This window comes from Chryseobacterium sp. ZHDP1, assembly GCF_018603435.1.
Classification (GTDB): domain Bacteria; phylum Bacteroidota; class Bacteroidia; order Flavobacteriales; family Weeksellaceae; genus Chryseobacterium; species Chryseobacterium indicum.
In genome coordinates this window covers 749,731-865,073 of sequence record NZ_CP075682.1, presented here as the reverse complement: position 1 = coordinate 865,073, position 115,343 = coordinate 749,731, and the positions used below count along the sequence as shown (strand labels likewise).

Annotated in this window: 108 protein-coding genes (2 of these 108 only partly in view); 69 read left to right on the top strand and 39 right to left on the bottom strand. The window is 35.3% G+C overall.

Going from position 1 to position 115,343, the window contains the following annotated elements:
* The 6 genes from KKI44_RS03935 to cphA form a co-directional block, all read left to right on the top strand.
* Positions 1-2: a 2-nt sliver of a hypothetical protein gene (locus KKI44_RS03935; protein WP_214589931.1), read on the top strand. Its footprint begins 649 nt before the window's first position; a 2-nt sliver of its 651-nt coding sequence is all that appears in the window; the start codon falls outside the window, past its left edge; only part of the stop codon is in view: it crosses the left edge, with 2 bases visible at positions 1-2.
* A 118-nt stretch (positions 3-120) separates the two neighbouring features.
* Complete coding sequence (locus tag KKI44_RS03930; protein ID WP_214589930.1) at positions 121-1,848, top strand: hypothetical protein; 1,728 nt, start codon at positions 121-123, stop codon at positions 1,846-1,848.
* Positions 1,849-2,012: 164 nt separating this feature from the next.
* Positions 2,013-2,165 (top strand): D-aminoacyl-tRNA deacylase, encoded by a 153-nt coding sequence (locus KKI44_RS22830; protein WP_214589929.1) that lies wholly within the window; start codon positions 2,013-2,015, stop codon positions 2,163-2,165.
* A gap of 229 nt (positions 2,166-2,394) precedes the next feature.
* The gene (locus KKI44_RS03920; RefSeq protein WP_214589928.1) at positions 2,395-3,585 is read left to right on the top strand and encodes a winged helix-turn-helix domain-containing protein; all 1,191 of its coding nucleotides are present in this window, start codon (positions 2,395-2,397) and stop codon (positions 3,583-3,585) included.
* Positions 3,586-3,610: 25 nt separating this feature from the next.
* Positions 3,611-3,922 carry a DUF1905 domain-containing protein gene (locus KKI44_RS03915; RefSeq protein ID WP_250902155.1) on the top strand — a complete coding sequence of 104 codons (312 nt, stop codon included), beginning with the start codon at positions 3,611-3,613 and terminating at the stop codon, positions 3,920-3,922.
* A 509-nt stretch (positions 3,923-4,431) separates the two neighbouring features.
* Positions 4,432-7,059 carry a cyanophycin synthetase gene (gene cphA, locus KKI44_RS03910; protein WP_214589927.1) on the top strand — a complete coding sequence of 876 codons (2,628 nt, stop codon included), beginning with the start codon at positions 4,432-4,434 and terminating at the stop codon, positions 7,057-7,059.
* An 84-nt stretch (positions 7,060-7,143) separates the two neighbouring features.
* On the opposite strand, the gene KKI44_RS03905 is transcribed toward cphA, so the two are convergent.
* The 10 genes from KKI44_RS03905 to KKI44_RS03865 form a co-directional block, all read right to left on the bottom strand.
* Positions 7,144-7,599 (bottom strand): hypothetical protein, encoded by a 456-nt coding sequence (locus tag KKI44_RS03905; RefSeq protein WP_214589926.1) that lies wholly within the window; start codon positions 7,597-7,599, stop codon positions 7,144-7,146.
* 16 nt (positions 7,600-7,615) lie between these two features.
* Positions 7,616-8,800 (bottom strand): hypothetical protein, encoded by a 1,185-nt coding sequence (locus KKI44_RS03900; RefSeq protein WP_214589925.1) that lies wholly within the window; start codon positions 8,798-8,800, stop codon positions 7,616-7,618.
* A gap of 81 nt (positions 8,801-8,881) precedes the next feature.
* Positions 8,882-9,718, bottom strand: coding sequence for a type 1 glutamine amidotransferase (locus tag KKI44_RS03895; protein ID WP_214589924.1), 837 nt, complete (start codon positions 9,716-9,718; stop codon positions 8,882-8,884).
* 34 nt (positions 9,719-9,752) lie between these two features.
* On the bottom strand, positions 9,753-10,871 hold the full coding sequence (locus tag KKI44_RS03890) for a carboxylate-amine ligase (RefSeq protein ID WP_076390024.1): 1,119 nt from the start codon (positions 10,869-10,871) through the stop codon (positions 9,753-9,755).
* Between the two features lie 27 nt (positions 10,872-10,898).
* Positions 10,899-11,852, bottom strand: coding sequence for a RimK family alpha-L-glutamate ligase (locus KKI44_RS03885; RefSeq protein WP_214589923.1), 954 nt, complete (start codon positions 11,850-11,852; stop codon positions 10,899-10,901).
* Between the two features lie 45 nt (positions 11,853-11,897).
* Positions 11,898-12,611 (bottom strand): alpha/beta hydrolase-fold protein, encoded by a 714-nt coding sequence (locus KKI44_RS03880; protein WP_214589922.1) that lies wholly within the window; start codon positions 12,609-12,611, stop codon positions 11,898-11,900.
* 30 nt (positions 12,612-12,641) lie between these two features.
* Positions 12,642-12,770 (bottom strand): hypothetical protein, encoded by a 129-nt coding sequence (locus KKI44_RS22775; RefSeq protein ID WP_262899424.1) that lies wholly within the window; start codon positions 12,768-12,770, stop codon positions 12,642-12,644.
* A gap of 1 nt (position 12,771) precedes the next feature.
* On the bottom strand, positions 12,772-13,983 hold the full coding sequence (locus KKI44_RS03875; protein WP_214589921.1) for an acetyl-CoA carboxylase biotin carboxylase subunit family protein: 1,212 nt from the start codon (positions 13,981-13,983) through the stop codon (positions 12,772-12,774).
* Positions 13,984-14,123: 140 nt separating this feature from the next.
* Entirely contained in the window at positions 14,124-15,539 is a 1,416-nt protein-coding gene (locus KKI44_RS03870; RefSeq protein ID WP_214589920.1) for a M17 family metallopeptidase, read from the bottom strand.
* Between the two features lie 4 nt (positions 15,540-15,543).
* Positions 15,544-16,665, bottom strand: a complete 1,122-nt coding sequence (locus KKI44_RS03865) for an alpha/beta hydrolase-fold protein (protein WP_214589919.1) — start codon at positions 16,663-16,665, stop codon at positions 15,544-15,546.
* A 215-nt stretch (positions 16,666-16,880) separates the two neighbouring features.
* On the opposite strand from KKI44_RS03865, the gene glgB reads away from it, so the two are divergent.
* From glgB to apaG, 9 genes are all read left to right on the top strand, one after another.
* Positions 16,881-18,833, top strand: a complete 1,953-nt coding sequence (gene glgB / locus KKI44_RS03860) for a 1,4-alpha-glucan branching protein GlgB (RefSeq protein WP_214589918.1) — start codon at positions 16,881-16,883, stop codon at positions 18,831-18,833.
* The gene (locus tag KKI44_RS03855) at positions 18,830-19,384 is read left to right on the top strand and encodes a hypothetical protein (protein WP_214589917.1); all 555 of its coding nucleotides are present in this window, start codon (positions 18,830-18,832) and stop codon (positions 19,382-19,384) included. The genes glgB and KKI44_RS03855 overlap by 4 nt, the downstream gene beginning before the upstream one ends.
* A 29-nt stretch (positions 19,385-19,413) precedes the next feature.
* Positions 19,414-20,820, top strand: coding sequence for a glycogen synthase (locus tag KKI44_RS03850; RefSeq protein ID WP_214589916.1), 1,407 nt, complete (start codon positions 19,414-19,416; stop codon positions 20,818-20,820).
* A gap of 3 nt (positions 20,821-20,823) precedes the next feature.
* The gene (locus KKI44_RS03845; RefSeq protein WP_214589915.1) at positions 20,824-21,357 is read left to right on the top strand and encodes a hypothetical protein; all 534 of its coding nucleotides are present in this window, start codon (positions 20,824-20,826) and stop codon (positions 21,355-21,357) included.
* 15 nt (positions 21,358-21,372) lie between these two features.
* Positions 21,373-22,641 carry a glucose-1-phosphate adenylyltransferase gene (locus KKI44_RS03840; protein ID WP_214589914.1) on the top strand — a complete coding sequence of 423 codons (1,269 nt, stop codon included), beginning with the start codon at positions 21,373-21,375 and terminating at the stop codon, positions 22,639-22,641.
* A gap of 168 nt (positions 22,642-22,809) precedes the next feature.
* Positions 22,810-23,850 (top strand): SRPBCC domain-containing protein, encoded by a 1,041-nt coding sequence (locus tag KKI44_RS03835; RefSeq protein WP_214589913.1) that lies wholly within the window; start codon positions 22,810-22,812, stop codon positions 23,848-23,850.
* A 124-nt stretch (positions 23,851-23,974) separates the two neighbouring features.
* Positions 23,975-26,788, top strand: coding sequence for a 2-oxoglutarate dehydrogenase E1 component (locus KKI44_RS03830; protein WP_214589912.1), 2,814 nt, complete (start codon positions 23,975-23,977; stop codon positions 26,786-26,788).
* A 38-nt stretch (positions 26,789-26,826) separates the two neighbouring features.
* A complete protein-coding gene (odhB, locus tag KKI44_RS03825) occupies positions 26,827-28,098 on the top strand; it encodes a 2-oxoglutarate dehydrogenase complex dihydrolipoyllysine-residue succinyltransferase (protein WP_214589911.1) in 1,272 nt (423 codons plus the stop codon).
* A gap of 82 nt (positions 28,099-28,180) precedes the next feature.
* Positions 28,181-28,570: a Co2+/Mg2+ efflux protein ApaG gene (gene apaG / locus KKI44_RS03820; RefSeq protein ID WP_214589910.1), complete on the top strand. Its 390-nt coding sequence runs from the start codon at positions 28,181-28,183 to the stop codon at positions 28,568-28,570.
* Positions 28,571-28,574: 4 nt separating this feature from the next.
* Here the strand turns inward: apaG and KKI44_RS03815 are convergent, their stop codons facing one another.
* Genes KKI44_RS03815 through KKI44_RS03800 form a run of 4 tightly spaced genes read right to left on the bottom strand, consistent with a single transcriptional unit; the run spans position 28,575 to position 31,766 of the window.
* Positions 28,575-29,282 (bottom strand): T9SS type A sorting domain-containing protein, encoded by a 708-nt coding sequence (locus KKI44_RS03815; protein ID WP_214589909.1) that lies wholly within the window; start codon positions 29,280-29,282, stop codon positions 28,575-28,577.
* 18 nt (positions 29,283-29,300) lie between these two features.
* Positions 29,301-29,858, bottom strand: coding sequence for a 3'-5' exonuclease (locus KKI44_RS03810; protein WP_214589908.1), 558 nt, complete (start codon positions 29,856-29,858; stop codon positions 29,301-29,303).
* A gap of 30 nt (positions 29,859-29,888) precedes the next feature.
* Positions 29,889-30,875: a glycosyltransferase family 2 protein gene (locus KKI44_RS03805; RefSeq protein ID WP_214589907.1), complete on the bottom strand. Its 987-nt coding sequence runs from the start codon at positions 30,873-30,875 to the stop codon at positions 29,889-29,891.
* 6 nt (positions 30,876-30,881) lie between these two features.
* On the bottom strand, positions 30,882-31,766 hold the full coding sequence (locus tag KKI44_RS03800; RefSeq protein WP_214589906.1) for a lysophospholipid acyltransferase family protein: 885 nt from the start codon (positions 31,764-31,766) through the stop codon (positions 30,882-30,884).
* A gap of 79 nt (positions 31,767-31,845) precedes the next feature.
* On the opposite strand from KKI44_RS03800, the gene KKI44_RS03795 reads away from it, so the two are divergent.
* Positions 31,846-32,424, top strand: coding sequence for a thioredoxin family protein (locus KKI44_RS03795; RefSeq protein WP_214589905.1), 579 nt, complete (start codon positions 31,846-31,848; stop codon positions 32,422-32,424).
* Between the two features lie 33 nt (positions 32,425-32,457).
* Here KKI44_RS03795 and KKI44_RS03790 read toward each other — a convergent pair whose 3' ends face one another.
* The 4 genes from KKI44_RS03790 to KKI44_RS03775 all read right to left on the bottom strand — a co-directional run bounded on the left by KKI44_RS03790 (position 32,458) and on the right by KKI44_RS03775 (position 38,195).
* The gene (locus KKI44_RS03790; protein WP_214589904.1) at positions 32,458-33,819 is read right to left on the bottom strand and encodes an aldehyde dehydrogenase; all 1,362 of its coding nucleotides are present in this window, start codon (positions 33,817-33,819) and stop codon (positions 32,458-32,460) included.
* A 227-nt stretch (positions 33,820-34,046) separates the two neighbouring features.
* On the bottom strand, positions 34,047-35,609 hold the full coding sequence (locus tag KKI44_RS03785; RefSeq protein WP_214589903.1) for a hypothetical protein: 1,563 nt from the start codon (positions 35,607-35,609) through the stop codon (positions 34,047-34,049).
* Positions 35,610-35,806: 197 nt separating this feature from the next.
* Entirely contained in the window at positions 35,807-36,853 is a 1,047-nt protein-coding gene (locus KKI44_RS03780; protein WP_214589902.1) for an HlyD family secretion protein, read from the bottom strand.
* Between the two features lie 4 nt (positions 36,854-36,857).
* Entirely contained in the window at positions 36,858-38,195 is a 1,338-nt protein-coding gene (locus tag KKI44_RS03775) for a TolC family protein (protein WP_250902154.1), read from the bottom strand.
* A gap of 137 nt (positions 38,196-38,332) precedes the next feature.
* Between KKI44_RS03775 and KKI44_RS03770 the strand changes: the two genes are divergently transcribed.
* Entirely contained in the window at positions 38,333-39,136 is an 804-nt protein-coding gene (locus KKI44_RS03770) for a helix-turn-helix domain-containing protein (RefSeq protein ID WP_214589901.1), read from the top strand.
* Positions 39,137-39,831: 695 nt separating this feature from the next.
* Here the strand turns inward: KKI44_RS03770 and rplI are convergent.
* The 5 genes from rplI to KKI44_RS03745 form a co-directional block, all read right to left on the bottom strand.
* A complete protein-coding gene (rplI, locus tag KKI44_RS03765) occupies positions 39,832-40,341 on the bottom strand; it encodes a 50S ribosomal protein L9 (RefSeq protein ID WP_214589900.1) in 510 nt (169 codons plus the stop codon).
* 132 nt (positions 40,342-40,473) lie between these two features.
* A complete protein-coding gene (gene rpsR / locus KKI44_RS03760) occupies positions 40,474-40,776 on the bottom strand; it encodes a 30S ribosomal protein S18 (RefSeq protein WP_002979091.1) in 303 nt (100 codons plus the stop codon).
* Positions 40,777-40,807: 31 nt separating this feature from the next.
* Positions 40,808-41,149: a 30S ribosomal protein S6 gene (gene rpsF / locus KKI44_RS03755; RefSeq protein WP_066434819.1), complete on the bottom strand. Its 342-nt coding sequence runs from the start codon at positions 41,147-41,149 to the stop codon at positions 40,808-40,810.
* Positions 41,150-41,323: 174 nt separating this feature from the next.
* The gene (locus KKI44_RS03750; RefSeq protein WP_214589899.1) at positions 41,324-42,682 is read right to left on the bottom strand and encodes a chloride channel protein; all 1,359 of its coding nucleotides are present in this window, start codon (positions 42,680-42,682) and stop codon (positions 41,324-41,326) included.
* Between the two features lie 40 nt (positions 42,683-42,722).
* Complete coding sequence (locus KKI44_RS03745; protein WP_214589898.1) at positions 42,723-43,346, bottom strand: hypothetical protein; 624 nt, start codon at positions 43,344-43,346, stop codon at positions 42,723-42,725.
* 395 nt (positions 43,347-43,741) lie between these two features.
* Between KKI44_RS03745 and KKI44_RS03740 the strand changes: the two genes are divergently transcribed.
* The gene (locus KKI44_RS03740; RefSeq protein ID WP_214589897.1) at positions 43,742-44,662 is read left to right on the top strand and encodes a hypothetical protein; all 921 of its coding nucleotides are present in this window, start codon (positions 43,742-43,744) and stop codon (positions 44,660-44,662) included.
* A 127-nt stretch (positions 44,663-44,789) separates the two neighbouring features.
* Here KKI44_RS03740 and KKI44_RS03735 read toward each other — a convergent pair whose 3' ends face one another.
* Positions 44,790-46,100, bottom strand: coding sequence for a dihydrolipoamide acetyltransferase family protein (locus tag KKI44_RS03735; protein ID WP_214589896.1), 1,311 nt, complete (start codon positions 46,098-46,100; stop codon positions 44,790-44,792).
* A gap of 63 nt (positions 46,101-46,163) precedes the next feature.
* Entirely contained in the window at positions 46,164-46,991 is an 828-nt protein-coding gene (locus KKI44_RS03730) for an S-adenosyl-l-methionine hydroxide adenosyltransferase family protein (protein ID WP_185204670.1), read from the bottom strand.
* Between the two features lie 135 nt (positions 46,992-47,126).
* On the opposite strand from KKI44_RS03730, the gene KKI44_RS03725 reads away from it, so the two are divergent.
* The 5 genes from KKI44_RS03725 (at position 47,127) to KKI44_RS03705 (ending at position 51,053) form a co-directional block, all read left to right on the top strand.
* The gene (locus tag KKI44_RS03725; RefSeq protein WP_087710390.1) at positions 47,127-48,086 is read left to right on the top strand and encodes a PhoH family protein; all 960 of its coding nucleotides are present in this window, start codon (positions 47,127-47,129) and stop codon (positions 48,084-48,086) included.
* Positions 48,087-48,226: 140 nt separating this feature from the next.
* On the top strand, positions 48,227-48,898 hold the full coding sequence (locus tag KKI44_RS03720) for a porin family protein (protein ID WP_214589895.1): 672 nt from the start codon (positions 48,227-48,229) through the stop codon (positions 48,896-48,898).
* A 115-nt stretch (positions 48,899-49,013) separates the two neighbouring features.
* Positions 49,014-49,523, top strand: a complete 510-nt coding sequence (locus KKI44_RS03715) for a hypothetical protein (protein WP_214589894.1) — start codon at positions 49,014-49,016, stop codon at positions 49,521-49,523.
* Positions 49,524-49,734: 211 nt separating this feature from the next.
* Positions 49,735-50,343, top strand: a complete 609-nt coding sequence (locus tag KKI44_RS03710) for an outer membrane protein (protein ID WP_214589893.1) — start codon at positions 49,735-49,737, stop codon at positions 50,341-50,343.
* Positions 50,344-50,429: 86 nt separating this feature from the next.
* On the top strand, positions 50,430-51,053 hold the full coding sequence (locus tag KKI44_RS03705) for an outer membrane protein (protein WP_214589892.1): 624 nt from the start codon (positions 50,430-50,432) through the stop codon (positions 51,051-51,053).
* A gap of 79 nt (positions 51,054-51,132) precedes the next feature.
* On the opposite strand, the gene KKI44_RS03700 is transcribed toward KKI44_RS03705, so the two are convergent.
* From KKI44_RS03700 to KKI44_RS03680, 5 genes are all read right to left on the bottom strand, one after another.
* Positions 51,133-51,393 (bottom strand): TM2 domain-containing protein, encoded by a 261-nt coding sequence (locus KKI44_RS03700; protein WP_214589891.1) that lies wholly within the window; start codon positions 51,391-51,393, stop codon positions 51,133-51,135.
* Positions 51,394-51,423: 30 nt separating this feature from the next.
* The gene (ffh, locus tag KKI44_RS03695; protein WP_087710379.1) at positions 51,424-52,785 is read right to left on the bottom strand and encodes a signal recognition particle protein; all 1,362 of its coding nucleotides are present in this window, start codon (positions 52,783-52,785) and stop codon (positions 51,424-51,426) included.
* Between the two features lie 229 nt (positions 52,786-53,014).
* Positions 53,015-53,593: a hypothetical protein gene (locus KKI44_RS03690; RefSeq protein WP_214589890.1), complete on the bottom strand. Its 579-nt coding sequence runs from the start codon at positions 53,591-53,593 to the stop codon at positions 53,015-53,017.
* Between the two features lie 52 nt (positions 53,594-53,645).
* Positions 53,646-55,865, bottom strand: a complete 2,220-nt coding sequence (locus KKI44_RS03685; protein WP_214589889.1) for a hypothetical protein — start codon at positions 55,863-55,865, stop codon at positions 53,646-53,648.
* 153 nt (positions 55,866-56,018) lie between these two features.
* Positions 56,019-57,011, bottom strand: a complete 993-nt coding sequence (locus tag KKI44_RS03680) for a helix-turn-helix transcriptional regulator (RefSeq protein ID WP_214589888.1) — start codon at positions 57,009-57,011, stop codon at positions 56,019-56,021.
* 401 nt (positions 57,012-57,412) lie between these two features.
* Here KKI44_RS03680 and KKI44_RS03675 point away from each other — a divergent pair, with 401 nt between their 5' ends.
* The 33 genes from KKI44_RS03675 (at position 57,413) to KKI44_RS03515 (ending at position 88,239) form a co-directional block, all read left to right on the top strand.
* Positions 57,413-57,784 carry a hypothetical protein gene (locus tag KKI44_RS03675; RefSeq protein ID WP_214589887.1) on the top strand — a complete coding sequence of 124 codons (372 nt, stop codon included), beginning with the start codon at positions 57,413-57,415 and terminating at the stop codon, positions 57,782-57,784.
* A gap of 59 nt (positions 57,785-57,843) precedes the next feature.
* The gene (atpB, locus tag KKI44_RS03670; RefSeq protein WP_214589886.1) at positions 57,844-58,947 is read left to right on the top strand and encodes a F0F1 ATP synthase subunit A; all 1,104 of its coding nucleotides are present in this window, start codon (positions 57,844-57,846) and stop codon (positions 58,945-58,947) included.
* A 52-nt stretch (positions 58,948-58,999) separates the two neighbouring features.
* On the top strand, positions 59,000-59,194 hold the full coding sequence (gene atpE / locus KKI44_RS03665) for an ATP synthase F0 subunit C (RefSeq protein WP_002979108.1): 195 nt from the start codon (positions 59,000-59,002) through the stop codon (positions 59,192-59,194).
* 86 nt (positions 59,195-59,280) lie between these two features.
* Positions 59,281-59,778, top strand: coding sequence for a F0F1 ATP synthase subunit B (locus KKI44_RS03660; RefSeq protein ID WP_108409973.1), 498 nt, complete (start codon positions 59,281-59,283; stop codon positions 59,776-59,778).
* 2 nt (positions 59,779-59,780) lie between these two features.
* Positions 59,781-60,320, top strand: coding sequence for an ATP synthase F1 subunit delta (gene atpH / locus KKI44_RS03655; RefSeq protein ID WP_214589885.1), 540 nt, complete (start codon positions 59,781-59,783; stop codon positions 60,318-60,320).
* 27 nt (positions 60,321-60,347) lie between these two features.
* On the top strand, positions 60,348-61,925 hold the full coding sequence (gene atpA / locus KKI44_RS03650; protein WP_214589884.1) for a F0F1 ATP synthase subunit alpha: 1,578 nt from the start codon (positions 60,348-60,350) through the stop codon (positions 61,923-61,925).
* Between the two features lie 85 nt (positions 61,926-62,010).
* Positions 62,011-62,874, top strand: a complete 864-nt coding sequence (atpG, locus tag KKI44_RS03645; protein WP_214589883.1) for an ATP synthase F1 subunit gamma — start codon at positions 62,011-62,013, stop codon at positions 62,872-62,874.
* A 102-nt stretch (positions 62,875-62,976) separates the two neighbouring features.
* Entirely contained in the window at positions 62,977-64,335 is a 1,359-nt protein-coding gene (locus KKI44_RS03640) for a hemolysin family protein (RefSeq protein WP_214589882.1), read from the top strand.
* An 11-nt stretch (positions 64,336-64,346) separates the two neighbouring features.
* Entirely contained in the window at positions 64,347-64,652 is a 306-nt protein-coding gene (locus KKI44_RS03635; protein ID WP_214589881.1) for an ATP-dependent Clp protease adaptor ClpS, read from the top strand.
* Positions 64,653-64,855: 203 nt separating this feature from the next.
* Positions 64,856-65,470 (top strand): uridine kinase, encoded by a 615-nt coding sequence (gene udk / locus KKI44_RS03630; RefSeq protein WP_076390068.1) that lies wholly within the window; start codon positions 64,856-64,858, stop codon positions 65,468-65,470.
* Positions 65,471-65,472: 2 nt separating this feature from the next.
* Complete coding sequence (locus KKI44_RS03625; RefSeq protein WP_214589880.1) at positions 65,473-65,826, top strand: FtsB family cell division protein; 354 nt, start codon at positions 65,473-65,475, stop codon at positions 65,824-65,826.
* A 170-nt stretch (positions 65,827-65,996) separates the two neighbouring features.
* A complete protein-coding gene (locus tag KKI44_RS03620) occupies positions 65,997-67,148 on the top strand; it encodes a methylmalonyl-CoA mutase family protein (RefSeq protein WP_214589879.1) in 1,152 nt (383 codons plus the stop codon).
* An 82-nt stretch (positions 67,149-67,230) separates the two neighbouring features.
* Positions 67,231-67,671, top strand: coding sequence for a DinB family protein (locus KKI44_RS03615; protein ID WP_214589878.1), 441 nt, complete (start codon positions 67,231-67,233; stop codon positions 67,669-67,671).
* Positions 67,672-67,677: 6 nt separating this feature from the next.
* Positions 67,678-68,826, top strand: a complete 1,149-nt coding sequence (locus tag KKI44_RS03610) for an RsmD family RNA methyltransferase (RefSeq protein ID WP_214589877.1) — start codon at positions 67,678-67,680, stop codon at positions 68,824-68,826.
* Positions 68,827-68,943: 117 nt separating this feature from the next.
* A complete protein-coding gene (locus KKI44_RS03605) occupies positions 68,944-69,216 on the top strand; it encodes a hypothetical protein (RefSeq protein WP_214589876.1) in 273 nt (90 codons plus the stop codon).
* A gap of 303 nt (positions 69,217-69,519) precedes the next feature.
* Positions 69,520-70,899, top strand: coding sequence for a dipeptidase (locus tag KKI44_RS03600; protein WP_214589875.1), 1,380 nt, complete (start codon positions 69,520-69,522; stop codon positions 70,897-70,899).
* Positions 70,900-70,991: 92 nt separating this feature from the next.
* Positions 70,992-71,996: a T9SS type A sorting domain-containing protein gene (locus tag KKI44_RS03595; RefSeq protein ID WP_214589874.1), complete on the top strand. Its 1,005-nt coding sequence runs from the start codon at positions 70,992-70,994 to the stop codon at positions 71,994-71,996.
* Positions 71,997-72,154: 158 nt separating this feature from the next.
* Positions 72,155-73,072, top strand: a complete 918-nt coding sequence (locus KKI44_RS03590; RefSeq protein ID WP_214589873.1) for a T9SS-dependent choice-of-anchor J family protein — start codon at positions 72,155-72,157, stop codon at positions 73,070-73,072.
* A 142-nt stretch (positions 73,073-73,214) separates the two neighbouring features.
* Positions 73,215-73,922, top strand: coding sequence for an SDR family oxidoreductase (locus tag KKI44_RS03585; protein ID WP_214589872.1), 708 nt, complete (start codon positions 73,215-73,217; stop codon positions 73,920-73,922).
* A 183-nt stretch (positions 73,923-74,105) separates the two neighbouring features.
* Positions 74,106-74,852 carry an electron transfer flavoprotein subunit beta/FixA family protein gene (locus KKI44_RS03580; protein WP_214589871.1) on the top strand — a complete coding sequence of 249 codons (747 nt, stop codon included), beginning with the start codon at positions 74,106-74,108 and terminating at the stop codon, positions 74,850-74,852.
* A gap of 88 nt (positions 74,853-74,940) precedes the next feature.
* Entirely contained in the window at positions 74,941-75,888 is a 948-nt protein-coding gene (locus KKI44_RS03575; RefSeq protein ID WP_214589870.1) for an electron transfer flavoprotein subunit alpha/FixB family protein, read from the top strand.
* Positions 75,889-76,075: 187 nt separating this feature from the next.
* Positions 76,076-76,675: a bifunctional nuclease family protein gene (locus tag KKI44_RS03570; protein ID WP_214589869.1), complete on the top strand. Its 600-nt coding sequence runs from the start codon at positions 76,076-76,078 to the stop codon at positions 76,673-76,675.
* 21 nt (positions 76,676-76,696) lie between these two features.
* Positions 76,697-78,079 (top strand): nucleoside permease, encoded by a 1,383-nt coding sequence (locus tag KKI44_RS03565; protein ID WP_214589868.1) that lies wholly within the window; start codon positions 76,697-76,699, stop codon positions 78,077-78,079.
* A 114-nt stretch (positions 78,080-78,193) separates the two neighbouring features.
* Entirely contained in the window at positions 78,194-78,739 is a 546-nt protein-coding gene (locus KKI44_RS03560) for an RNA polymerase sigma factor (RefSeq protein ID WP_108408611.1), read from the top strand.
* Positions 78,717-79,424, top strand: coding sequence for a hypothetical protein (locus KKI44_RS03555; protein WP_214589867.1), 708 nt, complete (start codon positions 78,717-78,719; stop codon positions 79,422-79,424). Before KKI44_RS03560 ends, KKI44_RS03555 begins: the two co-directional genes overlap by 23 nt.
* Before the next feature lie 80 nt (positions 79,425-79,504).
* A complete protein-coding gene (locus tag KKI44_RS03550; RefSeq protein WP_214589866.1) occupies positions 79,505-80,590 on the top strand; it encodes a hypothetical protein in 1,086 nt (361 codons plus the stop codon).
* 72 nt (positions 80,591-80,662) lie between these two features.
* On the top strand, positions 80,663-81,052 hold the full coding sequence (locus KKI44_RS03545) for a hypothetical protein (RefSeq protein WP_214589865.1): 390 nt from the start codon (positions 80,663-80,665) through the stop codon (positions 81,050-81,052).
* A 6-nt stretch (positions 81,053-81,058) separates the two neighbouring features.
* Positions 81,059-81,490 carry a hypothetical protein gene (locus KKI44_RS03540; RefSeq protein WP_214589864.1) on the top strand — a complete coding sequence of 144 codons (432 nt, stop codon included), beginning with the start codon at positions 81,059-81,061 and terminating at the stop codon, positions 81,488-81,490.
* Between the two features lie 55 nt (positions 81,491-81,545).
* Positions 81,546-82,727 carry an acetyl-CoA C-acyltransferase gene (locus tag KKI44_RS03535; protein ID WP_214589863.1) on the top strand — a complete coding sequence of 394 codons (1,182 nt, stop codon included), beginning with the start codon at positions 81,546-81,548 and terminating at the stop codon, positions 82,725-82,727.
* Positions 82,728-83,148: 421 nt separating this feature from the next.
* Complete coding sequence (locus tag KKI44_RS03530) at positions 83,149-84,678, top strand: MFS transporter (RefSeq protein WP_214589862.1); 1,530 nt, start codon at positions 83,149-83,151, stop codon at positions 84,676-84,678.
* 454 nt (positions 84,679-85,132) lie between these two features.
* A complete protein-coding gene (locus KKI44_RS03525) occupies positions 85,133-86,059 on the top strand; it encodes a mevalonate kinase (protein ID WP_214589861.1) in 927 nt (308 codons plus the stop codon).
* A 12-nt stretch (positions 86,060-86,071) separates the two neighbouring features.
* Entirely contained in the window at positions 86,072-87,001 is a 930-nt protein-coding gene (locus KKI44_RS03520) for a UbiA family prenyltransferase (RefSeq protein ID WP_214589860.1), read from the top strand.
* Between the two features lie 65 nt (positions 87,002-87,066).
* Positions 87,067-88,239, top strand: coding sequence for a proline dehydrogenase family protein (locus tag KKI44_RS03515; protein WP_214589859.1), 1,173 nt, complete (start codon positions 87,067-87,069; stop codon positions 88,237-88,239).
* A 104-nt stretch (positions 88,240-88,343) separates the two neighbouring features.
* Here the strand turns inward: KKI44_RS03515 and KKI44_RS03510 are convergent, their stop codons facing one another.
* Positions 88,344-88,889: a helix-turn-helix domain-containing protein gene (locus KKI44_RS03510; protein ID WP_214589858.1), complete on the bottom strand. Its 546-nt coding sequence runs from the start codon at positions 88,887-88,889 to the stop codon at positions 88,344-88,346.
* Between the two features lie 823 nt (positions 88,890-89,712).
* Between KKI44_RS03510 and KKI44_RS03505 the strand changes: the two genes are divergently transcribed.
* The gene (locus tag KKI44_RS03505; RefSeq protein WP_214589857.1) at positions 89,713-90,822 is read left to right on the top strand and encodes a M14 family zinc carboxypeptidase; all 1,110 of its coding nucleotides are present in this window, start codon (positions 89,713-89,715) and stop codon (positions 90,820-90,822) included.
* Positions 90,823-90,936: 114 nt separating this feature from the next.
* Here the strand turns inward: KKI44_RS03505 and KKI44_RS03500 are convergent, their stop codons facing one another.
* Complete coding sequence (locus KKI44_RS03500) at positions 90,937-91,443, bottom strand: DUF4920 domain-containing protein (RefSeq protein ID WP_214589856.1); 507 nt, start codon at positions 91,441-91,443, stop codon at positions 90,937-90,939.
* Between the two features lie 761 nt (positions 91,444-92,204).
* Between KKI44_RS03500 and KKI44_RS03495 the strand changes: the two genes are divergently transcribed.
* A complete protein-coding gene (locus KKI44_RS03495; RefSeq protein WP_214589855.1) occupies positions 92,205-93,620 on the top strand; it encodes an APC family permease in 1,416 nt (471 codons plus the stop codon).
* 112 nt (positions 93,621-93,732) lie between these two features.
* On the opposite strand, the gene KKI44_RS03490 is transcribed toward KKI44_RS03495, so the two are convergent.
* A complete protein-coding gene (locus KKI44_RS03490) occupies positions 93,733-93,897 on the bottom strand; it encodes a hypothetical protein (protein ID WP_214589854.1) in 165 nt (54 codons plus the stop codon).
* A gap of 923 nt (positions 93,898-94,820) precedes the next feature.
* Here KKI44_RS03490 and KKI44_RS03485 point away from each other — a divergent pair.
* Both KKI44_RS03485 and KKI44_RS03480 read left to right on the top strand, forming a co-directional pair.
* On the top strand, positions 94,821-95,261 hold the full coding sequence (locus tag KKI44_RS03485) for a GPW/gp25 family protein (protein ID WP_076390131.1): 441 nt from the start codon (positions 94,821-94,823) through the stop codon (positions 95,259-95,261).
* Between the two features lie 24 nt (positions 95,262-95,285).
* Positions 95,286-97,163 carry a type VI secretion system baseplate subunit TssF gene (locus tag KKI44_RS03480; protein WP_214589853.1) on the top strand — a complete coding sequence of 626 codons (1,878 nt, stop codon included), beginning with the start codon at positions 95,286-95,288 and terminating at the stop codon, positions 97,161-97,163.
* A gap of 476 nt (positions 97,164-97,639) precedes the next feature.
* Here the strand turns inward: KKI44_RS03480 and KKI44_RS03475 are convergent, their stop codons facing one another.
* The 4 genes from KKI44_RS03475 to KKI44_RS03460 all read right to left on the bottom strand — a co-directional run bounded on the left by KKI44_RS03475 (position 97,640) and on the right by KKI44_RS03460 (position 100,870).
* On the bottom strand, positions 97,640-97,939 hold the full coding sequence (locus KKI44_RS03475; protein WP_214589852.1) for a putative quinol monooxygenase: 300 nt from the start codon (positions 97,937-97,939) through the stop codon (positions 97,640-97,642).
* Between the two features lie 647 nt (positions 97,940-98,586).
* Positions 98,587-99,267, bottom strand: a complete 681-nt coding sequence (locus tag KKI44_RS03470) for a type 1 glutamine amidotransferase domain-containing protein (protein ID WP_214589851.1) — start codon at positions 99,265-99,267, stop codon at positions 98,587-98,589.
* A gap of 661 nt (positions 99,268-99,928) precedes the next feature.
* The gene (locus KKI44_RS03465; protein WP_250902153.1) at positions 99,929-100,612 is read right to left on the bottom strand and encodes a Crp/Fnr family transcriptional regulator; all 684 of its coding nucleotides are present in this window, start codon (positions 100,610-100,612) and stop codon (positions 99,929-99,931) included.
* Between the two features lie 21 nt (positions 100,613-100,633).
* Positions 100,634-100,870, bottom strand: coding sequence for a hypothetical protein (locus tag KKI44_RS03460; protein WP_214589850.1), 237 nt, complete (start codon positions 100,868-100,870; stop codon positions 100,634-100,636).
* Positions 100,871-101,029: 159 nt separating this feature from the next.
* Here KKI44_RS03460 and uvrA point away from each other — a divergent pair, with 159 nt between their 5' ends.
* The 7 genes from uvrA (at position 101,030) to KKI44_RS03425 (ending at position 110,587) form a co-directional block, all read left to right on the top strand.
* Entirely contained in the window at positions 101,030-103,861 is a 2,832-nt protein-coding gene (uvrA, locus tag KKI44_RS03455) for an excinuclease ABC subunit UvrA (RefSeq protein ID WP_185204635.1), read from the top strand.
* 89 nt (positions 103,862-103,950) lie between these two features.
* Entirely contained in the window at positions 103,951-108,018 is a 4,068-nt protein-coding gene (locus tag KKI44_RS03450; protein WP_214589849.1) for an NACHT domain-containing protein, read from the top strand.
* Between the two features lie 233 nt (positions 108,019-108,251).
* Positions 108,252-108,656: a hypothetical protein gene (locus KKI44_RS03445; RefSeq protein WP_214589848.1), complete on the top strand. Its 405-nt coding sequence runs from the start codon at positions 108,252-108,254 to the stop codon at positions 108,654-108,656.
* 144 nt (positions 108,657-108,800) lie between these two features.
* The gene (locus tag KKI44_RS03440; protein WP_214589847.1) at positions 108,801-108,935 is read left to right on the top strand and encodes a bacteriocin-like protein; all 135 of its coding nucleotides are present in this window, start codon (positions 108,801-108,803) and stop codon (positions 108,933-108,935) included.
* Positions 108,936-109,173: 238 nt separating this feature from the next.
* Positions 109,174-109,686, top strand: a complete 513-nt coding sequence (locus tag KKI44_RS03435; RefSeq protein WP_214589846.1) for a DUF421 domain-containing protein — start codon at positions 109,174-109,176, stop codon at positions 109,684-109,686.
* Between the two features lie 2 nt (positions 109,687-109,688).
* On the top strand, positions 109,689-110,183 hold the full coding sequence (locus KKI44_RS03430; RefSeq protein ID WP_214589845.1) for a GNAT family N-acetyltransferase: 495 nt from the start codon (positions 109,689-109,691) through the stop codon (positions 110,181-110,183).
* A 107-nt stretch (positions 110,184-110,290) separates the two neighbouring features.
* Positions 110,291-110,587, top strand: a complete 297-nt coding sequence (locus tag KKI44_RS03425) for a hypothetical protein (RefSeq protein ID WP_214589844.1) — start codon at positions 110,291-110,293, stop codon at positions 110,585-110,587.
* Between the two features lie 183 nt (positions 110,588-110,770).
* Here KKI44_RS03425 and KKI44_RS03420 read toward each other — a convergent pair whose 3' ends face one another.
* Positions 110,771-111,085: a DUF4286 family protein gene (locus KKI44_RS03420; protein WP_214589843.1), complete on the bottom strand. Its 315-nt coding sequence runs from the start codon at positions 111,083-111,085 to the stop codon at positions 110,771-110,773.
* A 147-nt stretch (positions 111,086-111,232) separates the two neighbouring features.
* Between KKI44_RS03420 and gyrA the strand changes: the two genes are divergently transcribed.
* Both gyrA and KKI44_RS03410 read left to right on the top strand, forming a co-directional pair.
* Positions 111,233-113,824: a DNA gyrase subunit A gene (gene gyrA / locus KKI44_RS03415; protein ID WP_214589842.1), complete on the top strand. Its 2,592-nt coding sequence runs from the start codon at positions 111,233-111,235 to the stop codon at positions 113,822-113,824.
* A 28-nt stretch (positions 113,825-113,852) separates the two neighbouring features.
* The gene (locus KKI44_RS03410) at positions 113,853-114,890 is read left to right on the top strand and encodes a tetratricopeptide repeat protein (protein WP_214589841.1); all 1,038 of its coding nucleotides are present in this window, start codon (positions 113,853-113,855) and stop codon (positions 114,888-114,890) included.
* Between the two features lie 273 nt (positions 114,891-115,163).
* Here KKI44_RS03410 and KKI44_RS03405 read toward each other — a convergent pair whose 3' ends face one another.
* Positions 115,164-115,343 carry the 3' portion of a transposase gene (locus tag KKI44_RS03405; protein WP_250902065.1) on the bottom strand. The gene runs 783 nt beyond the window's last position, so only the last 180 of its 963 coding nucleotides appear in the window; the start codon falls outside the window, past its right edge — the gene reads right to left on this strand; the stop codon is at positions 115,164-115,166.

The window sequence follows — 115,343 nt, the reverse complement described above, 5'->3', positions numbered from 1 at the left end:
AAAGAGCGGGGAGGGGAAGATAACTTCTTAGGTGTTTTTAGTTTGTATTGGCGCAATGTGCTGATGCAAATGTTAATTGTTATTTTTTAAATGACCCTATAAAAATTTGTAAATTAAAAAATGGTTTCATTATATACATTATCTAAATTATCATCAGATAGAACTTCTTCAAGAGTAAAAAACTCATCAGATAAAGCACCTGACTTTTTAGCAATTTATTCAAATAAGGAGAATGCTACTTTTCAGGATAGATTAATTGATGCTTGTCAAAAATCACACGATGATCCAAAAGGAGTTGATGAATTGTTGTTTATTGCAATACCTGAAAGATTAATTGCTAAGTTGATTTATATGTCTATTGGAAAACCAACTGACAAACCTTATTTAGAATTATCTTCAAATTTTAGTACGGATTCTTTAAATTTATTAGAGCTGATTAGAAAAGAAGACGAACAAGTAGAATTTTACAATATAAAAACTTCCGAACAAATTAAAAAAGCAGAGACAATACTTTTATGTGGTGGTTTAAGTCCAGTTGATGACTCTATTGCTCTTCTATGTGAGTTTGGTAGAGCTTATAGAGTTAGTAAAATTCTTAAAAAGCCAATAAGAGTAATGTTGGCTGATAGTGAGTGGATGAGTTCTAATAAAACTATTCGACAATTTAAAACTTTAAATGAAACACAAATTAATGAAGGGTTAGATAAATGTAGAGATAGGAAAGGAAAACTTTATTCAAAATTTGGCTTTGAAGTTGATTTAAGACAAATCGTTCATTTTGAAAGAAAAGATTTCATCAACAGTGAAAAATTAGCAAAAATAAGTAAATACTATCTTGAACTTTCTAAAACTCTTTGGGGAGAAAAAGCAATTGGCAAAAGATTAGACCATAATTTAGTTTCCATTATATCAAAGCCATTAAATAATATAACATTTTTGGATAAAGAACTATTAGACTTATTACCAGAACATATTAGAGTACTCTCTCAATTTCCAAGTGTATTGGGTGCAATAGAAAAACAACTTAATGACCATTTACAAATCTTAAGAACAATAGCAAAACAGTTTAATATTTTTGACGAAAACACTTTTAGTTATTTTTTCGCACAATATTTTGCGCAAGACAAGTACAAAGGCAAAGTACTAAAAATAGCTCCAATTTCAGAGTCAAAGTTTGATAAACCTTTTAATGATTTAGATAAATATTTTAAAACTTGGGGAGAGGGTCACACAACAAAAGATTTGTTATCTGATGAAAAAAGTTTAAACCAATTCTTTAATGAAGAAAGAATTTCATCAATTTATTCGCCTCAATATCAAATTGGCAAATACAGAGTGCTTCCTTACACACCACTTTCATTAGATTTTGGAAGTAAAGACGAAAAAAACCACGAACATCTTTATGATGAAATTATATTAATTGACAGAGTGCAAGAAAGTAAATTAGTTCAAGAAATAATAAAAATGACTCCTGTTTTACAAAGAAATAAAATATTTTCCGATCTAATTTGGTTTGTTATTCTTGCAACCGAACAATTAGGAATTGAAGTAATTAATAATTTGTTAAAATCAAATAATAAGCCGACAATAAATGCACAACTTAATAAATTTTCTGAAAAACTTAAAAATAATTTTGAAAAAGACTTAAAATATGCCATAAATGGTCAAATTAATGATTTATGGAAAATTTGGTTTAGAAAAATTCAAGAAGATTCAAAAGACACATATTTGCCATCTCATTTACATTTTCACTTACTTGACGAATCAGATTGGAATGAAAATGCGTTTGAATTTGCTACGGGATTTGTAGAAAGCACAATTTTGATTTATAATAAAATAATTTCTTAAAAATATGAGATCAGTAATACAAAGAGTTTTTAAATTTGTCACTATTAATTTATAATCAAATTTATTCAAAAATAAAAAAAGTAATAGTTGTTTAATTAGATTTAGTAAATCAGACACAGTAAATAATTGAACAAATTTCATCAAAAATAAGCAGCCTAAGAATATTGAATGGTGAAAATGGACATTTAGAGAAATCATTATTTGAAACTAATGGAGACATATTAATTATAAGCAACTTTACATTATACGCTGATATAAAAAAAGTAAAATATGATTTTACAAAAGCAGGAAAATCTGATATTGCAAAATGTCTATGATTTATTTAGCATATCGACAAACTTGGTATAACAAATATTAAAATAGGACAATTCTGTAAATATATGACTGTTATTAGTCTTTATGATTGATCAGTTTAATAATTGAAAACGAATAGTAAATGAAAGCAGATAACAATGGTTTGTCAAAATGGGGGCAGAAGTGCTTTTACCAAACATTATTGTAAGGTTCAACTTTAGTAATTCTATTGAATTTTTCGTAATAACAATTATGACGGAAGAATTGACTTTATCACAGCTTCGTTTTTTGACATTAGAAAGTCAGGGATTAACAAAACCATATCCTTTTGGAAAAGGTAAAAATGCAGTTCTTCAGGCATTAGAACATCTTGGATATCTACAAATTGACACTTTATCAGTTGTTGAAAGAGCTCATCATCATACACTTTGGACGAGAATACCTGATTATAAAGCAGAATATTTAGATGAATTGGTTGAAGAACATAAAATATTTGAATATTGGTTTCATGCTGCGTCTTATCTGTCCATAAAGGATTTTCGGTTTGCATTGCCTCAAATGATAGGGGTGAAACAAAGCAAAACGCATTATTACAATGTAGACCCAAAAGTGATGAAGTATGTTTTAGATACCATTCGTGGAGAAGGTCCCAAAAGAGCAAGGGATTTTGAAAATAAAACCAAAAAAGCGGGAAGCTGGTGGAGCTGGAAACCTACAAAAATAGCTCTTGAAAGACTTTTTTTGCAAGGTGACTTAATGATTACAGGCAGAAAGGGAATGCAAAAAACGTATGACCTTACTGAAAATGTTTTACCAAACACAATTGATACAGCTTTACCAACTGAACTCGAATTCGCTGAATATTTAGTAAAAACCTATTTGAAAGCCTATGGATTTACGACAGTAAAGCAAATTACCCATCTTAAAACAGGAGAATTAATACGAAAAAATGTTGACATCGTCTTAAAATCAATGCTTCAGGAAGGAACCATAAAACAAGTAAATATTGAAAATATGCCTTCTGTTTTTGTGAATAAAAGTTCACTTGAAAATTCGTTAAACAAAACCAGTTCAGACATTCGTATTTTATCGCCATTTGACAATTCAATTATTCATCGGGACAGAATAAAACAGTTTTTTAATTTTGATTATAAGATTGAATGTTACACACCAAAAGAGAAAAGGCAATACGGTTATTTCTGTTTACCTGTATTATTTGGCGACACCTTTATAGGACGGGTGGATTGTAAGGCGCACAGAAAAGAAAAAGAATTTGAAATCATCCATTTACACATTGAAAATACAAGTATTGACAGCGAATTATGGAAAGAATCGTTTGTAGAGAGGATGAAATCTTTTGCCTCTTTTAATGGTTGTAATATCATTAAACTGACAAAAGTTAGTCCATCAAAATTCACAAATAAAATAAGACCATTATTCTGATTAAATCATTGACTATAAAACAGCTATGAATCTGAAAAAAAGAGGAAGACTAAAGTATGAATTTACTACAAAAATGTGGCAGTCCTCCGGAAAGGGCGGTTGGTATTTTGTTTCGCTTCCGAATAAGCTGGCAGAAGAAATCAGAAAAAATTTAAAATCGGAAGAAGAAGGATGGGGGCGGTTAAAGGCAAAAGCACGAATTGGAGAGAGCGAATGGGAGACAGCTATCTGGTTTGACTCCAAACATGAAACGTACTTACTGCCATTAAAGGCAGAGATACGAAAAAAAGAAAAGCTTGAAACCGGTAAAGACATACAAACGATTCTATGGATTTAAAAAGAGAATCGTTTGTTTCTGTGGCAAATTGGTTCAGCTATTAAAGGTTTTTAGAATATCTTTGTTTAATTTTTTAAAGAAAGTTTAAACTCATTTTGAATTTAACCGCGAAAGAGGTACAAAAGACTTTATTGGATGTATGTAAAGTATTTCACAAGTCTGCAAAGAGAAAAAATCTTTGATTTTTTTTAAACTTATCTGCTCTTTCTTTTCATTTAAGGATTAAACTTAAACAACTAAAGTGTTACAATCTTTTGCGGTAAAAAAGTTTAGATGTAAACAGCTAACATAAAACGGTTGTTACTAATCCTTATTAAACAATCTTTAATGACGGCAGACATTCAAATAAGTTTCAATATATTGTTCTCTATTCCTGAGATTTTTAAAATTTTAATATTTTTTATTCATTTTTTAATAAATGTTTAACTGTGGTATAGTTTCGTTTCGGGTTTTACATTATCTTTGATTTTAAATGGAGTTATTGTTAACAAAAAAAATGCAAATAGACTATGAAAATTGAGAAGATACAGGCGTTACGGGGACCAAACATTTGGAGCATCAGAAGAAAGAAACTGATACAGATGAGATTGGACCTCGAAGAAATGGAGAATTTCCCAACCAATAAAATTGACGGCTTCAGAGAAAGAATAGAAAAACTGATTCCCTCTTTGTTCTCTCACAGATGTTCCGAAGGAGTAGAAGGCGGTTTTTTTCACCGTATCGAAACGGGAACATGGATGGGACACGTTATTGAGCATATCGCGTTGGAAATCCAGACTTTAGCGGGAATGGACGTCGGTTTCGGAAGAACTCGTGAAACAAAAACTCCGGGAGTGTATAATGTCGTATTCAACTATATTGAAGAAAATGCAGGAATTTATGCTGCAGAAGAATCTGTAAAAATTGCTGAAGCTTTAATAACTGGTGAAGAATATGATCTGAATGCCTGTATAAAAAAGCTAAAAGAAATCAGGGAAAGAGTGCGTCTTGGTCCTTCTACGGGAAGTATCGTGGAAGAAGCGGTTTCCCGAAGAATTCCTTGGATCCGTCTGGGAACCAACTCTTTGGTTCAGCTTGGCTATGGCGTAAATCAGCAGAGATTTCAGGCAACGATTACAGGAAATACAAGCTCAATTGCGGTAGATATTGCCTGTAATAAAGAGTTAACAAAAAAAATGCTCCACGATGCGGCAATTCCTGTTCCTATCGGAGATCTTATCGTAGATGAGGAAGGATTAGGAAGTGTGATAAGAAAAATTGGTTATCCTGTTGTGATTAAACCATTGGACGGAAACCACGGAAAAGGTTCTTCGATTAATGTGAACGACTGGGAATCTGCAAAAACAGGTCTTGAACACGCTCAGAAATACTCAAGAAAAGTTATTGTTGAAAAATACATCACCGGATACGATTTCAGAGTTTTGGTCATCAACAATAAAATGGTAGCCGCTGCAAGAAGAGTTCCGGCTCATGTTGTAGGAGACGGAGAACTGAATCTTCAGCAGTTAATTGATAAAGAAAATAAAGATCCGAGAAGAGGCTACGGACACGAAAATGTTTTAACCGAAATCTTAATTGATAAAGATACCACAGAGCTTCTTGATAAACTTCAGTATACTCTGGAAAGCGTTCCGCAGAAAGGGGAAGTGGTTTATCTGAAATCAACCGCCAATCTTTCTACAGGAGGAACTTCTATTGATGTTACCGATATGGTACATCCGGAAAACATTACCATGGCGGAAAGGATTTCAAAAATCATCGGTCTTGATGTCTGCGGAATTGATATCATGGCAGAAAATTTAACCCAGCCTTTAAAAGAAAGCGGCGGTGCTATTATTGAAGTGAATGCAGCTCCGGGATTCAGAATGCACTTGGCTCCAAGTGAAGGATTGCCGAGAAATGTTGCTGCTCCCGTTGTAGATATGCTCTATCCGCAGGGAAAACCTTTTACCATCCCAATTATTGCGGTAACGGGAACGAATGGAAAAACAACCACTACAAGACTTATTTCCCATATTGTGAAAAGCAATGGTTACAGAGTAGGTTTCACGACATCGGACGGAATTTATATTCAAAATACGATGTTGACGAAAGGAGATACAACAGGACCTCTTTCTGCTGAATTTATTCTGAAAGATCCAACGGTAGAATTTGCCGTTTTGGAAACTGCAAGAGGCGGAATCTTACGCTCCGGTTTAGGATTTTCTCAGTGTGACATCGGTGTTTTAACCAACATCAAAGAAGATCATTTGGGAATGAACGATATCCACAACCTGAAAGATCTTACCAGAGTAAAAAGGGTTGTTCTGGACAGCGTGAAGAAAAACGGATGGAGCGTAATGAATGCCGATGACGAATATTCCATGAGAATTGTTAATGATCTCCATTCTAATGTTGCCATTTTCAGTATGGATGAAAACAATCCGCACATCAAAAAATTCGCTAAAGAAGGTAAAATTACCTGTGTGTATGAAGAAGGGTTTGTTACCATTAAAAAAGGAGACTGGAAGATCAGAATCGGAAAGGCAAAAGATTTCCCGATCACGATGGAAGGAAAGGCTAAATTCATGATCGAAAACGTTCTCGCAGCAAGTCTGGCTTCCTATCTCTACGGTTTCGGGATCGAAGATATTTCGAATTCTTTAAGAACATTTATACCAAGTGCGCAGCTTACTCCGGGAAGATTGAACGTATTTAAATTCAAAAGCTTTAAAGTACTGATCGATTTTGCGCATAATCCTGCAGGGTATGAGGCAATTGAAGATTATCTTAAAAATGTAGAAGCAACGAAGAAAATCGGAATTATTTCCGGGGTAGGAGACAGACGTGATAATGACATCAGAGAATGTGGGAAAATTGCAGGAAGAATGTTCGATCATATTATCATCCGAAATGAAAAGCATCTTCGCGGAAGAACGGAAGAGGAAATCAACGGATTGATTATCGAAGGAATGCAATCTTCCGGAAGAGATGTAAGCTATGAGATTATACCTAAAGAAATTGAAGCTCTGAAACACGCCATGGGAATGGCAGAAGAAGGAACCTTCATTACCGCTTTAAGCGATGTGATTTCGAATGCGATTGATCTGGTTCAGGAATATCAGGCGAGAGAATTGCTTGAAGATGATAAAATATAATCATACTATGATTTAAAAGTATCGGCGGCATCGAAGATGCCGCCGATACTCAATAAAAAAGCTTCGAATTTTGAAGCTTTTTTATTACATATTTTCCCAGATAGATTTTATTTTCTGCATTTTAACCAGATAAAAATACAAAGGGATTAATTCTAATCTTATGGTAAAACTTATATTTGGAACCGTAAAAGGAATAACAAACATCATGATGATACAAATTGCAATACCCAAAAAAGCATCAATAATAGCAGTTTGTGGCGCCCATTTCTGTTCAAACCAAAGTCCGTAGGCAACAATTCCTTTGAATATAAACAGTAATGCTACAATTATTCCGGGTAAAGTGTAAGGATGATTGGCATTGATGCCATAAAGCGACAGACTTATATTACTTAAAAAAGGTGCAATCATTAAAAAGATGACCGCAAAAAAACCTCCAATCAAAAAGAACCATAAAAATATTTTGATCCAGAGCGGCAATAAACTTCTTCTTCGTACATCACCCTGTGTTTCAAACTCTTCAAAAGCTGACTTTTCTTCCATTGTTTATTCGTATAATCTATTCCTCCGCAAAAAAGGCATTTGAACTTCCGATCCAGATCGCATCTTTCTTATTGAAATCTACATTTACCATGGCTGCTTTTGTCATTCTGCCCAGATTTTCCAGTAGAATAGGACGTTCGTCATTTTCGCGCCAGATATACAGTAATCTGATCTCTGCTTTTGAAAACTCTCCGTTGATATCTTCAAAAATCGGCTCATAGTTTACCTTTCTCTGCAAAATATAGTTTTCTTTATCCTCAATGGCATCTGTAATTTCCTTTGTCGGATTTAAATTCACTCCACTTCCAGCAAAAGAAAATAAAGGTTTTAAAACGAAATTTTCAAGGCTTTCGCTTTCCGGAAATTCATGAAGGAAGTAGCTTTTCGGAACAAACTGATGCTGTAAAAGTGGAAGGAGGAATTTAGAAATTTTAAAAAACCAGTTCGGATGCGTAACCCAAGTTACATCAACATCTTCACGGAAATCGAATTCGGTTTTCAGATCCGGAATCCGGTCTAATTCGTCGAAAATAACACGATTGTAAATCCTTCTGATTTCTGTTAATTTTCCATCGTTTTCATAGAATAATTTTCTTCCGTCTTTTTTTATTTTGGTTAAACAGACCGTTTTTATTCCCAGTAATTTTTCAGTTAAAACAAAATCGATAGCGGTTTTCTGTTTTTCAGGGTAAATTTCAAGGAGAATTACATGTTCAGGATTTTCGTTACCCAGAATTAAATCCTTTATATAATTTTTAAAATCTTCATGAGGTGTTTTATTTTGCAGCTCCGAAAGAAAAGGATAAACATCACAGAATGTCTGTTCAAAAACTTTCTGAAATGCATACAGTGAAGGAAAAGCCTGCAGCTCGATCAGCTGAGGTTCAATCTCGCCGTTTTCGCTCTTGCAGATCCCGAAATCTATCGTGAAAAAGTGAGGCTGTTTTGTGTCGTTGGGAACCCTGCAGTTATCAGGAATCGCTTTTTGCAAAGTTTCCTCAGGAAGATTTTTAATCTGTGTGATGATGCTTTCGCTGGCATCAATGAGTTTAGATTCAAATTCTTTTGTTAAAAACAAAGGACTTTCGGAAATTCTGAATCCGGCTTCCAGACCACTTTTCTGTTTCAATATCTCTTTAAACTGATTGTATTTTTCCTGAGAAAATTCCTGATTAAATTGCTTTCTGTATTTTGGAATCATAATTCTTTTTCTTTTTGTGATTTAAAAAATCGGACAGTTTTTTGCCCGATTTTTTGTATTGAAATTTCGTGTATTACAAATTTAAGCCATTGCTTCTGCCTGCTTCAAAACGTTTTTTTTTGCAAACTGCAAAAATCTCGGAAGAATCTGTGCCTGAGTAAGGATAATCTTATCTTCATCATCCATTCTGTCTACCGTTTCAAGATACTTTTCCATTCCGAAATTTTCGATCATCGCCTGCTTGTTCTTTTCGTCTTTCAGATTTTCAATCATCCCTGCAGGATTGGCTTCCGGATGAAACTGTGTTCCGAATATTTCCTCCGAAAAACGAATCGCCATTACCGCTCTTTCAAGGTTAATGTGCGGGCGGAATTTTTCAATGGCAACGATTTTCATACCCAGTTCCTCAAAACGGTCATGATCCGGTTCGATAAACTGATACGCTCTGGAATCTACTGCATAGAAAGGATCCGGAAGATTTTTGAATAAAAATTCCTGTTCTCCTTCTTCGGTTTTATGAACCGGCATTACGCCGAAAGAATACGATTTTCTCTTGCAGATATTTCCAAGTTTCCAGTGAATACTTGCCAGCTGAAAAGAATGACAGATCAGAAACAGATACTTTTTGTCGTCGCTGTACTGGTTATGTTCGAAAACATTATCCAGAAACTGAGCAAATTTATCCTCCCATTCAAGACCTTCTCTGTGCGGATCTCCCGGACCTCCCGAAGAAATAAAAATATCGAAATCCTCAACATTGGGCATTTCATTTTTAAATCTCACATCAAATGTTTCAATGCTTACGTTTTCCTGAATACAGCTCTTTTTAAATGCTTCGGAAATTTCTTTAATATTTTTAAAACCCTGATTAACATGATTGTTGTTCATGTCCAGCAAAGCAATTCGAATATCATTCATACGACTTCATATTTTTTACAAAGTTACCAAAAAATTATGAAGCAGTTTCACCGTGTGTTATGCCATACTCTGTTTCTGAGATCATATAATCAACAACTTTCGTAAGGTCACCTGTTTCATTGAATACTTTAAGCTGTCGGTCTGCTCCGGTTCCGTTTTCAAGAATGGTCCATGCATATTCAACCTCTTTTCTGCATCCCAATTCGTCCACCACATCATCAATAAATTCAAGAAGTTCCTTTAATAAATCAGGATATGGAACAGATTCTTCTTTTCCAAAATCAATTAAATGAGCTTCAATTCCGCTCTTCGAAGCACGCCATTTGTTTTCATTTAACAGCAATCTTCTGTAACTTCTGAAACTTAAATTCTGCTGATGAAGTTTGTAGATTTTTGCAACCAAAGCCTGCATAATGGCAGCGAGACAAACGGTTTCATCAATTCTCATCGGCATATCGCAGATTCTGAATTCGATGGTAGGGTAGAACGGATGAACTCTGAGATCCCACCATATTTTTTTAGCGTTATCAATGGTTCCTGTCTTTACCAAAAGATCTACATAACTGTCAAATTCAGCTAAAGAATTAAAAAAGCTTGGAATTCCGGTTCTTGGGAATTTAACAAAAATTTCCTGTCGGTAAGACTTAAATCCTGTGTTTCTTCCGATCCAGAAAGGAGAATTTGTTGATAGTGCATAAACGTGCGGAAGGAAATACCTCATCACGTTCTGGATTCTCACGCCTTCTTCACGGTTCGGAATTCCGATATGGACGTGAAGCCCGAAAATTAAATTTCCTCTTGCCACATCTCCCATATCGTCCACAATCTTAATATAACGCTCTCCATTTGTAATGGTGTTGTGTTCCCAGTTAGAAAAAGGATGCGTTCCGCCGCCGGAAACTCTCAGTCCCTGTTCGTGGGCGGTTTTTATAAGATGTCTTCTTAAATTCGTTAATTCGGCTTTTGCCTCCTGAATATTCTGGCAGATGCCTGTCTCCATTTCAATCATGGATTCATGCATTTCATGCTTTAAATTTTCACTTAAAACAGCTTTTCCGCCTTCAATAATTTTCGAAACATGAGAGACCAGATCCCGGCTCTCAACATCAATAATCTGATATTCTTCTTCGATTCCAATAGTAAATTGATGCATTTTTTTTCGTGCTTTTTGTTGATATTCTTATTTTACAGAATCTTTTACGAAATTTCCCCATGAGATGTTTGGTTTTCCCGGAACATATTCTTTTGCCTTTTCGATCGCTAATTTTGCTGCGTGTTCTACGATCCATGCAAAATTTTCTTCTCCTACAGAATTTTTGTCTGCATCCGGAGCAGGATTACAGAAGTCGATTGCATAAGGAATTCCGTCTCTTACTGCAAATTCTACTGTGTTGAAATCATAGCCAAGCGCTTCATTCATCTTAATGGTGTAGTCGTGAATTGTTTTTAATAATTTTTCCAGTTCTTCACCCTGCGTCTGATGTGTAGTTGCATATCTCAGATGATGAGGATTTCTCGGCTCATAAGGCATGATATGAACATATTTTTTACCTAAACAGTAGACTCTGTAATAATCGTCAAAGATAATTTCTTCCTGAACCATCATAACCAACTGCTCAGTTTCGCTTAATTTCGACCAAAGATCCTCCGGATTTTCCACGCGGTATACATTTCTCCATCCGCCTCCGTCATGCGGTTTCATGTACGCAGGAAAACCTACATAATCAAAGATATAATCCCAGTCGTGAGGGAATTTCAAATTTCTGAAAGAGGTTTCTGAAGTGTTTGTCGGTCTTTCGTGAGACGGAAGCAAAACTGTTTTCGGAAGCGGAATTCCCAGTTTTGTCATCAAAGCGTTATTAAAAAACTTTTCGTCTGCGCTCCACCAGAAAGGATTGTTGATGACATAGGTTCCGTTCAATGCTGCATTTTTCAGGTACGCTCTGTAAAAAGGCACATCCTGCGAAATTCTGTCGATAATTACAGCATATCCGTAATCTGCGCCCTGTTCAAGTTTATCGATATGTACAGGTTCTGCGATGATTTCTCCGCCTCCCAATTCGTTGACTTTATCAATAAACGCCCAAGGAAACGTATCTTCCATACCGAATAGAATTCCTACTTTTTTTGCCATAAATGTATTTTTTAATGTTGTATTTTAATATTAATTTTTAAGTTTTTAAGAAAAGAATGCTCCGATAAAAGTTGGGAAAACCATTCTCCAGAGCGGCCAGTCGTGGTTGATCCACTTTCTTTCATCATACCAGAAATCAATGCCTTTGGAAGCTAAAATTTCTGCCATTTCCACGTTTTTATCTTTGCAGATATCCTGATCGGAAGTACTCAAAACAATATGCATATGTTTGTATTTCCATGCTTCATCATTTCTTACAAATTCGCGCGGACAGTTGAAATAAACCAGCTCATCGGAATAGCCGTCCATAAAATTTCGAATGCTGAATGCTCCTGACAGACAGAACAGATGCGAGACAACGTCCGGAAAACGGAAAGCAAAATTAGCCGCATGATATCCTCCGAAACTTGCTCCTGCTACCGCAACGCGATGCGTCTTATGAATTTTCTGAACGTAAGGAACAAATTCCTGAATCAGAAACTGAACATATCTTTCATAATTTTTAATCCTTTGCTGAGGAGAAATATTGTTGTCATAAAAACTCCATCCGTCTATGGTCTGAACGTTGTACAGTTTTACTTTTCCCTGTTCTATAAACCAGTTGATGCTTCCGTTAAGATGAAAATCATGGTTTTGGGTATATTGTCCCTGTGAAGTCGGAAACATAATAATCGGATAACCGTAATGTCCCGTAACTTCCACTTTAAGACTTGTTCCTAGTATATGTGAGTAATAATCTGTATGCTCTATCTGTGGCATTTTTTTTCGTATTTGGGTTTAATCATTAAATTAATAATAAGGTTTACCTTTCCATTCTCCTGATTTAATTGTATCTAAAGTACTTCTTAAAGCAGAACCTTCGTGTAAACTTAATTTTATAAAATCAATAATTTCTTTGATGTTAATTTCTCTGTTCAAATTATGACATGGGTTTGTCTTTCGGCGGAAGAATATTCAGTAATTCAGCATGAATTTTTTCTGCTGCCGTGTCTAATCTTTCCTGTACGACTACTGAGTCTTTCGATTTGTAAACAATTCCGACATGATAATCTATAGGCAGGAATTTTACAGCCTCTTCACATTCAAACTGATTGTAATCCGGCTCTTTGTCTTTAATTAAAGCGACAATAAGTCCCGAATAATAGCCTGTAGGTTTAGAAACCTCATAGTTTTTTCCTCTTAATAAAGCATCTTCAATTTTCGCCCATTCTCTCCAGATATTGATGCTGCTTGATGCTTCCACAAGATCCGGAATATGTGCTCCTCCCACTCTTGATGAAGTTTCAAGGAAATAATATTTGCCGTCGTCTTTGCTGCGGATAAATTCTGTGTGAGTCGCTCCGTTGATTAGTCCGAAATTGGATAAAACTTTCGAATTGACCTCTTCAAGAGCCATAAATTCATCAGAATATCTCCCAAGCGTTTTTGTTCTGAAAACACCTCCTTCATGCGAAACCTGCATCGGCGGCGCCAAATATTTTGAGGCAGAAGTGAAAACAATTTCTTTATTAAAAGTAAGGCTGTCTACATGATAAACATCTCCCGGCTTGAAGCTTTCCAGAAGGAATAAGTGACGCTCTTCCCCAAGATTATTCAAAGCTTCCCAAAGCTCTTCTTTGGAAGACAGTTTTTTAATTCCCGAAGCAGATGCTTCAGAACGTGGTTTTAAAACCCACGGTGCAGGAACATCATCAATAAAACGATTAACCTCATCATTATTAAAAACTGCCGTGAACTCAGGAACATTAATTCCGGAATCTTTTGCTTTTTGTCGCATGGCAAGTTTATCCCTGAAATAGCGGTGCGTAGTCTGTCCCATCCCCGGAATTCTGAATGTTTCGCGGATAAGCGCAGCCTTTTCCACATCGTAATCGTCTAGAGCAATAACGGCGTGTACTTTTCTGGTCTGCATGAGATGGGAAAATCCCTGAACGAGATGATCCAGATTCCAGACAGAAGGCTTTACTTCAGGCATATAAAATACCTCATCAATGGCATGCCACGGCCAGTTTTTTTCTTTAAGATTTTCGGATGTTACTAAAATAATTTTATTACCGAGTTTTTTCATTTCATCCATGAAATCATAACCCTTGTAATAGCACGAAATACATACTATTGTTTTCTCCTCCATACAATGTTTTTTAATTTTTGATGAACTTTCAAAAATAAAAACGTTTTTTTATTAATTATTTAATGTTAAAAATTAAAATATTGTGCGCTTTTGAAAATTCTATTTCAATTATACAGAGAATTTTTGTAATAAACTAATTTTTAGTGATAATTTTCGATTAAATCGGCTAATAATTGCACTCCAAATCCCGTTGCAGCCTTTTCTTTGGCATATCCTACATTTCCGAATGCCACTCCGGCAATATCAAGATGCGCCCATTTAGGATGGTTTTCAATAAACTGTTCTAAAAATTTAGCCGCAATAATGCAATCTCCGATAGGTTTCATCGAAATATTCTTAATGTCTGCCACATCCGACTGGATATCGTCTTTCCAGACATCCCAAAGCGGTAAATTCCAAAGTCTCTGATTGGTTTTATCGCCGGTTTTTATCAAAAGATTTTTCAATTCTTCATTGTTGGAAAACAGAGCTCCGCAAGTATCGCCAAACATCCTTACAGAACTTCCGGTAAGCGTGGCAAGGTCGATCAGAAAATCTGTTTTGAAGTTTTTTGCCATATAGGAAAGTCCGTCGGCAAGGATCATTCTGCCTTCCGCATCGGTATTGAGAACCTCAATTGTTTTTCCGTTGTAAGCGGTAATAACGTCACTCGGAAGAAAGGCATTTTCAGAAATAGCATTGTCGGTAACAGGTAAAATAGCAACAATATTAACCGGAAGCTGCATTTCCGCGGCATAAATCAGAGTTCCCAAAACGGCTGTTGCACCGCCCATATCCGATTTCATATAATGCATATTGTCGGGATTTTTCAGAGAAATTCCCCCAGTGTCAAACAATACACATTTTCCGACCAAGCCGAAAGTGACTGCATTTTTAACATTGGTTTTGTATTCAATAATGGTAAATGCTGCGTCATAAGCACTTCCCTGATTAACGGAAAGATAAGCTCCCAAACCAAGTTCCTCACACTTTTTCCTGTTGAAAGAAGTATATTTTAAATCATATTTTTTAGCTAAATTTTTTAAATATAAACTGAAAGTATCCGGTTTTTTAAGATTGGCGGGTTTGTTCAGCCATTCCTGACAGACGGTCTGTCCGTTGCTCAGTGCTTCAGCTTTTTTGCCGATGGTGTCTAATTTTTTCTGGCTTAAATTTTCAAAATGAAGCTCAAATTTAGCATTCCAGAACGCATGCGTTTTTTCGAAAGGATAATTATAGGTTCCCAGTAATAAACCTTTTGCAAATTCTTCAAATTGCTTCTCATTGATGCAATCTGCCACAACTAATGTAGGAACAGGCTGTACTTTCCCTTTCTGCGTCTGGGAAAATTTAACAGCAACTTGCTGAATTTCAAAATTCTGCAAAGTAGATTTTCCGATACCTATAAAATATGTTATTCCTTCCTCATGGGCATTCACAAAAACTTCATGTTTTTTACCCGTAAAGAAAGTTGAAATGTTTTTATTGAAATTTTTGCTGGTTTTCGTCCATTCTTCTTCTGTGAAAAGATGAAAAACCTGCGTATAATTTTTATTTTTTTTGTTGATTAATTTCATAATTTTAATTTTTAATGCTTTCCTGCTGTGGTTTTACTTCCACCGGATTTTCTGTGTTGTTATAATAAAGCCATTCAATCGCTCTCGGGAATTCCTGCGACCAGTAAAATTCGCTGTGTGTACCTTCCGGATTGATGCTTGTTCTGAATTCAAAATCGAATAGGTTTTTCTTCTCCCAGCGTTTTAAATATTCTTCAAAAATATGAATTCTCTTTACCATTTTTGAGCCTTCCTGACCGCCTCCGTAAAGATAGATTTTCGTTTTAAAAGGAACCCTGAAATTCATCATCGGGAAATTATTGTTCGGTTCTACCCAAAGTGAAGGCGAAAATATCAACAGTTTGGAGTAGACTTCAGGATAAAGAAATCCGCTGTAAATGCTGATCAGCGCGCCGAGAGAGCTTCCTCCGATTCCTGTATTGTCGCGGTCTTTTTTTGTACGGTAAGTCTGGTCGACATAAGGTTTCAAAGTATCTGTAATGAAGCGGATGTATTTTTTACCTTCTGATCCGTTCGCGACATTGTCGTTATCAAAAATATATTCTTTAATCCTTTCTTCGCTTCCGTGTTCTACTGCAATGATGATGACATCTCCACGACCGTATTCTGAGAGAATGGAAAGTTTCTTATCGATTTCCCAGTTTCCGTAACCGCTTCCTTCATTAAATAAATTCTGTGCATCCTGAAGATACAGAACAGGATATTTTTTGTCGGAAACATAATAATCGTAGGGTAGAAGTGCCCAGATTTTTCTGTAGCGGTCTAACTGCGGAATGTAGAATTCCTCCGAAATAATTTCTGCAATCGGAAAATATTCATCCTTGAAAGGTCCCCAGTTGAATCTCCATTTTTCAACGGTATCTGATGTTTTTCCTGAGGATTTTAAAGCTTTTTTGTTTGGGGTGATACTTCCGTATTTGTCAAGTTCTACATTTTCCCAGCCGCCCTTAGTAAATTTGTATTCAATAACATCTGGCAAAAGCTGATCGTCGATTTCGATAAAATAATTTTGAGAGTCTTTTTGGATCAGTTGAAAGTTGTAGTCTTTCGGATTCCAATTGTTAAAATTTCCTGTGATGTAAACCGTTCGTTCATCACTTTCTGCTGTGTAAAGTTCAAACTTCATCCGTGTTTTTAGTAAAATTAAAGCATAAATTTATAAAAAATCTTTTTAAGACAAATCATTTTAAAACGATAAACACTGAATAAAAAAGCGGTATATTTGATAGAAACAAGTACTGCAAAGAGTTTAACATAATAATTTATTCAAAATTTATTAATGATTATTGCAGATATTTTTTGTAGTTTCAAGAAAAATATAAAAATTAAATCAAAACCGTGATGAATTCGGTTAAAACATACACTCTTTTTACGGATCATGATGTTTATCTTTTCAAAGAAGGTAAGCATTATAAGCTGTATGATAAATTCGGCGCACATTCCGCTGAAAAAGATGGAGTAAAAGGAGTTTATTTCTCAGTCTGGGCTCCCAACGCCAAGAAAGTTTCGGTAATCGGAAATTTCAACAACTGGAACCATAAAGACCACATCCTGTTTCCGAGATGGGACGAATCCGGAATCTGGGAAGGCTTCATTGCAGGTTTAACATGGGGAACTTTGTATAAGTATGCTATAGAAACGCCGCGCGGAGAAATTTTAGAAAAAAGTGATCCATACGCTTTGAGCTGGGAACAGAATCTTCAGGCTGCCTCATTGGTTTCTACCACTTGGTACGAATGGAAAGATAAAGACTGGCTGGAAAACCGCTGGAAAAAAAATACGTTAAATGCTCCGTTGTCGGTGTATGAACTGCATCTGGGATCCTGGGTAAGAGAAGGAAATGATCCGAAAAAGTTTCTGAATTACCGCGATATCGGGAAAAAACTCGTTCCTTATATTAAAGAAATGGGCTTTACCCACGTAGAATTTATGCCGGTGATGGAATATCCTTACGATCCGAGCTGGGGATATCAGATTACAGGATTTTATGCAGCCACTTCACGTTTCGGTTCTCCGCAGGATTTGATGTCTTTGATTGATGAGCTTCATCAGAATGGAATCGGCGTGATTTTAGACTGGGTACCTTCGCATTTTCCGGGTGATGCAAATGGTTTGCACAGATTTGACGGTTCTTATCTTTACGAGCATGAAGATCCCAGAAAAGGCTTTCATCCCGACTGGAAATCATACATTTTCAATTACGGAAGAAATGAAGTGAAATCTTTTCTGATTTCCAATGCGATGTTCTGGCTGGAACGCTATCATGCAGACGGATTGCGTGTAGATGCAGTAACCTCGATGCTTCACCTCGATTATTCCCGAAATGAAGGAGAATGGGAACCGAATATTTACGGAGGAAATGTAAATCTCGAAGCAAAAGCATTTTTGCAGGATTTTAATACGGCTGTTTATAAAGAATTCGGAGACAATATCATTACCATTGCAGAAGAAAGTTCAGATTTTCCTATGCTTACAAAGCCTGTTCATGACGGCGGAGTAGGATTTGGAATGAAATGGATGATGGGATGGATGCACGATACGCTGGATTATTTTAAAGAAGAACACGAAAACAGAAAGTTTCATCATCATAAACTTACCTTCGCTTCTATGTATATGTATAATGAAAATTATATGATGCCCTTGTCTCACGATGAAGTGGTACACGGAAAAGCGAGTCTTATCTATAAAATGAAAGGCGATGAATGGCAGAAATTTGCCAATCTTCGCGCACTGTATGTGTATATGTTTACGCATCCGGGAGCAAAACTGCTTTTTATGGGCGATGAATTTGGGCAGACCAGCGAATGGAATTTCAAACAGAGTCTGGATTGGCATTTACTGGAATATCCTGTTCATAAAGGTTTGCAGACATTGGTAAAAGATCTTAATCATCTTTACAGATATGAAACGGCTTTCTATGAAAATCAGTTCAGCAGGGATGGTTTTGAATGGGTGGAAGCAGATGATCTGGAGAATTCCGTGTATGTCTATTTGAGAAAAGGAAAGAAAAAAGATGATGTTTTTATGGTGATTCTCAACCTGAAACCGGAAGTTCTGGATTATAAAATAGGCGTAAATGCGGGAAGTCACTGGGAAATTATTTTTAACTCTGATGATGAACGGTATTCGGGAAGCGGTTATAAGCCTGAAATTTTCAGTGAACAGTATGAGGAATACATGAATCATCAGAAATCCATCAGCGTAAGTCTGCCGCCGCTTTCAGGAATTATCTTAAAAAGAAAAGATAAAAAGTATAATAAGCATAACAGAATCAAACAACATAAAAAGCAATGATTCAGTTATTAGAAATTTTAGGAAAAGACTATGAAAGTCTCAAAGATATAATTACAAGGACAGATTTCGACAGTGAAACTCTGGAGTCGTTTTCGAAAGCCGGAATTAATGCTCCTGTAAGCGAAGGGAAATTTAATGAGGATTTATATTTTTTTACTTTTAAAATTGAAAGATATAAAATAGAGTTTCTAAGAAATAAGATTTGTCAGATTGATTTCATTGAAGATAAAAATAAAACTCAGGAAATTATAGATGTTCTCAGAACGATGAAGGAATTTGAGTTTAGGTTTATCACCAAGCAGCAGGTTGAAGAGACGGAATGGGAAATAATAGATGACAATACAGAAGAGAAGGGTTTCACGGAATTCAAAAGAAAGCGTTTCGATTTTGATCCTTCTTCTCAATTTGACAGAAATAATATTGATAAATATGGCGTTATGGGTTTTCGATCACACGAAGTGAATATTATCATTAAAGAAGAATTCATAGAAAGCAAATCTTTTTTTGTATTTGAGATTTATAAAATCCCGAATATTGAAGATTTTAATTAAGATATAAATAATAAACGAGAGAGAAAAAAATGATCATTTATCATCTAAGTACGGAGTGTTATCCGGTGGCAAAAGTGGGAGGTTTGGCAGATGTAGTGGGAGCTTTACCAAAATATCAGAACAAAATTAAAGATATTGATGCGAAGGTGGTTATGCCTTGGTACAACAAATCTTTCGTGCATGATCATGAGTTTGACATAGTTTTTGATGGCTTCATTCATCAGGGATCAAATATGCTTCAGGTGCAGGTTTTAAAGGAAAAAACCAATGCTTTGGGCTTTGAGCTTTTTATGGTAAGAATTCCGGGACTTTTGGATAGAGATAATCCTTACGGATATTCAGATGAAAATTTTCAGTTTTTGGCTTTTCAGCACGGCACGCTTCATTGGCTGAGTGCGATGGGGATTCGACCGGATATTTTGCATTGTCATGATTATCACACAGGTCTTGTTCCTTTTATGATTCAGCATTGTCCTGAATTTTCGTTTTTAAAAGGGGTAAAAACCATCGGAACCATTCATAACGGTGAATATCAGGGAATGATGAGCTGGGAAATGGCGAATTACATGCCGGCTTTCGATCAGTATAAATGGGGATTGCTGGACTGGAACGGAGTCATAAATCCTTTGGCAAGCATGATTAAATGTGCCAATGCTTTTACAACGGTTTCGCAGGGGTATCTTGAAGAACTTTTTGTAAGCTTCAGAGGTCTGGAAAGTCTTGTTCGTGATGAATTTGGGAAAGCCTACGGAATTATTAACGGAATTGATACGGAAGTCTGGAATCCGGAGACCGATCCGATGTTGGATTTTAATTTTAACGTTAAAAATGCCATTGCCCAGAAGAAAAAGAACAAAGAAAGACTATGTAAAGAATATGGTCTGAAACCGGAACTTCCTCTTTTCGCATTTATTGGAAGATTTGCTACCGAAAAAGGAGCCGATTTTCTTCCCGATGTAGTCTGGAAAAGCATTAAGCAGAGTTACGGCGCTTTAAATATCATGATTTTAGGCTCAGGAAATGCTTACATTGAAAATAAACTGAAAGAATACGATTATATTTATTCCAATTTTGCTTTGGATCTTGGATATAAGGAACATCTTTCGCATAAAATATACGCTTCGGCGGACTTTTTGCTCATGCCGTCGAGAGTGGAACCATGCGGTCTTAACCAGATGTATTCCATGAGATACGGAACCGTTCCAATTGTACGATATACAGGAGGATTAAGAGATACGGTGGAAGATGTTTCCACAGGTGGAGCGGGAATTAATTTTACGTTTCCGGGAGTGGACGATATTATCCATGCAATGAACAGAGCTTTATTGGTTTACAATAAAAAAGGTGAAATGGAAAATTTAATCCGTGCCAATATGAATTTTGACTTTGCATGGGAAAAATCAGCCGAAAAATACATAGCTTTATATAAGAATTAAATCGTGAAAAAGCTGTATTTTCTATTTGCAATAATAATTGTTCTTTCCTGTCATCAAAAAGAGGAAACGATGATCCATAAAGACGGATACTATTGGTTTTTAACTTATGGACTTCCAAATTTTCAGAGAGAAGAAATCGAAAAAACAGTTAACAAAAAATGGAAAATAAAAACAGTAAGAGTTGCAGGATGCGAAGTTACCCAAGAATTGGTGGACAGTGTAAGATCTGAAAATGAAAAAACAGATCTAGCTCTTCAAAAAAGATACGGCAAAAACTGGAAAGATTTATATGATAAGGATATTCAGGATTATACAATGAAACAAGTGGATATCATGGATGTTTTAATCACTAATAAAGTATTCAGAAAAGAACTGGCTAAGCATAAGATTGAGATTGATGATGTAGATAAAGATGCTGAAGAGTTGGGCAGACCGGACTTTTATAAAGTAAATATTAACAAAATATATCCTGAAAACGGGATTGCATTTACAGTAAATGTTGATACAAAAAACAGAACAGTAAACCTAATAAAATAAAACGCAAGATAAACTATGAATCGCAATGTAATTTCCATTGTTTTAGGAGGAGGTAGAGGAACGAGATTGTTCCCACTTACGTATTCAAGATCCAAACCGGCTGTACCCATCGCGGGAAAATACAGATTGGTGGATATTCCTATTTCCAACTGTTTAAATTCAGGATTAAATAAAATTCTGGTTTTAACACAGTTCAATTCAGCTTCATTAAATTCCCATATCAAAAATTCTTATCATTTTGATATTTTCAGCAAAGGTTTCGTAGATATTTTGGCTGCGGAACAGAACGTTGAAAACGACAGTTGGTATCAGGGAACCGCAGATGCGGTGCGCCAGTCGATGAAGCACCTTGAAAAGTATGATTATGATTATATCCTGATTCTTTCAGGAGATCAGTTGTACCAGATGGATTTCAGGGAGATGCTGAATTTTCACATTGAAAAAGGCGGCGATGTAACCATTGCAACCATTCCGGTGAATGCAAAAGACGCAACAGGTTTCGGAATTCTGAGTTCTGATGATGAAGGAAATATTACTTCTTTTGTCGAAAAACCTACTCATGATCTTTTAGACGGCTTAAAATCTGAGGTTTCTGAAGAAAATAAACATGCCGGAAAAGAATATCTGGCTTCCATGGGAATTTATATCTTCACGAAAAGTATTCTGAAAAAGATGTTTGATGAAGGAGCCGGAGATGATTTCGGAAAAGATATTATCCCGAATTCCATCGGAAAATATACCACTTTAAGCTATCAGTACGAAGGTTATTGGACTGACATCGGAACCATCGAATCTTTCTATGAAGCCAATCTGGATCTTTGTCAGGATTTCCCGCAGTTCAACTTATTTTCTTCTTCGCCGATTTTCACACGCGCAAGAATGCTTCCGCCTTCAAAAGTAAACGGTTCTTATGTAAGCAAAGCTGTTTTCGGAGACGGATGCATTATAATGGCAGATAAAATTGAAAACTCCGTTATCGGAAACAGAACAAGAATAGACAAAGGAAGTACTATTGTGAATGCTTACGTAATGGGAGCCGATTTTTATCAGGATACCACAGAAATCGTAATGAACGACAGAAACGGACAACCTAATATGGGAATCGGGAAATATTGTTACATCGAAAAAGCAATTCTGGATAAAAACTGCTACATCGGGGATAATGTAAGAATCATCGGCGGGAAACACCTTAAAGACGGAGATTACGGAACACATTCTGTACAGGACGGAATTATTGTGGTGAAAAAAGGAGCCGTTATTAAACCGGGAACTCACATAGGGTAGAAAGTAGAGAAGTATTGGGTAGGTCTGATTCAATTAAATTCTAAAGAAATAAAACAGTCAGATAGTAAACTTCCATCCTCCATACTTCGTATCTTCCAGCTAAAAAATAATTAAAAACAGAGTGATCAGCATATTGGTCACTCTTGTTATTTTCTATACTTTTGTACAATGCGTTTTTTTAAGATCATAGCGGTAGTAATTGTCTTGCTGATTGGAGCTTATGCAGCTTCCATGTATTATTTTGTGGACGAAAGCAAAGATTTCAAAATAGAAAAGGAGATCGATTATCCTTTGGAAAAAGTCTTTTCACAATTCAACAATCTGCAGCATTTTACGCGATGGAATAACTTTTTTACAAGTTCTCAGTCTATTGATATCGATTATTATACGCCGTATGAAGGGCAGGGAAGTTCCATCAGCTACGCAGATCCTAAAAATGATACGGATGGAGAAATGTTTATCCGCTACGAAAACCTTAATAAATCTTTAAGGTATCAGCTTTTTGAAGAAAAAAATGAAAGCCCGACTGTCGTCGACGTTAAATTTAAAGCATTATCCGCTGAAAAAACCAAAATTACATGGGTAGTTCATACGCCTAAACTTTCTGTTTTAAGAAGGGTTGAAAATTTCTGGACCGAAGACCGTTTCGCAGAAAACATCAACAAAAGTATGGTGAATCTTAAAAATGTTTTAGGCAATAAAGTGGAAAAAGACAATCAGATGGCTTCGATAAAATATGACAGCCTGATGGTAGAAAATGAAGAAGAAAAGTTATTGCTAGGAATCAACGTAAGTACTTCCAATAAAAAAGATGCCCTTTACAAAAATATTGTGATGAATTATAACAAGATTTACAATTACACCACAATGGATCTGGGCAAAAAAGAAGATGAATTCGGTTTTCCAATGCTGATTACGGATGCGGATAATTATAAAGACAAAGAAGTGTCCTATTTTCTGGGGATTCCTCTGTCTAAAAAATTTGGAGTTACAGATAATAACTTCAGTTTCAGAACAATTAGTCCAACCCAGAATTATGTGATCTACTACAAAGGAAACTATGCCGGAAGAGTAAAGGCTATACAACAATTAATTCAGAAAGCCAAGAAAGACGAGATGCGTTTTAATGATATTCGTCAGACTTTTATAGAACGCCCGACGGAAGATCAGGATGTCAATATGAAGCTCTCATTATCAGTATTTAAGTAAATTCTGTAGATTTATTTCTTTTATAGTTTTTTTAATAGTTTAAAGGCTGTTCAGAATCGGTTTTTTTTATTAAATTTGAAGCTTAATTCTACAAACAAATTTTAATAACAGATAAACTGTAATAATGGACAGATTTTCATTCCTAAACGCAGCTCATTCTCAGTTAATTGAGGATTTATACCAACAGTACTTAAAATATCCCGATTCTTTAGAACCATCATGGAAAGCCTTCTTTCAGGGTTTCGATTTTGCTTTGGAGAACTACGGAGACGATGATAACGTTCAATATGTTCAGGCTCCCGCAGTTTCAGCACCTGTTGTTCAGCAGGCAGCTCAGGCAGCAACAAACGGAGAAGTTCCGGAACACATCAAAAAAGAATTCAAGGTAGTAAACCTTATTGAGGCGTACAGGACGAGAGGACATTTGTTTACCAAAACAAACCCTGTAAGAGAAAGAAGACATTATACGCCGACTTTAGACATCGAAAACTTCGGTCTGGATAAGTCAGATTTAAATACAAAATTCAACTGTGCGGTTGAAACAGGAATGAAAGGTCCTGCAACTTTACAGGATCTAATCACACATTTAGAGAACATCTACTGCGATTCTATCGGTGTGGAATATATGCACATCAACAATGTTGAAGAAAAAGATTTCATCAAACAGTGGCTTCAGGTAAACGAAAACCACCCGAATCTTTCAGCTAACGAAAAAACGGAGATTTTATTAAAATTAAATCAGGCGGTAGCGTTTGAAAATTATCTTCACACCAAATTTGTAGGGCAGAAAAGATTCTCATTGGAAGGTGGTGAAACTTTAATTCCTGCTTTGGATCAGTTGATCTCAAGATCTTCTCAGTTGGGCGTAGATGAAGTGGTTTTAGGAATGGCGCACAGAGGAAGATTAAATGTTTTAACCAATATTTTCGGTAAATCTTATAAGCAGATCTTCTCAGAATTTGAAGGAAAAGAATTTGAAGAAGACGTATTCTCAGGTGACGTAAAATACCACTTAGGTTCATCCAAAAAAATCAAAACAGCTTCAGGAGAAGAAGTTTCTATTAATTTAACACCAAACCCATCTCACCTTGAAACGGTTGCAGCCCTTGTGGAAGGAATCTGCCGTGCAAAAGTGGACGATAAATACAAAGATTATTCTAAAGTTTTACCGATCATTATTCATGGTGACGGAGCGATTGCGGGGCAAGGTATTGCTTACGAAGTTGCGCAGATGATGACTTTAGACGGTTATAAAACAGGAGGAACGGTTCATATCGTGGTAAACAACCAGGTTTCGTTTACAACAAACTATATGGATGCGAGATCTTCTACATACTGTACAGACGTTGCTAAAGTTACAGAATCTCCTGTAATGCACGTAAATGCAGATGATGCAGAAGCAGTGGTTCATGCAATCCATTTTGCGGCTGATTTCAGAGCAAAATTCGGAAAAGATGTGTATATCGATTTGTTAGGATACAGAAAATATGGTCATAATGAAGGAGATGAGCCGAGATTTACACAGCCTAATTTATATAAAACAATTTCCAAGCACCCGAATCCGAGAGAAATTTATAAAGATAAATTACTAAAAGATAACGTAACATCCAACGATGTTATCGCTAAAATGGAAACAGAATTCAAAGCACTTTTGGATAAAGACTTTGATGCTTCCAAAGAAATTGAAAAGAACGTAATGGACGTTTTCATGGCAGATGACTGGACGAATTATCCTATCGGGAAAAGAGGAGCCGTTCAGGAACCTGTTGATACAAAATATGACCTTGAAAAGCTGAAAGAATTGGCTGTTAAAATGTCTACACTTCCGGCAGATAAAAAGTTCTTAAATAAAATTACAAGACTTTTCGAAAACAGATTAAAAGCGATTGAAGGAAACTCTTTAGACTGGGCTCTTGGAGAATGGCTGGCTTATGCAACGCTTTTGGTAGAAGGTCATAATGTAAGAATTTCCGGTGAAGATGTAGAAAGAGGAACATTCTCTCACAGACACGCAGTGGTAAAAACGGAAGATACTGAAGAAGAATATATCCCTTTAAGACAGGTTTCTGAAAGTAGATTTGATGTATTCAACTCTCACCTTTCCGAGTACGGAGTTCTTGGTTTTGATTACGGTTATGCCATGGCTTCTCCTAATACATTAACGATTTGGGAAGCTCAGTTCGGAGATTTCGTGAACGGTGCGCAGATTATCGTAGACCAGTATTTAGCTGCCGCAGAAGAAAAATGGAAAATTCAGGACGGTTTGGTAATGCTGTTGCCTCACGGTTCCGAAGGACAGGGAGCAGAACACTCTTCAGCGAGACTGGAAAGGTTCTTAACGCTTTGTGCAAACGAAAACATGGTGGTTGCAAACATCACTTCTCCTGCTAACTATTTCCATCTGTTAAGAAGACAGTTGAAATGGGCATTCAGAAAACCATTGGTGGTAATGAGTCCGAAATCATTGTTAAGACATCCGAAAGTGGTTTCTCCGCTTGAAGATTTCGCTAACGGAGGTTTCCAGCCGGTTTTAGACGATCCTACTGCAGATCCTAAAAAAGTAGAAAAATTAGTACTTTGTTCAGGTAAATTATACTTCGAATTATTAGCTAAAAAAGAAGAATTAAATGCTGAAAATATTGCATTGGTAAGATTCGAGCAGTTATATCCGCTTCAGACAGATGCTATCGAAGCAATCTTCGAAAAATATTCAAACAGAAAAGAATTGGTTTGGGCTCAGGAAGAACCAGAAAATATGGGAGCCTGGTCTTATATCCTGAGAAACTTCAGAGAAACAGGAATCAATGTTATTGCTCCGGTTCCTAGCGGTGCTCCGGCTCCGGGAAGTCACAAAATGTTTGAGAAAAACCAGAATGCAGTAATCAACAGAGTATTCGACAGAAACGATGCTCCGGTAAAAAGACCTGTAACCGCTTAATTAAAAATAATAATCAATAAAAAAATAAAAAATACGATATGTCAGTTTTAGAAATGAAAGTTCCTTCACCGGGCGAATCAATTACAGAAGTTGAAATTGCAACCTGGCTTGTAAAAGATGGAGATTATGTAGAAAAAGATCAACCCATCGCTGAAGTAGATTCAGATAAAGCAACTCTTGAATTGCCTGCTGAACAAAGTGGTGTAATCACTCTGAAAGCTGAAGAAGGTGACGTTGTACAAGTAGGACAGGTGGTTTGTTTAATCGATATGGATGCTGCAAAACCTTCAGGAAGCGCTGCTCCTCCTGCTGCTGAAGCTCCAAAACAGGAAGAAGCTCCGAAAGCTGCTGAACCTGCTAAACAGGAAGCTCCGGCTCCACAACCTGCTGCTCAGCCTGTAGCTGCTGCAACGCAGACGTATGCAACGGGTGCTCCTTCTCCTGCTGCTAAGAAAATTCTTGACGAAAAAGGAATGGATGCTTCACAGGTTTCAGGAAGCGGAAGAGACGGAAGAATCACTAAATCAGACGCTGAACTGGCTGCAGTTCCTGCATTGGGAGGAAACCCTGTTACCGCTACAGGTTCCAGATCTACAACTACGACTAAACTTTCAGTTCTTAGAAGAAAAATTGCTCAGAGATTAGTTTCTGTGAAGAATGAAACGGCAATGTTAACGACTTTCAATGAAGTTGACATGTCTGAAATTTTCAGGTTAAGAAAATTATATAAGGAAGAATTTGCTCAGAGACACGGAGTAGGACTTGGTTTCATGTCTTTCTTTACAAAAGCGGTAACAAGAGCTTTACAGATGTATCCGGATGTAAACGCATCCATCGACGGAGATTTCAAAGTAAATTACGATTTCTGTGATATTTCAATTGCAGTTTCAGGTCCGAAAGGATTAATGGTTCCTGTATTGAGAAATGCTGAAAATATGTCTTTTGCAAGCGTTGAAGCGAACATTAAAGATTTAGCGACTAAAGTAAGAGACGGAAAAATCACGGTTGACGAAATGACAGGCGGAACGTTCACCATTACAAACGGTGGAACTTTCGGATCGATGATGTCTACACCAATCATCAATCCTCCTCAATCTGCAATCTTAGGAATGCACAACATTATCCAGAGACCGGTTGCGGTTGACGGACAGGTGGTAATTCGTCCGATGATGTACGTTGCGATGTCTTATGACCACAGAATTATCGACGGAAAAGAATCTGTAGGATTCTTAGTTGCAGTAAAAGAAGCGATCGACAATCCGGTTGGTATCTTGATGAACGGAGACGAAAGAAAAGGTCTTGGATTATAATTATTGATAAAAATTATAGTATAAAATAAATCTCGCCTCAAAAAGGGCGAGATTTTTGTATCTCTTACCGTAAATACTTAAGATGATGTTTTCTAAAATGACCTCCAATATCAAAGTTTCAGTAATACCTGAATATGATAGCAAAAACAGTTATCCGTCTGAAAACAGACACGTTTTCAAATACAATATCGTTATCGAAAACGAAGGCAGTTTTCCTGTAAAAATCCTTAAAAGAAAATGGCTGATTTTCGACGTAGGCTTCGGATATACAGAGATAATAGGGGATGGCGTAATCGGTCTTACTCCTGAGATTTCTACAGGCGAAAATTTCGCTTATTTCTCCAATGTAATGCTTCGTTCCGGAGTAGGAAATATGAGTGGAAAATACCTTGTAAAAAACATGGAAACGCAGGAGACTTTTGAAATTGATATCCCTAAATTCAATCTCTTATCAGAAGTTTTAAGCAATTAACAAATTATTCTTTGATAAATTTATGTCTTGAGATACCATTTTTTGATGCTAATTCTAAAAAATAGCTTCCTTTAAGCAAAGCAGAAATATCAGTTTTAGTTTCATATTTATTTTGTAGAATCAATTTTCCTTCAGAATTATAGATTTTAACCCATTCTATTTGATCTTTTGATTTTATGACTAAGTACTCATTTGCTGGATTAGGATAAATAAGTATATTTTTTTCTGATGTCTGATTGATATCGTTACTAGATAAAGTACCGGATTGATAAAAAGCTTGATCTCCTAAATAATTTGTGAGTATCAGGTTTTTTATATTTCCTGTATAAGTAATTTGATAACTGTGTAAAGGTGAATATTGACTAAAATAGCCTGTATAGATAGAAGAAAATGTAATATTTTCAGGCAATGTACAATTATTTCCATTTCCTACACCATAGGTCCAAAAACTGAAATTATTTACTGTTATATCAAAATTATTTATCGTTCCCCAAATGCTTTGCTCACAAACAGAACTGCTTAAATTTGTTGACGTGGTATTTTGATCGTTAAAAGTAAGTATAGGCACACTTATCTCAATATTTTGTGGAACATTATAAGTGATATTATTCTTTACTACTTTTCTTAAATACCAATTTGTATTATAAAGATCTGCCTGAGCAGATAAAAAACAACTAATAAATATAGCAAGAAAAAATAAATTTTTGTTCATCTCTTTTTATTTTTAAAATTACAATTTTTTTATATACTTATTTAAAATAGAATTGTTTATCTCATCATTTTCCGTCATGAATAATTTTTCAAAAGCCAGTAAAGATATTTTAGCACAAACCTCTGCATCATCACCGGCTCTGTGATGGTTGAAACTAATCTGATGATATTCAGCAAGATGTTTTAATCCATATCTCGGAAGATAATTCCATGATTTTTTGGCTAACCGGATACTGCAGAGATAATTGAGTTTCGGCGTGAACATTCCGTAATGATTCAGGCATCCGCGAAGCACACCTGCATCGAAACCTGCATTATGGGCAATCATTAACGTTCCGTACATCATTTCTTCCACTTCATACCAGATTTCATCGAAAGTTGGTGCATCTTTCACATCATCCGGAAGAATGCCGTGAACATCCACATTAAACGGGCTAAAATAAGGAAAACTTGGTGGTTTGATGAGCCATGTTTTGGTCTCAATGATTTTTGAATCCTGTACAACACAGATTCCCAGTTCACAGGCGGAGTTTCGCTCGTGAGTTGCTGTTTCAAAATCTATTGCACAAAAATCCATAAGTAAAGTCTATTGTTTTGAGTTAAGGGATTAAATTTTCTTTTTGTTACCTAAAAAATGTTTAAAAACAAGCCATTTGGTTTGATAATAATCTGTTTTCTGGTGTTTCTGGCGACGTGTTAAAGTGCCGGGAATCTGCGCATAAAATCCGAAATGCCCTTTTAAAACTGCCCAGAAATGAGAAATCCCGTTTTTATAAGCAAAATAAAATGAGGCAGCTCCGTCAAGACACAATCTGAAAAAAATCAGCCAGATCAGTCTGGGAAATGGCAGATTCTTCAGCAACATCGAAAAGTTATTCCGGATGTTTAAAAAAGTTTTCTGTGCACTCTGCTTGTTCAAAGTTCCTCCGCCAACGTGATATATCTTAGATTTTCCGGTATAAAAAATTTTCTTTCCGGAATTAATCAGTCTCCAGCAAAGATCAATTTCTTCCTGATGTGCAAAAAAACGTTCATCAAAACCCTTTTGATCCCAAAAATCCTTGTTTCGGATAAATAAACAGCATCCCGAAGCCCAGAAAATTTCCGTTTCATCATCATACTGCCCTTTATCTTCTTCCAGATCATCAAAAATTCTTCCTCTGCAGTATGGATAGCCAAGATTATCAATTAATCCGCCTCCTGCACCGGCAAATTCGAAGTAGTTTTTATTGTTGTAGGAAAGAATTTTGGGCTGAACTGCTGCAATGGAAGAATCTTTTTCAAAAAGTTCCAAAACAGGCTCTATCCAGTTTTCGGTAACCTCCACATCGGAATTCAGAAGGCAGTATAATTCATTTTTAACTTCTTTTAAACCTTCATTATAACCTCCTGCAAAACCGTAATTTTTATTGTTTTTAATAATCTTTACCGAAGGGAAATTCTGTTGAAGAAAATCGACAGAATCATCGGTGGAAAGATTGTCAATTACATAAATATCAGCATTTTGAGAAAACTGAATAACATTCGGAAGAAATTTTTCCAGCCAGCTTTTTCCGTTCCAGTTTAAAATGGCGACTGCTAATTTTTTCGACATGAGAAATTAAATTTTTTCTGAATCAAAATTTTTGATGGAATCCTGATATTTCCATTTTCTGTGGGACCATAAGTAATTATCGGGTCTTTTATTCAAAGTGTTTTCCAATAATTTATGGAATTTTTTTACGACTTCATTTTCTGCAAATTTTTCCCCGTCAGGATAAATTCTGTGATAATTGACCTGATAATAACCGCGTTTTACCTTCTTCATTTCACAATAAATGAACGCCAGATCCATTCTTGTTGCCAGTTTATCATACCCGATAAAAACCGGAGTTCTCTGGTTTAAAAATTCCAGACCGTAGTTTACGTGGGAAAAGTGGGGAGTCTGATCTGCCACAAACATATACGCTGAATCGCCGTCATTTTTTGAACGGAAGATATTCAGAATCACTTCATTGGCTTCCAAAGCTTCGTTCCCGAATTTGTTGCGGACTTTTTTCATCTGGTTTTCCCAGAAATCGCTGTTCACTTTTCTGTAAACCGGATGACAGTGCTTTTGAGGAATTACTCTCGCTAAAGCATTGATCCATTCCCAGTTGAAGACGTGCCCTGCAAGCATAATCACATTTTTACCTTCCGCTTTTGCTTCATGAAAAACTTCCTGATTGATGTGCTGCATTCTTACCCGAGATTCCGTTTCGGAAATACTGAAAGATTTTACTGTTTCTACAAGATAATCTGAAAAATTGAGATAAAACTTCTTCCGGATTTCTGCAATGTCTTCATCTGTCTTTTGAGGAAAAGACTTCCTCAGGTTTTGTGTAATTACATTTTTTCTGTACCCGACAATATAATGATTCAGAAAGAACATGATGTCTGAAAATATATATAAAACTTTCAGGGGAAGTTTGGAGATCAGATATAATATTTTGATAAGGAAATTCATAAAACATGCAAATTTACGTATAATAAAATTATGGTTCTATTTTTGCTTACAAATAGTATTATTTTTTTATTTTTAACGTATGAAAAAATTATCATTAATCGCATTTCTGGGTTTAAGTTCCATTGCTTTCTCCCAGAATACCAATACCGTAAGACAGGAAGTTAAAAGTGGTTCGGAAGAAAAATCGTTATTGGTAAAGACAGATCAGGCCGAACTGGATGCCAAGAAAAAGGCAGCAGAAGAAAAGGCGAAGCTTCCAAAACCTTATGATCCGAAAGCAGATGCAGAAAAAGATATACAGAATCTGATTGCAAAAGCTAAAAAGGAAAAGAAAAATATCATGATTCAGGCAGGAGGAAACTGGTGCATCTGGTGTTTAAGATTCAATCAGTATGTAAAGACTACTCCGGAACTGAAGAAATTAGTGGACGACAATTATATATATTATCACCTGAATTATTCTCCGGAAAATAAAAATGAAAAAATCTTTGCGAAGTACGGCGATCCCGGAACCAAATTCGGATATCCGGTTTTCATCGTTCTGGATCAGAATGGTAAAATGATCCACGTTCAGCAGAGCGACGTTTTAGAGGAAGGAAAAGGATACAGCCTTGAAAAAGTGAAAGAATTTTTCAATGTCTGGTCTCCAAGATCATAACCAAAAACCGGGAATTTTTTCCCGGTTTTTATTTTACATGAATTTTTTAATCCAGCTTAATTTTTTATCAGAATACGGCGGATATTTCATATTCGGTTCTCCCCACGTTGCTTTTTCCAGAATAGATTTCTGATGCGAGAACGTATCAAACCCGAATTTCCCGTGATAATTTCCGATCCCTGAATTTCCTACGCCGCCAAACGGAAGATTATCATTTCCCAGATGCATAATGACATCATTGATGCATCCTCCTCCGAAAGACAGTTTATTTTTAAAATTATCCTTTTCTTCAGAATTATTTGTAAAAAGATAGGCTGCCAAAGGTTTTTCATGTTCTAAAATTTCATTCAGAACAATATTATAATTGGTAAAAGAAATAACAGGCAGAATCGGTCCGAAAATCTCTTCCTGCATTACATCATCATTCCAGTTAACATCGGTAAGAACGGTGGGTTCAATATATAATTTTTCTCTGTCCCAATTTCCGCCGAAATAAATTTTATCTTTATTAATCATTTTAATCAGCCGGTCAAAATTCCTTTCGTTGATAATTCTGGTATAGTGATCGGAATCAGGCAGATAATTGAATTCTTTAATGTACTTTCTCAGCAGTTCCAGAAACTGTTCCTGAACAGATTCTTCAACTAAAAGATAATCAGGAGCAACGCACGTCTGTCCGGCATTAAGGAATTTTCCCCAGACAATTCTTTTAGCGGCAACTTCAAAATCGGCATCTTTGGTAATAATGGCAGGCGATTTTCCACCCAGTTCAAGCGTTACAGGCGTTAAATTTTCCGCAGCAGCCTGATAAACAATTTTCCCGACTTTCGTACTTCCGGTAAAAAATATTTTATCAAATTTTTGTTTTAAAAGTACCGTTGTTTCATCAACGCCGCCTTCATAAACATACAAATATTCCGGAGGAAAATTTTTATTGATGATTTCTGCCATGATTTTCATAGTGTTTTCAGCAATTTCGCTGGGTTTCAGAATACAGCAGTTTCCGGCTGCCAAAGCAGCGACAACAGGAGAAATGGATAGCTGATAAGGATAATTCCACGCTCCGATTACCAGTACATTTCCTAAGGGTTCGGATAAAATTCTGCTTGTCCCGATCTGGTTAACAAGATTGGTACTCACTTTTTTAGGTTTGGAAAGCGATTTTAGGTTCTTCAGATAAAAATCAATATCATTCAGAATAAAGGAAATCTCTGTAGTAAATGTATCAAATGCAGATTTTCCAAAATCTTTGTGAATAGCTTCGTACAGGAGGTTTTCGTTTTTAATGATCAGATCTTTGAGTTTTTCAAGATACATCTTTCGAAACTTGATGTTTTTCGTCTGCTGTGTTTTGAAAAAGTCTTTCTGCTTCGCTACAATTTCCTGAATTTCCATAAAACAAAATTTTCTGAATTATAGCAAATTTTTTGCCTAAATACGGTTTAAATTTTATTAACCGCAAAAATCACAAAATATCAGCAGTAATTTTCTTTAAGGTTGGTTGGTTTAATGGAAAAGCTTACGGTAGCTTTAGAAAAAACTGAGATTTTTATTGTTCTGATAATTTTCAATATTCTTATCATTGCTGCATGATTTTCTTTTCGACTTTTGTTGCTCATCCTTTACATAATATTTCTCACGGCAATTTTCACCGGATGATACAGTAAAATAATCACTGCGGTAATTAAAGCGAGCCAGAACAGTCCTGTAAAAATCTCCATATTGGACAGCAGAATTGCCTGTGAATTGATTTTTGACTTAAAAATTCCGGCAGTGACAGACAAAGAGTCATTAACCGGAAGTTTCGAAATGCTATTTCCAAAAATCTGGTTCCATTGTGACGCGAAAATCGGATTTGTGCTTACAAATCCTGAACTTAAAGAATAGGAATGTTTTAACGTTAAAAAAAGCATCAGATTCTGCATTAACGCATAACCGATTGCCGTGGTCCAGAATCTTGTGGCAGTTCCTACTGCGGTCGCATTGGAAACGTACTGTTCCGGCATTCCTGCGATTAAGAAGAACACAAGCGGAGTAAAAAGCAAGCCTTGTCCGACTCCCTGAAGAAACAAGGGCGGACAAATCGTCTGAAGCGTTGTATCCGGATAAAAAGTGTAGGTAAACCATGCGCTGTCTATGGCTAAAATTAAAAATCCGGTAAAAAATACAAGCCTTGAAGATGCCCCTTTCGTGATGCACAATGCGGACAGAAAAACGCCCAACAGACTTCCTGCAACGTTCCAGTATTGTACTTCCACGATATAATCCCACTGCCATTTCCAGACAACAGCCATCACGCTGTATACATTGTTGATAGAAGCTCTGAGAATATAAAAGATGAAGAAAAGAATAACGCCTACAATTACATTTTTTGAACTGAAAACTTCAAAATGAAAAAACGGGCGCGGCTGATTTCTCTGTTTCAGCATAAATAATCCTCCAAAAATCAGGAACAGTAAAAAACAGAATACAATAGTATCAGATTCAAACCACATCAGTCTTTTTCCGTAGATCAGCGCGTAACCTCCTGCCTGAAGACATCCCCAAAGTAAAAACCAGCTTGTAATATCAAGTTGATACAAAGGCTTTTTCGGGAAAAATCTGTTTTTATTGAAAATAGCAAAAGCCATGACCAATACAAAAACGTGAAAATAAACCATCATAAGAATCATGTGCCGGAAATCATAGTTTTCAATGCTTGATTTTAGCAGGGAAGTGGTTAATGTTCCGCCTGTAAGAATAATGGTGTACATAAAAAGGTAGGCAATTTCTTTGGCGTGTTTTGTCTTTAACTCAGCCACAATAAGCGGAAGAAATATAGCCCCTTCCAGAACTCCGAAAATTCCTTCCAAAAAACGGATGATAAGAATAATATGATAATCATGCGTAACGGAAAGTCCGTAAAGAATGAGAACGGAAGCGGAAGACATAAGCAAAGTATAATATTTTACGCTGAAATATGCCATAAAACGCTGTATCACCAAAAGCGTGACCACAAATGTTCCGTACATCAGGATCATGAGATACTGAATGTCGTCCGAATCTGCATCCATAAAAGAAGCGGTAAAAGCACTGTTGGAATGCAGGAGAGACAAAAGCATCAGATGTGGGAAAAGCGCGAGAATAAGGAGCGGAAGCTTCAGCCACTGCGGAACCCATCGATGATAAACTGAATTGTGATGCATGATTAATTAAATAAAGGAAATAAAAATTGCGAAAAGACAGAAGTGGTAAAAAAAGGTATGATGACAAAATTGTATTCTGCCTTTTCGCTAAAAAATAATTGATTGGTTAATTAAAAATCCGAGAAAAGAAATTTGAAAAATGAAAACACTAAAAAAGCTCAAACCCTTTCACTCTCAAACTCTCAAACGCTCAAACGCTAAATCTTCTTCGCACTCACCAGAACATTCATTCCGGAAAGCAATTTTTCATTGTTTTGATTTTTATTGAGAATGATTTTTACCGGAAATCGCTGTTCAATCTTTACAAAATTTCCTGTTGCATTGTCGGGTTTTACTAAAGAAAACTGAGAACCAGAAGCGGGAGAAACTGATACGATTTTTCCTTTAAATTCAACATCAGGATAGGCATCTGCGGTGATAATGACTTCTTTTTTCTGATCGATTTGTCCCAACTGCGTTTCTTTATAATTGGCAATGATCCATTTTTCTTTGCTCACGATCTGAACCAAAGCCTGACCTTCTTTGATGAGCTGTCCTTCCTGAATGGTTTTCTTTCCTACCCAACCGTCGTAAGGCGCAGTAACAAAAGTATAGGAAAGAAAAAGTTTGGCATTGTTAAGATTGGCAGAACTTTGCTGTACCTGGCTTTTTACCGGAGCGATTTTCGTTTTTTGCTCACTAACGCCTGCTTTCACGGCATTTTTTTGCTGTTCTAAAGCCAAAAGACTCGCTTTTGCCTGTTCGTACAAAGCTTTTGCATTTTCAAACTGCTGATCGGTTGCTGCATCTTCATCCACTAAATTTTTATACCGCTTAAAATCCTGTTCGGTTTTCCAGATGTCGATTTTGGCGGAAGCAATTTTTGCATCAATAATTTTAGTGTCACTTTCTTTCGTATTCACTCCGCTTTCGATAGTGTTGATATTATCTGAATTGGCATGGAGACCGGCTTCCGCTATTTTTACCTGATTGATAAATTCGCGGTTGTCGATGATAACTAAAGTATCACCTTTATGCACAAACTGGTTTTCATTGAATTTTATTGTTTTTATAAACCCCGAAACTTTGCTGGAAACCGGCGTAATGTACTGTTCGATCTGTGCATCGTTGGTCGTTACATTTTTTCTCGAAAAAAGATAGAAGCTTAACATTCCTGTTATTCCGCTGATGATAAGAATCCACGCCAAAACGCTGATGATTTTATTGATTCTTTTTTCCTTTTGCGTTAATTGTTTCTTCGCCATAGTTTTATAAATTTCCAATCGTGTACTGGAGTTGATAATATTTAAGTTGTCGGTTAATTTTTACAGAAATAAGGTTGGATTGCGCTTCCAGATAGGCATTGTCGGCATCAATGAGTTCGGTGATTAAACTTAACTTATTCGCATATTTGGTCTTTACGATCCTGTAATTTTCTTTTGCCTGATTGATGGCTTCTTCTGCGATTTTTACCTTCTCTTCCGTTTCTTCGAATTTTTTGAAAACTTCATACACTTCATGCCGGATATTTTCTTCGTTTTCTTCGATCTGCAATCGGGCAAGAGTTATATTTTCTTTTGCTTCCTGCATTTTGTATTTATTTTTGTACAGATTTTCGATGGGATAGGTAAGATTGATACCGATCATTCCCAAACGGTACGCATAAGGTTCGGGCGGAAAAAACATCATATTGGGATATTTTAAAAAGTATTCTCCGCCTGCGGTAATTTTCGGTAAATAATTCGCTTTGGTAATTTTCTGATCTAATTCTTTCAGAGTGAGATTTTTATTGGCAATTTCTACCGATTCGTTTTTATGTAAAGCGGTTTCCGTTAATTCATTGATATAAGGGATTTCTGCATTCTCAGAAATTAAGTCTTCTGTTTCCACATGTATTTCCTGATTTTCCGGAAGCGAAAGCATCGTTTTCAGCTTGTGTTCTGCAATCTGAATATCGTTATCCAGTTCTGTCCGGCTCATTTTATGGTTAGAGAGCTGTAAAGAGGTTCTCAGAACTTCATTTGCCGTAACCACACCGTTTGCTTTCAGTGCTTTTACCTGTTTGATGTTTACGGAATCTTCTTTCATTTTATCATTAATTAAACGCTGCTGTTCTTTTAAATGATGAATCTGGAGAAAGGCGGTGATAATTTCCATCTTTAGATGTCTCTCATTCAGATGGGTTTTAAGAGATGAAATTTCGGTATCAATAGCGGCTTTTTTTTCGGTATTTTTAATTTTTCCGCCCATATAAACAGGAATGGAAGCCGAAAGCGTAAAATCATACATTCCATTGATGATGTTGTACTTTGTTGCTTTTGCAAACACGCCGTCTTCATGCTGAAAAAGATTGGTGACCTGATTGTAGCTTGTGTGAAATTCTACATCGGGAAGCTTTTCCATTTTCAGATCTTTTTCTCTGGTTTCGGACATTTCATCTTTTAAATGGCTGATTTTTATTTTTTTGTTTTGAATTAATCCGATTTCTATTGCTTTTTGCAGGGTAAGATGTTGATAATCGGTTATCTGTGCCTTTAATAAATTACTCATAAGTAATAGGCACAACGCAAACCACTGATATCTGTTTGCGTATGATATCATTTTCATAAATATAGTTAAGATTTTTTGCTGAATTGTTTTTGACTCTGCAAATTTACGCGGTGCAGCTTCCGACATGATTTGTGAAAACAGAAAAAGATTTGCTCATTTACGCCATATTGAAATTTTCTCTTTACCTTTATTGAATGAACGAAAGTCATTTTAAAGCAGTAGAAGAAGCAGATTCGGAATTTTACGTTTATCATGTGCTTACCGGAAAGGTGAAAACCGAAATCCATTATCACAGTTCGGCTCAGTTGGTTTATGCAGAAGGCGGAATCGTGCATATTTTCACTGATCTGAAACACTGGTATTTACCGGCAAGATGTTTTATGTGGATTCCTGCCGGAACACCGCATTACATTTTTTCTACCAGTCCGAAAGTAGATCTGTATAATTTTTACTTTAAAAAAGAAGACAACGAAAATGGCTTTTTTGATGAAATCAATATTTATTCAGTAAGTCATCTTCTTCGGGAGATGATTTTGTACACTAAAGACTGGGATGGGAAAATCACAAAAAATGACGGAGTAAAATATGATTTTCTTAAAGCATTAAAAGGAATTCTATCTGAAAAGAGGGATAAGAAACTTGCATTTCCGGTTCAGCATCCTTTTCCGAATGACGAAATGCTTCTGAAGGTCGCACAATACATTCATGCAAATCTGGAAAAGCCTTTAAGCATAGAATCTACGGCTAAAGAATTCGGGATGAGTACAAGAACGCTTTCCCGAAAGTTTAAGGAAATTCTGGGCATGAATTACGTCCGTTTTTTACGTGCGCTGAGAATTACCCGCTCTCTGGAACTGATGCTGGAAGGGAAGTATAATATGTATGAAATCGCGATGATGGTAGGCTACAACAGTTTGTCGTCTTTCAGTAATATTTTTAAAAAAGTGATTGGGGTTGCTCCGACGGATTATCTACAGAAGCTGAAAGGTGAGGAGTGATTTTGGGTTGGAGAGTTTTAGAGTTGTAGGGTTTGAGAGTGGTAGAGTTGGAGAGTGTTAGAGTTTGAGAGTGGGAGGGTTTTTGTGTTTTTTCTAAATACTAATGATACAAGTTTTTTATGGAAACATTAATTAACCTTAATTTATCGCAAAGAAAAACAAAAGATTTTTTATTTATTGAAATTTTTTAAGCTAAACAAAGGCACTTCGTTTATTTAAAAAAGACAAAAATGGTATTACTTTGATCAATTTTACGCCTTTGTATATCTTAAAAGCAGAATTCCTGATAATTGAATCTCTTTGTTTAACCTTGCGTTTAAGAAGACTTATTCCGAACTTAGGATAATTAAATTTCTGCTTCATTCTTTATTTTTGGAGAGGTAAATGCTGTGAAAACGTATCAGTATTGATTGATGAGGGGAATTTTAGCCCCGATTGTAATGAAAATCCTTTTTTGCAAAAAAAGATTGTAATGGAAAGCGGGAAATAGCTCCTGAAAAATATAAAGATGTTCTGCTTGGAAGGTAGATTTCTCCTTCGTCGAAATGACAAATCTGTTGATGTAATAATAGATTATTGTAAGAGATTGCTTCGTTGCATTAGAAGTACGTTCACAGACCTTCAGTCTGTTCGCAAAGACATAAAAAAACCACTTCGGTTGAAGTGGTTTATATGTTGAGAAAATCTCGTCTTGATTAAGCTTCTTCAGAAGATGCTTCTTCTTTTTTAGCAGGAGCTGCTTTCGGAGCTTCAACCGGAGCATCAGATACAACATCGAATTCGTAGTTGTACTCAACGTTTCTGTGAAGTCTAACAAGAGCTGAGAATTTACCCGTTCTCTTGATCGTGTTTCCAGGAATTTTGATGTATTTTTTATCTACAGATACTCCTGCTTTTCCTAGAGCTTCAGCAAGATCCGCATTGTTGATAGAACCAAATAATTTATCACCTGTACCTACTTTTGCAGGGATTGTGATAGAAGTTTTCTTTAATTGCTCAACTACAGCAGTTGCAGCAGCAACCAATTTCGCTTCTTCTTCTTTTCTAGCCTCCAAAGTAGCTTCTAAAGCTGCAATGTTTTTAGGAGTAGCTAATAAAGCATACCCTTGAGGAATAAGGAAGTTTCTTGCATAACCAGGCTTTACGCTTACTGTGTCGAATTCAAGACCTAAGTTTTCTACGTCTTTTTTTAGGATAATGTTCATTGTTGTTGTCCGTTTTAGAGTTTGGAGCTCCGGATTGTATGTTCCGGTTTACTCTTCACATCGTTAGAATTTATAAATTAATTCAGCAACAAAAAGCCAAAAGCGAGAAGCTAATGGCTAATTGCAATTTTTTTATTTTAATAAGTCAGCTACGTATGGTAGTAACGCCAAGTGTCTTGCTCTTTTGATTGCAGCAGAAACTTTTCTTTGGTATTTTAAAGAAGTTCCTGTGTATCTTCTTGGTAAGATTTTACCTTGTTCGTTTACGAACTGTAATAAGAAATCAGCATCTTTATAATCAACGTGCTTAATTCCGTATTTTTTGAATCTACAATATTTCTTTTCAGATTTTGTATTGATATCAAGCGGAGTAAGGAATTTTACTTCAGATTCTCCTCCAGCTGAGGCTTGTTTAGCCATTTCGTCTATTGCCATGTCTTTTCTTTTTAAAAAATAGGGTTAATAATTAAGCTTTAGCTGCTTTTACTTTTGCTCTTCTAGTTACAGCGTAGTCAACAGCGTGTTTGTCTAGTTTTGTAGTAAGGTAACGGATTACTCTCTCGTCACGCTTGAATGCCAATTCTAAATCAGCAACTACAGAACCTTCACCTTTAAACTCGATTAAAGTGTAGAATCCGTTCTTTTTCAATTGGATCGGGTAAGCTAATTTTTTTAATCCCCAGTTTTCTTTAGCAACGATTTCGCAGTTCTTTTCTTTGATAAGATCTACATACTTGTTCACTGCTTCCTCCACCTGAGCTTCAGATAGAACGGGAGTTAAAATGAAAACAGTTTCGTAATTGTTCATAATGTTAAAAAATTTGTTAATTATTTCGAGGTGCAAAAGTAGACAATATATTTGTAATATGCAATATAAGAGGAGTCTTTCTTGAAAATAATTGATGGCGAAGTGTTGTTAGTTATGGTTTTTGGCTGTTGAAGCATTTCTGAGAAATAAACTTTAAACCCAAAACCCTGAACTTTACATACGGTCGTCTTTTCTGATCTCTGTTAAAAAATTCACTTTGATGATATCATATAAAGAATGTCGGCTTACCAAGATCGAGGCAATGGAAGACACCATTCCGGCTAACATAAGATGAAATATTAAAGAATGTCTGTCGGTCATTTCCAGAACAATGATTGCCGATGTAAAAGGTGCTCTTGTAATTCCGGTTAAAAAAGCAACCATTCCTGCCAAAACAACAACATTGGTTTCATTCGGGCTTAAATGAATGAATCCTGAAATAACAGAACCAATACTTGCTCCGGCTGTTAAAGCAGGGGCAAAAATTCCTCCTGCGCCGCCGGAAGTGAAGGAAAGGGCAGGACCCAACATTCTTAAAACCGGAACGTACCAGTCTTCATGTTTTTCTGAAGTAAAAAGAACGCGTTCCATGATTTCTTTTCCGGAGCCCAATATTTCTCTGTTGATGAAAAAGGCTATAGAAGCGATGATCAGAGCGCAGAAAATTAAAAATGCTACGTTCGCACGGTCTGTTTTAAGTTTTCTTTTCTTCCAGTCATTCATTTTCAGCATGATTACGGAGAGCTGACTGGCTAAAATTCCGGCAATTCCGCCCACTAAAATGATGGGAAACATGACCATTAAAGAAACGTCATTTGTTTTCGGATATCCCAAATACAGGTAAGAACCTGCCAAAGTCTGAGCCGTTAAACCCGCAATGATAACTGCGGTAAACAGAGCGGTTTTAAAGTAATTGATATGCGTTTTGGAAAGCTCTTCCACAGCGAAAACAATTCCGCCTAAAGGTGTGTTGAAAGCCGCTGCAAGTCCCGCTGCTGCACCCGTCATGATCATGTTTTTCTTTGAAATTTTCGGCCACCATTCGGGAAGGTATTCGTTTACTTTTCTGAAAACAGAACCTGCAATCTGAATCGTAGGACCTTCGCGACCGACTGCACCGCCCCCGATAACCAAAACCAAAGAAGAAAGAATTTTAAAAACAATAATTTTTAAGCTTAGTAAACTTCGGATCTTTTTATGTTCTTTCGGGTTGGCTAATTCTACGGCTGCCATCACCTGAGGAATTCCGCTTCCTTTTGCATTCGGGGCAAATTCTTTCACGAGCCACCAAGACAAGACAAAACCAATCGGGGCAATAATGAAGATCATCCAGGAATGCCAGTCCAAAATAAAATGCAAAAGATTTTCTCCCCATGCAAAAATTTTGGCATACATCACCGCCACAAAACCCGTAATTACGGAACCGATCCAAAAAGGAATTGCCTGAAGCAGATTGTACTTCAGTTGTTCGTTTCTAATATTATCAAAAGATTTTTTTAGAGATCTTCGGATGATGACTATTATTTTCTGCATTAAATGGTTTGTCGCAAGATTGTTGATAAAAATAAGGAATTTATATTTCTTTCAAAAATTTTGAAACCATTAAAGCATTTTGTACAGAAAGTTCTTTAGGCAAGGCGAAGCTTAATAAGTCGTTTTTAATTTCCAGCTTAAAATCTTCATCAGAAAACGCTTTGATTATTTCTTTTCGTTCTGAGTTTAAAAAGGATTGGGTTTTTAAAGGATCACTTCCCAAAACATAAAAGTCTTTAAAATCACGGTCTTTGAAATTAACAGTAAAGCTGCTGAATATTCCTGCAATTTTATCTGCCCATTTTTTTCTGTTGACTGAAATGAACTCAAAATCACTGCTTAATTTTTTCATTCCCCAGATTTGCAGACTGTCGTAAGAAGTTGTTGTGTACGCTCCTTTTACAGTTGTTCCGATTTTACTGACAATAAAAAGATAAAAAGAATTTTGCTTGTTTTCGTCTGTAATAAAATAGCCTATTTTTGGAGTAAAAAGCGGTATTTCTTCAGCGGAGTTAAATTCATGAAAAGGGGAGTCTTTGATTTCAATAACGGCAATATCGTAAATTTCAAAAAGGTTGTCATAAACCTCAAAAATCAGATTTTCCTCTTCTTTTGAAAAATCGAAAAGTTTTTTAACGTTTAGTTTTCTGAAATCGAGTTCCACGGTGAAAAGGGTTTTTTAAATTGTGTTAAATTTAAATATTAATGAGTAGATTTACACAAAAACGGAAAAAAGTTTATAAAACATGATGAATATTTATAAAAATAGAGATCAGCTACTGAAAAAAAACTCTACAAATGTGATATTGGTTTTTATATTTTTTTTGCTTTCACATATTCTGTTTTTACAGCGTTATGATTTTTTATCAATTGATTTTTTAAATAATTATCTTTATCTGTTAATCATTAACATGCTAATTATTCTTATAAGTTCTGCAGTAACAACAGGTAAAGAAATCAGAACGGTGTACATTATAATTCTTGTCTGTATGTTTATTTTTCTTATTATTTACAGCTTGTTTTTAGTATTGTTATCAGGATTGGCTAAAGCGCATATAAATGGCTATTAAAATTTGGAATATCATTTTATTAATTCTTATTGGAGGATTAATTATCGGAATTTTTTTGCATGAAACTGCTTACAAAAGATTTGACAGATCAGATTATTATATTTATGTTGAAAACGAAGAGAATATAAATACTGTACTTCTGGAAAATAAGTTCATAAACAAAGATGATACTATTAATATTCCCAATGGGGAAAATCATTTATCGGTAAATGAAAAACTTCTGCCTAAAAAACTTCATTTGCTTTGGTTCTGTTTTGAGGACAACAAATTTTATGAATTCAATGGAGAAATTGATAATGACCTTATCAGGAAAAACATTGAAAATAGCGAAAATTTTGGGCTTACCTTTGGAAAACATGGAGCGTTTACTGTAAAAGCGAATTATAAAGTAACACAAAAACTTAGGGGAACTGCGGTTTTAAAGCCTTGGTTTAATAAAGAGGTAAATAGAGATGTCGCAGTATTTTTTGCTCAGAATAAAATAAAAATTACCCCATATCTTACGATAAAAAGCGGCTCCGGGTTTTCAGGAATAGAATTTAGTCCTGTGACTTATCATTATTTATCAAATTCATCTTATTCAGCAGATACACTCATAAACAGAAAATTTTTCTATGAAAATCGACCTCTTATAATACGTCCCTTTGATGAAATTGATCTTAAAGTCACTAAAAATGCCGGAATGAAACCTAAGTCGGAAGAATATTTTTTTGCGCCTGTTTTAAGAATGAAAATACATCTAGATCCTGATCATCTCTATGAAATTTTAAAAAACAAATCTACAGATCATTTTGATCTACACATCGATCTTGATAAAAATGACAGTCTGAAAAGTATTTATCTGTCCAATAAAAAAGAAAATTTCAAGCTGGATACTGAAATAAAATACGAGTTAGAATCTAATCAATAAGAAATATTTGCTAACAAAAAAACCTCCGAAAAAATTCGAAGGTTTTATATTGTAAAGATGTTTCGATAAGCTTAATATAACAATTGTATCATTTATCACTTATCATTCATCATTCATCATTTATAAATTATATTTCCGTGTTCAGATCCCAGTTTTCAAGGTAATCATGAACATGTTTCAGCATCATTCCGCCTAAAGAACCGTCTACAACTCTGTGGTCGTATGAATGAGACATGAACATCAGGTTTCTGATCGCGATTACATCTCCGTCCGGAGTTTCAAGAACGGCAGGTTTCTTAACGATGGCTCCGATTGCCAAGATTGCAACCTGAGGTTGAGGAATAATCGGAGTTCCCATTAAATTTCCGAAGCTTCCTACGTTAGAAATTGTATATGTCGCGCCCTGAGTATCTTCAGGTCTTAATTTTTTGTTTCTTGCTCTGTACGCCAAATCGTTGATCGCTTTTGCCAATCCTGAAAGTGATAACTGATCTGCATTTTTAATAACAGGAACGATAAGGTTTCCGTCCGGTAAAGCTGTTGCCATACCGATGTTGATGTTTTTCTTTTTGATGATGTTTTCTCCGCTGATTGATACGTTGATCATAGGGAAATCCTGAATCGCTTTCACAACTGCTTTCACGAAAATCGGCATGAACGTCAGTTTTTCACCTTCACGTTTTTCAAAAAGAGATTTGTTTTTATTTCTCCATTTTACAACGTTGGTAACGTCTGTTTCAATGAAAGAGGTAACGTGCGGAGCAATCTGCTTCGCTTTTACCATGTTTTCAGCGATGATTTTTCTCATTCTGTCCATTGGAATGATCTCATCACCTGCAGCAGCCGTAATCGTAGCAGCCGGAGCTGAAGTTGCAACCGGTTGTGGAACAGATGCAGTTTGTACTGGAGCTGCCTGCTGAACTTGCTGGTTTCCTCTGTTTTTAACGTATGCTAAAATATCTTCTTTGGTAATTCTTCCTTCCAGACCGCTTCCTTTGATGGCTTTCAGTTCGGTTTCAGAAATATTTTCCTGCTGAGCAATAGATTTTACAAGCGGCGAAAGATAAAGATCTCCCGAAAACTCTGTTGAAGCAGCTGCTTTTAAAGGTTCTTCAATGGTTTTTAAGGTTTCTGCGTCCGGAGCAGCAGTCGGAGTTTCCGTTTTTACTTCTTCAGAAACTGGGTTTCCGCCTTCTCCTTCAATTTCTAAAATAGCAATGGCTTCACCTACTTTTGCAACTTCGTCTTTCTGTTTCAAAATCTTTACGATTTTCCCCGAAACGGGTGTCGGAACGTCTGAATCTACCTTATCTGTTGCAATTTCTACTACGGAATCATCCTCTTTTACGCTATCACCTTCGTTGAACAACCAGGAGATAATTGTCGCTTCCATAACACCTTCTCCCATGGACGGAAGCAATAATTTGTATTCTGCCATTTTTAATTTTTAGATTTTGACAAATATATAAAAAAAATCGATTTTTTTATGAAATATTAAATTTTAGAAAAATTCAATGTAAATATTTTCGCCCACGTTAAGTCCAAACAGGGATTTTGCCCCGTTTTTTCGGCTTCCTTTGTAGATGGTAAGCTCCAAAAGCTGACTGTCATTGAAGATTGCAGCAGACTGCCCGTGAAATTCTGTTTCCCTATCCCAGTCCGAAACCACTTCCGTATGACTAGAAAAGACTCTTGAAAGTGCTAAGTTTCTGAATTTTATCGTGAAACTTTCGTATCCTTTTGAGATGGTTTCGAAAAAATCTTTGTTAATATTTGAGATTATATTTCCGAAATTATCAATGTACGTAACTTCTCCGATAATCATTTTTTCAGATTCATTATAAACAGGTTTTGGAAACAGGAGCTGTTTTGCAGAGTCTATTTTTCTTCCGATCACTTCGGGAAGTCCTCCGTTTGCCAGATGAACGGCTGCAGGAACAAAAACATCCGTAGAAGTAAAATTAACGATATCGTCGAAACGGTTGTTTAGTGTAATTTCGTAAATGGCTTCAGGCTTAATATCAAAAAAAATTAAACTTAAAACGCCGTTATCCGCCGCCAAAAAGTAATGTCCGTCGGATTTATATAAAATATTTTTCCTGTTTCTGTTATGAAAACTGTCTACGGAAACAATATGTATGGTGCCTTTCGGAAAATGTTTGTATGCATTTCTTACGATGTAAGAGGTCTGTATAAGGTTAAAAGCCTGTATTTCGTGACTAATATCAACAATATTAACCTTCTGATTCAGAGAAAGAATGCTCCCTTTTACAGCGGCAACTCTGTAATCCAAATTTCCGAAATCTGAAGTGAGGGTTATAATTGACATTGATGGTTGTATAGAATGATAGAAATGCAAATTTATCTAAAATAAAAGGAATGCCGGAAAAATTATGGAAAAGAATTTGATATAAATTTCAAAAAAAGCTTTAAATTTAAAATCTAAAATTAATAATAATACTGCATGTTTGAATTGACATATGATCTTGAGGATATCGATGCGAAAATCTTCTACGGAGTAAACAACCAATTTTTCAACCTTATAAAATCTACTTTTCCCACTCTTAAAATTACCGGAAGAGATCACTATATATTTGCGATGGGCAATCAGGAAGCTTTGGATATTTTTAAGAAAAAGCTTGATGATATTGTCAATTTTATTTCAAAAAATAATTCTATAGACCTGAAAGATGTTGAAAATCTTCTGAATATTAAAGATGAAAACGAAAAACAGCTTGTTTTTGATCAGGACATCATTGTAAAAGGCGTAAATGGTAAAATCATCAAAGCAAAAACCACCAACCTTAAAAAATTAGTTAAAGAAACTGAGAAAAAAGATATGGTTTTTGCGATCGGACCTGCGGGAACGGGAAAGACGTATACGAGTGTGGCTTTGGCGGCAAAAGCTTTGAGGGATAAAACCGTTAAAAGAATTGTTTTAACACGACCTGCCGTTGAAGCAGGGGAGAGCTTAGGATTTTTACCCGGTGATCTTAAAGAAAAGCTGGACCCATACTTACAGCCTTTGTATGATGCATTGCGTGATATGATTCCGCATGAAAAACTGGAAGGTTTTATTGAAAAGAAAGTGATTGAAGTGGCTCCGTTAGCGTTTATGAGAGGAAGAACTCTGGATGATGCCTTTGTAATTCTGGATGAAGCGCAGAATACAACCCATTCCCAAATGAAAATGTTTTTAACCAGAATGGGGATGAATGCTAAATTTATCATCACCGGAGATCCGAGTCAGGTGGATTTACCTCCGAAACAGCAATCCGGATTAAAGGAAGCCATGAGAATTCTGAAAGATGTAAAAGAAATCGGTTTTGTTCATCTAACGGAAGAAGATGTTGTAAGGCATCCTGTTGTAAGAAAGATTATTTTAGCCTACAACGATGAGGAAAAAAGACAGCGAAACGATTAAACAATTTATCATAATATAATTGAAAAGCAGATGAACAGGAGTTGATCTGCTTTTTAATTTTAAACAATCAATAACAAAAGTTTTGATATTAGAAAAAAAATGTTATTTTTGCGGCTGATTAATAAAAAAAACTATTAACTATGAAGAAATTATTTCTTTTGACAGCAGTCGCTGTTATGGGGTTGAGCGCAAAAGCTCAGGAATTCAGATTCGGACCTAAAGCAGGATATTCTTATTCAACTCTTAAGCTTAAAGACAACTCAGATTCTGAAACATCAGATCCGTTACATACTTTTTACATTGGAGGTATTGCCGAATATAAAGTAAGCGATAGATTTGGTTTACAGGGGGAACTTTTATATTCTCAACTTGGAGGAAAACTGAATATTGCAGAAGTTGACCCTAGTAATCCTACCAACTTTTTTAATGTTAAGGCAAAACAGACTTACCATACTTTATTGATTCCTGTTTCTGCTAAATATTTCATTACTGAAGGTCTTTCGGTTTCTGCAGGTGCAAGTTTTGGAGTTATCCTTTCTGCTAAGCAAAAATATTCTGCAGATCTAGGATTAGGCGGAGTTATTCCGGGATTCGAAATCAACAGCAGCGATGAAGTAGATATCAAAAATCAGTTAAATACTTTGAATATTGCTCCTTTCTTAGGAGCTGAATATATGTTGGAGAACGGATTGTTTTTTGATGCAAGATACAACATGGGAGTATCTAATTTAGCAAAAGATACTTCGAACGGGGAAAAGTTAACTAACAGCTTTTTACAAGTGGGTGTAGGATTTAAATTCGGAGGAAACTAAGAATTATTCTCATAAAAAATTAAAGCGGTACAGAATTTGTACCGCTTTTTTTCTGTATAAATGTACCCATTTTTATTACCGGAAAATTCTCAATTCAAAATTTAAAATTATTAAAATGAAAAAACTATTATTGTTAAGTGCTTTTGCGTTTTTTGGAGGTCTTACGCAGGCTCAGGAAGGTTTCAGACTGGGAGCTCATGTTGGTGCACCGCTTGGAGATGCGGCAGATGCAGCGAGTGTAACTCTGGGATTAGACGCAGCGTATATGTGGAATATCACGAAAGGTCTTGATATTGGTGCTGCTACAGGATATTCTCATTTTTTCGGAAAAGATAATGTAGACGATTTTGGATTTATACCTGTTGCAGTTTCCGGAAAATACAGATTTAATAAGATTCCTTTGTTTGTAGGACTGGATCTTGGTGCCGGAATTTCTACGAGAAACTACATTAACAGCGGACTGTATGTTGCGCCGAGAGTAGGGTATCAGATGAAGAATACAGAACTGTATTTAGGATTTCAGAGTGTAAGCAGTAAATACAAAGGTCGTGGTCCTTATTGGTACGGTGACGACAGATTTAACTTCGGAGCGGTGAATTTCGGGGTAAATTTCTTCCTTAAGTAAATTTTTTAAAATCAACTATAATGAACTCCGATTGCAAAATTGGAGTTTTTTTATTCAAAAATTTGTGAAAACGCTAAAAGCCTTTATTTAATAACATTTATTGTTGGAAATTGCTAAAAATTTCCGATGATATTAATCACATTAACAAATTTTAATATTCACAGCGGTCACTGTAAATTTGCCGTCAGAAAGTATTAAAATTATTAAAAAAATGAAAAAGGTATTATTAGCAGGTGCTATCGCACTTTTTGGTTTATCTAATGCGCAAATTGCTAAGGGAACTACATATGTATCAGGAACTTTAAACTTTGCAGCTAATGAAGATAACAATACAAACATCAAAACTAGTGATTTAAGATTAGTTCCTACAATCGGACATTTCGTTGGAACAAACGTAGCAGTTGGAGTTGGAGTAGGTTATGCTTCAAGCGTAGCAAAAAATGAAGGTGCACTTACAACTACTAAAAGCACTGTTTCTGCATTTGTTGTAGAACCTTTTGCAAGAAAGTACTGGACTTTAGGTGAGAAATTCTACATCTTCGGTCAGCTTTCTGTACCAATGGCTTTCGGAAAAGATAAGCTTGAGAATACTGTTGCAAATGTAACAAACACTACAGAAGAGAAATTCAATTCTTTCGGTGTTGCTGTGAAGCCAGGTTTAGATTATTTCTTAAACAAAAACTGGACTATTGAAGCTACAATCGGAGAATTCGGATACAGCAACTTCAAATACAAGAATGCTAAAAGTGTAGATAGCTACAACTTCGGTCTTGATTTGGCTTCTGTTGGAATCGGTGTAAAATATGTTTTTGCAAAATAATAAACAAAGCATATAAACTAAAAAGTCCTGAGTTTTACTTAGGGCTTTTTAATCTTTAAATAAACTTTAAAATAAATTTTTTAACTATGAAAAAACTATTATTAGCAGGTGCAATCGCATTTTTCGGATTATCTAACGCTCAGATGACTAAAGGAGACTGGGTAATCAGCGGAAATACAGGAATTGGTTTCAACAATATGGAAACTAAAACAAAGGTGAACGGACAGACTTTTGACGGGACTAAAGTAAGCACTTTCGCTGTTACTCCATCTGTAGGTTATTTTGTAATAGACAAATTAGCCGTAGGAATTGATTTAGGTTTCACAAGTGTTACAACAAAAGACAACGGTGATAAGAATACTGTTTCCAGCTTTTCTGTAATGCCGACTGCGACTTATTATTTTGCCAACAGCAGCAAAGTAGTTCCTTTCTTGGGAGCAGGTATCGGTTATGCTTCGAGCAAAACAAAAGAAACTATTTCAGGAACTTCAACAGATTTTACTGCTGACGGTTTAGCGTGGAAAGTGAAAGGAGGAGTTACTTATATGGCAACTCAGTCTTTAGGGATTAACTTAGGGGTATCTTTCGATCAATTCTCAAACAAAGAAACTTATTTCGGAACTGAATTTAAGAATAGAGTAGATACTTTCGGGGTAAACGTAGGTTTCTCTTATTTCATCAAAGCTAAAGCTCAGAAATCTGATAAATAATTCAATTTCTTTCATTAGGATAAACAAAAAATCCGGTTCAGATATGAGCCGGATTTTGTATTTGTAAAATACTAAAGTTTTAAAACCATTCTTTCTGGTTCTGAACATATGTTCTGTCAAATTCTTCATCAGATTTTGTAAGGTAAATAATTCCTTCAATAAAAGCAATTAAACCTCCGAGGCATAATAAACTCAGTAAGATCTGAATAATTCCTGCTTTTGTATAGCCTAAATAAAATTTATGTACTCCGAATGCACCAAGTAAGAGTGCTAAAATTCCAGCAGTTACTTTTTTTTCTGATTTGTAAGGTTGGTTGTTCCCTTGTTGATTGATTTCCATAATAATTATTTTTTAATCGTTTTTTTGTGTTTATTTGCCGAACATTCCGCCCATTCCAGGCATATTTGGCATTTTGCTCATCATCTGCATCATCTGTTTTCCTTGTGGACCCTGCATCATTTTCATCATTTTGCCCATTTGGTCGAATTGCTTCATTAATTGGTTTACATCTTCAATTTTTCTTCCTGCGCCTTTTGCAATTCTGTTTTTTCTTTGGGTATTGATGATGGAAGGTTTTCTTCTTTCTTCGGGAGTCATAGAGTAGATGATTGCTTCGATATGCTTGAATGCGTCATCGCTGATCTCAACATCTTTAATCGCTTTTCCTACACCCGGAATCATCCCCATCAAATCCTTCATATTACCCATCTTTTTGATCTGGTTAATCTGCTTTAAAAAGTCATCAAAACCAAATTCATTTTTAGCGATTTTCTTGTGAAGTTTTTTCGCTTCCTCTTCATCAAACTGTTCCTGAGCTCTTTCTACCAAGGAAACAACGTCTCCCATTCCAAGAATTCTGTCTGCCATTCTTTCCGGGTAGAAAAGATCCAAAGCCTCCATTTTCTCACCTGTAGAAATGAATTTAATTGGCTTTTCAACAACAGAACGGATTGTTAAAGCGGCTCCACCACGGGTATCACCGTCTAATTTCGTTAAAACAACCCCGTCAAAATTCAAAGTATCGTTGAATGCTTTAGCTGTATTCACAGCATCCTGTCCCGTCATAGAGTCAACAACGAAAAGCGTTTCGTTTGGCGTAATAACAGAATGAACGGTTTTAATTTCCTTCATCATCTGCTCATCGATTGCTAAACGACCAGCTGTATCCACGATCACAACATCGTGACCGTTAGCTTTTGCAAAATTAATCGCATTCTGAGAAATGCTTGAAGGATCCATAGAACCTTCTTCCGTGAAAACCGGAACCCCGATTTGTCCGCCTAAAACTTTAAGCTGATCAATAGCAGCCGGACGATATACGTCACACGCAACCAAAAGAGGTTTTTTATTTCTTTTTGTCTTTAAATAATTCGCCAGTTTTCCGGAGAAAGTAGTCTTACCGGACCCCTGAAGTCCTGCGATAAGAATTACAGACGGTTTTCCGGAAAGATTGATTCCTTCCTGAGAACCTCCCATCAGATCCACCAATTCGTCATGAACGATTTTAGTCATCAGCTGTCCCGGAGTAAGCGATGTAAGAACGTCCTGTCCTAAAGCTTTATCCTGAACTCTTTTGGTAAGATCTTTTGCAACTTTATAATTAACATCGGCATCCACCAATGCTCTACGAATTTCTTTTACGGTTTCCGCAACGTTGATTTCCGTGATTTTTCCACGTCCTGAAATATTATGAAGCGCTTTGTCTAATTTATCCTGTAAACTATTAAACATATGTATTGTAAATTATAGGTTTGCAAAAATAAGGAAATTTTTTAGTAAAATGAGAATTCTCATGGTGATAAGATTGTAAACATTCAATAAAGATAAAAAACCAGACAGAGAATTATATTTATTCAATTTGAAGGTCATCTTCATATATTAATCGGATATTGATCTTTATACAGAAAAACAGACTTCTTTTGGAAGCCTGTTGGGGTTTAGAATTAGAATGACAATTACTCTAAGGTTTCCAAAATGTCCATTTCTGACCATTAAATAGAATAAGCCTGTGTTTAGAAGAATCAGTGGGATGTTTTATAAAAGCCAGCATTCCCGGAGATGGATTCTTGATTGCCATAAAGTCTGTAACGATTGGCAATACCATTGCTTTGTCATTGGAATCTAAAACCAAAATACCATCAGTTGTCGTAGCGGAATTACCAATGACAGTTTTTGCGTTCGGATGATCTGTTAAAGGTGAAGCTTGTGGTACTTTTACAGTGGCTTCAACTGTTGTGCTGTAACCGGATTGTACACTTAAATCGGTCCATCCGGTATTTTCATTTTTTACCTTTACTTTATATTCTGTATTGGAAGATGCGTCAAAAATAAATGTTCCGCCTTTCGAATTATTTGTTCCTGTAGGTACAGTTTCTACATAGGGGAGTATGATGCCTTTATCATGAGTATCTCCGAATTCTAATAAAACAGACGTATTTGTAATATCTGGATTAGCTGTTATGGATTTTTCTCCGATTCTTACCTGAGCATTCATTATATTCAAAACTGAGGTAAGAGTTACCAATATAATTATTTTCATTTTATGTTTTAATTAATCGTTAAAATTTTTTAAGTATTTCAATGATGATATTTTATGGACAGGTTTGTGTAGTGAAGCACTTCCAGCCTTCTCCTGTAGCAGATCCTGTATAGATTTTAAGGCAGCCTTTTCCTGCGTTTTCGTCTGTATCAAAGACCATCATTCCTACTACGGGAATTGCAATTGTTCCTTCCGGATTGCTGTTTCGGGTAATTACAAAACCTTTTGTTTTACTTTCCAGTACAGTATAGGCAGAATTTCTCAGCATAGGCCAGTTTCCGTTATTGGCACCCGCTCTTCCAAGCGAAGTTATTCCATGTTTTACCGGATAAGTCTGGTTGGCTACTAAAGCTGGATCTTCATAGCAAACAGAATCTTTTATTACAATAGTTATAGAGCATGATCCTGTCGCACGAGGAGATGTTATTGAAATTGTAAGATTTCCCGCACTGCCGCTTCCGTCATAGGTAAAAGGAATATCAACATAACTGGCTCCCTGTGAAATGAATGCTACATATGGAGAAGGGGATGTTGTAATTCCGTTACCGCTTAAAGTAAATTCTGCCAATCCGTTTACTGCTCCTGAAATAGGAATTCGTAATACAGAATTTTGAATATTTCCGTTTGCAAACAGTTGTGCTCCTACTATACCTCCGCCGGGAGCACTGCAGTCAAATGTAAAGTTTCCGGGTACGTTCGTAACAGTAGCACAGGATCCTAAATCGCCAAAATCTCTTCGGTTTGTACTGGTACCTGCAATATTTCCCACAAAAGAAGAAATACCTGTCATTGCGTCCAATTTCCAAAGATCGGTTCCGTTTCCGTTTATTCTGCTGTAGTAAAAATAATTTCCAAGGTACGCTAAACCATTACCGTTAGAAGTGGTGAGATCCGGCACGGTTCCGCTCATCTGCGTTACCGGTGTTGCTGTAAGTGTTGAAGGATTTATTCTGTACAGCCAGTTATTAGTGTCGGTTACGCTAATAATTAAATACAGGTTTCCTCCGTTATCTACGGCAATATCATTCAGGGATCTTCCATTTGTCCAATTGGCATCACCTGTCACATTTCCTAATGTTGTGGCAGCTCCGCTTCCTGACCATCTTGTTAAAGCTTTGTTGTTAATTCCATACACTAAGCCTGTAGAGGGATCGGTACCAATTCCTAAAGGTGAACCCCAGGTTGTTGAAGTACTTTGTTGTTGATAAGTAGTATTAGCTGATGTAGCTACTCCAACCCAGATTCTTCCTGAGGAACCATTAGGCGAGGAGACAAATTGATTTTGAGATAAATTTCCGGCAATAGGACCATAAGACATATTACCATGAGTGGCTGGCGTACCGTCTGCTACCGATGTTGTTCCTGTAATGTTACCGGCAGAATCAAAATTGATCTTATAAGTTATTCCCTGGTTTGAATTGATACCGAACAATTCATTACAGGTAGGAGCGGCAGAGGGCGTAAATGACTGACAAGAAGCAAGATCTAAATCATCTGCATTAGAAAATGGACCTAAAAGAGTATTTAACGTATATGATGTTTTTACTGTGCTTACACCCGTATTAGGATTTATTTCATAAATTCTTGCTCCAAAAGAACTTGCCAATAGTATTGTTGTGGAGAACCCCTCAACAGCATAAATATTCCCGTTATAAAACGCCAATCCCTGAAAAGTCGACGGCAGATTACCACTCAACTGAACAACCTGTGCAGCCTGTAAAGTAGACAAATCTATTCTGTAAATATATCTTGCCGAACCTTGTGTAACTACAGTATACATTCTTCCGTTTGAATCGAAAAAAGAGTCGCTTGCAACAGTACCGCCAGACCAGATGGTGTCGCCGGTAATCGTTCCGAGATTGGCTGCAGGTGCAGGACTTGCTTTAATAAGACTTTTATTATCTGATATGCCATAAACATATCCTGCTGTAGAAGAACCTGATATAGGATTTGCAGTTAATCCTCCCACGCCTAACGGTAAATTTGTTCCTATAGAGGAATTGCTTACATACACCGGAGAGTTGGCAGATATATTAGAAGAGGTAAAAACCGTTTGTGATGTATTGGCAGGATTGGGTCCCATAGCCAAATTGCTTCTTGCCGAAGAAGACATATTGGTTGTAGCGGCGGGCAAATTTCCGTTCAATGAAGAAATATCATAGACATTTCCGTTCTGAGCATTTATTATATATAATGCGTTGCAATTTTGAGCTTTTGCATTCCAGAATATACTGCAAATGCAAGTTAAAATAAAAAGAAATCTAATATTCATCTATATGTATTTAAAGTTATACTTCTATCTGTTTTTTTTAGATTAAAGTGTACCGATACAAATAGATGAAAAATAATCGCAACTATTTAATTAACAAGACCTCAGAAGTCCTCGTGTGGCAAAGTAAGGTGTCAGAATACGCTGTAATTTTAATCATATGGCAGAAAACCAGACTCTGGAATCTACATCTGATGATAAATTGAGTTTCTTTCTCAATCTGTAGATTTTGCCTTCCACAGATTTTATAGAGGAATTTGTATAGATGGCAATTTGCTTACTTGTAAATCCCAACTTAAGCATTGCACACATTTTCTTATCTGAAATGTTAAGAGAATTCGAACTGATTGCATTTAGTTTTTCAAAAAAATCAGGAAATGCTGTATTGAATTTTTCGATAAAGATCATATCGCTTAACTGTACGGATTCAATAAGTTCTTTTAATGTTTCCTCAGAAAATGCTTCTTTATTTAAATTTTCTTTTAACCGTTTTAGTTCGTTGCTGAGGTTTTCAATTTGTTGTTTTCTGTAAAGATTTCGATAAAGTGTAATATAATATTTTTCCCGCTTCTGGATAAAGTAATACGAATTGACAAACATTAAGATAAGTACAGATGAGATGTTTACGATTAACAGATAATTGTCAAAGCTTTCATACTTTTCATTATGATCAAAAATTTCAAAATCTGAAAATGCAGAAATATAAATATTTGATAAGATCAATGCAGTGAGAAAAATAATTAATAAGCGATCATTTTCCGAAGAGAAAAATAAATAAACTGCCAGCAATAGAGGAAAATAATACAAAAATGTACCACTTTTAATACCGTAATAACAGGAATAAAACGTAACCAGGAATGTTAAGGCAATAAAAGACAGAATTATACAGTATCTATTCATGAGAATATCTCTCAGGAAGAGAAAACAGAAGCAGTAAAACAGGGATATACAGAATAATAAGAGAGCATTAGAATAAATCCCGATAAAAAAGATATTAAAGGCAGACTGAATTAGGAAAAATACAGATAATAAAAAGATGTAGATATTGAAAAGAATAGCAGAATCTTTCTCTTTATCCGAATCTAAAGAATCATCAATTCTCCAATAGGAAACAGCGTAATACAATCGATTAAATGTTTTTTTTATCATCAGAAGTGTTTAATTATTTGTGTTGTAAAAAAGTACTCTGCTAAAACATAACAAACATTAGATAATTTCTTTAATTGATGTAGCAAAAAATTATATATATGTAAAAACTCATTTGATGCATGAAAAACAAGTTCTTATTACAAATGAGATTAAAGCAAAGTGTTTTTATAAAATTGATTGCAAATATACAAATAAGTTGCTTTTTATGAATTAATATTAAAATTATATGGATGATTTTTTTATTCTATAAATAGGATTTTTACTTGAATTGAAAGTATTCCGAAATGATTGAGATGATAAAAATCAAATTGTAGCAAAATGCGATAGAAAAAGTCTATTTTTGTGATCATTAAAAATTACCTTATATATTTATATATGTTAGGTTACAACTAAAATAAAAAATGAAGGTCAATCCAAATATTCTGGTTACAATACTGTTTTTTTTAACATTTTTGATTCATTTTTCATTATGGAAATTTGTTTTCCATCTTGATGAAATCATTATTGTAAAGTTTTATCTTTTTCTGAGTGTTATGTTTATGATGATGATAACACTTATTGTCTTAATTAATAGAATAGCTCCTGAGTTTTTAGGTTTGTCAGTTATTGGATTAATTCTTTTAAAGTTTGGATTAATGTATTTAATTAGAAAAAAACTAAACTTTGAATCTATTCCCGGCTATAAATTTCACTTTATATTACCATATTTTGTCCTGACAACCCTGCTTACCTACTATGCAATTAAGCTTATTAATTATGACAAAAAACAGTAAAAATATTTATTGAAACTAGAAAAATTATTATATTTTTGCACAACGAAAAAAACCTATCAATGTTTAAGAAATTCGCAGTTTTATTCTACAGTATTTTTGTATTAAACTTAGTGTCTGCACAGCATAGTGGTGCTGATGCTGAAGCAGGTTCTGCTACTACAGAGCTATCTGAAAAAGATAAAGTAAGTAAAGAAAACAAAGAGTATATCGATCATCACTTATTGGATGCTCACGATTTTACATTGATGGTGGATAAAGAAGGTCATCATATTGGTTTTCCTCTTCCGGTTATTTTTTATGATAACGGTTTTCACGCTTTCATGAGCAACAGTAAAGAGGGATTCATGCATGGTGAAACTACAGAGGTTGACGGAGCTTTCTATAAATTACATCATGAAAAAATTTACAAGACTGATGCGGCTGGAAATTTAAAAGAAGATGAAGAAGGTCATGTTACTTCGGAAAAGGTTTTAGATTTATCAATTACGAAGAGTGTTTTGATTATTTTATTGACAGCGGTTTTCATGTTCTTATTGTTTACCGGAATGGCTAAGTCTTATAAAAAGTCTGCTGTTCCTACAGGTGCAGCAAGATTTTTGGAGCCTTTGGTAATTTTCGTGAGAGACGAAATCGCTATTCCGAATATCGGGCATAAATATAAAAGATTTATTGGTTATCTTTTAACAGTATTTTTCTTTATCTTATTTTTGAACGTATTAGGATTGATGCCATTCGGAATTAATGTTACAGGGAATATTACGATGACGTTCTTTCTGGCTATTCTTACTTACCTGATTACGACTTTTTCGGCAAACAAAGATTATTGGAAGCATATTTTCTGGATGCCTGGAGTTCCTGTTCCAATGAAATTGATTATGTTGCCAATCGAATTATTAGGAACAATTACTAAGCCTTTTGCATTGATGATCCGACTTTTTGCAAACATGACGGCAGGACATATTGTAGTAATGAGTTTGATCGGATTGATTTATGTATTTAAAAATGTAGTGGCAGGAGTTGCATTCCCTTTCTTAACATTAGTAATTTATTTGTTAGAAGTATTAGTTGCATTCTTACAGGCTTATATTTTTACAATGTTATCTGCTTTATTCATCGGAATGGCAGTGCAGGAGCATGAGCATGAACACCACGCTGCTCACTAATTTGAAAGTTTAAATTAATTTATCAGAAACAAATTTTTTAAAATTATATATTATGGAAATCCCTAAAATTGTAGGTGCTGGTATCGTAGTACTAGGTGTAGGTATCGGTCTTGGTAAAATCGGAGCTGCTGCTCTTGAAGCTATCGCTAGACAACCTGAGCAATCTGGAAAAATCCAAACAGCTATGCTTATCGCAGCTGCACTTGTAGAAGGTGTTGCGTTTGCTGCTCTATTCGCGGTAAACTAATTAAAATTAAACCACTATCCGTAACGGTTGGTTACAGGTAGTGGTTATTTAAGAAAAAAAGTAATAATTATTTATACATTTATATAATGGAATTAATTCATCAGTTTTCATCAGGATTATTTATTATCCAGTCTGTTATTTTTCTGGCATTGTTATTCTTGTTAGGCAAATTTGCTTGGAAACCTATTTTAAAATCTATTAATGATAGAGAAACTTCTATTGTTGACGCTCTTAATCAGGCTACATTAGCAAGAAAAGAGATGGAAACTTTAAAAGAGGATAACGAAAGAATTATTCGTGAGGCTAAAATCGAAAGAGATGCCATCCTTAAAGAAGCAAGAGAAATCAGAGATAAAATCGTAGGTGAAGCTAAAGATGTTGCTAAAGTAGAAGGAGATAAAATGATTGAAGCTGCTAAACAAACCATCAATGCTGAGAAAAATGCTGCAATGGCAGATATCAAAACTCAGATCGGTACTTTATCAGTAAACATTGCAGAGTCTATTTTGAAGCAGAAGTTAGACAACAGCGAAGCTCAAAACGAATTAGTTCAAAATTATTTAAACAAATCAAACCTTAACTAAGAATGCTTACATCTAAAGTAGCTAAAAGATACGCACAAGGTTTACTTGACTTCACCAACGAATCAGGTCAAACGGCTACTGTATTTTCTGAAATGAAAGATGTAGTAAAGATCATGAAAGAGTCTGCAGACTTAAATAAATTTTTCATGACGCCTTACATCGATTCTAAAAAGAAAGTAGAAGTAGCAAACGAAATTTTCAAAGGTTTATCGGTTTCTTCCAAAAATTTGATTACATTGGTGATCAAGCACGGTCGTGAAAGCCAATTAAAGAATATCGCTCAGGAATTCATCAATAAAGTTGAAGATATCAGTGGAGTGCAGAGAGTGACGGTAACAACGGCAACTCAGCTTTCTAAAGAAAACCTTGATGAGATTTTAAGAAATTCCAACCTTGTTAATACCAATGCAAATTTTGATTTGCGGCTGAATATAAAGCCTGAAATTTTAGGAGGTTATATTTTAAGAGTTGGAGATCAGCAGATCGATGCTTCTGTGAAGTCTAAACTTAATCAGGTTAAAAAAGATTTTAGCTTAAATTAATTCAAAAAAAGAAAAAACAACCATACAATGGCAGAAATAAATCCGGCAGAAGTATCTGCGATCTTAAAACAGCAATTGGCCAACTTCGATACTCAATCAAATGTTGAGGAAGTAGGTACAGTTTTAACCATCGGTGATGGTATTGCTCGTGTATACGGGTTAGAAAACGTACAATACGGAGAGTTGGTGAAATTTTCTAGTGATGTAGAAGGTATTGTACTTAACCTTGAAGAAGACAACGTAGGTGTTGCGCTACTTGGTGAAAGTAAATTAGTAAAAGAAGGAGATACAGTAAGAAGAACAAACAGAATCTCTTCTATTAAAGTAGGAGAAGGAATGTTAGGAAGAGTAGTAGATACTCTTGGTAACCCTATCGATGGTAAAGGTCCTATTACTGGGGATTTATACGAAATGCCATTGGAAAGAAAAGCTCCCGGAGTTATTTACAGACAGCCGGTAACCGAGCCTTTACAGTCAGGTATCGTTGCAATCGACTCTATGATCCCTGTTGGAAGAGGACAGAGAGAGCTTATCATCGGTGACAGACAGACAGGTAAAACTACTGTTGCGATCGATACGATCATCAACCAAAAAGAATTCTTTGATGCAGGTAACCCTGTATATTGTATATATGTTGCTATCGGACAGAAAGCGTCTACTGTAGCACAAATTGTTAAAACACTTTCGGATAAAGGAGCTTTAGCATATACGGTAATCGTTGCGGCTAACGCATCAGATCCGGTTCCTATGCAGGTATATTCTGCAATGGCAGGAGCTGCAATCGGTGAGTTCTTCAGAGACACCGGAAGACCAGCTTTGATCGTTTATGATGATTTATCTAAACAAGCGGTTGCTTACCGTGAGCTTTCTCTACTTTTAAGAAGACCACCGGGTCGTGAAGCATATCCTGGAGACGTTTTCTACCTTCACTCAAGATTATTGGAAAGAGCTGCGAAAGTAATCGCTGATGACAATATCGCAAGACAGATGAACGATTTACCTGAGTCTTTAAGACCAATCGTAAAAGGTGGGGGTTCATTAACAGCACTTCCAATTATTGAAACTCAGGCGGGTGACGTTTCTGCATATATTCCTACCAACGTAATCTCTATTACAGACGGACAGATCTTCTTAGAGTCTGATCTATTCAACTCAGGGGTTCGTCCTGCGATCAACGTAGGTATTTCTGTATCCAGAGTAGGAGGTAACGCTCAGATCAAGTCAATGAAAAAAGTTTCTGGTACACTTAAATTAGACCAGGCTCAGTATAAAGAATTAGAGGCGTTTGCTAAATTCGGTTCAGACCTTGATGCTGCTACATTAGCGGTAATCTCTAAAGGGGAAAGAAACGTGGAAATCCTTAAGCAGCCGGTAAACTCTCCACTTCCGGTAGACAGCCAGGTTGCAATGATTTATGCAGGAACAGAAAACTTACTGAGAAACGTTCCTATCAGAAAAGTAAAAGAATTCCAGATAGAATACATCGAGTTCTTAAGATCTAAGCATCCTGATACAATGGCTGCAATTAAGGCAGGGAAAATTGATGATTCAATTACCAGCGTTCTTAAGCAGGCTGCAAATGACTTAGCTTCTAAATATAACTAAAAATTAGTTGATGGTTGTTGGCTGATAGTTGACAGAATTTTCTAAAACTAGCAACCAACAACCGACAACCAACAACTAACCCAATATGGCAAACTTAAAAGAAATACGAGGCAGAATTACGTCTATCTCATCCACGATGCAGATTACCCGTGCTATGAAAATGGTTTCCGCTGCGAAACTGAAGAAAGCACAGGATGCAATCGTAATGTTAAGACCTTATTCTGAGAAATTACAGGAACTTATCCAGAATGTAAATTCCAGTTCAGATCCTGATCAGATTTCTGTTTATGCTCAGAAGAGAGAAGTAAAAAGAGTGCTTTTTATTGCAATTACTTCAAACAGAGGTCTTGCCGGAGCTTTTAACTCATCTATTGTTAAGGAGCTTAATGCACAGTTTCAGAACAAATCTCAATATGAGGTGGAAGTTTTGTCTATCGGTAAGAAAGCTTTTGATGCTGTAAGAAGAACCCGTAAGGTATACGCAAACGAAAGTGCTGTTTACGATAATCTGAACTTTGATACGGTAGCTCATGTTACTGAAGCTGTAATGAAAAACTTTACAGAAGGTAAATTTGATGAAGTATATTTAATTTATAATAAATTCGTTAATGCTGCCACTCAGGAAGTAACTACAGAACAGCTTCTTCCAATTTCAATGCCTGAGAATACAGAACCTCAGGTAGAAACAGATTATATTTTTGAGCCAAACAGAACAGAAATATTAGATAATCTGATTCCTAAATCAATCAAAACTCAGGTTTTCAAAGCCATCCTTGATTCAGTAGCTTCTGAACACGGAGCGAGAATGACTGCGATGCATAAAGCGACAGATAACGCGCAGGCTCTGAAAAACGATTTGGTAATTTTCTACAACAAAGCAAGACAGGCTGCTATTACAAACGAGATCTTAGAGATCGTTTCCGGAGCAGAAGCTTTGAAAAATTCGTAAAAAATTATTTTAACACAATATTAAAGCATCGTACATCACGATGCTTTTTTTGTTATTTTTATTTTGTATATATTTGTAGTACTAAATTTATATAATTTCTAAATGGATTCGGACATAGTCAGGCTTTTGCTGGCCTTATTACTTGTTTTACTTAATGGCTTTTTCGTAGCCGCAGAATTTTCAATTGTTAAAGTTCGTTATTCACAGATTCAGATAAAAGCCGCAGAAGGAAACTCAATGGCAAAGCAGGCAGAGCATATCATCAAACATCTTGATGAATATCTTTCTGCTACACAGCTCGGCATCACGCTGGCTTCCCTGGCTTTAGGTTGGGTTGGAGAAAGCGCGTTACACCATATTGTAGAAAATATTTTCCATTCGCTTAGTATTGATCTTAGTCAGGCAACCATCACTTCCATTTCGGTGATCACAAGTTTTGTACTGATTACGATTATGCACATTGTTTTCGGTGAGCTTATTCCGAAGTCAATTGCGATCAGAAAATCGGAATCTACTACAATGGCAACTGCAATTCCGTTAAGAGTTTTTTATACGGTTTTCAAGCCTTTTATCTGGTTGATGAATCTAATGTCGAATACCTTTTTGAGACTGGTAAAGATTCATCCGGCTTCAGAACATGAAATTCACTCTACAGAAGAACTTCAGCTTTTGGTAAAACAATCTGCCGACAGCGGAGAAATTGAAGAGGAAAATTATGAGATCATTAAAAATGCATTTGATTTTACAGATCATTCTGCAAAACAGATCATGGTTCCCCGTCAGAACATTACTTCCATAGATTTTGAAGAAGATATCAATGAAATCATCAATAAAATCATGGAAAGTGGATATTCCCGTATTCCGGTTTATGAAAATTCTATTGATAACGTGATTGGTGTTTTGTATACTAAAGAAATCATCAGAGAATTTGTAAAAAGAAAAGGTGAACTGAATCATGAAGATCTTAAAGAACTGATGCGTGACGCATTTTTCGTGGTAGGAAGTAAAAAGATTTCAGACTTACTGAAAATTTTCCAGCAGAAAAAGCAGCATTTGGCAATCGTTATTGATGAATTCGGAGGAACTGAAGGGATCATTACTCTCGAAGATATTTTGGAGGAGCTTGTAGGAGAAATTCAGGATGAAGAAGACGATGAAGAAAAAATTGTAGACAAGATCGGAGAAAATACATACTGGGTTCAGGCAACACAGCCATTGGACGAAATTAATGAATTTATCCCTAAAAAATTACCGCTTTCCGAAGAAAGCGAGTACAATACATTAGCTGGTTTTATTCTTCATGCTTTAGCCGATATTCCGGAAGAAAATCAGGAGTTTGATCTGGAAGATTATCATTTTAAAATTCTTAAGATGAATAATAAGAGCGTTGAACTGGTAGAACTGGTCTATGAAGAACAGAACAGCATCAGTGATCTTGCAGAAAAAATAGGAGAAGTTTAAACAATAAAAAAATGATTTTTTATAACCATATAAAAGATTACGAAAATCCAAAACGTCAATATGAAGAAGATGTTCTTGTTCTGGACGAAACGGATGAAGTATACAAGTTAGTCCTGCATAATGATGATGTCCATACATTTGATTATGTAATTGACTGCTTGATAGAGATCTGCAAACATACCTTAGAACAGGCAGAACAATGTACAATTCTTGTCCATTTTAAGGGTAAATGTACCGTAAAAACAGGCTCACTGGATATTTTGAAACCGATGCACGAAAAACTGCTTTCAAGAGAATTAACCAGCGAAATCGTATAAAATTGATCAGCTCCGACCATCGTCGGAGCTTTTTTTATGAGAGCAATCAATTATCGATTCATTAGAAGCAGTAACAAGCTAAAAGTGGAATTTATGATCCTGTGTTTTTGTACAGTATTTTTTCTGAACAATTTCAGCTTTTAATATTTATTTGCATTCAAGTAAAATAGTATATTTGTAAAAACTATAAAGAAACAAAAATAATGCTTGTAATAGGAATTGCAGGAGGTACAGGCTCCGGCAAAACTACGGTTGTTGATAAGATCATTCAGCAGCTTGACATCGAAGGAATGAACATCCTTTCACAGGATAACTATTATCATGATAATCATAATCTTACATTGGCAGAAAGAGAAGCCTTAAATTATGACCATCCCAAATCCATCGATTTTGATCTTCTGATAAAACATGTAAAAGCTTTAAAAAATAACGAATCCATTGAGCAGCCTATTTACAGCTTTGTAACGCATGGAAGAACAGGAGATCACGTTACCGTAGAACCTAAAAATGTATTGGTAGTAGAAGGAATTCTCGTTCTTACCAACAAGGAATTATTGAAGGAATTTGATCTGAAAGTTTTTGTGCATGCAGATTCGGATGAAAGGCTGATCAGAAGGATCAGAAGAGATACACAGGAAAGAGGAAGAGATCTTAACGAAGTATTACACCGTTATCAGACAACTTTGAAGCCAATGCATCAGGAATTTATTGAACCTTCCAAAAATGAAGCGGATCTTATCATCCCGAATATGAGACAGAATTCCGTTGCGATAGATTTTTTAACCACCGTTATTAAAAACTCGTTGAGAAAACACTAGAAATGAAAGAAAATAAGCTTATTAAAGACATTCAGCCCAAGTCTGAAACATTCAAACTTATTCAGAAATATTTTTTGAATAAATATACCATTACAATCTGTCTGTTTCTGGTATGGATGATTTTCTTTGATAAAACTTCCTTTCTTGTCATCAATGAACTAAACGGCGAAATCAGCAAATACGAAGAACAGCTTCAATACTATAAAACCGAATACGAAAAGAACGATACGTTTTATAAAAAACTGATGAACAACAAATCTGAAAAAGAAAAATACGCAAGAGAAAACTACTTCATGAAAAAGCCGGATGAAGAAATTTTTATTCTGGTAGTTGACAGCGCAAACGCGAAAAAATAATTTTTTTTAATGAATTCTCAATAGTGAATTTTGCTTCGCAAGTAAATTTTAAAATGATTGTTCGTCATTTATCATCATGGAAAAACCTTTGCGTTAGGATTATAATCAAGTAAAAATTGATGAATAAAAGCGGATTGACTATTGACCATTCACAAATTCATACAAAAACTATGTCAAATACAGCCTGGGAAAATTTAGTAAAAAAACAGCTTAAAACAGACGATATTTATCCAATCCTTACCAAAGAAAATCTGGAAGGAATTGTGGTAAAACCTTTCTACGACGCTGTGCAGAAACCATTGGTAAATCTGCCGAAAATTGAAGAAAGCACCCATTTGGTAGCAAAATATCATGAAAGTTTAGAAGAAGACGTTTTTGCATTTATTTTAGACCAAAATGTAGAAAATATCGATCAGAAAACAATTTTCATAAACAATGAAGAGTTGGCAGGACACATCAGTCCCGAAGAACAGGATCTGTACTTTTCACTAATTGATGTCTTTGATGAAAAGCAAGCTGTAATTAATGACCAGTTGGTCAAAGAATTACTCGCAAAACAGTTCAGAAGAAATATTTGTGTAGATATTTCCCTTCATCAGAACGCTGGAGCCTCTATTGTTCAGCAATTGGGAATTGCTTTGGCAAAAACAAAAGAACTTGTAGAAATCTACGGTTCTGAAATTGTAAACAAACTCATCTTCAGAATAGCAGTCGGTGGAAACTACTTCTTCGAAATGGCAAAACTGAGAGCCTTTAAAATAGTTTTCAATCAATTGTCAAAAGAATACGATCTGGACGAAATTCCATACATTTTTGCAGAAACTTCCCTGAGAAATAAAGCCGTTTCCGATAATGAAAACAACCTGATCCGTTCTACTTTAGAGCTTGCTGCAGCCATGATCGGTGGAGCAGATGCGGTTTTCAGCAATAATTATCTGGTAGAAAAAAGCACCGAAAATTCAGAAGAAATTTCTTTCAAACAGCAGATTGTTCTTGCGTATGAAAGCATCATTAATGTTTTTGAAGATGCCTCTAACGGAAGTTATTATGTAGAAGATATTACCCGACAGATCGCAGAGAAATCTTGGGCATTTTTTGTGGAAATAGAGGAGAACGGAGGCTATCTCGAACTTTTGAAGCAGGGAACTATTCAGAAAAAAATCTACGATCACGCCATTGAAGAGCAGAAGTGGGTGGAAGAAGGAAAAATAAAGCTGATCGGCGTTAATTTATACCCGAAATTAGACGTTAAAAAGTCTATTGAGGAATTATACAGCGAAAAAGAAATTAAAGCCGTTCGCTGGGCGGAAATGTTTGAATAATTTTTGAAAATATCATGAAAAGATAGATCCATTATCACCAGATACAATGCTGTTCAAAAAAGAATCTGATTTGTAACTTAGTATGAAAGAAAAATTAGTTGATTTATTCGAATATACTTATCATTTCAACAAAGAAATGATTAAAATTATTTCTGAAAATCTTGAAAAGGTTGATGAAAAAACAATCAGTCTTATCAATCATACTTTAAATGCCCAACAAATTTGGAATTCCCGGATTTTAAATGAAAAATCTTTTGAGGTTTGGCAGATTAACCCTTTTGAAAATTTAAACGGGATTAATCAGCAAAACTTTAATAAAAGCCTTGAAATTGTTCAGAAATTTGATCCGGATCAAAAAATTGAATATCAGAATTCAAGAGGGACAAAATTTGAAAACACAGTTTTCGAAATCCTTTTTCAGGCAATTAATCATTCCACTTATCACAGAGGACAAATCAATTCGTTATTGAAACAAAATGGAATTACTCCTATTTTAGCGGATTACATTTTTTATAAAAGATAAAAAACTTTGAAAAAAGAAATTTTATATCAGGAAATTCAGCAATTTATCAATGCAAATCTAAACGCAGATTTGCATTCTTTGTTATTAAAAAAATCCCCGTTTCCGGAAGTTTCTATACAGGAAATTGTTCAGCAGATCAAAGGAAAGCAGGTTGCACAGAAGAAATTTCCTTTTCTGCTTAAAGAAGGAATTATTTTTCCGCCACAACTGAATTTAGAGCAGTCTTCCTCCGAAAAAACAGCATTGTACAAATCTGAGATCTTAAAAGGTAAGAAGTTCATCGATTTAACAAGCGGCTTTGGAATTGATGCCTTTTATTTATCAAAAAATTTCGAAGAAATAACCCTGGTGGAACAAAATGCTGAGCTTTTGGCAATTGTTGAACACAATTGGAACATTTTAGGAAGAAAAGCAAAGTTTGTCAACCAGAACCTCGAAGATTTTTTAAATGAAAATACAGAAACTTTCGATGTAATCTATCTCGATCCTGCGCGAAGAGACCACAATAAAAATAAAGTTTTTTTACTCGAAGATCTTTCGCCTGATATTATTGAAATTCAGGAAAAACTACTTTCTATCTCCAATAAGGTCGTGATAAAACTTTCACCCTTAATTGATCTGAAATATCTGGTTTCCGTTTTACCCAACCTTTTCAGGATCGATATTATCGCCTTAAAAAACGATGTTAAAGAAGTTGTTGTATTTCTGTCCAAACAAAATTCAGACAAAATTATCTGTCATTGTGTAAACCTTGAAAGTGAAGAATCGATGTTTACATTCACATTTGGAGATGAAGAAACTACTGTTGCAGAGTTTGGTGAACCTGAAAGATACATCTACATTCCCAATAATTCGGTTTTAAAAGCCGGAGTTTTTAATGTAATCTCAGAAAAATTCAGATTAAAAAAACTACATCCTAATACACATCTTTACACGTCAAATCAAAAGATAACTTATTTTCCCGGAAGGATTTTGGAAATGGAAGTTATTGATGCTAAACAGATTGTAAAGAAAAGTCAGTTCAATATCATTTCCAAAAATTATCCTCTAAAACCGGAAGAAGTTAAGAAGAAATATAACCTGAAGGATGGCGGAGAAAACTATCTTATTTTTACACAATCCAAAAAAGGAAAAATTATACTAAAATCAGTATAAAAATGTTGCCGAAAAAAATAGGAATCCTTAATTTTGGACAATTAAAAATTAATAAGAATCGTCTTTGTTAATCTATGCAAAATGATTCTGCTGATCTTAAAAAAATAAATTTTACATATGAAAAAATTAGTTATATGTTTAGCTCTTGCTACCGTTGCTGTAAGCTGTAAGAAAATTCAGGCCGGAGGGAACAAAAATACCTTGAAACTTGAAGAAGGAGCAGAAAGATATTCAGATGATCCTCAAGGTGAAGGTCATGGTCACGAAACTGCCACAATGCATACAGAAGAGGCAACTGCAGAAAAGCACGAAGCCGAAGCGCCAAAAACAGACAGTACAGCAACTGCAAAACCTGCCGAAGCTAAAGAAGCTCCGAAAGCTGAACACTAATTAAAAGTACAATATAAAAATGTCCCGCAGCAATGTGGGATATTTTTTTTGAAGCTGTTTCGCGCTTTCCGCACTCGCTATTTTCTGGATTTCGGCGCGGCGAAGCCGCGCCGAAATCCAGAAAATGAGCTCAGACAAATGCTGCAATCACGGCTAAACTGAAGTCTGTCAGTCAATTTCAGGGATAAAATACCATTCAGATTAAGATTTTTCGACAGCACACTTCAAACCTGAGGAAAATTATCTGTTTTTGTTTGTTCCTGCGGGGCAAATTTTTTATTTTTAGCAAAATAATATTTTACAATGCAAGAGACATTAAATTACATCAGCGAAAACAAACAGCGTTTCGTGGATGAATTATTTGAATTACTGAGAATACCTTCCATTTCTGCCGATCCAGCTTATAAAAACGATGTTTTGAAATGTGCGGATGTAGTAGCAGAACACCTTAAAAATGCAGGAGCTGATAATGTGGAAGTTTGCCAGACCAAAGGATATCCTATCGTGTACGGAGAAAAAATTTTAAATACAGATTTACCTACGGTTTTAGTCTATGGACATTATGATGTTCAGCCTGCAGATCCGTTGGAACTGTGGACAAAACCGCCATTCGAACCTTATATTGAGAAAACAGAACTTCATCCGGAAGGAGCAATCTTTGCAAGAGGTTCAGCAGACGACAAAGGACAGTTTTTCATGCATCTTAAAGCTTTTGAAGCGATGATGAAGACTAATGCTCTTCCTTGCAATGTTAAATTTATTTTAGAAGGAGAGGAAGAAGTAGGTTCGGTAAGCTTAGGAGATTGGGTAAATGAAAATAAAGAAAAGCTTTCTTGTGATTGTATTTTAATTTCAGATACACATATCTACAGCAACGAACAGCCTACTGTTACTACAGGTTTAAGAGGATTAAGCTATGTGGAAGTAGAAGTGGAAGGTCCAAACAGAGACCTGCATTCAGGACTTTATGGCGGTGCCGTTCCAAACCCGATCCATGTCCTGTCAAGAATGATTGCTAAACTAATTGACGAAGACGGACACATAACAATCGACGGATTCTATGATAATGTAGAAACCGTTTCAGATTCAGACCGTGCAGATATGAATAAGCTGAAAGATAACCCTGAAGAATTCAAAAAATCTATCGGCTTAAACGGAGTAGAGGGAGAAAAAGGATATACTACACTCGAAAGAACCTCGATTCGCCCAACCTTAGACTGCAACGGAATTTGGGGAGGTTATACAGGAGAAGGAGCAAAAACTGTAATTCCGTCAAAGGCTTTTGCTAAAATTTCAATGCGTCTGGTTCCGTATCAGACTCCGGAAGAAATAACAGAAAAATTCACGAAATACTTTGAAAAAATTGCTCCGGAAAATGTAAAAGTAAAAGTTACTCCACATCATGGAGGAATGCCTTATGTTTTACCAACCGATACCAAAGAATTTATGGCAGCAAAACAGGCAATGGAATCAGCCTTCGGAAAAGAAGTTCTTCCTTACAGAGGAGGAGGAAGTATTCCGATTACTGCTATGTTCGAGCAGGTTTTAGGAGCCAAATCTGTTTTAATGGGCTTTGGATTAGATTCAGATGCAATCCACTCTCCAAACGAACATTACGGGCTGTTCAATTTTTATAAAGGAATAGAAAGTATTCCGTTATTTTTTGAGAATTATGCGAAGTAATTTTTAACAATCAATAAATGAGTTCCTTAGGATTTTTTTTCTTAAGGAATTTTTTTTATATTTAGTGCAGCTAATAAATTAATTGAAATATAATGAAAAAAATTCTACTTTTTATTTCCGGAATACTTTCTGTAGGCAGTATTTACGGACAGGTTATTGACAGCCAGAATTTTAACAGTTTAACTGCCGGAAATGTCGGAACAAATTTTACAGGAGCTTCTACAGGACAAGGAGGATATTATTTATTAAATGGTGCTGCTTCAGATTACCAGATCGCTACTATTGATGCGGCTCATGCAAATTCTTTAAAAGTTACTGCAGGACCGGGTTATGCAGCTACAAGCGATCCAAATAATCACTATGCTATTAAATTAGTAGGAGTAAATGCTACCACAGGTAACGATATTATAAAAGCGACATGCAGTTTTTATACCGGATCTGCAAACGGTACCGGATCAGTGTATATAACGCTTTTTGATGACGGAACAACTCCTTCAGTTATCATAAGTCTCATTTATAATGTTGCCACCAAATCTATTACAGCCGGAGGAACATTATCCAATGCAGGAACAAGAGGGTTCTTTGGTATCAAAACTTTAGGAGCAACCTATCCTGCGAACACTTGGGTTACTGTAGGAATGGCATATAATATGACGACAGGAGTTATGAACTGGTATACGCCGCAGGAAAGCTACACTTTCTCTTCTCCACCTGCAGGATATACACTAATTCCTGGATTAGATGTAGGGCAATACCGTACCTATAATATTAATGCATCAGGAAATTCAGTTGCTTATAATTGGGCGATCGATGACTTTAATCTTTCTTATTCTAACAATACAATCCTCGCTACTAAAGAAGAAGTTTCGAATACAAAAGAAATTATTGATATTTATCCTAACCCTGCAAAAGATATTGTAACTATTGAAGGTAAAAATAAAATACTTTCGGTGTATGTTTATGATCTTTCCGGAAAAAGAATCGATCTTCCTTTAAGCGGTAATAAAGTGAATGTTTCCGGCTTAGCAAATGGAAATTATTTATTAGGAATTAAAACAGAGGCAGGTTTTGTCACTAAAAAACTGATCAAAGAATAATATTGAAAATATTTTCATTAATAAGGCTGCATTGTAAATAATGTAGCCTTTATTGTTGAAATTTTACTTATAATTGTGGTATTAGTATCATATTTTAAATATAAATGTTTTGTTTTTAAAATATTATTAATATATTTATAAAACTAAATTTTAATGATATGAGAAAACTTTTACTACTCGGCTCGTTTCTGGGCCTGGTCTCGATGAACGCGCAGACAAACGTTTACAGCTATGGTTTTGATACCGCTTTTACAACCTGGACAACCTCTAATCAAAGTAGTCCTGTAACTACCTCGGTTTGGACAAAAGCCACTTATACCACACCTTTAACCAATCCACTGTTTGGAAGCGGCAATACAACTACTGTTCCTGTGGGACAGGCAGGAGGCAGCAATTCTTTTGCTTTGGTAAATTATACAAGTACATCCGGCGCGGGAACGATCAGCAACTGGTTATTCACCAATGCAATAGATGTTAAAAACGGCGACATTGTAAGCTTTTATTCCAGAAAAGGAACAGACGGAACTACCGATTATCCTGATCGTCTGGAACTAAGATATGCATTAGCAGCCGGAGCCGTTCTTCCGACTACCGGAGCTGCTGATGTGGGTTCCTTTACAAACTTAGGAGTATCTGTTAATCCAACTTTGGCAGGAAATTTTGTTTATCCCAAAATATGGACAAAATATAGCTTTACGGTTACCGGAGTAGGAACAACGCCGGTTCCTGTAAGATTTGCCTTCAGGTACTATGTAACCGATGGAGGTCCAAGTGGAAATAATTCGGATCTTATTGGTATTGATACTTTTTCCATCGACAGACCTACATTATCTACCAATGATGTTTCTTTGAGTGATAAAGAAGTTTCTGTTTATCCAAATCCGACGACAGATTACATTTCTGTTAAATCTGCAGACAAATTCAGTAACATCGAAGTATTTGATATTGCCGGTAAAAAAGTAGATGTAAAACTGGAGGGAGATAAAATAAATGTAAAACATCTGAACGCTGGTTCATATATTATCAGTATTGAATCTAAAGGAAATAAAATTTCCCAGAAATTCATCAAAAAATAAATTAAGTTTGATACTATTTTCAAAGCGCTTCGACCCGGAGCGCTTTTTTATTTGATCTAATAAACTGACAAATGTTAGGCAATAAAAATTACCTTATTTAAAGCATTTTTGCTATTTTTAAGAACTTAAACTGGCAATAATTATGATCGATAATAAAGTAGCATATATAACAGGAGGAACCAAAGGTATAGGCTTCGGAATTGCTAAAGTTTTGCTTGAAAACGGAGTTTCGGTTGCATTTTCGGGAAGAAAAAAGGAAGATGTGGAAAAAGCTGAACAGGATTTAAGGCAGATTTCAGAAAATGTCTTGGGAGTTGTGTCTGATGTAAAAGAACTTACCAATGAAGAAGATGCAGTAAGACAGATAAAAGAAAAGTTCGGAAGACTGGATTTTGTGATTGCAAATGCGGGTTTAGGAATTTTCAAGCCTGTTGATGAACTATCTGCTAAAGAGTGGAATGATATGATTGAAACGAATTTAACAGGTGTTTTCTATACATTAAAAGCTTCTGTAGAAGAATTGAAAAAGACAGAAGGATATTACATCACAGTTTCAAGTCTGGCGGGAGCAAATTTCTTTGAAAACGGAACAGGTTATAACGCCTCAAAATTCGGTGTAGTAGGGTTTACACAGGCAGCAATGATCGATTTAAGAAAATACAACATCAAATCTACGGTAATTATGCCGGGTTCTGTAGCCACCCATTTCAACGGAAATATTCCTTCAGAAAAAGACGCATGGAAGATTCAGCCTGAAGATTTGGGGAATCTGGTTTTGGATATTTTAAAAATGAACCCGAGAGTTTTACCGAGTAAGATTGAATTTCGGGCAACAAAACCCGCTAAATAATGACTTTAATGCATTGAATAGTAAAATAATAAGTGCTATGCATGCATAATATATTTTTTATTTATATTAGCAACAGATAATTGAGTTAAAATTTAAAGAAACATTAAATTTAATTAAGAGCTAAAAATAGTACACATGAAACCTAAAAGTTTCATCTGACCATTAAAACAATAAGAACAACATATGAAAATATTAGTTTGTATAAGTAGTGTTCCGGACACTACTTCCAAAATTAACTTTACAGCGGATAAATCTGCATTCGACAAAAACGGAATTCAGTGGGTAATTAATCCTCTTGACGAATTTGCGTTAACAAAAGCAATAAAATTACAGGAATCTCAGGGAGCAACAGTAACCGTAATCAACGTAGGAGATGTTTCTACCGAGCCTGTTGTAAGAAAAGCTTTGGCAATCGGAGCAAATGATGCGGTGAGAGTAAATCTTGATCCTAAAGACAGTTTCTCTACAGCTAAAGAAATTGCAGCAGTTGCACAAAACGGAGGATACGATTTAATCCTTTGCGGAAAAGAATCAATAGACTATAACGGAGGTTCTGTTCCGGGAATGGTAGCTCAGTTATTGAACCAGCCTTTCGTAAACGCTTCTGTAGGACTTGATGTAAACGGAAGTGAAGCTACTGCAGTAAGAGAAATTGAAGGAGGTAAAGAAACCATTTCTGTAAAATTACCGGCTGTAATCGCGGGTCAGAAAGGATTGGTAGACGAAAAAGACTTAATTATTCCGAACATGAGAGGAATTATGTCTGCAAGAACAAAACCTTTGCAGGTAGTTGAGCCGGCTTCATCGGAGGTGAAAGTTCAGGGAGTTTCTTATGACAGTGTTCCGCCAAGAGCAGCTGTAAAACTGGTTTCTCCGGATAATTTGGATGAATTGGTAAGATTACTTCACGAAGAAGCAAAAGTTATCTAATATTGAGGCTAAGACTGAGTTTTAGATTTAAATTTAAATTCTAAATCTTAGCCTAAACCTAAACCTTTAATTTTTTAAAATTCAAAAAATGGCAGTATTCGTATACGCAGAAAATATAAACGGAGTTTACAAAAAAGCAGCTTTTGAAGCAGTTTCTTATGCTAAAGCTGTTGCAGATCAGGCAGGAGATAGCGTAACGGCAATCTCTGTAAACCCTACAGATTCTTCAGATCTATTGTATAAATATGGAGCATCTAACGTAATCAACATCAAAGACGAAGGTCTTAAAAGTTTCTCAGCTAAAGCTTATGCTCAGGCGGTAAGTGAAGCAGCAAACGGAAACATCATCGTTTTCCCTCACACAACAGATGCTTCTTCAATTGCTCCGATGTTGGCAGTAATGAACGGACATTCTTTAATTACCAATGTATTGGAAGCTCCCGAAAGCCTTTCTCCGTTTCAGGTGAAAAGAAGAGCTTTCTCAGGAAAAGGATTTATGCATGCAAAAGCAGAAGGAAGCGGGGTAATTGTAACCGTTTCTCAAAATGCTTTCGGAGTGAAGGAAAATGCAGTTTCCGGATCAGAAGAAGTGAAAAATCTATCCGTTGCCAATGATGATACTAAAGTAATTTCTCATGAGCAGAGTTCAGGAAAATTAGACCTTAAAGAAGCAGAAATCGTAGTTTCTGCTGGAAGAGGGTTAAAAGGTCCTGAAAACTGGGGAATGGTAGAAGATCTGGCAAACGTTTTAGGAGCTGCTACAGCTTGTTCAAAACCGGTTTCAGATATCGGATGGAGACCTCACACAGAACACGTAGGACAGACAGGTAAGGCAATTTCTCCGAATCTTTATATTGCAATCGGTATTTCCGGAGCAATTCAGCATTTGGCAGGAGTTAACTCCTCTAAAACAATCGTAGCGATCAACAGTGATCCTGAAGCTCCATTCTTCAAATCCGCAGATTACGGAGTTGTAGGAGATGCTTTCCAGATTATTCCTGCGCTAACAGAGAAAATAAAAGCTCTTAAAGCATAAAAAGTGGATTGGGTAACAGTCGATTATTTCATGTATAAATTTTAAAGTACATCTTTAAAAAATTCGCTTACGAAGTAAAACAGACAGTGTCATTAAATCACAATTCGCATATAAAAGCCCTTTTCGGGCTTTTATTTTTGTACAAAAAGTAAAAAAAACTTTGAAAAATTAATCTATATTTGTAGTTATGGATTATAAACAGTTAATTATTCGCGGAATATCGTACAGCCAGACACAATCCGGGGCGTACGCACTATTATTGGAACATGAAGAAACACATATTAAATTACCTGTTGTTATAGGGAATTTCGAGGCACAATCCATTTCTTTGGGGCTTGAGAAAGACATTCACCCTCCTCGTCCTCTTACACATGATTTATTTACAAAATTTATACATTCTGCAAATTACGAACTTGTATCCGTTATCATCTATCAGATTGTAGACGGCGTTTTCTTCTCAAATATCAACTTTAAAAATAAAGCTACAGATGAAGAACTCATCTTAGATGCCAGAACTTCAGATGCAGTAGCAATGGCAGTTCGTTTTGATGCCCCTATTTTCACAACACAGCAGGTACTTAACGAAGCCGGAATTCTGCTGGAACTGGAAGATGTAACCAAAGAAGAGCCTTCGTTTTCCGAAACCGTTCAGGCGGAAGATAATCTAAAATCGATTTCGATGGAAGAATTGCAGAAGTTGCTGGATGAAGCGGTAAAAGAAGAAGATTACGATACCGCTCTTGAGATTCAGGAAGAAATCAGGAGAAGGAAGAAAAAAATTGACTAAAGAGATTATTTATACTAACTTATGAACTTAAAATTACGACTGACCATCTTAAGTTTTCTGCAGTTCTTCGTTTGGGGAGCATGGCTGATTACGATGGCTAATTTTTGGTTCGGTACAAAACATTGGGACGGAGCGCAGTTTGGTGCTGTTTTCGGAACCATGGGGATTGCTTCCATTTTTATGCCGACCATCACCGGAATTATTGCCGACCGTTGGGTAAACGCAGAAAGAATTTTTTCAGCGTTACATATTTTATACGGTATCGTGCTTTTCATTCTGCCTCATTCTGCAGATCCCGGTTCTTTTTTTACGGTAATGCTCGTTGCCATGTGTTTTTACATGCCGACTATTGCATTAGCCAATTCAATTTCCTATACTATTCTTAAAAACAGTGAACTGGATGTTGTTAAGGATTTCCCGCCAATCCGTGTTTGGGGAACCATCGGTTTCATTGTTGCCATGTGGATTACCAATCTTACGGGGAATAAAGCTACAGAAGGGCAATTCTATATTGCCGGAGCGGTTGCTGTTTTCTTAGGAATTTACGCTTTAACATTACCAAAATGTCCTCCACAGAAATTAATAGACAAAGATGCGCCGCTATCCGAGCAGTTAGGTCTTAATGCTTTTAAACTGTTCAAAGATTACAAAACAGCATTGTTTTTCTTATTTTCCATGCTTTTGGGGGCAGCTTTACAGCTTACGAATGCTTACGGAGACGTATTCCTGAGTGAATTTGAACATTTTCCCAAATATGCTGACTCTTTTGTAGTGAAAAGATCTACAATTATCATGTCTATTTCTCAGATTTCGGAAACACTATTCATTTTGGCAATTCCTTTCTTTTTAAAACGATACGGAATTAAAAAAGTAATGCTCATCTCAATGTTTGCATGGGTTTTACGATTCGGATTCTTTGCTTATGGTGTTCCGGAAGGATATGGCTTAAGTTTAATCATCCTTTCCTGCATTGTGTACGGGATGGCTTTCGATTTCTTCAATATTTCAGGATCGCTTTTTGTCGAAACCACTACCGATAAAAAGATCCGTTCTTCGGCTCAGGGATTATTCATGATGATGACCAACGGTTTCGGGGCGGTTTTCGGAAGTTATGCAGCAGGCTGGGCAATCGATAAATTCTTCACCCACAAATTTACTACCGCTTCTTCACTGGCAAATTATCTTGAAACAACACCGGACAACCAGACTTTTTTAGGAATTCTGCAAAAGAGTTTCAATTCTGCGGTAAATCCGGACGGAACTTTATCTTCTATTGTAATGGTAAAAGACTGGCATAATATCTGGCTTTCTTTCGCTGCATATGCTTTGATTTTAGCTCTTTTATTTGCTGTTCTGTTCAAACATAAACATACACCAATTCAGACATCTGATATTAAACATTAATTTTATCACACTGATAACGAATATATTAAATTGCACTTTCAAAAAAAGTGCAATTTTTTTGATATTCAGGCAACCCTTTCAAAAATCTTTCGTCTTATAAACAGAAACTAATTAATGAAGAATTTAGAAGAGAATTTTAAACTGGCAAAAAAGCAGGATCGGAGAGGGCAGAAAGCTCTGTACGAAATGTTTTCGGCGAAAATGCTTGCCATAGCAAATTCTTATGTGAATAACCTTCATGATGCGGAAGATATTTTAATGAATTCTTTTTTCACTTGTTTTTCAAAAATAGAGGAATGCAGAGAATGGAAAAGCTTTCAGTTCTGGCTGAGGAAAATCGTAGTGAATAACTCGATTAATTTTATCAGGAAAAACAGAAATATCCTTTACACGGATGTTGAAATCAGCGAAATCGGAAATGTTGAGGAAAACTGGGAAGAAGAAATGGAGGAGCTTAATATGGAGGAAATTTTTTCAAAAATGCCCGATGGATACCGATTGATTTTCAATCTCTATGTTTTTGAAGAAAAAAAGCATCATGAAATAGCAGAAATACTGAATATTTCTGAAGGCACCAGCAAAAGCCAGCTGAGCAAATCTAAAAAATGGATTGCAGATTTTTTAAAACAGAAGCAAAATGAAAAACAATACGTTAAATAATTTAAAATCCGAGTATGAGAAGCTTGAAATAAAGCCTTCCGCCGATCTTTGGGACAGATTGGATCAGAAGCTGGATGAAAAGCCTGAAAATGCTTCAAAACAGTCTTCCGAATGGTGGAAATATGCAGCCATTATCTTGTTGATGGTTTCTGTAGGAACAATTATTTATATTAAAAACAAAAATAACTTTGACCATCAAAAAACCGACTATATTGTAAAACAGCGTCTTGAAAATGCGGTAAATCCCATAAATCCGGAATTCGAAAAACAATCTGTCGCTTCTGAGGAACAAAAAAACAATCAGGAAAATACGGTAAAAGCTGTTTTAAAAAATCAGGAAACGAATTCGGCTGAGGTTTTAAATTCAAAAAAAGAAGTCAAAATTCAAAAAATTTCGAGTCCTGTAATTGAAGAAATTGCAGTTATGCAACAGAGAACTATCGATATTAACCCCGACAAAATTAAAAGCGAAAATATAATTTTTCCTGCGATTGCCGAAGCAAAGAAAACAAAATCAGGCTATACTAATGCTGATGAACTGCTTATGGGAAGAGAATTTGATAAAACCAGAGAAGAAGTGAAAAAAGATGATCGCAAATTCGGCGTTTTTAATATCAATAAAGTCTTTCAGAAAGTGGATAATGTAACGGTTCTTGGCGTAACGGTCTACACAGACACGAAATAGATTCTAATACTTTAAATAAAAATTACTGTTCTTTTTTATGAACAGCGGTAAAATATTGTCTAAAAAATAAAAGAAAATACATGAAAACTAAATTTGCCTTAATGACTGCTCTTTTTGCTTTTTCCTACGCCTTTTCACAGGAAGTAAGACCGGAATTAAGAAGCTATTCTAAAAAAGTGGACAGCATTGTAGTATCAGAAAAGTCTAAAATGAATCTGGAGCTGGATGATCTGGATAAGAATTACAGAGAAAACAAAGTAAGCGCTGATGAAAAGCAGAAGCAGAGAACAGAAATCGCGATGAAATACGAAGAAATCATCAACGAAAAAATAAACAGCCAGAAAGAAGAGCTGGAAAATGCAACCAAAGGCATTGTAAAAGATGTTGTGATGGGAAGATCCGGAAAACATTCTATTGAACTTTTAGCTCAAAATAATGCACTTCTCACACTGAATACCTCCGGTTATAAAACAAAAAAAGACCTTTTACGCACAACAGATTTTAACATCGGTTTCGGTTTCATGAATCTTACAAAATCATCCTCTTCCCTTGCAATAGGTAATAAAGAATCCGGAATGCGAGTAGGAAATTCCATGTCTTCACAAATGGAATTGAGAATGACGAGACAGATCGGTTCTTTGGTTTCTCCGGTATTTTACCGTATCGGTCTGGGATATCGGTCAGATTCTTTTTCACCGAAAAAAACAACAATTTTCACTCAGGATAAAAATGAAATCTCTATTTCGGATTTTAATACTTTCGCCGAAGGAAATTTAAAAAAATCATATCTTAAAAATCACTATTTTCTGGTTCCGATTGATTTTGTATTTGTCTTAAATCCTAAATATACTGTAGAAAATAATGAAAAAATGCTGGATAATTCCAAAGGAAATTTCAGAATCAGTGCAGGAGTTTACGGAGGCGTAAGATTTCTTACCCAAAACTATATCATTTACAAGAATGAAGAGAACAACCGCGTAAAATACAGGGAAAACATTTCAGACGCTGTTAATGCTTTTCTTTTTGGGGGTAAATTGTCTTTGGGATATGGTCCGTTTAATATTTTTGTGAAAAAAGATTTCACACCTATATTCAACGATCAGGCAAAAATTAATAACAAATATGGCGTTCAGATAGGATTGGAGCTGTTATATGTCAATTTTTAATATGAATCTGCATCATAGAAAAACACACTTTTTGGAGTGTGTTTTTTTTTGTATTTTGGCACTTTAAGAAATATGAAAAATATTCAGTTATTAGGATTGATATTGGTGGTTGCAGGAAGTTTTCTGCCGCTCGTTCACGTTCCCATCATCGGAAACTGGAATTATTGGAAGCTCGATCATTCTCTGGCAATAATCTGCTGGATTCTTTCTGCAGGAGCACTCTTTGGTATTGCAAACAATAATACAAAAGTTTCTAAAATTTTTGGTATTCTTCTGGTTTTTCTGTTTGTTTTTACGCTTATTGCCGTAAAACTTCAGGCTTCAGATTATTTCAGCTTTATGCCTTTTAAATCATGGCAGGATAAACTGGCAGGAATTGTAAAATTGAAGTGGGGCTGGATCTTAGAATTTTTAGGAGCGTTTATCATCATTTTAGTTAAAAATAATAAAGTAAAAGCATAATCACGTATGAATTTTTTGAAAATATTTTCGATCGGAGTATTTTTTCTGGGTGCATCGTACGCGAATGCACAGTCTCAGGAAACGGTAAAAAAGAAACCTGTAGATAACCCTCCAAAATGTACTAATATTAAGGAAGGTAAGTTTTACAGGATGAATTATCCGCCCAATCTTTGGTATATGACCATAAAAGATAATATACAGACCGAATATTATAACGATGGTAAAGATTTTATAAAACTAACCATGGTTTTTGTGAGTGACTGCGAGTATAAATTAATTGCTGTTGAAAAAACCGAAAAAGAAAATCCTATTAAAGTAGGAGATATATTCACCAATAAAGTTATTGCCACGCAGGACAATTACATAAAAATTCAGTCAAAATTCGAAAATGACACTTATAATTTTGTACTGATGAAAGCAAAAGAAAACAAAAAATAAACAGAAAATTATAAGATTCGGTTTAAACTAAACGTAAAAAAATAGAATTATAAAAATGAAAGAAGTATTCATCGTTTCCGCAGTAAGAACTCCGATGGGAAGTTTTTTAGGAAGTTTATCTGCTGTTCCTGCAACGAAGCTGGGAGCTGTTGCTGTAAAAGGAGCATTAGAAAAAATCGGTCTTGATCCGAAACAGGTTCAGGAAATCTACATGGGGAACGTTTTACAGGCGGGAGAAGGACAGGCTCCGGCTCGTCAGGTAGCTTTAGGAGCAGGACTTTCAAACGAAACGCCTTCTACTACGGTAAATAAAGTTTGTGCATCCGGAATGAAAGCGGTTTCTATGGCTGCACAGGCAATTAAAGCAGGAGATGCAGACGTAATTGTTGCAGGAGGGATGGAAAATATGTCCTCAGTTCCACATTACTACAACGCGAGAAATGCAACAAAATTAGGCGATGTAAAAATGCAGGACGGAATGGTTCTGGACGGGCTTACAGACGTCTACAACAAAGTTCATATGGGAGTTTGTGCAGAAAAATGTGCAGCTGACTACAGTATTTCAAGAGAGGAGCAGGATAATTTTGCCATCGAATCTTATAAAAGAGCAGCAAAAGCATGGTCGGAAGGTAAATTTGCTGATGAGGTTGTTCCTGTGGAAATTCCTCAGAGAAAAGGAGATCCGATTATTTTTGCAGAAGATGAAGAATATAAAGCGGTAAATTTTGACAGAATTCCTACACTTCCTACAGTGTTTAAAAAAGAAGAAGGAACAGTAACGGCAGCAAACGCTTCTACACTCAATGACGGAGCCTCTGCTTTGATCCTTGTTTCTAAAGAAAAAATGGAGGAATTGGGACTTAAGCCTTTGGCGAGAATCGTTTCTTATGCAGATGCAGCTCAGGCTCCTGAAGATTTTACAACAGCACCTTCAAAAGCTTTACCCATTGCCCTTAAAAAAGCAGGTTTAGAGCTTACAGACATTGATTTCTTCGAATTCAACGAAGCTTTTTCTGTAGTAGGTCTGGCGAACAATAAAATTTTAGGACTGGATGCTTCTAAAGTAAACGTAAACGGTGGAGCTGTGGCTATTGGTCACCCTCTTGGAAGTTCAGGATCAAGAATCATTGTAACTTTAATTAACGTTTTGAAACAGAATAACGGTAAATACGGTGCAGCAGCAATCTGTAACGGAGGAGGCGGAGCTTCTGCAATCGTTATTGAAAATATGCAGTAATCATTAGATTGATACATTCAGAATCCGGAAGTTTTACTTTCGGATTTTTTTTGGAGCTTTTTCCCGCTTTCCGCACTCGCTATTTCGGGTTTCGGCGGCGGCGAAGCCGCCGCCGAAACCCGAAATGAGCTCAGACAAATGCTGCAATCGGGGCTATAATTCCAGACATTCATAGAAATTATCGGTAAAAAATCATTTTGAAAGGTTAAAAAACTTTTAAAAATCAAAAAAACAATATCTAATTAAAATACGATAATTTTTCTCCTGAAAAATATTCTCTTCGGGCAAGAAATATTTATACTGAAGCCATTTTTTAAATAGCACAATTTTAACGGAATAATAAAATTTTCTCCAAACCAAATAAAAAGCTCCGAATATTCGGCGGTTTTGCTATTTTTGTGTTTATTAATAATTATTTGAAATGTCTGAAATTGAGAATCTGCAAACTCAAAACATAAAGAATAATCCAAAGATCATGAAAGCCTGGGCGGTTTATGACTGGGCAAACTCCGTTTATTCTTTGGTAATTACTTCTACTATTTTCCCTATTTACTATTCCATTCTTACCACAGCGTACGAAAAAAAGGAATATGTGGCGGAAACAAAATCATGGATCGATGTTCCTGTAAGACACATGATTAAGATCTTTGGAGAAGAATATCAACCCGATGCGGTCTATGGATATTCCTTAACGATTTCGTTTTTCATAGTGGTTTTATTGTCTCCGTTTTTATCCTCTTTGGCAGATACAATAGGAAACAAAAAATCCTTCCTGCAGTTCTTCTGCTATTTAGGAGCTACATCTTGTATGGGATTGGCAATGTTTACCGGAATGCACAACGTATTCTTAGGATTGCTCTTCAGCATTACTGCAAGTGTCGGATTTTGGGGAAGTTTGGTATTCTATAATTCCTTTTTACCGGATATAGCCACCAGAGACAAACAGGATGCACTTTCTGCTAAAGGATATGTTTACGGATATATCGGTTCCGTAGTTTTGGTAGTGATTTGTTTAATACTAATTCAGGTTCTTGCAAAAGGAGCTGCACAACAGTTGCTTTTCACAAGAATCAGCTTTTTATTAACCGGAGCATGGTGGTTTGGCTTTTCTCAGTATACCTTCAAACATTTGCCTCAATTCGGGGATGTGAAAGAAAAACTTCCGAAAGATTTAGTCCTTTTAAACTATAAAAACATCTTCAAAAGACATAAAGAACAGGGTGGTTTCTTCGAAGTTTTAAAAGATAACTTAAGCTTCTATAAAGATATCGCCAAAGAAAGCTTTCATGAATTATTCAAAGTAGGAAAAGATCTGTTCAAAGACAGAAACCTGAAATATTTCCTTTCCAGCTTCTTTTTTTACAGCGTGGGAATGCAGACTATTTTCCTGATGGCAACACTTTTCGGGAAAAGCGAAATCAATCTTCCTCAGGATAAACTCATCGGAACACTTTTGGTCATTCAGATTGAAGCCATCATCGGAGCCGTAATTTTCTCAAGATTATCAAGAAAAATAGGAAACAAAAACGTAATTACCATTGCTATTATTCTTTGGATCGTTGCCTGTATCTGGGCATATTTCCTTAACAAAGAAAATCCGACAGTAGAATATCAGTTTTACGGGGTGGCTGCAGTCGTAGGTTTGGTAATGGGAGGACTTCAGGCAATGTCCAGATCCACTTATTCCAAGCTGTTGCCGGAAAACTCAATGGAGAACACTACATTTTTCAGTTTTTATGATGTATTGGAAAAAATTGCCATCATTGTAGGAACATTTGTTTTTGCCTTATTTATCGATAAATACGATTCTTTGAGAGCCATTTTCGCTAAAATTGATGTCATGCTGCCTTCCGCTTCAGGAATGAGATTTGCCGCGTTTTCAATGGCACTATTTTTCTTTGTAGGGTTAATATTGATACGATTCTTAAAGCTGAATACCCAGAAAAAATAGTTAAATCATACTACAACAAATCAAGACGCTTTATAGCGTCTTTTTTATTTATTTGATTTTAAATTAACGTGAGTTCTATGTAAAATACAATACAAAAATAGCAATGGGCTTTAGTCAAAACTTACAATCAATTTTTATTAAAATTGATTTTGATCTGAAAACTTTACATCGGGCTGAAGACTAACGCTATTAATGAAATGTAGTAGTTTGATTATCAATCTATTTTAATCTTCTAATATCGACTCACGGTAAATTTACATACTTCATTATTCTTTTGAATAGAAAACCTTAGTTTTCAGGCTTTTTTTATAAATTTATATCAATGCAATTCTGATTTTAGATTTAATTAAAATTTTAAGAATATTTTGCTGTTAAAATTTGTTAGAATTCGGCGCGGGATTTGCTTATATTCATCAGAATAGTATTAAATTTGCAGAAAAATTTATTTAAATAAATGACAAACCCATTATTTTACGCAAAAATCCTTTTGTTCGGAGAATACGGAATTATTGAAGATTCCCAAGGTTTGACATTACCTTACAGTTTTTACAAAGGTACCCTCAAATTCTCATCACTGGATTCCGAATTTGAAAAAAAATCCAATGATCATCTTAAAAAATACGCAGAATACCTGCAGAATTTAGAACTTCCTGAGACTTTTGAACTTAATGTTTCAAAATTTAAAGAAGAAATTTCTGAAGGATTATTCTTCGACAGCAATATTCCTCAGGGATATGGAGTAGGAAGTTCAGGCGCTTTGGTTGCCGCAATTTTCGAAAGATATTCTATTTCTAAACATGAACCTGAAAATATTTCAAAAGACGAACTGAAAAACCTTCGAACAGTTTTTGGGTTAATGGAAAGTTATTTCCACGGGAAAAGTTCAGGAATTGATCCTCTGATCTGCTACTTGAATCTTCCGATTCTTATCGAAAGCAAAGAAAGTGTAGATAAGGTTGCCATTCCGGAAAGTGAAGCCGGAAAAGGAGCTATTTTCTTAATAGACTCCGGAATGACAGGGGAAACAGGACCAATGGTTCAGATTTTCTTTGAAAAAATGAAGACCGAAGGTTTCAGAAAAACCCTGAAAGAAGAGTTTATCCGCTATAATAACGCTTGTATTGATGCGTTCCTTAAAAAAGATATGAATCCGTTTTTCAGAAACCTTAAAAAGCTTTCTCACTGGGCGTATGAACATTTTCGTCCCATGATTCCGGAAAGTTTATTCAACGTCTGGAAAAAAGGCTTAGATTCCAATGCATATTATTTAAAACTCTGCGGAAGCGGCGGCGGCGGTTATATTTTAGGTTTCACCAAAGATTACGAAAAAGCAGAAAAGATGCTTGATGGCTTCCATAAAGAAGTGATTTACAGATTCTAAAAAGTGTTGTGAATGAATTCTGAAAAAGAAACTTTCCAACAGAGAAATTATATTCAAAAATCTTTTTTTTACAGATTTTCACAATTCGTGGGCTTTCTTTTGGGAGCTCGCTTTTTTGTTGCCGTCCTGCTGATTTTTGCTCTCTATGTTTCAACATTTTTCCTCTTTAATCAGGATGAAAATTTCAGAAAATTTGTATTCGATTTTAAAGTTCACGGGATTATTTTCTGTACGGTTCTTACGATTCTTGCCGGAGGAATTATCAATCAGTTTTACGATTTCGAAAAAGATCATGTTGTAAAACCTTTCAGAACAAGAATCCAGAGCTTCATTAAGCAGAAATATTTTCTTTACGCTTACCTCGTTTTAAGTGTGATTTCTTTGGGAGTTGCATGGATGATTTCGCATAATGTTTTTGCATTTTTTGTTGTTTATCAGTTCTTTATGTGGTTTTACAGCCATAAGCTCAGCCGGATTTTAATATTAAACAATCTTACCTTTGTGAGTCTTACGCTGTATCCTTTTTTCGGAATGATGGTGTATTATGAAACCTTTTCGAAGAAAGTTTTACTCATGGCAGTTTTTCTTTTTCTGATTCTTTTATGCATTGATATTGTGAAAGATACTTTAACGAAGAGTGTCGATAAAGCATTCGGATACACAACAATTCCCAATTATTTTAAAAGCAGGAATACCAAAATAATTATCGTCTCTCTGCTCATCATTACCATGGCAGTATCCATGAAGTTGATTATGAAAACAGGAATTTCAGGATTCATGGCGTATTATTTTACTGCCGGATTATTTATTTTCATCCTTTGTGTTTACCTTATTTTAAATCATACAAGAAAAAGCAACTTCATCACGCTTAATATTCTCAGAACTTGGGTTTTCATTGGGATAATCGCAATGCTTCTCAACGGACTGGAAGGTAAATTATAGAAAATTTTCTTTATAAAACCTGATCCTTTTCTTACCTTTGCAGTACCTTAAATTTATAAAAAGTAATGCCCATTTTTAACGATACTAAAGTCGCATTTGCGGATAAATCCGATGCACAGTTAAGAAAAGCGTATTGGATGTTCAAAATGATTGAGCAGCCTTCTCTTACAAAAATTGGAACTTCCGTTCTTAATTTCACCGTTCATAATAGTTTTCCTTTCGTTACAGGAATTGTAAAAAATACTTTGTTTGAGCAGTTTTGCGGAGGAGAAACCCGTGAAGAAAGTATGAAAGTCGTGAAACAGCTTTTCAGAAGAGGAGTCGGAAGTATTTTCGATTATTCCATTGAAGGCAAAGAAGACGAAGAAACGTTTGATGCAGTTTGCAAAGAGATCAAAGATATCGTAAGATTTTCTGTAGGAAATCCGGCAATTCCGTTTATCGTTTTTAAACCTACTGCTTTCGGAAGAATAGATCTGTATGAAGCTGTCGGGAAAAATGCGGAACTTACAACAAGCCAGAAAGAAGAGTGGAAAAGAGTAGTAAAAAGGTTTGATGAAGTCTGTAAACTTTGCCATGAACACGACAAAAAAGTAATGGTAGATGCTGAAGAAACCTGGATGCAGGATGCAGCAGACCATCTTTGCGAAGAGATGATGGAGAAATATAATCAGGAAAAGCCGATTGTCTGGAATACCATTCAGATGTACAGAACCGGAAGATTGGAGTATATGGAAGCGCATCTTCAGCGCGCGAGAGAAAAAGGTTATTTTATCGGGTATAAGATCGTTCGCGGAGCCTATATGGAAAAAGAAAGAGCAAGAGCCGCAGAAAAAGGCTATGCAGATCCTATTCAGCCAACTAAAGATGCTTCCGATAAAAATTACAATGCAGGAATTGATTTCGTTATGAATCATTTAGATAAAGTTTCCGCATTTTTCGGAACCCACAATGAAATTTCTTCAGAGCTTGTCATGGATAAAATGAAAGCGAAAGGACTGGAAAACGGAAATCCTCATATCTATTTCGGGCAGCTTTACGGGATGAGCGACAATATTACGTTCTATCTGTCAGATAAAGGCTATAATGCGGCAAAATACCTTCCTTACGGACCTGTAAAAGATGTTGTGCCTTATCTTACCAGAAGAGCGCAGGAAAATACTTCCGTTGCGGGACAAACCGGTCGTGAACTGGGGCTGATTAAAAAGGAACTCGAAAGAAGAAAAGCAAGCAGATAAATTCTGAAAATAAATGCTAAGCCTCACAAAATATTGTGAGGTTTTTTTATGATCGAAATATAGACTGATTAAAATTTTTGAAAATGAAAAGTTCAAAAGATCATTTAAGGTTCAAAACTTTCGAATTTGCCGTTTTCGTAGAAGATAACAATTCGTTTAATTTTATTTTGTTGATTTTCAATAGCTTGAGCAATGATCTGATCACTGTTATTTTCTAATCGCTGAGAATCCGATATTTTCTCCTGAGCTTTACTTTGATCCGGTATAAACGATTCCTGACGATTTATTTTTGGCGGCTCTATTTCTGTTTCTTCACTGCCAAAATCTTCATCGTTATTTACCATCGTAAAAAGATCGGGGAGAGAAGTCGTTCTCGGTTTTTCCTCTTCGTAAATTTCCTCTTCCAGTTCAGGAACATCCGATTCGGGAAGTTCAGATTTCAGCATTTCACCTTCACCCGTAATCAACCAGTCCCAAAGAATTTCAGGAAAGCGCGATTTTATTTTAATGATAAACTCAAGCGACGGCTTATTTCTTCCGGACGTAATGTGCGAAATAGAAGATCGCTGCACTTCAATTTCATCTGCAAACTCCGAAGAAGAAAGATTAGAATACTCGATAACTTTTGAAATTCTCTCGTTTAGACTCATAGAACCATTATTAAAACGTGTTACAAATGTAAATAAATAAATTTACAAATGCAAATTAATATAATAAACAAATGTAAATTGAAGTGAAATACATTTGTAAACTACATAACTGTTTGAAAACAATCGTTTTATATAATTAATAAAATACTAATTCTAAATTTTACAAAAGTTTATCCACACTTAAATCATTAAAATCAATAAAATCTGACTGGAATCGTCGATAACTTATTGATAAGTTATGTTCATATAAATACCATTATTGATGTAATAAACATAATTTTGTTGCGGTTTAATACACTGTATAAGCAAATACAGATAATGTACTTAAAATAACAGATAAATGCCTTATAATAGGGTAAAAAGAACGTTTTACTTTTGTAAAATATAGCTTTCAAACGCATTTGGACTGGGTTTTGTATTATTTAATGTAAAATATGGTTATTGATCTTTTTTAAGAATTACCAGATTAAATTTCTGAAATTAAAAACAGAAATAATTTAATAAAAGACTGCGTTTTCCAACTATTTACATTTGTATATAATATTTTATTCGAAGTTTTCAACAATAATTTTGTTTAAACTATTTCTAAATATTTTTCTGTAATGAAGGTTTTCAACACTTAAAGTAATATTGAAATAATTATTGAGTTAAATTCCATAAGTTACTCAAATTAAATAATTTATGTATTTCGTATTAAATTATTCTCAATCCACAATTTTATCAACAGACATTTTGTCATATCAATATGTTTAATTATTTCACAAATGTAAAATTTATTTTTTCCATAAAAAAGACTTAAATTTGACTATTGTAAACTATTTATATGAATTTCGAACACATCTATTTACAAAATCCAAATTTCCCAAATCGCTATATTTCCCCTGAAAAATTATTTTCTTACCTACAAAACAATCTCAGTGATCATATAAAACAGATCGGATCGTCTTATTTAGAAAAACCTATTTATAAGTTAACAGTCGGAACAGGAAACATTAATATTCTTGCCTGGTCGCAAATGCACGGCAATGAATCTAACGCAACACATGCGATGCTCGATTTGCTTTTTTCTTTAGATAAAGCACCGGAGTTGAAAGAAGAATTGTTCAGTAAAATTCAGCTTGAGTTTATTTTTATGCTAAATCCCGACGGATCCGAAAAATGGACAAGATTAAATGCAGTCGATATAGATCTGAACAGAGACTTTCATAACGAAGCCAGTAAAGAAATCAAATTCTTAAAAAATACGGTGGCTTCGAAAAAATATGATTATGCGCTGAATCTTCATGAGCAGAGAACAATTTTTACGACAGACGGAATTCATCCGGCAACGTTGTCTTTTTTGGCTCCCTCAGAAAATGTTGAAAGAACTATAACTGAAAACCGGAAAAAATGCATGGCGGTAATTGCAGAAATTTATAATCATCTGAAAGAATTAATCCCGAACCAGATCGGAAGATATTCTGATGAATTTTATCCGACTTCCACAGGCGATAATTTTATTAAAGCAGGAATGCCTACGATTTTATTTGAAGGCGGACATTTTGTAGACGACTATACCAGAAAGGGAACCCGAAAATATTACACGGTTGCTTTATATTATGCGTTAAAAGCCATTTCAGAATTAAATTCCGAAACCACAGGCTGGGAAATCTATCTCGAAATTCCGGAGAACAGAGAAACACACTATGATATCATTTACAGAAATGTAAAGCTGAATACAGATCATGAATGTATTTTAGACGTAGCGGTTCAGTACCGTGAAATAAAAGAAGAAGGAAAAGATGAAATCTCTTTTATTCCTTTTGTCATGGAAGTGGGAGACGTGAAGAAGAAAAAAGGCTGGCTCGAAATCGACTGTACCGGAAAGAAATTTGTCTCAGAAACAAAATATCCAAAACTGGATGCAGAAGTCAATTTTACAATAGAAGACTGAAAATAAAATAAGCGGAACCATAATGATTCCGCTTTTGTTTTATATGAATTGACTGTTCATTCAGAAAGGAAGTCTGTACAATTACAGATCCTTCATTTCATTGAAAACAGAAAATTAGTTTACAACTTTAATTCCGTTGGCTACAAACCTGATCTCTTCTTTCGGAGCTTTGATCGCATCGATTTCAGATTGAGGCTTTTTAGCATCTTCCGCATAATGTTTTTGCTCGTCTACAGAAGTAATTTTTCTTTCTGCAGTTCCGTCCATAACAACAGTTTTCCCTTTTAAAGCAGTAGGAACAAAGAATGCATAATCCTTCATTTTTACAAAAAACTGAGAGTTATCTTCCGTCTGGATTGTTAACCAACATCCTTTTTTATCGCAAACGTCTGTTACTTTCCCTTTTACGGCAACGTTTTCTACTTTTTTATCTTTTTTAAGCTTTTTGCTCAGCTTATCTACAGAAATTGCTTTAGATTCTACATTTGAAGCAACTCCGCCACCGTAAACATCACCTACAAGAGCATTCCCTGCAGGAGGTCCGAATTTTTTTGTTTCCTGTGCAAAAGCTAAAGACGAAGCACTCACGGCTACAGCAAATATTATCGCTTTGAATTTCATTTGAATTATTTTTCTCAAAAGTAATAATAAAATTCTGAACAGCAAACATTAAAAATTTGATAAAAAACAGGTTTAATCTTTCAGAATTTGAATGCATTTTATTAAGACTAGCTTTGTTATACGTTTTTAACGCGGGGTTCGCAAAGATAATAGGATAAACTTTGAAAAAATTCCGTTCGCAATGGTGTTTCACTCAGCAAATGATAGCGAACTTATATTTTGAAAACAATTTTTAGACGCCTTAATTTCAATACATTATCATATAAAAAAAATTAAATATCAATTATATATTTTTATCATTCGCTGAGTGAAACACCATTGCGAACGGAAAAATAATCAATGTTGTTTTTAATAAAACCTTGTGAGCATTGCGTTAAATCATTGCAATCAAAAATTATTTAACGCAGAGTTCGCAAAGATAAACAGGATTAGCTTTGAAAAAATTCCGTTCGCAAAGGCGTTTCACTCAGCAAGTGATAGCAGAATTTTATTTTGAAAATAATATTGAAGTGCCTTGATTTTATAAACTATCAGCACGCAAAAAATTGAAAAACTCTTTTATGCATTTTTATCATTCGCTGAGTGAATAGTTTATGCTGAGCCTGTCGAAGCACCCTTGCGAACCAAAAATAATTAATGTTATTTTAATAAAAATCTTGCGGTCATTGCGTTAAATATCAATTTACAGAAAAATCCGGCGAATATTAAATAAAACAGAAAATAATCCTATAATTATTTATATTTGGAATCTACAATCAATTATGCAGAAAAAACTAAAACTTTGGGATGCCATTATGCTGGTAATGGGATCCATGATCGGAAGCGGAATTTTTATTGTTGCCGCAGATATGATGCGGAACCTTGGCTCAGGATTCTGGGTAATCGTGGTTTGGATTATTACGGGAGTCATGACCGTTGCCGCAGCTATCAGTTACGGAGAGCTTTCGGCAATGTTTCCAAAAGCGGGAGGACAATACACCTATCTCAAAGAAATTTTCGGAAGAAAAATGGGCTTTTTATATGGATGGGGATTGTTTACGGTCATTCAGACCGGAACAATTGCTGCCGTGGCAATGGCTTTCGGGAAATTTACTGCTTATCTTGTTCCCGCTTTAAATGATGCAGCTCCGATTTTCCAGAGTGGCGAATTTAAAATTACATGGATCCAGATTTTAGCAATTGCTACTATCATTTTATTAACCCAGCTCAACACAAGAGGCGTTGAAAGCGGAAAATTATTACAGAATATCTTTACAGGCTCCAAAATCATAGCATTACTCGGTCTTATTGCTACAGGATTTATTCTGGTGGATATTTCGCATTTAACGGATAATTTCAGCTTTGGATATGAGGCTTTCAGCAACCTTAAAAAAGACATTTCAGGAAATTTTCTGAAAGAAGGCTGGGAACCCATTGGCGGAATGACTTTACTGGGCGGAATTGCCGCAGCAATGGTAGGTTCCGTTTTCAGTTCGGTAGCGTGGGAAAGTGTAACCTTTGTTTCCGGAGAAATTGAAAATCCAAAGAAGAATGTTGTAAAATCTATGATCTACGGAACAACTGCCGTTATGATTTTGTACATCGCCGTCAATTACGTTTACCTGAACGCTTTAGACAGAGATTCCATTGCCTTTGCGGAAAACGACAGGGTAGCGGTGGCTGCTTCACACTTCATTTTCGGAAATGCAGGAACGGCAATTATTGCGGTTTTGGTGATGATTTCTACTTTCGGATGCAATAACGGACTCATCTTAGCCGGAGCAAGAGTGTTTCAGACGATGGCAAAAGACGGAATGTTTTTCAGACAGGCAGAGCAGAACAACAAAAACAATGTGCCCGCAAATGCACTCTGGATGCAGGGAATCTGGGCTTCCATTTTATGTTTAAGCGGACAGTACGGCAATTTGCTGGATATGATCTCTTTTGTGATCGTTTTATTTTACATGATTACCGTTTTCGGCGTTATTTACCTGAGAATAAAACAGCCCAATCTGGAAAGACCTTACAAAACATGGCTGTATCCGGTGACTCCGATTATTTATTTATTGATCGGGACAGGTTTCTGTATCTTATTGCTCATCTACAAACAGCAGTATACATGGCCCGGTTTTCTCATGGTTTTACTCGGACTTCCCGTGTATTATCTCATTAATATGAATAAAAAAACTGAAAAATAAATTGAAAAGCTGTTCGTCAATCTGGGCAGCTTTTATTTTTTGTCAACCCCAAATCAAAAATAACCCCTAAAGTCAAAAATTCCCCTCTCTTGGAGGGGTGGCAAAAATTTAATTAAATTTTTGACGGGGTGGTTTTAAAGTTCGAATAATTCAAAAAGTATTCAAATCCAAAGAACTCCTCCTTTCCAATATATCCGTCTTGCCAAAAAGAAATAATCATATAAAGCAGTTCGCAAAGTCGGGCAGCTTTTTTTTGGAGCTTTTTCCAGCTTTCCATTACAATCTTTTTTTCAAAAAGGATTTTCATTGCAATCTGGGCTAGGATTTTTCTGTATAATTTCAATTTTTGTCCACTACATCCATCAAAAACAGAAAAAATTAAATCAGAAACCCCGAAAGATTCCCCTCCTTTGGAGGGGTGGCAAAAATTTTATTAAAATTTTTGACGGGGTGGTTTAGAAAAACCAAATCATTTAAAAACATTCAAAACCACAGAACTTCTCCGTTAATTACAAACAACTCTGTTTTAAACCTCCGTAGTTCTCCGGAAGTCTCCCGCAGCTTGCAGAAAACCACAGAACTTCTCCGTTGATTACAAACAACCCTGTTTTAAATCTCCGGAGTTCTCCGCAAGTCTCCCGCAGTTTGCAGGAAATCACAGAACTTCTCCGTTGATTACAAACAACCCTGTTTTAAATCTCCGGAGTTCTCCGGAAATCTCCCGTAGTTTGCAGGAAACCACAGAACTTCTCCGTTGATTACAAACAACCCTGCTTTAAATCTCCGGAGTTCTCCGGAAGTCTCCCGCAGTTTGCAGGAAACCACAGAACTTCTCCGTTGATTACAAACAACCCTGTTTTAAACCTCCGAAGTTCTCAGGAAGTATTTCTCAATTTATTGGAAGCCATCGTACATGAATATTGTAGGCAACTGATCCTTAAGTTTTAAGGCTCTAAAAATTCCCCTCCTTCGGAGGGGTGGCAAAAATTTCAACAAAATTTTTGACGGGGTAGTTTAAAATCAAAAATCTGTTTGATCTTTTATTAATTCATGTAATTTCAAGCCAATGCCTATTTAAAAAAGAAAAATTTAAACAATAATCAATCATATTATCTCCTTTTTTTCCTTAAAAATGATTAATTTGGTAGTATATTTCAAAGAATTGAGTTCAATGAAGTAAAAAATTAAGAAGGAGAAATCATGGACACACCGAATTACAGAATGCCTTTTGTTCCGTCGACTTTAATGACGGAAGGAGGAAGCATAGAAACCTGCGACATGGGAGAAAGCATCGCACACAATATTATGCTGCTCATCACCACCAAAAAAGGCGAAAACAGATACGATGAAAATTACGGAAACGACGTCTGGAATCTTGAATTCGATAACGGCATTACAAGCGCAGTCTGGGAAGCTGTTTTCATTAAAAGCCTCAAAAGACAGATTCAGGAATACGAACCCAGAATCGTTCAGCCGCAAATCGATGCACACATCCAGATCGTAGAACACAGCTACGACACAAAAGAACATACCGAAATAAAAAAAAAGGTAAAAATCGCCATCAATGCCAAAATGGAGCATTCCGGAGAACGTTTCAGCTTTTCTACAGAGCTTTTCCTGAGTCCGATGTCGATTGATTAAATTCTATAACCACCACCTAATCCTATGAATTTAGAACAGAATATTTATTCCAAAGAATCCGTAAAAGCGAGGATGCTTCAGAATGCCACGAAAGTATGGGGTCTGAAAAGTCCGCAATCTCTTGATCCGTTCGTTAAATTATTAATTGATGCGTTCAGCACAGAGGTTTTCAAAGCGAATAACGAAATACAGACCGTTAACGCAAGAATTTTAGAAAAACTGGCAAAATTATTAACGCCTTCCATTTATACACATCCGATTCCGTCTCATGCAATTGCATTTACACAACCTTATGAACCGTCTGAAATTTTATTGGAGCATACCGAGTTTTTCTTTAAAAAACAGATGACTTCCACCATAAAATCAGAATCGGATAAGCAGATCAATATTCCTTTTACGCCAATTGGAAATATCAGAATCAACAAAATACAGACCGCCATCATGTTTGTAGGAAACACCTGCTACGGAATTGATGACCTGCTGAATAAAATTCCCATTGCAAGATTTCAGGGAAGACCGGAAGATTACCGTAAAGTGACCATCGGAATTGATGTTTCAAAATACTCAAACGAAACTTTTCCTAAAAATGTAAGCATTTACTGTTCAAATCCTGCTTTCGAACATCTTGATTTTACCTATAAATTATTGCCTTACATTACGGTTTCGTCCAACGGAAATCCGTTATTTGTAAAAGAAGGTTTAACTTATTATAAAAACAATCCGGCAGAAGGATATGAGCAGATGTTCCGCGAACAGTCTATTCAGAATAAAATTATTGAAGACATCAAAAGTGTGTATCATCATAAATTCATTGAGATTTCAGGACTTTCAGCCTCATTATTTTCAGAACAGGGACAGCTTCCAGAAAATCTCAGCTATGTAGATTATAAAGAAGAAATTACAAAATACATCGACGGAAAACGTTATCTGTGGCTTACTTTCGAATTTCCGCCACAATTTTCCGCTGAAATTCTGGATAATTTTTCCTTTGTTTTGAATGCTTTCCCGATCTACAACCGCGGCTGGAAAAAAACGGAATACAGCTTAGACATCATGGGAAACAATATTCCTCTCGTAACGGATGAAGGCGAACATTTTCTGTATGTAGATGAGGTTCAGGACGGTGACGGAAGAAAATACACCGAAATTCCTTTCACCCCAAATGACGATCTTCGAAAAGGATTATACACGGTAAGAAAGGGCGGAATGGAGCGTTTTACGAACAGAAATGCCGTTGATATGATTGCCAATGTTCTGGAACTCACTAGAGACGAAATTGCAGCCTTCTCTTTACTGAACCGTGATAATGTGAAAGGCGTTCTCAGTGAAATGTCCGACAAAATGAAATCCATGGTTCAGAAAGTCAACAATGCCAAAGGAAGCATTAAACAGGAGCTGAACTATGTGATTATGGAGCCTGTTGATAAAACAGATCACACGTATGCTTCATTCTGGATCACCCATTCTACATTAGCCAATCATATGCGTCCCGGAACGGAACTTTCGAATCAGTTGAAATCGCAGACGCTGGTGCTTTTAACGGAAACGATAGGCGGCGCGGAAGAGCAGAAAGGAACCGACAGTATTCAGACTTATAAATATGCTTTAACCACAAGAGATAAGATTATTTCTCTGGAAGACGTGAAAAACTATTGCCGAATGGTTTTGAAAGACGAACTGAAAGAGGTAAAGGTAACCCGCGGAACAATGATCAGCAATAAACCGAAAGAAGGTTTCATCCGAACGGTTGAGGTAGAAATCATTCCGCAGAATTATTCTTTCTACGGAAGAGCTTACTGGGAAAATATGGCGAATGTTTTAAGAAACCAGATTATTTCCAAAGCTATCGACGGAATTGAATATCTGGTAAAAGTAACGAATGAAGATTCGGATTTTTCGTGATTGTTTAAGATATTCTCAGTAAAAATGGATGAATTCTCAGACGATCTTAGGATGACTTAGCGGAAATCTTCAGCATATTTATTTGAAGGAATATAAAAGCAGTTAGTATTAGAATCCTTTCATCCTGAGCTTGTTGAAGCATCTCCAGCTAAATAACCTCAGTTCGGGATAAGAAATAAATTTAAATAATTGATTTATAATGTTGTATTATTTTATCGCAAAGAAAAATAAAAGATTTTTTTTACTTATTGAAAGTTGGTAAGCTAAACAAAGGCACTTCGTTTATTTAAAAAAGACAAAAATGGTATTACTTTGATCAATTTTACGCCTTTGTATATCTTAAAAGCTGAATTCCTGATAATTGAATCGCTTTGTTTAACCTTGCGTTTAAAAAGACTTATCCCGAACTCAGGTTAAATAATAAAAATTTCGGGCAAACCAAAGGTTTGCCCGAAACTCATTAAAAAAACTACTATTTAAAATAACTGATCCATAAGAATCACCTCTCTGTTTTCCAGTAAAGGAACAATCTGTTCGGCTACAACTTTCTGGTAATGCTCAGAATTTTTATGGAATTCCACTGCATCGGCATTTTTATACCCTTCAAACAATACCAAAGTATGATCGCCAGATTGGCTTTGATGTACTTTATAGAAAAGATTTCCTTCTTCCTGTGAACTTTTTTCTGCTGCCTGTTGTACCAACTGCAGAACGGCATCCAGTTTTCCTTCTTTTACCTGCCATTTGGCACAGATATATACTGCTTTCTGATCCATTTTCTTATATTTTTTAATTATTTATTTGAATCCCTGTATTTCTAAAATAAGTGCAATGCTGTTGTTGATCTTATTTTCAAATTGTTACAATTATTTGTGTCTCTCCTTGCGATTCATTTATCGCGAAATTACATTAAGAGCCAGCCTGAATATTAAGTCTGTTTAACTTTTATTTAACCGCAAAAGCTACAAAAGATAAACTAAACTATTATTTAAAGTTGATCATTATAAATGAAAAAGCTCACCATAGTTTTAAAAATCTTTGATTTTTATTCTTTGGGCGCTTTGGTTATTATTAGAAATTCGATTTAACATTATCTTTTGTCCCTTTTGCGGTTAATTCTGAAATTAGTTAAACAAGCTTAATAAATATATTCTTGTTGTAAGACGCAAGATTTTTATTAATTTAAATCTTTAAGGCGCAGGAAAATCAAAGATTTTCAATAAGGATTGATGCTTAATTTTATCGCAGATAAAATCTTTGCGCCTTAAGACAAGATTGTATTAATGAATATTTTGCGCCTTTGCGATGCTTATAACGATTAAGTTTTTTAAGCTAATTCTTTATTAAACAGGCTCTAAATCTTACAATAAAAAGATTTCACATAAAGATAAGCAAAAGCATTCCCAAATGCACAACAGACTGCTTAAGCTTTTTTCGCTTCCAAAAGAGCCACTATTTTTTCTCCGACACCTTTTGCAGAAGCCGGATTTTGTCCGGTAACGATATTTCCGTCGGCAATACTGTTTGCAGACCACGGTTCTGCTGCATGGAAAATCGCACCCTGCTCCGTTAAGGCAGTCTGAAGATCGAAAGCAACATCCGCTTTTGCATAATTCTCTTCTTCCGCAGTGGTAAATGCAGCAATATTCTTACCATTCACCAGATAACTTCCATCGCTTAATTTTACATTCAGAAGCGAAACGGGACCATGACAAACCGCTCCCACAACACGGTTGCTTTCATAAAAATCGGCAAGTACTTTTTTAAGTTCCGGCGCTTCTGCCATATCCACCATCGGAGCCAGACCTCCCGGAACAAAAACAGCATCGTAATTATAAGTATTTACCTCAGAAAGTTTTTTTGCATTGTGCATATCTTCCCAGCCTTTTCCGGTTAAAAATTTTAAGTTCTCCGGATCATCTGCTAAATTTAATCCGTCCAGAAACGGAGACTCACCGGTTAAGCTGGCAAAATCGATCTGGTAACCTGCATTTTCAAATTCTGCATAAGGATGCGCTACTTCAGGCAGGAAAGTTCCTGTTCTTTTATTGTTCGGACCGATAGAATTCGCGTTGGATACAACGATTAATACTTTTGGATTCATGACATTCAATTTTGTTTGTTAAAAATATTTTGTTTGATCTTTCTGAAATTACCTGAATTTCTACAGCAAATGTATGCCTATCCAATGCTTCGTTCGAAGGACTGAAGTCACAAAAAAAGTGTGATCCAAATCACACTTCTGCATTTTATCCTATTGGTTTTTATATTTTATTGGGAGCTTTTTCCCGCTTTCCGTTACAATTCCTCATTGCACGGCTCCGCTTCGCTCCGCCGCTCCATTGCGGGATTTCCTCTGCAATCGGGGCTATGGCGGAAGTTATTCTTTTCAATATTTGAAACAATACACATCAAGTCTGTCTTTAATATAGTATTTAATTTATTTGTGCTCTTTGTGCAAAAAATTAGTGGCATTAGTGTTTAAAAAGATTCTTCATTTGTTTTTCGTTTAGTATTCGCAGTGTCACTCTGAGCCTGTCTAAGAGTCTCTTATTCCCAGTATTGTTAAGATCCTTTACAGGATGACAGAAATGCTGCAAATACATTTAAGAAAAATAAACAATTTTAAATTGAAAAATATCCGCGTAATCTGCACAATCTGCGGGAGACGATCAAAAAGATTCTTCCTTTCATAATGCTTCGCAAAATTTCAATCAGAATGACATGACTCGTTAAAAGATTTCGCTAAGTAAAAAATTTAAAAACTATTTATTGGTATTAGAATACAGCCTGCTTAAAGTTTCCCTGCTTACGCCGAGATACTCAGCAACATATTTTTTAGGAACTTCCGAAATCAGATCGGGATATAATCTCACAAATTCTTCATAACGCTGTTGTGGTGTTCCCGACAAAAGCATCATAATTCTCTGCTGAAGCGCAATATAACCGTTCGTTAATTTAATCCTGAAAAAATGATCCATCTTATGAAGATCTGCTGCGAGTTTATTTCTTCCTTCGAGAGTAAGACTTACCACTTCGCCTTCTTTCAGGCATTCAATGAACATTTTAGAATTTTGCTGTTTAAAAAATCCTATATAATCGGACATCCACCAGTCTTTTTTGGCAAACTGAAGAATATGTTCTTTGCCGTTTTCATCAATATAATAGACTTTATAAATTCCGTCAAGAACAAGAAATTCGTATTTAACTTCGTCTCCGTCATGGATCAGGAACTGATTTTTACGGACTTTTCTTAAAGTGAAAAAAGTTTTTACATATTCAAACTCTTCGTCTGTAAGCGGTGTAATGGCTTCGATATGTTCTCGCAGTCGGTTCATGATAATGCTTTGTCCGGTGTAAAAGTAATTAAAATTCTGAAGAATCTGCTTGAATTTCCAATGCAGAACTGCAAGTCTGTTTAAACTTTTATTTAACCACAAAAGCCACAAAAGATCTACTAAATTTTTTATTTAAAGTTGATCATTATCAATGAAAAAGCTCATCATAGTTTTTAAAAATTTCTGATTTTCATTCTTTTGAGCGCTTTGATTATTACAGAAATTCGCTTTACCATCATCTTTTTTCCCTTTTGCGGTTAATTCTGAAATTAATTTAAACAGGTTTTGCTTTAAAAAGACTGATCTTTTATTTTGAAAAAACGCAATTGTAATCAAAGATTCATGAAGAGTAAATTTTTTATGGTACAATTGTCATAATAATTTTCTAAAACCATTAAAAAAACAAATGGCTTCCGAATAATTTCGCATCATTTTTGTAAGGATAAACTAACACTTTTTAACACTGAAAATTGCCAAAATTTCCGTAATTTTGCACATCGTGATTTTCAGGTAAGATCACCCCGAATTATGAGTAAATCAACAGAATATATAGAAGTTTACGGCGCACGTGAACATAATCTTAAAAACATCAATGTAAAAATTCCACGCAACGAACTGGTCGTAATTACAGGACTTTCGGGAAGCGGAAAATCATCCTTGGCTTTTGATACGATTTTTGCGGAAGGACAGCGCCGATATATCGAAACGTTTTCTGCGTACGCAAGACAGTTTTTGGGAGGTCTGGAGCGTCCCGATGTCGATAAAATTGAAGGATTGTCTCCTGTAATTGCCATCGAACAGAAAACCACCAACAAAAACCCGCGTTCTACGGTAGGAACCGTAACAGAACTTTACGATTTCTTACGTCTTCTATTTGCCAGAGTTTCCGATGCGTATTCTCAGACCACCGGAAAAAAATTGGTAAGCTATACGGAAGAACAAATCTTAGAAACCATCAAAGAGAATTACAAAGGCGAGAAAATCATGCTGATGGCGCCTGTTGTAAGATCCAGAAAAGGACATTACCACGAACTTTTTGTGCAGATGGCAAAAAAAGGATACGGACAGGCAAGAATTGACGGCGAACTGCAGGACATTGAATATGATTTAAAACTCGACCGTTATAAAACCCACGATATCGACATCGTCATCGACCGCTGGATTATCGGGGAATCTGCTTCCGAAGCGAGAATGGAAAAATCTCTTCGTACGGCGATGGAAATGGGAGAGGGACTGATCGGAATTCAGAAACTGGGAACGAAGGATATCGAATATTTTTCTAAAAATTTAATGGATGCCGAAACCGGTCATTCACTGGCTTTGCCGGAACCGAATACGTTTTCTTTCAACTCTCCGAAAGGAAGCTGTCCGAGCTGTAAAGGTTTGGGAACCATCAAGAAAATCAATACCGATTATTTTGTTGAAAACCCTAAATTATCCATCAATCAGGGAGGTTTATTGCCATTGGAAGATTTAAAGTCTAATAAATGGGTACTTTCTCAGATCAAAAATATCTTGGAAATTTTCGGATTGGGAATGGCAACTCCGATTCAGGATATTCCGGAAGAAGCGTTAGACTACATTTACAACGGCTGTCATAAAGAATTCAACAAAGATTTAAAATACGCCGGAATTACGAAGAAAATCAAGATCAGCTTTGACGGTCTGATTCCTTTCATGGAAGAAATTATCGAAGAAAGGGAATCTTACGAAGCGATTCTGCTGGAAAGACATTTCACCACGGAAGAAACCTGTCCGGAATGTAAAGGAACCCGTCTTCAGCCTTCAAGTTTAAGCTTTAAAATCGACGGAAAGAATATTGCTGAGGTAAATGCTTTAAGCTTAATTGATTTAAAAGACTGGCTTGCTGATGTTAAGGATAAATTTTCAGAGAAAAATGCCATCATTGCGCATGAAATTTTAAAGGAAATTGAAACAAGGCTTCAGTTTTTATTAGACGTAGGTTTAGATTATTTAAGTCTGAGCAGAAGTTCAAAAACACTTTCGGGTGGAGAATCCCAGAGAATTCGTCTGGCTACGCAAATCGGTTCTCAATTGGTGAATGTTCTCTATATTTTAGATGAGCCTTCCATTGGGTTGCACCAGAGAGACAATGAAAGATTGATTAATTCTTTAAAGAATCTTCGGGATATCGGAAATTCTGTTCTGGTGGTAGAGCATGATAAAGATATGATTCTGGAAGCCGATGAGGTTTTGGATATCGGTCCAAGAGCCGGAAAATTTGGCGGAGAAATTCTGTGGCAGGGAAAGCCGAAGGATCTGGTAAAAGCAGATACGATTACGGCACAATATATTAACGGAAAAAGAAAGATCGAAGTTCCTGCGGAAAGACGTAAAGGAAACGGAAAAAATATTGTTTTAAAAGGAGCAAGCGGAAATAACCTGAAAAATGTAACATTGGATATTCCTCTGGGAAAACTGGTTGTGGTTTCGGGGATTTCAGGAAGCGGAAAATCGTCGCTTATCAACGGAACATTGTATCCGATTTTAAATAAACATTTTTACAGGGCGGTTCAGGAACCTTTGCCGTACAAAAAAATTGAAGGTCTTGAACACATCGATAAAATCGTAGATGTAGACCAGACTCCCATCGGAAGAACCCCGCGCTCGAATCCTGCAACCTACACCGGAATGTTTACCGACATCCGAAACCTGTTTGCGGAATTGCCGGAAAGTAAAATCCGAGGTTATAAACCGGGAAGATTCTCTTTCAATGTAAAAGGCGGAAGATGCGAAACTTGTCAGGGAGGCGGTTTGAAAGTAATTGAAATGAACTTTTTACCGGATGTGTACGTTCACTGCGAAACCTGCAACGGAAAACGTTTTAACAGGGAAACTCTTGAAGTGCGTTACAAAGGAAAATCGATTTCCGATGTATTGGATATGACGATTGATGAAGCGGTGGAATTTTTCCAGCCGATTCCGAAGATCTTTGCGAAGGTAAAAACGCTGCAGGATGTCGGTTTGGGTTATATTACGTTGGGACAGCAATCAACCACGCTTTCGGGAGGAGAAGCGCAGCGTATTAAATTAGCCACAGAACTGGCAAAAAGACAAACCGGAAATACGTTATATATTCTCGACGAACCCACAACAGGACTGCATTTTGAAGATGTAAAAATCTTAATGGATGCGATTAACCAGTTGGTGGAATTAGGAAATTCTTTCATTATCATCGAACATAATATGGATGTGATCAAATTAGCCGATCATATCATCGATGTTGGTCCGGAAGGCGGAAAACACGGCGGACAAATCGTTGCGCAGGGAACGCCCGAGGAAATTGTGAAGTCGAAGAAGAGTCTGACGGGGAAGTTTTTGAAGAGGGAACTGGAGTAATTGATAATCAATTTAATTATATAAAGGAATTTGTGAATGCAGATTCCTTTTTTTATTTTTATGGAAAGTATAATAATTGTAATCATAAGATGAAGGAATTGGATAGTCTTGATATTAGTAAATTCACTACAAGCAAGAAGATAGAAGAATATAAACATGAGGAGCGCTTTATAAGAACAGGTACAGATTATGATTCAGAATCCAGAATTTTCTGGTTAAAAGAAGACAAAGAACAGGGAGTAAAATTAAAAGATATTCTTATTAGTAAAGGAAACATTGTATTATTAGGAAATCCGGGAATAGGAAAAACTAAAGAATTAGAAAATCTTTTTAATAATTTATGGCTTGAAAAGAAAAATACAGAGTTAATTCCATTTTTCTTATACATAAAGAATTTTAGAAGTAATGACAATATTGATAAACTGATAAAATATAAAGAATGGGAAAACTTAGATAAGATTTGTTTTATTATTGATGGATTAGATGAGATTCCAGATATTCAAGATTTTATCTCAGAATTAGAACTATTTTTAGAAAGACATGATGATCGAAATATAAAAGTAGTTATAAGCTGTAGAACAAATATATATGAAAAGTATTTGGTAAAGATTGAGGGTTTTGAATACTTTTATTTAGAGAATTTGAGAGATAAACAAATAGCAAGTATTTTAAAAAATAATTTCAATATTGATATTTCTTATAGCGACTTAAATAGGTATAGAGTTTTTTTAGAAAACCCATTTAATCTAAGTTTATTCGGAAAGTTTTACATGAAAAATAATAGATTTCCGAATAATATTGCTGAAGCATTCGAATTATCTATAAATCAGGAATTACAGCTTTTGAATAAAGAAAAATTTATTAAAAGTGATCAGATCGATTTAATACATATTTCCAAAACACTGCAAAAAATAGCAATTACAAATGAACTGATGCAGAAAAATGGCATTGAAGAAATGGATTTGTACCGATTGTTAGGTAAAAAAGAAAAATATATTATTGAAAAAATCTCTTTTATTGAAAAAAATCCTGAATCAACAAGCTTTACTTTTAGGCATAAAAACTATCAGGAATTTATCGCTGCACAATACATTGCTGAATTAAATACGGATCAAATTATTGATTTTATAAAAATTGAAAAGGTTAATAAAACTAAACCAGCCTTATTTAATACAATAAGTTTTCTACTTAACATTTTAGATGAGCCAAAATTTAAAACTATCAAAGATTGGTTATTAAATAATGAACCTGAAATATTATTTCTCACCGAAAAAGATAGGCTTAATCCATATACACAAAAAGAAATTTTCGAAAAATATTTTACTGATATAACACTTGAAAAGACATTTTGGTTAGGGAGAAATCGTAGGTTTCCAATGAATAAGTTAGCAGAGTTTGCAGATGTTGAATTTCTTTTAGATACAATTGTTAAAAAAGAGCATTTTAGAGCTGTTTATTCTGCTATTGACTTACTAAGTTATGTGGACGAAAGTGAAAAGGAAGGAGATCTAAAAAAAATAATTATTGATTTAATCTTTGAAAACCGTGAATATAGAAATGATGCTTTAAGATGTTTTAAAGATCGCGATTATCACATAAAAGATAAACATTTATTTGAAAATATTGTAGATTTTTTTAAGGATGATTTTGATCCAGATGTAAATCATCAAATAGTAATGATGCTATCTGATTTCGAAAACGTTGATGATAATTTCCCAATATTGAAGAATTGTCTTTTCAAACTTTATGAAATCTCTTCTGAAAGGATAAAAGATAATTCTATAAGAGGGACATCTTGGATTCTAGAAAAAATGACATTGAGAATAAAGAAAAAAGAAAATTTTCTAACATTTTTGAAAATTTTATTTGATCAAAATTTTGATTTAAACTTTAGTGATTTTCATGGTAAGGATTTTCAAGATAATTTAATTGAAAAAATAGTAGAAATCATAAAGAGTGATGAAAAATTTCTATTTGATTTGGTAGACTATATCTTAGTTAAAGATAGTCATATATTTTATAGAGATAATTTGTTTGTAAAATTGATTGTCGAGGGCAGTAAATACCCTTTGTTTAATCACTTACTTGATAAGTTTGGTATTTCATCTTCAACCAATCATATTTTATCATTGTGCATTACTGAAATGGGTGTTGAGTATTTTGTTGAACAATATGTACAAAATAAAGTAAAAATAAATGAAAATACGAAAATTGAAAACTTCCGAAACTATGTCTCTCACTACAATTTTGAAATAGCTAGACTTTTAGAATTTGAAATAGCAAAAACAGGTTATACATTTGATGATTTTCTTCCAACTCCTGAAGAGTTTCATTCTAATGGACAGAAATTGAAAAACTTCGCTCAAGAAAACTTTGAGATTCTGTTTGATAAAGAAAAATTATCAAGTGAGATTTTAAAAGTTTTTGACGATAATGAAGTTATTGAAATGACTTGGGATAAAATTCACGAAATCAGTTGGAAATGGTATGAAGAAACTGGTTTTCACGGCTTACAAAATTCAGTTTTTGGATTTATACAAAATCGATTAAAAAATCGAACAGGAATAACAAAGCAAAAAGTTTTAAATTATCTTGAGCGCGAAATTAATTTGCTGTATGAGATTAAAAATAAAATTAAAAATAGAAAAAGTGAAGGTTTTGAAATTAAACCAGAGCATATAGAATATATCAAAAATGAAAGTTTAAAAGTTGAGCGAGATTTTGATTTCAAAAATGTATTAACGATAAAACATGATGATTATTTTACATTTAAAACTCATTATTACATTTTAAAAATGCTTTACTTTTTTGATAAAGAATTTAATGTTGGTTACTCGAAAGAGTTTTATCTTAAAACTCTAAAATATTGTAATATTCATGGAAAGGGTGAGGAGAATTTAGAATACATATTTAATAAAATCAACGATAAGGAAGTTTTTGATAAAGAAATTGCTCAAAATATTAATTTTGAACAAATGGATTATAGTACATTAACTGACCATATTAATTATGCTATAAAAAATAAATTACAAGATACTTATGAAAAAATAGGAAAATTTATAATTTGTAATAAGAATATTCTGGGTAACAAAGATTTTTTAAAAAGCTATACAGATTTATTATCTACACATAATCAATTAGAATTTCTAAAAAAATGTTGTGAGAATCCAAATAAGTATTTATGTTGGGAAGCAGTAAAATTAATGCAAGAGAAGAATATAGGGAATCATTTTATACATCAATTGGCTAAAGACTATATTTCTAGTGAGGATGAATTGTATTTTTCAAAAGCTTTAGATTTATTATTCTATTTTAATGATTTGGATTCATTAGAAATTTATCTTGTTTTCCTTAAGAAATTCGGAACGGTAGCTTCAGATTTAAGGGATGATTTTTACATCAATAGTATTGCAAAATTTGAAAATCTTGAAAAATTAAATCTGTTAAAAGAAATTTTTGATATTATTTATGATGAAAAAAATAAGGGATCTTTTGACTATCATCATAGTAAAGCAAATCTCGAAAATTTAATTGCAAACTTATCCACATCAGAGGAAGGTTATACCGCAATACAAATAGTATTACATGAAATAAAACAAGGAATTAAAGATAAAGAAGTGAAATTTTTTTATGTAAATCATCTTATTGATTTATCAGAACAGGCTTATTATAATTCACTTTCAAGACCTTTAAATTTCGAAGAGGTTAAAATTTTTATAGAGAATACAAAAAGACCATTACAAACTAATATAATTATGGAACAGTTTAATTTTGGAGAAGGTTCAACATTTAGTGGAAATCAGTTTGGAGGAAATAACAATACTCTAACAAACAATTTTAACTCATATTCAACAAATCCTGACGTTTTAAAAGCAGAAGAAATTTTAAAAGAATTTCAGCAATTACAAGTGGTAAATGAAGAGTGGAAAAACATTTTTATTGAAGGAATGAAAGATTTGATCGAATTAAAAGAAGCTGAAACAGAGGTTACAATACAGGAGTCTAAAACGACATTAAGAAAATGGCATGATACAGTATTTGATTTAGGTAAAAGACTTAATGATTGGAAAAATATTACTTTTTTAGGTGTAGACTTTGTAGAAAAAACACCAAAACTATTAAACCTGTTACACCATGTAAGTCAAATTCTAAATTGATTTGTTTTAAGATATAGGCTAAGTTGATGAAATTTAGCCTTTTTTATTTATAAATATTACTCCCAATATTAAATTTTCAAAAATTTTAAAATTTTATTCAACTGAAAATCAATAGTTTAAATTACAATGTTAACTCAATGTTAACTCAATGTAAAATTATTGTAAATTATTTTATATATCTTTGGTAAAGAAACAGTAGATAAGTTTAATATAATGTTTAAAACCAAAGAGTTATGAAAAATAAAATACAGATATTAATCGCTTCATTTTTTGTTTGTGGATTCATTGGACTAATCAATACAGCAAAAGCACAAATATCTGCCAATAATACAATTGAAGAAATTCAGTTAAGCAGAAGTGAAACTTTTAACGATATAAGAACCCGTTTAATAGAAAATTTTGACTTTTCCAACACGGATTACAAACAGGGAACTGTAAACTCTGTTGTAAAATTTGATATTTCCAAGAACGGTAAAATCGTTAATGTTCATTCGAATGGTGACTGTAAAAGTGTAAGCAAAGAAATTGAAACAGTTTTAAGCGAACTGGATTATAAAGTTGACCGTAAAAAGTTAAATGAAAGCATGGTTGCCTACACTTATGTAATGCCAGTAACGGTAGAAATCAACAACAGATAATATTCATAAAATCTTTTATACCAAGCCATGCAAATTCTGTATGGCTTTTTTATTTTAAGTGTAAATAATGAAAATTTTAAATATAAAGTTGTAATAATAATTAAAAATATTCGTTTTATATTTGAATCACAAAATTAAAACAATATGAAAAATTTAAAGAAACTAAGCAAGACGGATCTGAAATCAGTGTATGGCGGACAGCCGAAACAATACTGTGTGTACTGTGAAAGACTCAACAAAGTTGTTTGCAGTGAAGTTCCGATTGCTCAATGTCCTTAACAAATTCAGACCGCTTTATTAAGGCGGTTTTTTTATGCTTCAAATATTTTTAATACAAAGTTCGCAACAGTTGTTTTAAAATTCCTGAAAATCTTTTTTGTTCGCAAAGGTACTTCGATAAATTCAACATAAACAATTCACCCAGCAAATGATAATTCAATCTATCTAAACTTTTTATTTCCAACTTCTCCAACAGACCGTAAAAATTTATACATTTGACAGTATAATAGAAACTGTTGTGAATCCCATTTTAGATGTCGTTCTGCGCTCTCTCTGTGTTTATCTTTTCATGGTGATCGGAATCCGTGTTTTCGGGAAAAATCAGCTTTCGCAGCTTAATGCGGGAGATGTGGTCTTACTGCTTTTAATTTCCAATGCTGTGCAGAATGCCATGGTAGGACAGGATACTTCGCTTCAGGGAGGACTGATTGCTGCTCTGGTTCTTTTTGCGGCTAATTTTACCTTAAAAAGATTCATGTTCAGAAGTCCTTCTTTTAAAAGTTTTATGGAAGAAGATCCCGTTATTCTTATCAAAGATGGCGTTGTTGACGAAAAAGCTTTAAATAAAGTAAAAATAACTTCGGATGAACTGGAAGAAGCCGTAAGAGAACATGGTGTCGGAGGTTTCGATGAGGTAAGACTTGCCGTACTGGAAGTGGATGGAAACATCAGTGTGGTTTCCGAGGACAATAAAAGCAAACAGACGCATTATTCAAGAATTAAAAGAAAAAACAAACGAAAATATCATTAGCCATGAACTACGAGCTTAGAGAAATGCTTCCGAAAGATGAAGCCAGAGTTTTAGAGATTTTCAGACAGGGAATTGAAGGCGGAAAATCGACCTTCGAAACAACTGTTCCTACTGCTGAAGCGTGGAATATGGATTATTACAACGACTGCCGATGGGTTTTGGAAAATGAAAGAAATGAAGTTGTTGGCTGGTGTGCGCTGAAGCCTGTAAGCAAAAGAGAAAGTTATAAAGGCGTTGCAGAAGTAAGTGTTTATTTTGATAATGAGTATCAGGGAAAAGGTTTAGGATCTGTTTTGCTGAAAAAGATGATTCTGGACAGTGAAGATCATGGGTTCTGGACTCTGCAGGTGAATATATTTCCGGAAAATGAAGGTGCGCTGAAAGCACATCAGAAAAATGGTTTCAGAACCGTAGGAACAAGAAAGAAAATAGGAAAGCTGAATGGCGGGTGGAAAGATGTAATTATGCTTGAAAGAAGAAGCGAGGTAATATTTTAACATAAAAAGTAATAAACTTTCTTAAATATTTACATAAAAATAATAAAAACCGATTATTGGCATCCGGATTGTAATTTTTCATGATGTAATTTGAAAAATATATATTTATGAAGATGCTGACTAAAATTTTGGGAGTATTCCTGATCGTTTTTTCCTTTGTTTTGTACAGCGCCGCACCTTTGCAGAGAGGTCACGGTCACGGAAGAGGACATGGTTATGGACACGGTCCTAAAAAACATTATTACAAAGGTCCACACAGAACCTATTACAGAACCGTAGTGTACCAAAGACCTCCAAAACGTTATTATAAAAAGCATTATTACAGACCTGTAAGAAGGGTATATTATGCTCCAACACCGCAAAGAGTATATCCGGCAAGACCTGTAGTAATTGTTAATTTATAAATAGAATATAAGCATTGAAGAAATTCAGTGCTTTTTTTGTTAGCTATCATGCAGATTTGGTTTCTGAATATCGATTTATAAATAAGGAATTTTAATAATTTATTTACATACAAAAGGCTGTACCGATAGTGATACAGCCTTTTTATTTTATTAAATCTCAATCTCAACCTTAATCTCAATAATTTAAAGCCTCGATTTCTTAGGATTCAGAAAAGTATTGAAAATCATAACTTCCTGTCCGAATTTTGCTTCAATTCTTTCAGCAATATTTTCCATTTCGCTTTTGATGAAATCTTCTCTCAGCTCGTCATTATCAAAAATAAGCAGAAGATTATAGTTTTTGCCTTCTTCAATATAATCACTGTGTACTTCAGAAAGGATATATTGATTAACGTTCATCAGATTTTCCGTCATTAAAACCAAAGTTTCATCCATGTAATTTTCCCAGGCTTCAAGATTATTTTTTGTGCAGTGGAACGTTATGCTTAATATGCTCATATTTTATGAATTTTTAAGATTCTATAGATAAATTTTACCGCAAAAATCGGCAAATTTTTCGTAAATTAGCCCGTTAATAAAAATACAAAAAAAATAATTTTCAGACGTATAGCTAAGGGTCTGACTATCATTATAATAAAATTGTTTATGCAAAAAGAAGGAGAAAGACTGATTCCTATCAACATTGTTGATGAAATGAAGTCATCTTATATCGATTATTCGATGTCGGTTATCGTTTCCAGAGCGTTGCCGGATGTAAGAGATGGCTTGAAACCCGTTCATAGAAGAGTACTTTACGGTATGTATGGATTAGGGGTTTTTTCTAATCGAAAGTATTTAAAATCTGCGAGAATTGTTGGAGACGTTTTAGGTAAATATCACCCGCACGGAGACTCCTCTGTATACGATGCAATGGTAAGAATGGCTCAGGACTGGAGCTTGCGTTATCCGCAGGTAGACGGACAGGGGAACTTCGGTTCCATGGACGGAGATCCGCCTGCAGCAATGCGTTACACCGAGGCAAGACTGAAAAAAATATCTGATGAGGTCCTTTCGGATCTGGATAAGGAAACGGTAGATTTTCAGAATAACTTCGACGACAGTTTACAGGAACCGACGGTTTTACCTTCAAAAATTCCGAATCTTTTAGTCAACGGAACTTCCGGTATCGCAGTAGGTATGGCTACGAATATGGCTCCGCACAATTTATCGGAAGCTGTAGACGCAATCTGCGCTTATATCGACAACAGAGAAATCTCAATTGACGAATTAATGCAGCACATTATTGCTCCGGATTTTCCTACAGGGGGAATTATCTATGGATACGATGGCGTAAGAGATGCGTTCCATACTGGTCGCGGAAGAGTAGTTCTGAGAGCAAAAGTAGCTTTTGAAGAAATCGGGAACAGAAATGCAATCATCGTAAACGAAGTGCCTTATCAGGTAAACAAAGCGGAAATGATTGCCAGAACTGCGGAACTGGTAAAAGAAGAAAAAATTCCGGGAATTTACGAAATCAGAGACGAATCGGACAGAAGAGGTCTTCGTATCGTTTATGAACTTAAAAATGATGCAATCCCGAATGTTGTTCTGAACTTACTTTATAAATATACAGCGCTTCAAACCTCTTTCAGTGTAAACAATATTGCATTGGTTCACGGAAGACCGGAGCAGCTTAACTTAAAAGACATTATTCATCATTTCGTAGAGCACAGACATGAAGTTATCGTAAGAAGAACTCAGTTCGAGCTTAGAAAAGCCAAAGAAAGAGCGCACATTCTTGAAGGTTTCATGAAAGTGATCGGTTCTCAGGATTCTTTGGATAAAGCGATTTCAATTATCCGTCATTCTGCCAATCCACAGGCTGCGAAAGAAGGATTGATCGAAGCTTTCGAGCTTTCTGAAATTCAGGCTCAGGCAATTCTTGATTTACGTCTTGCCCGTTTAACAGGAATGGAGCTTGACAAGATCCGTGATGAATATGATGCCATCATGAAAGAAATTGCAGATCTGGAAGATATTCTGGCAAACGAACCAAGAAGATTCCAGATCATCAAAGACGAATTAATTGAAGTTAAAGAAAAATACGGAGACGAAAGAAGAACCGAAATCGATTATTCAGGTGGTGAAATGTCTATCGAAGATATCATCCCGAATGAATCTGTAGTTCTTACGATTTCTCACGCAGGATACATTAAGAGAACTTCTCTTTCTGAATACAAAATCCAGAGCAGAGGTGGTGTAGGAAACAAAGCGGCAACAACAAGAGATGCAGATTTCCTTGAATATATTGTTTCGGCAACCAACCACCAATACATGTTGTTCTTTACCGAAAAAGGAAGATGTTACTGGTTAAGAGTATTTGAAATTCCGGAAGGCTCCAAAACGGCAAAAGGAAGAGCGGTACAAAACCTTATTAACATTGAACCGGACGATAAAATTAAAGCTTACATCAGAACCAACAACTTAAAAGATTCTGAATATGTAAACCAGATGAGCGTTGTGATGGTAACGAAAAACGGAACCATTAAGAAAACTTCGCTGGAAGCATATTCAAGACCTAGAGTAAACGGGGTAAATGCTATTGAGATCAGAGATAATGACCAGTTGTTAGGCGCTTATCTAACGAACGGAACTTCACAGATCATGATTGCTACCAAAAACGGTAAATGTATCCGTTTCCCTGAAGAGAAGGTAAGAGAAGTAGGAAGAGGATCGATCGGTGTTCGTGGTATTGCCATGGAAGAAGACGATGAGGCAATCGGTATGATTGTTGTAAATGATGTGGAAAAAGAAACAGTACTTGTGGTATCCGAAAAAGGATACGGGAAGAGAACTGCGGTAGAAGATTACAGAATTACCAACAGAGGAGGAAAAGGAGTTATCACACTGAATATTACTGAAAAGACAGGAAATCTTATTGCTATTCAGAATGTAACGGATGAAGACGGATTAATGATCATTAACAAATCGGGAGTTGCCATCAGAATGGGAATGGACGAAATGAGAGTGATGGGTAGAAATACACAGGGCGTAAGACTGATTAATCTTAAAAAGAATGACGAAATTGCTGCTATTGCAAAAGTAGAAATGGATAAAGATGTGGAAGACGATTCTGAAGAAAACGAAGAAGGAGCTGTAGGATCGCTATTTGATAACCAGGAAAACAATACAGAAACACCTCAGACGGAAAACGAAAATCCGGCAGAAGGAAATGAGAATTCTGAATCTGAAGAATAATATTGTACAATTAATATAAATAGTGATTATGAGAAAACTAATTTTAGGTATAGCTATTGTTGCATCTGCTTTCGTTTTCGGACAAAAAGAAGATGTTAATGCAAAACTGCAGGAAGCCAATAAAGTTGCAATGGACGCTTACAATGCGAAAAATTATGCAGCAGCGGCTCCTAAATTCATGGAAGTTTATAACTTACTGAAAACAAACGGGCAGGACAATAAAGTATATATGTATTACTCAGGATTGAATTATGCTTTGGCAAACGATATCCCTCAGGCTACAAAAATATATACAGACCTTATCAATTCCGGTTATACAGGTGTTGAAACCACCTATACTGCAAAAGATAACAAAACAGGTCAGGTGGCGAGCTATGATAAAAATACCTGGGAATTACTGAAGAAAACATCTTCAAAAGATTATTCAGACTTCAAAACAGAACAGTCTCCAAGTGTTGAACAGGATTTATATGAGACTTTGGCAACTTTATTAATCAATGCAAAGAAAAATGATGAAGCTTTAGCATTAATTGAAAAAGGACTGGCTAAATTTCCAAACAGTGCCAAATTGAAAGAATATCAGGGAAGTGCACTGTATGCATCAGGAAATACAGAAAAATTCATGACAAACCTGAAAGAACAGCTGGCTAAAAATCCTACCGATGCTACCAATTGGTATAATTTAGGAGTTCTTCAGGCAAAAAATCCTGCAACAACTGCAGAAGCAATTGCATCTTTCCAGAAGGCAATCGAATTGAAACCTGATTTTGCCAATGCTTATCAGAACTTAGTGTACACTGTAATCGGAGATGATGAAAAAGCTGTAGCTGAAATCAATGCATTAAGAAAAACAAAACCGGACGATGCTACAAAATTAATTGAAGCAAGAAAAGAAAGGTTTACAAAAGCAATTCCTTACGGGGAAAAATGGCTTCAGGCATTACCAAACGATATTACAGCTGTTCAGGTAATGAAGGATGTGTATAATACATCTAAAAATACAGCCAAGTATAATGAAATGAAAGCTAAAGAAGCTGAATTGGCAGCAAAGCAGCCAGCGAAATAATTTCAGATACTTACAGTTAAATATAAACCGGAACGTTTTTGTTTCGGTTTTTTTTATTTAATAGAAACAAATATTTTGGTAATGTACTGAAAAATAGTTGGTGAAATTCAGGATATATTTTAATAAATTATGGATGTTAATCCGAAGAGGACAAAAGCACTGGTGGAGATCAACTTTTCAGCAATAGGATTAATGTTCAAAACGATAGTTTTAAGGTGAGGTTTCCCTCACCTTTTCGTTTATTATCGGATGAACCTTATGGCTAAAAAAACTCTATTTTTCGTTAGAAAAATAAATATACCATTTGATGAAATTGATTCGGTTTTTCAATGTGAGACCTCTGTGCAGGTCGAGATGATTTTTTAAATGGCTGAAATATCCCTCAATACCATTGGTTGTTTTAGGAATATTGGGATTTTCCAGATAATGAAACATATTGGGCAATGCCCGTTT

Excerpts from the sequence above, each read along its gene's own strand:
- KKI44_RS03930 (WP_214589930.1), top strand. The coding sequence starts at position 121 with ATGGTTTCATTATATACATTATCTAAATTATCATCAGATAGAACTTCT.
- KKI44_RS03920 (WP_214589928.1), top strand. The coding sequence starts at position 2,395 with ATGACGGAAGAATTGACTTTATCACAGCTTCGTTTTTTGACATTAGAA.
- KKI44_RS03915 (WP_250902155.1), top strand. The coding sequence starts at position 3,611 with ATGAATCTGAAAAAAAGAGGAAGACTAAAGTATGAATTTACTACAAAA.
- cphA (WP_214589927.1), top strand. The coding sequence starts at position 4,432 with ATGAAAATTGAGAAGATACAGGCGTTACGGGGACCAAACATTTGGAGC.
- KKI44_RS03905 (WP_214589926.1), bottom strand. The coding sequence starts at position 7,599 with ATGGAAGAAAAGTCAGCTTTTGAAGAGTTTGAAACACAGGGTGATGTA.
- KKI44_RS03900 (WP_214589925.1), bottom strand. The coding sequence starts at position 8,800 with ATGATTCCAAAATACAGAAAGCAATTTAATCAGGAATTTTCTCAGGAA.
- KKI44_RS03895 (WP_214589924.1), bottom strand. The coding sequence starts at position 9,718 with ATGAATGATATTCGAATTGCTTTGCTGGACATGAACAACAATCATGTT.
- KKI44_RS03890 (WP_076390024.1), bottom strand. The coding sequence starts at position 10,871 with ATGCATCAATTTACTATTGGAATCGAAGAAGAATATCAGATTATTGAT.
- KKI44_RS03885 (WP_214589923.1), bottom strand. The coding sequence starts at position 11,852 with ATGGCAAAAAAAGTAGGAATTCTATTCGGTATGGAAGATACGTTTCCT.
- KKI44_RS03880 (WP_214589922.1), bottom strand. The coding sequence starts at position 12,611 with ATGCCACAGATAGAGCATACAGATTATTACTCACATATACTAGGAACA.
- KKI44_RS03875 (WP_214589921.1), bottom strand. The coding sequence starts at position 13,983 with ATGGAGGAGAAAACAATAGTATGTATTTCGTGCTATTACAAGGGTTAT.
- KKI44_RS03870 (WP_214589920.1), bottom strand. The coding sequence starts at position 15,539 with ATGAAATTAATCAACAAAAAAAATAAAAATTATACGCAGGTTTTTCAT.
- KKI44_RS03865 (WP_214589919.1), bottom strand. The coding sequence starts at position 16,665 with ATGAAGTTTGAACTTTACACAGCAGAAAGTGATGAACGAACGGTTTAC.
- glgB (WP_214589918.1), top strand. The coding sequence starts at position 16,881 with ATGAATTCGGTTAAAACATACACTCTTTTTACGGATCATGATGTTTAT.
- KKI44_RS03855 (WP_214589917.1), top strand. The coding sequence starts at position 18,830 with ATGATTCAGTTATTAGAAATTTTAGGAAAAGACTATGAAAGTCTCAAA.
- KKI44_RS03850 (WP_214589916.1), top strand. The coding sequence starts at position 19,414 with ATGATCATTTATCATCTAAGTACGGAGTGTTATCCGGTGGCAAAAGTG.
- KKI44_RS03840 (WP_214589914.1), top strand. The coding sequence starts at position 21,373 with ATGAATCGCAATGTAATTTCCATTGTTTTAGGAGGAGGTAGAGGAACG.
- KKI44_RS03835 (WP_214589913.1), top strand. The coding sequence starts at position 22,810 with ATGCGTTTTTTTAAGATCATAGCGGTAGTAATTGTCTTGCTGATTGGA.
- KKI44_RS03830 (WP_214589912.1), top strand. The coding sequence starts at position 23,975 with ATGGACAGATTTTCATTCCTAAACGCAGCTCATTCTCAGTTAATTGAG.
- odhB (WP_214589911.1), top strand. The coding sequence starts at position 26,827 with ATGTCAGTTTTAGAAATGAAAGTTCCTTCACCGGGCGAATCAATTACA.
- apaG (WP_214589910.1), top strand. The coding sequence starts at position 28,181 with ATGATGTTTTCTAAAATGACCTCCAATATCAAAGTTTCAGTAATACCT.
- KKI44_RS03815 (WP_214589909.1), bottom strand. The coding sequence starts at position 29,282 with ATGAACAAAAATTTATTTTTTCTTGCTATATTTATTAGTTGTTTTTTA.
- KKI44_RS03810 (WP_214589908.1), bottom strand. The coding sequence starts at position 29,858 with ATGGATTTTTGTGCAATAGATTTTGAAACAGCAACTCACGAGCGAAAC.
- KKI44_RS03805 (WP_214589907.1), bottom strand. The coding sequence starts at position 30,875 with ATGTCGAAAAAATTAGCAGTCGCCATTTTAAACTGGAACGGAAAAAGC.
- KKI44_RS03800 (WP_214589906.1), bottom strand. The coding sequence starts at position 31,766 with ATGAATTTCCTTATCAAAATATTATATCTGATCTCCAAACTTCCCCTG.
- KKI44_RS03795 (WP_214589905.1), top strand. The coding sequence starts at position 31,846 with ATGAAAAAATTATCATTAATCGCATTTCTGGGTTTAAGTTCCATTGCT.
- KKI44_RS03790 (WP_214589904.1), bottom strand. The coding sequence starts at position 33,819 with ATGGAAATTCAGGAAATTGTAGCGAAGCAGAAAGACTTTTTCAAAACA.
- KKI44_RS03785 (WP_214589903.1), bottom strand. The coding sequence starts at position 35,609 with ATGCATCACAATTCAGTTTATCATCGATGGGTTCCGCAGTGGCTGAAG.
- KKI44_RS03780 (WP_214589902.1), bottom strand. The coding sequence starts at position 36,853 with ATGGCGAAGAAACAATTAACGCAAAAGGAAAAAAGAATCAATAAAATC.
- KKI44_RS03775 (WP_250902154.1), bottom strand. The coding sequence starts at position 38,195 with ATGAAAATGATATCATACGCAAACAGATATCAGTGGTTTGCGTTGTGC.
- KKI44_RS03770 (WP_214589901.1), top strand. The coding sequence starts at position 38,333 with ATGAACGAAAGTCATTTTAAAGCAGTAGAAGAAGCAGATTCGGAATTT.
- rplI (WP_214589900.1), bottom strand. The coding sequence starts at position 40,341 with ATGAACATTATCCTAAAAAAAGACGTAGAAAACTTAGGTCTTGAATTC.
- rpsR (WP_002979091.1), bottom strand. The coding sequence starts at position 40,776 with ATGGCAATAGACGAAATGGCTAAACAAGCCTCAGCTGGAGGAGAATCT.
- rpsF (WP_066434819.1), bottom strand. The coding sequence starts at position 41,149 with ATGAACAATTACGAAACTGTTTTCATTTTAACTCCCGTTCTATCTGAA.
- KKI44_RS03750 (WP_214589899.1), bottom strand. The coding sequence starts at position 42,682 with ATGCAGAAAATAATAGTCATCATCCGAAGATCTCTAAAAAAATCTTTT.
- KKI44_RS03740 (WP_214589897.1), top strand. The coding sequence starts at position 43,742 with ATGGCTATTAAAATTTGGAATATCATTTTATTAATTCTTATTGGAGGA.
- KKI44_RS03735 (WP_214589896.1), bottom strand. The coding sequence starts at position 46,100 with ATGGCAGAATACAAATTATTGCTTCCGTCCATGGGAGAAGGTGTTATG.
- KKI44_RS03730 (WP_185204670.1), bottom strand. The coding sequence starts at position 46,991 with ATGTCAATTATAACCCTCACTTCAGATTTCGGAAATTTGGATTACAGA.
- KKI44_RS03725 (WP_087710390.1), top strand. The coding sequence starts at position 47,127 with ATGTTTGAATTGACATATGATCTTGAGGATATCGATGCGAAAATCTTC.
- KKI44_RS03720 (WP_214589895.1), top strand. The coding sequence starts at position 48,227 with ATGAAGAAATTATTTCTTTTGACAGCAGTCGCTGTTATGGGGTTGAGC.
- KKI44_RS03715 (WP_214589894.1), top strand. The coding sequence starts at position 49,014 with ATGAAAAAACTATTATTGTTAAGTGCTTTTGCGTTTTTTGGAGGTCTT.
- KKI44_RS03710 (WP_214589893.1), top strand. The coding sequence starts at position 49,735 with ATGAAAAAGGTATTATTAGCAGGTGCTATCGCACTTTTTGGTTTATCT.
- KKI44_RS03705 (WP_214589892.1), top strand. The coding sequence starts at position 50,430 with ATGAAAAAACTATTATTAGCAGGTGCAATCGCATTTTTCGGATTATCT.
- KKI44_RS03700 (WP_214589891.1), bottom strand. The coding sequence starts at position 51,393 with ATGGAAATCAATCAACAAGGGAACAACCAACCTTACAAATCAGAAAAA.
- ffh (WP_087710379.1), bottom strand. The coding sequence starts at position 52,785 with ATGTTTAATAGTTTACAGGATAAATTAGACAAAGCGCTTCATAATATT.
- KKI44_RS03690 (WP_214589890.1), bottom strand. The coding sequence starts at position 53,593 with ATGAAAATAATTATATTGGTAACTCTTACCTCAGTTTTGAATATAATG.
- KKI44_RS03685 (WP_214589889.1), bottom strand. The coding sequence starts at position 55,865 with ATGAATATTAGATTTCTTTTTATTTTAACTTGCATTTGCAGTATATTC.
- KKI44_RS03680 (WP_214589888.1), bottom strand. The coding sequence starts at position 57,011 with ATGATAAAAAAAACATTTAATCGATTGTATTACGCTGTTTCCTATTGG.
- KKI44_RS03675 (WP_214589887.1), top strand. The coding sequence starts at position 57,413 with ATGAAGGTCAATCCAAATATTCTGGTTACAATACTGTTTTTTTTAACA.
- atpB (WP_214589886.1), top strand. The coding sequence starts at position 57,844 with ATGTTTAAGAAATTCGCAGTTTTATTCTACAGTATTTTTGTATTAAAC.
- atpE (WP_002979108.1), top strand. The coding sequence starts at position 59,000 with ATGGAAATCCCTAAAATTGTAGGTGCTGGTATCGTAGTACTAGGTGTA.
- KKI44_RS03660 (WP_108409973.1), top strand. The coding sequence starts at position 59,281 with ATGGAATTAATTCATCAGTTTTCATCAGGATTATTTATTATCCAGTCT.
- atpH (WP_214589885.1), top strand. The coding sequence starts at position 59,781 with ATGCTTACATCTAAAGTAGCTAAAAGATACGCACAAGGTTTACTTGAC.
- atpA (WP_214589884.1), top strand. The coding sequence starts at position 60,348 with ATGGCAGAAATAAATCCGGCAGAAGTATCTGCGATCTTAAAACAGCAA.
- atpG (WP_214589883.1), top strand. The coding sequence starts at position 62,011 with ATGGCAAACTTAAAAGAAATACGAGGCAGAATTACGTCTATCTCATCC.
- KKI44_RS03640 (WP_214589882.1), top strand. The coding sequence starts at position 62,977 with ATGGATTCGGACATAGTCAGGCTTTTGCTGGCCTTATTACTTGTTTTA.
- KKI44_RS03635 (WP_214589881.1), top strand. The coding sequence starts at position 64,347 with ATGATTTTTTATAACCATATAAAAGATTACGAAAATCCAAAACGTCAA.
- udk (WP_076390068.1), top strand. The coding sequence starts at position 64,856 with ATGCTTGTAATAGGAATTGCAGGAGGTACAGGCTCCGGCAAAACTACG.
- KKI44_RS03625 (WP_214589880.1), top strand. The coding sequence starts at position 65,473 with ATGAAAGAAAATAAGCTTATTAAAGACATTCAGCCCAAGTCTGAAACA.
- KKI44_RS03620 (WP_214589879.1), top strand. The coding sequence starts at position 65,997 with ATGTCAAATACAGCCTGGGAAAATTTAGTAAAAAAACAGCTTAAAACA.
- KKI44_RS03615 (WP_214589878.1), top strand. The coding sequence starts at position 67,231 with ATGAAAGAAAAATTAGTTGATTTATTCGAATATACTTATCATTTCAAC.
- KKI44_RS03605 (WP_214589876.1), top strand. The coding sequence starts at position 68,944 with ATGAAAAAATTAGTTATATGTTTAGCTCTTGCTACCGTTGCTGTAAGC.
- KKI44_RS03600 (WP_214589875.1), top strand. The coding sequence starts at position 69,520 with ATGCAAGAGACATTAAATTACATCAGCGAAAACAAACAGCGTTTCGTG.
- KKI44_RS03595 (WP_214589874.1), top strand. The coding sequence starts at position 70,992 with ATGAAAAAAATTCTACTTTTTATTTCCGGAATACTTTCTGTAGGCAGT.
- KKI44_RS03590 (WP_214589873.1), top strand. The coding sequence starts at position 72,155 with ATGAGAAAACTTTTACTACTCGGCTCGTTTCTGGGCCTGGTCTCGATG.
- KKI44_RS03585 (WP_214589872.1), top strand. The coding sequence starts at position 73,215 with ATGATCGATAATAAAGTAGCATATATAACAGGAGGAACCAAAGGTATA.
- KKI44_RS03580 (WP_214589871.1), top strand. The coding sequence starts at position 74,106 with ATGAAAATATTAGTTTGTATAAGTAGTGTTCCGGACACTACTTCCAAA.
- KKI44_RS03575 (WP_214589870.1), top strand. The coding sequence starts at position 74,941 with ATGGCAGTATTCGTATACGCAGAAAATATAAACGGAGTTTACAAAAAA.
- KKI44_RS03570 (WP_214589869.1), top strand. The coding sequence starts at position 76,076 with ATGGATTATAAACAGTTAATTATTCGCGGAATATCGTACAGCCAGACA.
- KKI44_RS03565 (WP_214589868.1), top strand. The coding sequence starts at position 76,697 with ATGAACTTAAAATTACGACTGACCATCTTAAGTTTTCTGCAGTTCTTC.
- KKI44_RS03560 (WP_108408611.1), top strand. The coding sequence starts at position 78,194 with ATGAAGAATTTAGAAGAGAATTTTAAACTGGCAAAAAAGCAGGATCGG.
- KKI44_RS03555 (WP_214589867.1), top strand. The coding sequence starts at position 78,717 with ATGAAAAACAATACGTTAAATAATTTAAAATCCGAGTATGAGAAGCTT.
- KKI44_RS03550 (WP_214589866.1), top strand. The coding sequence starts at position 79,505 with ATGAAAACTAAATTTGCCTTAATGACTGCTCTTTTTGCTTTTTCCTAC.
- KKI44_RS03545 (WP_214589865.1), top strand. The coding sequence starts at position 80,663 with ATGAAAAATATTCAGTTATTAGGATTGATATTGGTGGTTGCAGGAAGT.
- KKI44_RS03540 (WP_214589864.1), top strand. The coding sequence starts at position 81,059 with ATGAATTTTTTGAAAATATTTTCGATCGGAGTATTTTTTCTGGGTGCA.
- KKI44_RS03535 (WP_214589863.1), top strand. The coding sequence starts at position 81,546 with ATGAAAGAAGTATTCATCGTTTCCGCAGTAAGAACTCCGATGGGAAGT.
- KKI44_RS03530 (WP_214589862.1), top strand. The coding sequence starts at position 83,149 with ATGTCTGAAATTGAGAATCTGCAAACTCAAAACATAAAGAATAATCCA.
- KKI44_RS03525 (WP_214589861.1), top strand. The coding sequence starts at position 85,133 with ATGACAAACCCATTATTTTACGCAAAAATCCTTTTGTTCGGAGAATAC.
- KKI44_RS03520 (WP_214589860.1), top strand. The coding sequence starts at position 86,072 with ATGAATTCTGAAAAAGAAACTTTCCAACAGAGAAATTATATTCAAAAA.
- KKI44_RS03515 (WP_214589859.1), top strand. The coding sequence starts at position 87,067 with ATGCCCATTTTTAACGATACTAAAGTCGCATTTGCGGATAAATCCGAT.
- KKI44_RS03510 (WP_214589858.1), bottom strand. The coding sequence starts at position 88,889 with ATGAGTCTAAACGAGAGAATTTCAAAAGTTATCGAGTATTCTAATCTT.
- KKI44_RS03505 (WP_214589857.1), top strand. The coding sequence starts at position 89,713 with ATGAATTTCGAACACATCTATTTACAAAATCCAAATTTCCCAAATCGC.
- KKI44_RS03500 (WP_214589856.1), bottom strand. The coding sequence starts at position 91,443 with ATGAAATTCAAAGCGATAATATTTGCTGTAGCCGTGAGTGCTTCGTCT.
- KKI44_RS03495 (WP_214589855.1), top strand. The coding sequence starts at position 92,205 with ATGCAGAAAAAACTAAAACTTTGGGATGCCATTATGCTGGTAATGGGA.
- KKI44_RS03490 (WP_214589854.1), bottom strand. The coding sequence starts at position 93,897 with ATGGAAAGCTGGAAAAAGCTCCAAAAAAAAGCTGCCCGACTTTGCGAA.
- KKI44_RS03485 (WP_076390131.1), top strand. The coding sequence starts at position 94,821 with ATGGACACACCGAATTACAGAATGCCTTTTGTTCCGTCGACTTTAATG.
- KKI44_RS03480 (WP_214589853.1), top strand. The coding sequence starts at position 95,286 with ATGAATTTAGAACAGAATATTTATTCCAAAGAATCCGTAAAAGCGAGG.
- KKI44_RS03475 (WP_214589852.1), bottom strand. The coding sequence starts at position 97,939 with ATGGATCAGAAAGCAGTATATATCTGTGCCAAATGGCAGGTAAAAGAA.
- KKI44_RS03470 (WP_214589851.1), bottom strand. The coding sequence starts at position 99,267 with ATGAATCCAAAAGTATTAATCGTTGTATCCAACGCGAATTCTATCGGT.
- uvrA (WP_185204635.1), top strand. The coding sequence starts at position 101,030 with ATGAGTAAATCAACAGAATATATAGAAGTTTACGGCGCACGTGAACAT.
- KKI44_RS03450 (WP_214589849.1), top strand. The coding sequence starts at position 103,951 with ATGAAGGAATTGGATAGTCTTGATATTAGTAAATTCACTACAAGCAAG.
- KKI44_RS03445 (WP_214589848.1), top strand. The coding sequence starts at position 108,252 with ATGAAAAATAAAATACAGATATTAATCGCTTCATTTTTTGTTTGTGGA.
- KKI44_RS03440 (WP_214589847.1), top strand. The coding sequence starts at position 108,801 with ATGAAAAATTTAAAGAAACTAAGCAAGACGGATCTGAAATCAGTGTAT.
- KKI44_RS03430 (WP_214589845.1), top strand. The coding sequence starts at position 109,689 with ATGAACTACGAGCTTAGAGAAATGCTTCCGAAAGATGAAGCCAGAGTT.
- KKI44_RS03425 (WP_214589844.1), top strand. The coding sequence starts at position 110,291 with ATGAAGATGCTGACTAAAATTTTGGGAGTATTCCTGATCGTTTTTTCC.
- KKI44_RS03420 (WP_214589843.1), bottom strand. The coding sequence starts at position 111,085 with ATGAGCATATTAAGCATAACGTTCCACTGCACAAAAAATAATCTTGAA.
- gyrA (WP_214589842.1), top strand. The coding sequence starts at position 111,233 with ATGCAAAAAGAAGGAGAAAGACTGATTCCTATCAACATTGTTGATGAA.
- KKI44_RS03410 (WP_214589841.1), top strand. The coding sequence starts at position 113,853 with ATGAGAAAACTAATTTTAGGTATAGCTATTGTTGCATCTGCTTTCGTT.